A 115343-nucleotide genomic window follows, 5' to 3' on the forward strand; every position below is an offset into this window, starting at 1 on the left:
ACGTGTCTGGAAAACTGGCTCGCTCTGCATTGGCTCGCATTTACGACACTCCTGCTGCGTAAAATCAACAAGCAACCGACTTCCTAAACAGCTTCATTGACATATAAGCTTTTTTGTAAGCAGATAACCGTTTTCAAACAAGTAAAAAACAGCCCGTCAGGCTAAGTCTAAGACTCAGCCTGACGGGCTGCGAAGCTAGCCGCGCTACTGCTTTACCGTTTCGGGGGCAATGCGGGTGGGAGTTTGCTGACCACTGATGATGCCGCCGGCGGCCCGGCCGATGGCGGTAATAACGGCCGTCATGTTGGCTAGGTCCAGGCTTTCCACTTCATCATCTACGGAATGGTACTTCTTGTCCGTCGGAATCTGGTCGGTGCTGATGGTGTGGGCGGGTACGCCCAGGCGGGCCAGGGTGGCGTTGTCGGAGCGGTAGAACAGGTTTTGCTCGGGGTACGGGTCGGACTCGAAGCGGAACACGGTGCCCTTGGCGTTATCCTGGAGCAGCTTGCCAAAGTCGGACCGGTCAAAGCCGGTGATGAAGGCGGTGTTGGGGCCGAACTTGGCCTGCTTACCAATCATTTCGATGTTGAACATGGCCATCACGTTCTTGGGGTCGAGCTGCTTGGAGAAATAGCGCGCACCGAAGCCGCCAATTTCCTCGGCCGTGAAAGCCACAAACACCAGCGGGCGGGCGTTGTCGTTCTTCTTCTTGAAATACTCGGCCAGCGCTACCACGGCGGTAGTGCCGCTGGCGTCGTCGTCGGCGCCGTTGGCAATGGAGTCGCCGGCCACGGCGGGCAGGAAGCCCAGGTGGTCGTAGTGCCCGCTGAACACCACCTGCTCGGTGGTGCGGGCGGCATCTTTACCAGGCAGCACGCCCACTACGTTGCGCAGCTCTACGGTACGGATGGTGGTGGTGGCCGCTACCTGAAACTTGAGGGGCGTGGCGGCCGGCGGAGCCAGAATGAGCAGCGTGGTAAATGGGGCTGGTTTCTCGGGCCGCAGACCGCCGCGCTTCACGTAGCCGGCTACCCGGTTGAAGGCAGCCGCTTGCACGGGGTCAATAAACACGATGGTGTTTTCCTTGGGGTCCAGCAACGGGCGGATTTCCTTCATCAGGTTATCCTGGGCGCCTACGGTGACTACCCGCGGCGCGGGCTCGTCGGCTTCGGTCCAGTTGAGGTGGGGCTGGCCCGAAATCAGGAGCATTTTATCGGGGGCTACTTTCACGCCGTTGATGGACACAAAAGCGGCGGCAGTGCGGGCTTCGTAGGCCGGAAACGTCTGCATAAAGTTTTGCAGCCCCGGCAGCGGCTCCAAGCCGATACGCTGAAACTCAGCGGCCAAAAAATCGGCGGCTTTTACGCTGCCGGGCTTGCCCGTGGCGCGGCCCTGCATGTCATCGGCGGCCAGCGTACGGATAATCCGCTCAATGGTGGCTTGGGGCACACCCGGGGCTGCAGCAGCAGTTGCAGACTTTTTTTGAGCAAGAACCTGAGTGGCAAACAGAGCAAGTACTAGAACGAAGGGGGGAATTTTTCGCATACCGCAAAATAACCATTTTGTTCTTTATCCGGTACCATTTGTTACCGGCACCCAAGCGGCCGCTTCTTCTTCTTACGTCTTACTGCCTTTTCGTTTGCCGATGCTCCGTCTTTGTTTGCCCCTTCTGTTGTTTGCGGCGGCATGCCAGAACACTGTTCCAACCACCGAAAGCACTCCGGATACTACCGCTTCGGCGGCAGTGCCAGCCGCGGAGCTGCGAGGTACCCGGTGGGTGCTGCACGCAGTAGCGGGGCAGGCTATTGCGCCCACTGATCCCAAAGAGCTTTACCTACAAATCAACGCTTCGGAGCTGCAGGTAGAGGGGCAAGCCAGCTGCAACCGTTTCCGGGGGGCCGTGGAACTGCCGGCGGCTAATCAGCTGCGTTTTGGTCCGTTGATGTCCACCCGTATGGCCTGCCCGGACATGGCGTTGGAAACGGGTTTTGTAGGCGCACTCAATACCGCCCGCTCCTACCAGATCAGTGGGGATACACTACGCTTATACGGTGAGCAGGCGGCAGCTCCGTTGGCCGAGTTGCACCGAGGCCGTTAGCTTGCAGAACGAATCAGCCCCGACTACTTTCAGATGGTAGTCGGGGCTGATTCGTTCTGAGGAAGTGTGGGTTTTTATTCGGCAACTGCTTTAGCATCAATGGCTGCCAGCACCGCCGCCCACTCCTCTTCAGTTTTGGCTTGACTAGACCCGGGCGCATTTTTCAGCGCCGGTGCCAGTTCGGGGGCAGCAGCTTGCAGAGCTTTCAGGCTCAGTTTTACCGGTTCCAGCTTTTGGTCAGGGCGAAGCAGATAGTAAGTAGGTTTATCCTCAATCTTATCATACCGCTCCCCGCTGCTGTAAGCGCCCTGATAGCTAGCCTTTAGTAGTGTTTTGCCAAAGCGTTTGAGCAGCGTGTACTTGCCGGCATGGAGCACTTCTACGTACTCGGCCCGCTGCGCCGGTACAGGCGACTCCAGGAAACGCCGGAAGGTACGCTTGTGCGCGGGTTGCAGACCAACGGGCACATCCAGTTCAAAGCCTGCCAGCTTACGGTCGTCCAGAGCCAGCGAGTCGCGCCTGTTTAGCGGCCTCATCAGGAGCCGCCGATTCAACACGTCGTATTTCAGCGGGATAGGTGTTAAGGGTACGCCCGTGGTCATGCGCAGATGGCCCTGCAGCCAACGGTTGTCGACATAGGGGGTTCCGATGGTACCGTAGGAGTTGCCCCGAGGCAGGACCGCTGCCGCCCCGTCAACCAGGGCGTCCATATTGGCTTGGGCTGCTGCCCCCGCCTGTCCGATGGAGGTCTGCTGACCGAAAGCCGAGCCGGCCAGCAAAGACATGCACCCAATTACGAAAAACCGACTAAGCATTATGAGGTAGAAATACGGTAAATGGACGAGGAACTTTTGGTGCCCTAAGCTACCATTTTTCCGGTGTTCCTACGCAATTATCCCAGCGTCAGTACTAAATCGTCGGCGTTGACCAGGCTGCCTTCCGTGAGACTCACTGCTTGAACAGTCGTATCATCGGGGGCCGTAATGGTGGTTTCCATCTTCATGGCTTCGATGATGAACAATGGCTCGTTTTTGCGCACCTGCTGGCCGTTTTCTACCAGTACGCGGCTCAGCATGCCTTGCAGCGGTGCGCCTACCTGGCGGGGGTTGCCTTTGTCGGCTTTGGGGTTCAGAATGCGCTTTACCTCCACCGAAGTATCCCGGATTTCCAGGTTGCGCGTCTGGCCGTTGAGGGTAAAGAACATGGTGCGGCAGCCGTCCTCGTTCACGGGCCCGATGCTTTGCAGACCAACAATAATGCTCTTGCCCCGGGCAATATCGATGATGGTTTCCTCGCCGGGCTGCAGGCCGTAGTAGAACACCCGCGTGGGTATCACCGCCACGTCGCCGTACTCCTCCCGGTGCTGCCAGTATTGCTCAAACACTTTGGGGTAGAGCAACCAGGAAAGCACATCGGTGAAGGAGCTGCGGCGGCCAAATTTCTCCTCGAATTTCTGCCATTCCGCCTCGAAGTCGATGGGCGCAAGGTGCTCGTTGGGCCGGTCGGTGAAGGGCTGCTCGTCTTTCAGAATCAGCTTCTGCACCTCGGCGGGCCAGCCGCCTTCGGGCTGGCCAATATCACCCCGGAACAGTTCCCGCACCGACTCCGGGAAGCTGAGGCCCTGGCCTTTTTCCAGCACGTCACGGGTAGTGAGGTTGTTGCTGACCAGAAACAAGGCCATGTCGCCCACCACTTTCGAGCTGGGCGTCACCTTCACAATGTCACCGAAGAGCTGGTTAACGTCGGCAAAAGTCGTTTTTACAGTTTCAAACTTATCCAGGAGCCCCAATGAGGCCGCCTGGGGCCGCAGGTTGGAGTATTGCCCCCCGGGAATTTCGTGCTGGAACACCTCCGAGGTGCCCGCCTTCAACCCCGACTCAAACGGATAGTAGTACTCGCGTACGGTTTCCCAATAGTTGCTGAATTCGTTGAGCGAGAGTTGGTCGAACTCCCGGTGGCGCTCCTGCCCGCGCAGCATTTCCACCACGGAGTTGAAGTTGGGCTGGGCCGTGAGGCCTGAAAGGCTGCCCAGGGCCACATCAATGACATCTACGCCAGCCTCTACGGCCTTGAGGTAAGTGGCGGCCTGCAGACTGCTGGTATCGTGGGTGTGCAAGTGAATGGGCAGGCTAATGGTGGCGCGCAGGGCCGTTATCAGCTCGGTGGCGGCGTAGGGCTTCAGCAGCCCGGCCATGTCCTTGATGCACAGTATATGCGCGCCGGCATCCTCAATCTGCCGGGCCAAGCGCAGATAGTACTCCAAGTTGTATTTCTGGTTGCGCTTGGCGTCTAGTATATCACCGGTATAGCAGATGCTGGCTTCGGCCAACCGGTCCGTTTTGTTGCGCACAAACCCAATGCAGGCTTCCATGCCCGGCATCCAGTTCAGGGAGTCGAAGATGCGAAACACGTCGATGCCGGTTTCGGCGGCCTGCTGCACAAACCGCTCCGTGAGGTTATCGGGGTAGGCCTTGTAACCTACGCCATTCGCCCCCCGAATCAGCATCTGGAGCAGGATGTTGGGCACGGCGGCGCGCAGCTTGGCCAGCCGCTCCCAGGGGTCTTCGTGCAGGAAGCGCAGGGCCACATCAAACGTGGCCCCACCCCAGCACTCCAGGGAGAAGGTTTGGGGGTGCTGATGGGCGTACCGCTCGGCCACCTTCAACATATCGAAGGTGCGCATACGGGTGGCCAGCAGGCTCTGGTGGGCGTCGCGGAGGGTGGTGTCGGTGTAGTGAATCTGCGGGTCGGCGCGCAGCCACTTGGCAAACTCCTTGGGACCCAGCTCGGTGAGCTTGTTCTTGGTGCCGGACGGCGGGGGCGTGCTGGGGTCGAAGTGCGGGAGGCGGGGCTTGCGCAGGTCGCGCTTGGGGTCCACGAGGCCGCGCACGTCGGGGTTGCCGTTCACAATCACGTCGCCGAGGAAGCTGAGGACTTTGGTGGCGCGGTCCTGGCGGGGCTTGAACTTGAACAGCTCCTGGTGGTCCTTGATGAAGTCCACGTTGGCCTCGCCGGCCATGAATACCGGGTGAGCAATGATGTTCTGCAAAAACTGGATGTTGGTACTCACCCCACGCACCCGGAACTCATCGAGGGTGCGGGCCATTTTCTGGGCCGCACCGTCCAAGGTGGGCGCGTGGGCCGATACCTTTACCAGCAGGGAGTCAAAAAACGGCGACACTTTTACCCCGGTATACACCGAGCCCTGGTCGAGCCGGATGCCGAACCCGCCCGCCGAGCGGTAGGCCGTAATGGTGCCGTAATCGGGCTTGAAATCCTGCTCGGGGTCTTCGGTGGTGATGCGGCATTGAATGGCATAGCCCATCTTCAGGGGCGTGATGTCCGGCCCTAGCCCAATTTCGGCGTCAGTGAGGCGGCGGCCGTCGGCAATGTGCAGCTGGGTTTTGATCAGATCCACGCCGGTTATCATCTCCGTCACGGTGTGCTCCACCTGAATGCGCGGATTCACCTCAATGAAGTAGATGCGGTCCTGCTCGGGGTTCACCAAGAATTCGACGGTACCCACGTTGTTGTAGTTCACGGCCCGGCCCAGACGCAAGGCGTACTCATACAGCAGGTGGCGCAGGTGGTCGGGCAGGTGCAGAGAAGGCGCTACTTCCACCACTTTCTGGTAGCGGCGCTGCACCGAGCAGTCCCGCTCGTAGAGGTGGGTAAGGCCGCCGTGGTTGTCGGCTACCAGCTGCACCTCAATGTGCTTGGGCCGCTCCACAAACTTCTCCAGAAACACGGTATCATCGCCAAACGCTTTCAGGGCTTCGTTGCGGGCCTCAAAGAAGCCCCGCTCCAGCTCATCATCGTTCCGAATCACGCGCATACCGCGTCCTCCGCCCCCACTAGCCGCCTTCAGCATCACGGGGTAGCCAATGCGGTGCGCTTCCTCCAGAGCCACATCCAGGTCAACCAGGTCCTGCTCGCTGCTTTCAATGATGGGTACTTGGCACTCCACGGCCACCCGCTTGGCCGCCACCTTGTCGCCGAGGGCTTCCATTACTTCCGGGCGCGGCCCCACGAAAATGATGCCCTCCTCGCGGCAGCGCCGGGCCAGGGTGGCATTTTCGCTCAGGAAGCCGTAGCCGGGATGAATAGCGTCGGCCCCATTTTCCTTGGCCGTCCGGATAATGTCTTCAATGTCCAGGTAGGGTTTGAGCGGCTCATCGTCGCGGCCCACCTGGTAGGCCTCGTCAGCCTTGTAGCGGTGCAGGGAATACCGGTCTTCGTAGGTATAGATGGCAACGGTCTGAATGCCCAGCTCGGTAGCGGCGCGCAGGACACGAATGGCAATTTCGCCCCGGTTGGCGACCAGCAGTTTGCGGATGTTCATCAGTTTCAGGAGAAGGTGACAGGTGAAGCAGGGAAGCGGTGCAAGCTACACAACAGAGGGAAATTCATCAGCGAATATTTGCTAAAAGTTTATTTTTCGCAAAATACAAGGTAATCTATATCTGATTTCAATGTTGTGAAACCAAAGCGGTGTAGTCGAGTTAATCAACCATAGCTTTCAGGTTTCTACAATTTCTACCATGCAATTCTCCGGCAAAAACATTCTTATCGTGGGCGCTTCTTCCGGTATTGGTCTGGCTACGGCCCGGCTGCTGCACGGGCTGGGCGCGCAGCTTTACACCGCTTCCCGCCACGAATCCGGCGAGCTGGCCGAGCTAGGCACCACTTTCCTGCCCCTTGATGTGACTCAGCCCATTGGGGCGGCGCTGGACGGCCTGCCTGAAGTGCTGCACGGCGTGGTGTACTGCCCCGGCAACATCAAGCTGCGACCCTTCGAACGGATTCCGGTGGAGGATTTTCGGGGCGACTTTGAGCTGAATGTACTGGGCGCGGTGCAGGTGCTGCAGGCCAGCATGAAGCGCCTGAAGAAAGCGGGTGGCGCCTCGGTGGTGCTGTTCAGCACCGTAGCCGCCGAAACGGGCATGGCCTTCCACGCCAGCATTGCCACTGCCAAAGCGGCCGTGGAAGGCCTCACCCGCGCCCTGGCCGCCGAGTATGCCGCCAGCAATATCCGGGTGAATGCCGTGGCCCCTTCCCTGACGAACACGCCCTTGGCCGCCACCTTGCTCAACACCCCCGAGAAGGCCGAAGCCAGCGCTAAGCGTCACCCCCTGCAGCGCATCGGGGAGCCCGAGGACCTGGCCTACATGGCCTCCTTCCTCCTCTCCGACCACGGCTCCTTCATAACCGGCCAAGTGCTGCCCGTTGATGGAGGAATGGGCCGGCTGAAGTAGGCGGGTATCCAGCCCACTGAAACTCAACTTTATCAATCAGATTAAGGTTATACCGTCATGGAACCGCAACCCACCCCTACCGCCGAATCGGCCACGGCCCTGAAAGCCCGCATCAAGCAAGCTTATCTGGAATACGTGCAGCGCAAGGGCGCGCCGCCGGCTTCGGTGTTCAAACTCACGCACAAGCTGGGGCTGCCCGAACAGGATTTCTACCGCTTCTACGCCAATTTTGAGGGTATTGACCGGGAAATTTGGGCCGACTTTGGGCGTGATGCGCGCACGGTAGCTGCCCAGGAACCCGTGTGGGAGCAGTATGGCAGCCGCGAAAAGCTACTTGGGTTCTACTACACGTTGCTGGAGCTGCTGAAGCGCAACCGTAGCTACGCCCTGCAAAGCCTGCGCCGCTCCCTGCACAGCATGCCCGGCCTCACGCCCCGGGTGCTCGATGATTTCCGGCAGGAGTTTGAGGTGTTTGTGGGTGAAATCCTGCGGGAAGGCCGCCGTACCGAGGAAGTAGCCAGCCGCCCGCTGCTGCAGGACCAGTACCCTCGTGCTTTTTGGCAGCAAATGCTGTTCGTGCTGGGCTTCTTCGCCAAAGACGACACCGTAGACTTTGCGCGCACCGATGCCGCCGTGGAAAAGGCTGTTACCCTGAGCTTTGACTTGGTGGGCCGTAACACACTGGATTCGGCAGCTGATTTCATCCGGTTTCTGGTGCGCCGGTAGCATCTTTCCGAACGGCAATACCTTAATCAGCAGTCATCCTGAGCAGCACGAAGGACCGAACCACGTAAGCACAAGCCGTCAGCGCGACAATCAGGCAGGCGTGGTTCGGTCCTTTGCGCTGCTCAGAATGACAAGCGCAAACGGTCTGTTTCTATGGACGATACCCCCAAGCCTCTCACTTCCCTGCCTACCACCAAGGTGGCCCGGGCGGCGCGCTTCGCCAAAACCGGCCTCAACGTGGGTGCCAACTACGTGAAGCACTACGCCAAGCGGGCCGTGGGTGCGGATAGCCCTACCGCCGACCTGCACGCGGCCAATGCGGCCGAGCTGTACGGTACGCTCAGCGAAATGAAAGGCTCGGTGCTGAAAGTGGCCCAGATGCTGGCCATGGAAAAAAACCTGCTACCCACTGCTTACGCCGACCAGTTTGCCCAGGCTCAGTACCAAACCCCACCACTGTCGGGCCCGCTGGTAGTGAAGGCGTTTCGGGATGCGTTTGGCAAGTCGCCGTTTGAGGTGTTTGATGAGTTTGATATCAACGCCCGCCAGGCGGCCAGCATTGGGCAGGTGCACGCGGCCCGCAAGCATGCCTTGGACTTGGCTGTGAAAGTGCAGTACCCGGGCGTGGCCGACAGCATCCGTTCCGATATCCGGCTGGTGAAGCCTATTGCGTTACGCGTGCTAGGCCTTGATGAGGCCACCGTGCGCCCCTATATGCAGGAAGTGGAAACTCGTTTGCTGGAGGAAACCGACTACGCCCTGGAGCTAAATCGGGGCCAGCAGATTGCCGCCGCTTGTACCCACTTGCCTCATTTGCAGTTCCCGCAGTACTACCCTGAGCTGTCTTCCAGCCGCATCCTGACCATGGATTGGCTTCCCGGCCAGCACCTAAAGGAGTTCCTGGAAACCAACCCCGGCCAGGCAGTGCGCAACCAGCTCGGCCAAGCCCTGTGGGATTTTTACATGTTCCAGCTCAACGAGTTGCGCCAGGTGCACGCCGATCCGCACCCCGGCAATTTCCTACTCACCAATACCAATGGTGGCACCGTAGGCGCGCTGGATTTTGGTTGCGTAAAGGAAATTCCGGCCGATGTGCACCGTCTGTTCACGGCCCTGCTCACGCCCGCAACCCTCGCCGACCCCGCCCGCCTGGCGGCGCTGCTGGAAGAGGGGGGCGTGCTGCGCCCCGATGACCCCGCCGTCCGCCGCGACTTTTACGTGCGCACCATGCAGGCCTCCTTGGAGCTAGTGGGTCGCCCCTTCCGCCAGCCCACCTTCGATTTTGGCGACCCGGCCTACATGCAGAGCCTCTATGCCCTCGGCGACGACCTGATGCAGGAGCCCGAGCTGCGCCAGCAGCGCGAGCCGCGTGGCTCCGAGCACTTCATCTACCTCAACCGCACTTACGTGGGCCTCTACGCCTTGCTCACCGAGCTACGCGCCTTTGTTCGCACTACCCCCGCCGAATAATTGACAGGTTGCCAAACCAAACCGGCACCCCACAGTTTTAGCATCCTGGCGCAACTTGTGTACTTACACGAGTTGCGCCAGGATGCTTTTTTCTCCCACCTCTATTTCCCTTTTACATGAAAAGAATCTGGACCCTCTGCGCGGCGCTGTTAAGCGTGGTATCGGTAGCCTCGGCCCAATCGACGATGAGCTGCTGCACCAAGCCTGCCGCTGGCCAGGCTGCTACCGAGGTATTCGCCATGCTGGCCTCTAATGAAGACTTCTCGGGGGGCCACGATGCTCCGTTGCCTTTCACCTACGCCGGTGACGGCCGCCTGATTGAGTTTAAAACCACCGACGGGCAGCCAGGCAAGGCCTTCGAAATCAAAAGCAAAACCAAGTCGGATAAATACCTCTTCGTGATTCATGAGTGGTGGGGCCTGAATGACTACATCAAACAGGAAGCCGGCCGCTTCGCCGAGGAGCTGCCCGGCGTCAACATTATTGCCCTTGACCTCTACGACGGCCAGGTAGCCACCGACGCCGATCAGGCCGGTAAGCTGATGCAAGCCGTAAAAACCGAGCGTGCCCAGGCTATTATTAACGGGGCCCTCACGTACGCCGGCCCCACTGCCAAAATCAGCAGTATCGGCTGGTGCTTCGGTGGCGGTTGGAGCATCCAGACGGCGCTGTTGGCGGGCTCTAAAGCAAAGGCCTGCGTGGCTTACTACGGCATGCCGGAGAAGGACGTGGCGAAGCTCAAGACGCTGAACACCGATGTGCTGTTCGTGTTTGCCAAGCAGGATAAGTGGATCAACCAAGAGGTGGTTGACCAGTTCCGCCAAGACATGGCCGCCGCGAAAAAAGGCCTCACGGTGAAAACCTACGATGCCGACCACGCCTTCGCCAACCCCTCCAACCCCAAATACAACAAAGCCATGGCCACCGACGCCCACACCGCTTCCGTCGCCTACCTCAAAAAGAACCTGAAGCTGAAGTAAATTCCGGCTTTAGCCGGGCTCATGGAATAACCCGGATGCGTTCCGGCAGCCGGTGCCTTTCAGACCGAACGTGAAAAGGCTGCCCAGTGGGCAGCCTTTTTTGCATCATCGTGCAGCGCTTCTGCAGACTATTCCAGCAACCGGGCCTGGAGTTGCGCCAGGCTTTCGGGGAGTTGCTGCAGGTCATCGAGCACAAAGTAGAGGTCCTGGAATTTGTCTTTCTCGAAGGGAGTATCCAGTACGCCATTGAGGGTGAAGGGCAGGCGGGTAGGCGCGTCACTGAGGCTAAATTTCACTTCGCCGTGCGAAGACAGCAGCCCCGCCCCGTAAATGCGTAGACCATCGGGCTGCTGCACCAGGCCAAACTCGGCCGTGAACCAGTACAGGCGCGTGAACTGCTCCAGCGTGCCGGGCCAGCGCTGGCCGTGGTGCACGGCGGCCGCGCCCAGCGCCTGTAAAAAGTCAGCAAAGCCAGCATCCGTCAGCAGCGGCACATGGCCGAACACGTCATGGAACATGTCGGGCTCCTCGAGGTAATCGAGTTGCTCCAGGGTGCGCAGCCAGGTAGTAGCGGGGAATTTACGGTCGGCTAGCAGTTGGAAGAAGATGGCATCATCCACGATGCCGGGCACTACCACCAGCTCCCAGCCCGTCAGCTCCCGCAGGCGCGGGTTCACCTCCCGGAAATCGGGAATGGCCTCCCGCCTGAAGCTCACCCGGCGCACACCCTCCAGAAAAGCCTCGGCGGCACGGCCGGGCAGGAGCGCCATCTGGCGGTCGAACAACAGCTGCCACACGTGTTGGTCGGCGGCAGTGTAGTGGGAATAGACTTGCGTGAGCAGCGGCAGGGCGGCGGAAGCAACGGGAGCGGCAGAAACAGACTGCATAAAACGAGAACGAAAAAGGTAGAAAAAGAAAAAGCCTGCCTCCGCAGGAAGCGGAAGCAGGCTTGAAAAGACGGTGGGGAGGGTGAAGTGCTATGCTCAGGTCCTCGCGTACGCCGTGGCCGCTCCGCTCCGAAGGGGAGCGTAATAAGTGGCGGCGTAATAATAGCGGGACGTGAGCAGCATGTGGCCGTAAAGGTAAGCGAGTTTTTATATTCTACGCTGTCATCCTGAGCAGCTCGCAGGACCCTATCACGTCTGCGTGACTCATATCAGATATGATCAGGCACCTTTGCTCCGCTCAAGATGACAGCGTGGCTACTCCACTGGCTGCAGCTCCCAGCCGCTCGATAGCAACGCGGCCAGCTCGGCTACGCTTTCGGTGAGCTGTTCCCAGCTGTTGAGCACGAAGTACTGGTCCTGCAGATGAGCCTCGCTGTAAGGCGTGTGCAGCACGGTGGCCAGGTCGAAGGGGAAGCGGCGGGCAACGTCGCCGATGCAATGGTGGATTTCACCGGAAGAAGAGAGCAGACCAGCCCCGTACATCCGCGTCTGGCCATGCTCCTCTACTAATCCAAACTGCACCGTGAAGCCGTAGAGCCGTTCCAGGCGAGCCAGGGCAGCGGCGTCGTCGAGGTGCTGCGCCGCCACCTGACCCAGGAAGTGCAGAAAATCGGCAAAGGCCTGATCCATCAGCAGTGGCACGTGCCCGAATACGCCGTGAAACAGATCAGGCTCCTCAATGAAATCAAACTGCGCCATGCTCCGAATCCAGACGGTGGCCGGAAACTTGCGCTGGGCCAATAGCCCAAAGAACTCGGCATCGTTCAGCATACCCTGCACGGGCTCCAGCTGCCAGCCGGTGGCCTTGTGCAGCCGCTGGCTTACCTCCCCAAAATCAGGAATGGCGTTGCGGTGGAAACCTACTGCCTCCAGGCCTTTGCCAAACGCCGAGCAAGCTCGCTTGTGAAGCAGGGCCGTCTGGCGGTCGAATAATACCTTCCAAACCAACTGATCCTGGGAAGTGTACTGGTCGTAGCGTTGCTGTAGCATAGCGGAAAGGGCAGAAAAAAAAGCCCGGCTCCTTGCGGGAGTCGGGCTCTTGTGTGGATTTCAGAGGAGAAGCATGCTGTTGTTCTTCCTATCTCATCCGCATAAGCGCCCGACCTCGTCCTGGACAGGACGATTAATGGTCATAAAGCACTTCGCAGATAGATTCAGCATGTTGATGCAAATATAGAAGAATTTCAGAATATACAGTTTTTCAACACTCTTAATTTTTATAGGCATCTACCTGAAATATAGGTTTCATTTCAAAAATATACCTCATACCGCAAGGGCTAAAAGGGAAAATAATATTCATTTAGTGGATTACCCCCTTTAATCGAAGGTCAGCTATACTAATACCTATCAGTTAGACTACCCACAATTTACCGGATTGCAACTGACCACAGCCAAAACGCAACGCTTCGCATTTCAGCTATGGTCAGTCACTCATTTAATGGCATCGTTCCGCCACGAGCCGCAGAGTGCTGGGTCGCTATTTCGACTTCGCTCCGCACGACGTTTCTATTTTGCCTGCCCAACGCACCTACTCCAACTCCTCGCGCAGCTGGTACACTTTGCGCAGGTTGCGGATCAGGCGCTCTGACTCCTGGAAATTCAGCGTTTGGGCGCCGTCGGAGGCGGCCTCTTCGGGCTTCTCGTGGGCTTCGTAGATGATGCCGTCGGCCCCGGCCATTACGCCGGCCAGCGCCATCGTGGGCACGTACTCGCGGATACCAATGCCGTGGGAGGGGTCGACGATGACGGGCAAGTGGGTTTTCTCCTTCAAAATGGGCACGGCATTCAAATCCAGTGTGTTGCGCGAGGCCGTTTCGAAGGTACGGATGCCCCGCTCACAGAGGATTAGCTTCTCGTTGCCACCCGAAAACACGTACTCGGCTGAGGAGAGCAGCTCTTCCAGAGTGCCCGAAATACCGCGCTTAATCATCACGGGTTTATCCACGCCTCCCAGGGCATCCAGCAGGTTGAAATTCTGAGTGTTGCGCGCCCCCACCTGGAACACGTCCACGTAGTCGTGCATTTCCTCCACCTGCGACACCTGCATTACCTCCGTCACGATTTTGATGCCCCGCTCCCGGGCCATGCGGTGGAAATCCTTGAGGCCATCCATGCCCAACCCCCGGAACGCGTACGGCGACGAGCGGGGCTTGAACACGCCCCCACGCATAATACGTACATCGTTGTCCACGAGATGCTGCATGATTAGCTCCATCTGCTTTTCGCTCTCGATGCTGCACGGGCCGGCGGCCAGCGTGAGTGAGCCTTCCCCAATGCGCACTCCGTCGCCGAGGTCGAGCACGGTGGGGCGCACGCGCCATTTGCGGCTTACCAGCTTGTAGTCGTCGGATACGCGGTGAATGTCGAGGATGCCGGGTAGCTGGCCGATGGTACGCAGGTCGATGTCGGCTTTGCCAATAGCTACCAGGTAGTGGGCGCGCTGGGTTGTTACCTCGGTGGTTTTGTAGTTGAGCCCGTTAATGCGGGCCAGGATATCCGCTTTGGCGGTTTCCGAAATGGTGGGTTCGAGCTGGATGATCATGTTCTGATGGAGTTCCCGCAGAGGACGCAGAGGGTTGAGCAGCGGACGCAGAAGAACGACCTCCGCGTCCTCTGCGGAAACCGCTGCGTCCTCTGCGGGAAACTTTATTGGAAGACAGAAGAAACAAACCGCTTCGCCGCGGCCGGGGCATCGTCGGTACCGTCCAGGGCCCGAATGAAGGCCGTGCCGATGATGGCCCCCTCGGCGTACTGGCAGGCGCGCTGGAAGGAAGTCTTATCACCGATACCAAAGCCAATCAGGCGCGGATTGCGCAGCTGCATGGCCTCAATGCGCTGGAAATACGCTTCCTGCGCCCCCGCATCCTGGCCGGTGTTGGAGCCGGTGGTGCCAGGGCCCGATACCAGGTAGAGGAAGGAATCCGTCAGCTCGTCGATGCGGCGGATACGCTCGGGGGCCGTTTGGGGCGTAATCAAAAACACCGGCCGCAGATTGTGGCGGCGGAAGATTTCCTGATACTCGGTAACGTAGTCATCTAAGGGCAAATCGGGCAGAATCACGCCATCCACCCCGGCGGCGGCGGCTTCCCGGCAGAAGTTCTCCACCCCAAACTGCATTACCGGGTTGAGGTAGCCCATGAGCAGCACCGGCGTTTCGGGCACGGTTTGGCGGAAGTTCTGGAGCTGGTTGAATAGCACCCGCAGGTTCATCCCATTCTGCAAAGCCGCTGTGCTGCTCTGTTGAATTACCGGCCCGTCGGCCAGGGGGTCAGAAAACGGCATGCCAATTTCGATGAGGTCAGCACCGGCTTCGCTCAGGGCTTGTAGCAGCGGCACCGTATCGTGCAGGCGGGGGTAGCCGGCCGTGAAGTAGACGTTGAGCAGGTTGCGGCCTTTGCGCTGAAAGGCGTCTTGAATACGATTCGGCATGGGTTACTGCTGGTTGTCGGTGGCCGTCAGGGTTTCGGCGTGCTTCATGTAAGTTTCCAGGTCTTTGTCGCCCCGGCCAGAAAGGTTGATGACGACCACATCATCTGGGCCGGCACCCAGCTGCTCCAGCGCCGCCAGGGCGTGGGCTGTTTCCAGGGCCGGGATGATGCCTTCCAGCCGGCTCAACTCAGCCACGGCTGCCAAGGCCTCCTCGTCTTCAATGCTGATAAACCGCGCCCGACCCGAATCGGCCAGAAATGCGTGCAGCGGCCCGATGCCGGGGTAATCCAGGCCCGCCGACAAGGAATACGGCTCGGTAATCTGCCCGTCCTCGTCCTGCATAAGCAGGGTGCGGCTGCCGTGGATGATACCCGGCTTACCCAGCACTGACGTAGCCGCCGAGTGGCCCGAATTGACACCGTGTCCGGCCGCTTCCACGGCCACCAGCTGCACAGCGGGTTCTTCCAGGAAATGGTAAAACGCGCCGGCCGCGTTGGAGCCACCGCCCACGCAGGCCACCACGTAATCGGGCAGTTCGGAGCCAGTTTTTTCCAATAGTTGCTTGCGCATTTCCTCGCTGATAACAGCCTGCAAACGCGCCACCAGATCGGGGTACGGGTGCGGGCCCACCACCGAGCCGATGATATAGTGCGTATCCACGGGGTTGCTAATCCAGTCCCGGATGGCCTCGTTGGTAGCGTCTTTGAGGGTGCGGCTGCCACTGAGGGCGGCTCGTACCTCGGCCCCCAGCAGGCGCATGCGGTACACGTTGGGCTTCTGCCGCTCCATGTCAATTTCGCCCATGTACACAATGCACTGCATGCCCATGAGGGCGCACACCGTGGCCGTGGCCACGCCGTGCTGGCCGGCGCCGGTTTCGGCAATGATGCGCGTTTTGCCCAAGCGCTTGGCCAGCAGTATTTGCCCCACGGTGTTGTTTACCTTATGGGCGCCGGTGTGGCAAAGGTCTTCGCGCTTGAGGTAGATGCGGGTGTTATACTTCTGTGACAGGCGTTTGGCCTCAAACAGCGGCGTGGGCCGGCCCACGTAGTCGCGCAGCAACTGCTGGTACTCCTGTTGAAACGCGGGGTCGGCCAGAATGTCCAGGTATTGCTGGCGCAGCTCCTCCACGTTGGGGTAGAGCATTTCGGGGATGAACGCTCCGCCGAACTGGCCGTAGTAGCCGCGCTCCGTGGGTTGTTGGTAGGTTGGGGTCATGGTGGGTAAGCTGTTAGCCGCTGGCTACTCGCTTTTCGTTTGTGAAGAAATAGTGCCGGCCGGGAAGGCAGATCGAATGGTCGTGAACATCTGCCGGAGTTTCGCAACGTCCTTCAGGCCCGGGGCAAGCTCAAACTTGCTGTTCAGGTCTAGGGCAAACAAGCCCGGCAGGCGCAGGTTCCGCAAGGCGTCGGCCTGGGCCAGCTCCAGCCCACCGGCCAGGAAGTAAGGCACCGGCAGATTATACTGCTCCAGCAAGGCCCAGTTGAAGGCCGTGCCGTTGCCGCCCGGTTGGGAGCCGGCAGTGTCAAACAGAAAATAGTCGACGTGGCCGATGTAGGGTAGCAAGGCTGTTTGGTCGAGCTGCTCCCCTACGGCAATAGCCTTGATTACGGTGAGGCCCACGGCCTTCAAGGCCTGGCACTCTGCCGGCGTTTCCGCGCCGTGCAGCTGCACCATGTTCAGGCCCAATTCCGTGGTTCTTGCCAGAATATCGGCTACGGGCGCATCCACGAACACGCCCACTTTGCGGATGCTGGCGGGCAAGTGCGCGAGGCTCTCGGGCGTGAGGTGTGCCCCGGCAAAACGGCTCGATTTCGGGTAAAAGATAAACCCCAGGAAGTCGGGCTCAAGGGTAGCTAGGGCGGCTATGTTGGCCGCCTCGCGCATCCCGCAGACTTTCAGGCGCAGGCCGGTTGGGTGGGCTGACATCGGGCAGAGGCAGTTAGAGCAGGGTAATAGCCTCAGTGGCACGCAGCTGCTGCACCAAGGCGGCACAGGCTTTTTCGGGACGGGCGTGGCGCATGAAGGTTTCGCCCATCAGGAAACCCCGGTACCCCACGGCGCGCAAGGCTTCGATGTCGGCGGCATTGCTCAGGCCGCTTTCGGTTACTTTCACATATTCATTGGGAATGCGCTGGGCCAGTTCGCCGGAAGTATCCAAACTGACGGAGAAATCGTGCAGGTTGCGGTTGTTCACGCCCACCAGGCTCACGGCATCCGGGTGCAGCGTTTTGTCCAGCTCCTCGGCGTTGTGAATTTCCAGCAGCACCTCCATTCCCAGGCTCTTAGCCAAGCGGCCCAGGCGCAGCACTTCTTCGCCAGTCAGCACGGCGGCAATCAGCAGCACGGCATCAGCTCCCAAGCTTTTGGCTTCCAGAATCTGATACTCATCCACCACGAAATCCTTACGCAGAATGGGGCAGAAATTGTAGCGTCGGGCCGTGGTGAGGTCCTCGTTCTTGCCACCAAAAAACTCCGCATCCGTGAGTACCGACAAGGCCGAGGCCCCGGCCTGCATGTAGCCCAGGGTAGTACGCTCCACGGGGGCGTGAGCGTTAATAATACCTTTGCTCGGTGATTTGCGCTTGAATTCAGCAATGATTCCGCTCAAATCGTCGCGCAACAAATAGTGGCGTAAGCTCAGCGGCTGGGAGTCCATGTACAAGCTTTTTTCCAGCAGTTTAACCGGGGTCAGGCTCTGACGGTCGGCTACTTCCTGGCGCTTGTGGGCAATGATGGTATCGAGGATGGTCATGGGATGGTAAGCTGTTAGCTGCGCAACAGAAGTGGCAGCCAGAAGGATTGAGAAGATGTACGCTGGCTACGCTATTGCCGCAACCAGCCGGGTAAGCGCCTGCCGGGCCCGCCCCGAATCCAAGGACTCCTGAGCCGCTGCCAAGGCATCAGCGAAGCTAAAACTGGGTTCCAGGCAGCTGATGGCCAGGGCAGCGTTGGCCGTCACCACGTCGCGCTGGGCGCGGGTGCCCTGTCCTTCCAGCACCGCCAGAAACAGCTTCGCCGATTCGGCGGGCGTTTTGCCGCCGGCCAGCTCCTCTGGTGTGGTGGTGGTCAGGCCCAAATCTGCGGCCGATATCAGTTGCTCGCCGGTGGGTGTGGCCAGCTTGGCGGCGGCGGTCAGTGAGAGTTCATCGTAGCCATCCAGGGCGTGCACCACGGCGTAGCGGGTGTCGGTTTGCTGCAACAGGTAGTGGTAGAGGCGCAGCAACTCCAGGCTGAACGTGCCGGCCACCTGGTAGTTGGGGCGGGCCGGATTTACCAGCGGGCCCAGGATATTGAAGAACGTGCGCACGCCCAGCTCCCGGCGTACCGGCCCGGCGTGGCGCATGGCCGGGTGGAAGGCCGGCGCGTGCAAGAAGCAAATACCGGCCTCATCCAACTGCCGTTGCAGCACCGCGTTGCTCACCCCAAACTCCACGCCCAGCTGCGCCAGCACATCCGAGGAGCCGCAGGTGGACGATACCCCAATGTTGCCGTGCTTGGTAACCTTATAGCCGGCTCCGGCCACCACAAAACAGGCCAGGGTGCTGATATTGAGTGTGTCCTTGCCGTCGCCGCCGGTGCCTACAATATCCACAGTGTCGCGGGTGCCGAGCTCGGGGCTGCGGGAAAGGCTCAGCAGGGCTTCGCGGAAACCGGCCAGCTCCGGCACCGAGATGGGCCGCATGCGGTACACGGTCATGAAAGCGGCCATTTCGGCGGCGTTGGCCTTGCCCTGCCCAATGCGCAGCATAGCTTCCCGCGCCTCGGCGTGGTTCAGGAGCTGCTGCTCAAACAACTGATTCAGTAAGTGTTTCACTGTGTGGGCTGGCGGCCGGCTATTGGTCGGCGAGCCAGTAAGTTAAAATACGGAGTAGATGAAGAAGTACGAAGGCGGGGCGCAGGTTTCTGCCTACTCAGCCAGCCAGTTCCGCAGCATGTGGTGGCCGTGCTCCGTCAAAATAGACTCCGGGTGAAACTGCACGCCCCGTACGTCATAGTCGCGGTGACGAAAGGCCAGCACCTCGCCATTGGCGTCGCGGACGGTTACTTCCAGTGCGGCGGGCATGCTTTCGGGCCGAACGCTCCAGGAGTGGTAGCGCCCTACCTGGAAATGGTTGGGCAACCCGGCAAACAGCCGGTCCTCAGCCACTACTTCGGCATCAGTAGCAATACCGTGCAGCACGGCCGGCAGGTTGTACAGCTCGCCCCCAAAGCTCTCAGCCAGGCCCTGGTGGCCCAGGCACACACCCAGAATCCGTTTGGTGGGCGCGTATTGCCGGATGATTTCGGGCATCAGTCCGGCCTCCGTAGGCACGCCCGGGCCGGGGGAAAGCAGCACGGCATCGTAAGCGGCCACGTCCTCCACCTTCAGCTTATCGTTACGAATCACCGTGACGTTATCGGTGTGCCCCAGCTCCCGCAGTAGCTGCACGAGGTTGTAGGTAAAGGAGTCGTAGTTATCAAGAACGAGAATGTTCATCGTTTGGGTCTGTTTGACTGTCATGCTGAGCGCAGCCGAAGCATCTCTACCGCTGACTAATTTCAAGCGGTGCAACGAACCAGTAGAGATGCTTCGACTACGCTCAGCATGACGGCATTTCTTATTAAACGGCCTCCGCTTCCTGCAACGCCTTGCGCAGAGCCGCCAGCTTGTGGTGCACTTCCTGCAGCTCCGATTCCAGATTGGAAGCCGCCACCACGCCCGCACCGGCCTGGAAATAGAGTTGTCCGCCGGTGCTCAGCATCGAGCGAATCATGATGGCGTGGTTGAAGTCGCCGTTGAAGCCCAGGTAGCCGATGGCCCCGCCGTAGTACCCGCGGGCGGTGGATTCCAACTCATCAATCAGTTGCATGGCGCGGTGCTTGGGGGCTCCGGAGAGCGTACCGGCCGGAAACGTATCGGCCACCACTTGCAAGGGCGTAGCCGTAGGCGTCAGCCGGGCCGTCACCTCGCTTACCAGGTGAATAACGTGGGAGTAGTACTGCACCTCCCGGAACACTTTCACCTCCACCTGGTCGCCGTGGCGGGCCAGGTCGTTGCGGGCCAGGTCCACCAGCATCACGTGCTCGGCGTTTTCCTTTGGGTCGTCGGCCAGCTTCTGGGCCAGCGCGGCGTCCTCAGCATCGTGGCCGGTGCGCCGGAATGTGCCCGCAATGGGAAACAAACTGGCCTGGCGGTCTTTGATGAGCAGTTGCGTTTCGGGCGAGGAACCGAAGATTTTGAAGGAGCCGTAATCGAAGTAAAACAGGTAGGGCGAGGGATTGATGGAGCGCAGCGCCCGGTACACGTTGAACTCATCCCCCGAAAAACCCTGCTGAAACCGCCGCGACAACACAATCTGGAACACATTCCCCCGCAGGCAGTTCTGCTGGCCCTGGGTAAGCACCTGCATAAACTCGGCATCGGTCTGGTTGGTTTGCTCCTCTCCCACCCGCTCAAACTTAAAGTCGGGCAACGAAGGATTCTTAATCAGGTTCACCAGCCGCGTCAGGCCACTGTTTTCCTCCGGCTCTCCGGCCAGCGTATGCTCAAACACAAACAGCTCGTTGCGGAAGTGGTTGATGGCAATAACGTAGCGGTAGGTGCAGTACAGAATATCCGGAATCTGGCCAGCCGCCTGCTTTGCCGGGTTCAGGGTCAAATCCTCAAATGCCTGCACCGCCTCGTAGCCCATATACCCGAACAGGCCGCCCGTAATGAAGTCGTGGCCGGTGGGCTCGGTCTGGAAGGCGGCCGAAAACTCCTGCAGGCGGGTCAGGGCCTCGCGCGGGTCAGCCAGGGTTTCCTCGTGTAGGGTTTCATCGGGCAGCTCCACCGTCAGGTCCCGGCCCCGCAGTTCAAACCGCGCCAATGGGTCGAAGGCCAGGTAGCTGAATGCGTTTTGCTGACCGTGGTAGTCGGAGCTTTCCAGCAGCAGGCAGTTGGGGTACCGGTCGCGCAGGCGCAGGTAGAGGCCCACGGGCGTTACAGTATCGGCCAGAACGCGCAGGAAGCGAGTGGTAAGCTGGAAGGTTTGCATGAGGCAGCTGGTTGTGTAGAGGAAGGCCAGTGCCGGGCAACGAAAAAAGCCCGGCTGGTCGGCCGGGCTTTCTGGTGAAGTATTGCGAAGGTATTCAGATGACCTTAGCGCGCACACAGGTTGTCCCGTCCGGATTCTCCGTAGGGCCACCACCATGCTTGCAGGTTCATTGAAAGAGTCATTTCCGAAGAGTTGTTGTCGGGCTTGAACGCCACAAAGGTAAAGCAGGTTGTGAAATTTGCAATCAACGCCCGCTTTTTTTCAAATTTACTCTTTTACCAGCACCTGGGAGCCGCGGCGGGAGCCGGCCGTGAGCTGCAGCAGGTAGGTACCTTTCGCCAGCCCGCTCACGTTGAGCACGGCCCCGGCCTTCACTTTTTCCCGCAACACACTGCGGCCAGCCATATCCAGCACCTCGGCTTTCGCTTCCCGCACATCGGCGGGCAACTGCACCGTTAGCTGGTTTTTGGCCGGATTTGGGTAGGCGCTGAACGCCAGGGCCTGCGCCTTGCGGGCGCCGGTTACCACGGCCGGCTGCAGTAGCCACTGGTAAGCCGCCGAAAACTCCCGCTTCCAGAACCACTCGGCGTGCTGCCCGTCGGCCTTGGCGTTGAAGCTCAGGTTAGCCGCCGGCACACCGCCTTTCGCCAGCGAGTCGCGCATGGCCTGCATCAGCGGCACCATCGTCTGGCTTTCGGTGCTGCCGCTCACGAAGTAAAAGCGGGTGGCGGGATTAGCCGGGTGCTGCCGCAGGTATTGAAATAACGGCTTATCGGCAAACCAGAACGCCGGCGAGAATACCCCCACTTTGCTGAACACCTGCGGATATTTCAGGGCCGCATAAGTCGAAATCAGACCACCCATGCTACTGCCGGCAATGCCGGTGAACTCCCGCCCGGTGAGGGTGCGGTAGTTTTGGTCGATGTAGGGTTTGAGCGTTTGAACCAGAAAATCCACGTACTGGTCGCCCTGCCCGCCGCCGTACTGGGGGTTATTCCAAGGAGAATATTCATTGAGCCGGTCGGAGCCGCCGTTGTCAATAGCCACCACAATGGAGCCCGTGGCATCCACGCCCTGCTGCTGCAGCTGGCTCAGGGTCTCATCCACGCCCCACTCCCCCGAGAAGCTGGTGCAGGCGTCAAACACGTTCTGCCCATCGTGCATGTACAGCACGGGGTAACGCTTGGTAGCAGCCGTACCGTAGTCGTTGGGCAGATAAATCCATACCCGGCGCGTGCGGTTCAGTTGAGGCACCTGGAACGTAGCGCTGAGCACCTGCACGTTGGGCTGCAAGGCCGTGCTCTGGCAGCTGCCGCCCCCACTACCCAGGTCTTTCCAGCCGGCTATTTGCAGGTCTACGGTAGCTGGGCCGCTCCCAGTAGTGTAGCGCCGGTTGCCAATGTCGGTGCCTTGCGCATCTGACTCAACGGTGGCCCAGGAGCCGCGGGTAAACTTGAACTCAACTGTCCCGGTAACCGAAGCCGGCAGGGTAAGCTGATAGGTGCCGTCGGTAGCTTTGGTGAAGGCGTGGGTGGTGCTGCCGGGATTCCAGGTGTTGAAAGAGCCGGCCATGTACAAAGTGGCACTGGCAGGTGTGGCAGCTGGCACTGAGGTCAGCCGGAAAGTTGTTTGAGCATGTACGCCGGATGCAAAAAAGGCCAGAGCGGCGGCGGTAAAAAAGCGCATCATAGTGTGGGAGGGAAAACGAGGAGTAAGCAAGCTACCAACAAATATTCAAGCTCCGGATATGAGCAAGTTGGCGCGCCCGTAACCGCTTGACAGGTGACGCTGAATCACTTAAAGCCAACCTGTACTTTTCCGGGAAAATGCAGTTATCTGTTACCTGGCCCAAGCTGGCAATAGCAGTGAGTAAGCCCTTACGGCAGCCCACTTTCTCTACGCTGCAATAGTACACAGCAGGATGATTGAGCAGCAGCACCAACCGCCCATTCCCCGACTAAAATTTATACAAAAACCCTTCTTACAGGATGTCAATTTTCCATCAACCAAGCTGGTACTATATTAACTAACACTATTGCTCTATTTGCCTCCCATCATCAATCAATGCCTTTCACTTATCTAGCAGTAGCCTGACGGAATCAGGCTGTTTTCGGTGTCTAGCGGGGTTTTTAGATCAATACACTATCATTCGCTGCCTTCTCCCCCCTATCACTACTCCGCTAAATGATTCCTCTTCTCTGTACCAACCCAAAACTGCTTGAATCAATACAGCACCTAATTACAGCAATACCCTAACAACTGAGCAGCAGGTGAATTTAAGCTAAATAAGCTGGTAAAAAGGGGCTTCCAAGCTTATTTCATTGTCTCCTTTCTCCTGCCCAATACGTTACAATCGGCAGTAGAAAGCTGCATTTTACCTCCTCACTAGATGCTGGCGCTGCAAAATGCAATTATAACGAAACCATCTTCCCCCTCACCGGCCATTGTTTTTGTCTATCCGAACCCCGTAACTTGCGCTGTTTCTTAATAATTTGGTGATGTTGAACCCGAATGTAATGGCTGGTGTAGAATGAGTCACTCACCGTTCTACTCATTACTGCCGGTGCCTAGGACCACTAAATTCCCACTCCGGTTTGTCCGGAAAAATCCATTTCAACCCCTAACTTTTTTTCCATGAAACACCCCTATCTAGCGAAACTGGCGCTGCCCCTCCTCTGCGCTGGTGTGAGCGTGAGCAGCGCGTACGCTCAGGGAACTGGAACGGTAAGCGGCCGTATTCTCGATGAGAAAGGCGAAGGCATGCCGGGTGTTACCGTTATTATTGAAGGCACCACCCTGGGTGGCTCCACCAACTCTGACGGTACCTTCTCCATTCAGAATGTTCCTTCCGGCCCCCGTACTCTGGTGCTGTCGTTTGTGGGCTACACCACGCAGCGGCAGAGCATTACGGTAACTACCGGGCAGAACACGGCAGTTAACAACTTCACGCTATCCGAAAACACGACGCTGCTGAACGAGGCAGTAGTTATTGGCTACGGTACCCAGCGCAAGCAGGATCTGACCGGCGCTGTAGAACAGATTTCTGAGAAGCAGTTCGTGAAAGGTCAGGTTACCAACCCCGAGCAACTGGTGCAGGGTAAAGTAGCCGGCGTGCAGATTACAACGGGTGGTGGTGCTCCGGGTGCCAACTCCCAAATCCTGATTCGCGGGGGCTCTTCCCTATCGGCCTCCAACTCGCCCCTGATTATCATCGACGGTGTGCCCGTGGATAATAACGGCTTGGCTGGCGCTACTAACCCACTGTCGCTGATTAACCCCAACGACATTGAGAGCATTACCGTCCTGAAAGATGCCTCCTCCACGGCCATCTATGGGGTACGGGCCTCGAACGGCGTAATTTTGGTAACCACTAAGAAAGGAGTGCAAGGTGATGCTTTCCACGTGAATGTATCCACGCAGCAGTCCATTGCTACTGTTGCCAAATACTCGGATGTTCTCTCCGCTGATGAATTCCGGGAGTTGGTAAACACTCGGGGTACGGCTGGTCAGAAAGCTACGCTGGGCACGGCCAGCACCGACTGGCAGCGTGAAATCTACCGCTCGGCGTACACTGCCGATAACAACGTGAGCATCAGCGGCAATGCAGGCAAGGTACCCTACCGTGCTTCGGGTGGATTCCTTTCTCAGCAGGGCTTGTTGAAAGCCAACGACCTGAAGCGCTTTAGCGGGGCCCTGAGCCTGACGCCGGTGCTACTGGATGGCAACCTGCGCGTGACCCTGAACGTGAAGGGTTCCTGGATCGACAACAACTTCTCCAACCAAGATGCCGTGGGTAGCGCCGTTACCTTCGACCCCACGCAGCCCGTTCAGGTGAATGGCACGGAAGGCAACCCCTTCGGCCTGACGCCGGCGCAGTTGGCTGCCTATGGTGGCTACACCGAGTTCAATAATAAGGACGACAACGGGGTTGTTTCGCTGAACACCCTCTCGCCCCGCAACCCGGTAGGTCTGATCAATCAGCGCCGCAACCGGAGCACCGTAAAGCGCAGCATCGGTAACATTCAGCTGGACTACAAGCTGCCTTTCCTGTCGGGCCTAAGCGCCAATCTGAACCTGGGCTACGACATTCAGCGCGGCCGGGGTACCACGTTTGTGCCCGCCACGGCTGGTTCCGATTTCAACCGCCAAGGGGTAAACAATAACTATTCCCAGGATCTGAACAACACCCTGCTCGAAGCCTACGCCAAGTATGAGCGTACCATCGGGCCAGGCCGGGCCGAGCTGCTGGCCGGTTACTCTTACCAGAAGTTTGAGAACCGCAGCTACGTATTTGACGACTTCCGCGCCGACCGCAGCATCTTCGCTCCCGTGTCGTTGAGCTACTCCGGCGAGGATACCTATTTGAACACCAACGTGCTGCTGGGGTTCTTTGGCCGCCTCAACTACAACATCGCCGATAAGTACCTGTTCACGGGTACGTTCCGGGCCGACGGTACTTCCCGCTTTAACCCTGACCATTTTGGTTATTTCCCTTCGGGCGCCTTTGCCTGGCGGATTAAGGGGGAAGATTTCCTGAAGGATGCTTCCGCTATTTCGGATCTGAAAATCCGCCTGGGCTACGGCCAGACCGGTCAGCAGGACCTGGGAACTAATTTTTATCCCTTCCTGGCCAACCTGTCGCTCAGTAACCTCACGGCGCAGTACCAGCTCGGCTACAACGCCGATGGCACTCCCCGCTTCCTGCGCACCCTGCGGCCTGATCAGTACAACCGCGACATCACCTGGGAAACCACCACGACGTACAACGCCGGTCTGGACTACGGTTTCTTCGGGGGCCGTTTCTTCGGTTCCGTGGACTTCTACAAGCGTGACACCAAGGACCTGCTGAACTTCCGCACGGTGGCGGCCCTAGCCGGCCTCTCCAACGGCGGTACCTTCAACACCGGCTCCCTCACCAACAAAGGGGTGGAGTTGATTGCCAACGTGGATGTAGTGAAGGGCGACCGGCTGAACATTACGGTTAACGCCAACGCCACCTACAACCAAAACCGCCTCACCAAACTCACCGGCTCCGATTCGCCGAATGACGTTGGGCAGTTGACGGGTGGTATCGGCGGTGGTGTAGGTAACACCATTCAGGTGAACACCGTGGGCTATTCTACCCAGACCTTCTACGTAAACCAGCAGGTATACGGCCAGAACGGCAAGCCTCTGGAAGGCGTGTACGTAGACCGGGATGGTAGCAACACCATCACTAGCTCTGACCGGTACCGGTACAAGTCGGCCCGCCCGGATTATGTGCTGGGTGGCGGCGCCAACATTTCTTATGGCGGTGCTAACCTGGCCTTCACGCTGCGCTCCAACCTGGGCAACTACGTGTACAACAACAACCGGGCAAGCAGCTTCTACGATTTGAGCACCAGCGGCTTCGTGCCGAACCGGAACCGGGAGGTATTGAACTCCGGCTTCTCCAGCGCCCAGTACTTCTCCGATTACTTCGTAGAGAATGGCTCGTTCCTGCGCATGGAAAACGTTACGCTCGGCTATAATTTCGGCGAAATGGTGCGCAAAGGCACGAACTTAAGCCTGTCATTTGCGGTTCAGAACGTGTTCCTCGTGACCAAGTACAAAGGTCTTGACCCAGAGGTAATTGGTGGCATCGACAATACGATTTATCCCCGTCCTCGTACGTTCACTGTTGGCCTGAATCTCGGTATCTAATTTTCCCATCATTCGCTTTATGAACCGCAATACATTCACCCGCATGTTGGGAATGCTGGCCTTGACTGCCGGGCTGTCTTCTCTGACTACTTCCTGCATCAACGACCTGGACCAGATTCCGGACTACTCGGCCAACTCCGAAGTAGTATACAGTGACCCCGCTCAGATTGAGCAAGTACTGGCTCGTCTGTATGCCACCTTCGCCGTGAGCGGCCAGTCCGGCCCCGCCGGCTCCCCCGACATCACCGGTATCGATGAAGGCTTCTCCAACTACATTCGTCAGTACTGGCAGCTGCAGGAAATTACCACCGATGAGGCCGTGCTAGGCTGGAACGATGGTAACCTGCCTTCCATCAACACGCTGCAGTGGAATGCCGACAACGAGTTTGTACGGGCCACTTATGACCGTATCTACTACGAAATTGGTCTTTGCAACGAGTTTATCCGCCAGACGACGGATGCCAGGCTTTCCGAGCGGGGCATCAGCGGTGACGCTGCCAACACGGTCCGCACTTACCGGGCCGAAGCTCGCCTGTTGCGCGCCCTGTGCTACTGGCACGCCATTGACCTGTTCGGCGGCGGACCGTTTGCTACGGAAGAGTCTGCCATCGGCACCAACCCTACCTACCGTAACCGCGCCGACCTGTTTGCTTTCGTAGAATCGGAGCTGCTGGCTCTGGATTCGGGTACGGAGCTGCTGGCTCCCCGCGCCGTGTACGGCCGCGCCGACCAGGCCATGTGCTGGACGCTGCTCACCAAGCTGTACCTGAATGCGCAGGTGTACACTGGCACTGCTAAGAACACGGAAGCCATTACCTACGCCAAAAAAGTACTGGCCGCTGGCTACACCCTCAGCCCGGTATATGCCAACCTGTTCCTGGCCGACAACAGTACGTCCAGCGCCAAGAACGAAATCATCTTCCCCGTTACGTTTGATGGTCTGCGGACTAAAACGTTTGGTGGCATGACTTTCCTGGTGCACGCTCCCGTAGGCCGGGGCGTGTCGCCAACCAGCGCGGGCATTAACAACGGCTGGGCCGGCTTGCGCGCCAAGCAGAACCTGACGCAGATCTTCAGCCGCTCCAACGCGGATGATTCCCGTCGGGCTATGCTCTTCACCCGGGGTCAGAACCCGAACGTTGACTCCCTGGATCAGTTCAGCAGCGGGCCGCTGGTTACCAAATGGCGCAACGTTACCTCCACGGGCAGAGGTGGCTCCGACTCCCAGGAGCAGGGCGGCGAAGGCAACTTCGCCGATACCGACTACCCCATGTTCCGCCTGGCCGACGTGCAGCTGATGTACGCCGAAGCCGTGCTGCGGGGTGGTTCCGGTGGCAGTGTTGCCCAGGCTACTACGTACGTAAATGACCTGCGCACCCGTGCCAAAGCACCAACGCTGACCACGCTGGCCCTGAATGATATTCTGGATGAGCGGGCCCGGGAACTGTTCTGGGAAGGTCACCGTCGTACCGACCTGATTCGCTTTGGCCGCTACGCTACCGGCAACAACTGGCCCTTCAAAGGTGGTGTGCGGGCTGGCCGCGACGTGGAAGCCACGCGTGTACTGTTCCCCATTCCTAACACGGACATCGTAGCAAACCCCAACCTGGCTGGTCGTCAGAACCCCGGTTACTAAGCTGCACAGTTTATTTCTGGTCCTCGGAATTCATTCCCCACGGGATTGGTTGAGGACCAGAAATACTTGCTGATTTTCCCACTCATTATCGACTTTTCATGAAAACTTGGATTACTCGGACTTTTGCTGGTGCGTTTGCGCTGGCAACTGTAGCTCTGGCATCTTGTGAGAAAGACGAGGATAAAGTAGTCATTAACTCTAATGCAGCTACTACCTTAACTGCCTCAACTACCACGGCTAACATCACCACTTCTAACTCCAGCAGTCAGGCAGTAACGTACAGTTGGAGCAAAGTGGACTTTGGCTATAATGCAGCGGTGGTGTACACCTTGCAATTTGCCAAGCGCGGCACTGACTTTGCTTCAACGCAGGATTTCAACGTTGGCAGCAGCCTGAGCAAATCGTTCACCAACAAGGAGCTGAATGATTTGTATAATGCTATTGACTGCAGCCTGCCCGCAAACCCCGCTGCTTTTCCTTTGGAAGTGCGCGTGAAAGCAACTGTTGGCGATGCTGTTACCCCAGTATACTCGGCTGTACAGTCGTTGGTAGCTTCTCCTTATCCTGATTTCGTGGCTCCTACCGACCGTTGGGGTTTGGTAGGCCCAGCCGGTGACGGCTGGCCCGGTGCTACCGCCACCGACCGCAACATGCCTTACGACTGCCGCGTGCGCGGATACGTAGCCCGCATGGCCCTCAACGCTGGTCCTTTCAAATTCCGTCGTAATCAAGATTGGGGCACCAACCTTGGCGGCGTCACCGGAGATTATACCAAAGGAGTAACCTTAACCCCTGGCGGTTCGGATTTGACAATTACTACGCCTGGCACCTACACGGTGAAGCTGGAAGTAACCACTGATGCTGCTGGTGCTACTACCGGTGGCAAGGTGACCATCACCCCCTAACGCTTAGTATTTTGGTATAAAAAAAGCCGCTGTGTTCATCAGCGGCTTTTTTTATGTTAAAGGATATCCCTCAGTATCTGAAATGAACAGCTGAAACAATAAAATTATGTAACCCTTTTTACTACATTGTCCGTCGCTAAAAAATCGGGATGATATTATGTAACTCAGGTAGGTTATTTATCAGTGCTGCGAGTTATTGATTAATTATATCAATTCAAGGAAAACTATTTAGCCTACTATTTAACATTGGCTTGTGAAGCTAATAGGCTGAATAATGCACCTAGAATATAGCGGGACCTCGCATCTGGTCTTCTGCTCCACACTACATGATCATCGTTCAAAGGGGAAATGTGAAGTGTCGCGTCCCTGCACCGATTAAAAGACTATTACATCTTAAAACCATACCAGAAATTGTCAAAACGACTTTACTCAGCAAAATCGTTTTGACAATTTCTGGTATGGCTTTTCTATAAAAAAAGGAGAGGAAGCACTGAAGTGCTTCCTCTCCTTTTTACCGTCCATGGTATATGCTAATTGACTATTGCACAGCTACCAGTTGGCTGGTAACCTGGTCACCTACACGCAGCTTCACGTAGTAGGAACCAGCCTGCAGGTTACGCAGGGGCTCAACTTGCTTACCGCTACGACGGCCTAAGCTCAGTTGCTGAACTTTTTGACCAACCGAGTTGAATACCTGTAGTTCAACTTCCTGCTGACCCGAAGGCACCAAGAAGTTTACATCGGCATTACCTGCAGAAGGGTTAGGATATACAGAGAACTGCAGGGCTTGAGCAACAGCCTTCTGGGTAGCCGTAATTACAGCCGTATAATTTACGAACTGGTTTCCGGCCAGCGTAACAAAATTAGGGTTGGCAGCCAGGTTACCCGAGTTGGTAGCAGTGGTATTGCCGGTAACTTCCGGAATAACATCGGAGGAATAGTAGCCGCCGTTATCGTTGTTTTGAGCAGCGAAGAATTGTAAAACGTCACCGTTCTGAATATCCAGATCAGCGCGGTCCAGCTCAATTTCCCAGCCTTGGGTACCGTTATGGGTCGGAGTGGCGGGAGTAGCGCCAACTAGTGTAAACACGTTTTTGAACGCCATCCGGGTCTTGTTCAGCCCGCCCGTGGTAGCCGCGTCAACCGTTACCGCCGTACCATCTACCGGGAGGTTACCGGTTACCTGGTCGGTGGCGGTTGCAGCCGTTCCGGTTCCGGTCAGACGAGTGTAGTCGATGATGCTGCTCGCCGAGTTAGTAGTTCCACCTTTTACCCCAAAACCGTAGTCTGTCTGGGTCAGCTCCATAGTGGGCGAGTTCTGCTGAAAAGAGGTGCCCGTGATGTTGCTCTTCGGTAATGCCGTGCCAGATGCCACCCCATTTTTACGGGGATGATTCATGTAAATCTGAAACGAGTTACCGTTCGATTCCAGAGCGCCGGTCAGCGCAACGTACACCTTCGTAGCGGTGGTTTTGGCATACAGCGCAACGAGACCATGGTCACCGAAACCCCGGATGGTGCTGTTGTAGCGGCCGATTTGAGTGTATCCCTCAGAAGCCAGTACTTGCCCATCAAGCGTTTGACCAAATGCAGCAGGAGCCATCAAAACGAGTCCGAGAGCAGCTAGAGTAAACTGTTTTTTCATGATAAAAAGAGAAGGTGAATGTATATGGCGCTGCCTAAAGGTAGGTAAGCACTTACCCCCCCGACTGCGCTATAAAAATACTACTTATTAAGACACATAAAAGTTATATCTCAATAATAAAAACGAGGTATCCGTAGCAAAACGCCATGTTGTCTGGCACTAATCAATACTATCTGAGAGTCCAGGCTACATCCACGACCATCTTGAATAGTAGGGGACTGATGGAATTAAGTAAGCATTTTTTTCTACCAGAATCTTTTTCGTGCTTCGTTGCGGATAACTGCAGAACTTGCGCTGCATACTGCCTTTGCAGGTAGTAACCGGATACTTCACTTCCTTTTTCCTGATCCAACATGATTCTAATTGCTGATGGCGGCTCGACCAAGAGCAACTGGTGCCAGCTTGACAACACCGGCAACCGGGTGTACTTCAACACCGAAGGCTACAACCCCGATTTTATGGGCACTGCCGCTATTGCCGCCTCGCTCGATAAAAACCTGCCCGATACACTACCCCGCCAGGAAGTAAGCAAGGTGTACTACTACGGGGCGGGCGTACATAATGCCGAGAAAGCCGAACGAGTAGCCGCCGCCATGCGCGAAATTTTCCCCAACGCCAACGTATTTGTGGCCGAAGACCTGCTCGCCGCCGCGCACGCGCTATTGGGCGATAAGCCAGGTTTTGCTGCTATTCTGGGTACGGGTACCAATTCCTGCCTCTACGATGGGGAGAAGATTACGTACAATGTAGATTCGCTGGGGTATTTCTTGGGCGACGAGGGCTCGGGCTCTTTCATTGGTAAACGCTTGCTGCGCGACTACCTGCGAGGGCTGTTGCCCGACGGGTTGCAGGAAATTTTTCAGGAAGAGTTCAAACACACCCGCGACGAAATCCTGGACCGGCTCTACAATCAGCCCCTGCCCAACCGCTTCCTGGCCAGCTTCGCCAAGTTCACCTACGACCACAACAACATCAGCTACTGCCGCGAGATTGTGCTACAAGGGTTCGAAACCTTCTTCGACAACATTGTGCGGCACTACCCCAACTACCAGGACTACACGTTCAACTGCGTGGGCTCGGTGGGCTACAACTTCCGCGACGCGCTGACCCAGGTGGCCCGCAGCCACAGTATGGAAGTGGGCAAAATCATCCGCTCCCCTATCGATGACCTGGTTTCCTACCACGAAGCGAAGCTGAAGTAGGCTTCAGGACGAGTAAAGCAACTCGATACCTGGTTCTGCTTTAATAAAGCATAAAACAAAATCGGCCGCCCCATGTGGGGCGGCCGATTTTGTTTGCCGTTGGCTGCAGCGTCAACTTAGTGCTGCACTACCAGGCGAATGGTTTGCTGCTGCTCACCGGCGGCTAAGCGCACGAGATACACGCCGTTGCTCAGGTTGCTCAGGGGCAGATCTACCTGCTTGGCACCAGCGGTTTGGCGGGCAGCGGGCAGCGTCTGCACGGTGGCACCTAGCAGGTTCGTTACCGTAATCTGCACGTTACCGGCTTGGGGCAGGGTGTAGCGCAGCTGGGCGGCGGTGGCGGCGGGATTAGGCGCGGCCGTCAGCTGCAGGGCCAGGGCTTCGCGGCGGGCTTTGCTGCTCAGAACCGTACCGGCCGGAATGGCAATGCGGCGCGAAGTGTATACGGCGTATTGACCGGGGGCCAGCGTGAGCGGAGCGGCGGGGTCAGCTACGGTGAGGGTCTGGCCGGTCAGGTAGTCATACCACGTGCCGGCGGCTTGGAAGTTAGGCACTACCGTGGCCGTCTGCACGCCAAAGTTGCCCACGATGGTCACGTTCAGGCGGGGGTCGGTGAGTTGCATGGTTTTCACCGCGCCGTTCAGGTTCTGGGTGAAGCTGGCCGGATTCTCAAATGCGGGCTCCTGCGTTTTGAGCGTAATCAGGCTGCGGTACACGTCGTACAAGCGGCGACGGTTGGCGTTCTGGTAGTAGGTCCACTCGGGGGCCTTATTGCTCAGCTTGCAGTCATCCTTGGGGTACGGTTGAGGAATAGTCCCATCGGGGCAGGAGAAGATAGACTTATCATAGCCCACTTCGCCAAATTGCCAGATCATTTTGGGGCCGGGCACCGGGAAGAAGAAGGCGGCGGCCAGCTCCTGCCGGGCCAAAGCCGTGGGCAGATTTTTCACCGAGTAATTACCAGCCACGTTGCCGAAGGCGAGGTTCTTATACATGAGCCGCTCTTCGTCGTGGCTTTCCATATAGGTAATCAGGTTGGGGGCGCTCCAGCCGCGGCCACCCTGAGCGGTGGTGCCGTAGTAGCCGTAGCTGAAGTTCGATTTGCCGCCTTCGTTGTAGCCCATGGTGCCTTCGTTGTAGGCATCCGTCATCTTGCCCCACAGCATCAGGCCCATATCCGACAAGACTTTTTCCTCGTCGTTGTTGCCCAAGTGCTCCAGGATGGAATAGGACGTAGGGTCCACGCTCACCAGGAAGTCCCGGTAGTCTTTCCAGATGTTCACGCGCGACTGGTCGTACTGGCTCCAGGCGCCGGCATCGGTGGTAACCTTCTGGGTAAAGCCTTTGCTGAGGTCGAAGCGGTAACCGTCGATATTGTATTCCTTCAGCCAAAACTCCATTACACGCTTGCTGAAGTAGCGGGTAAACGAGCTTTCGTGGTTGAAATCGTAGCCCACGTTGAAGGGGTGGGTGGCGGTGCGGTTAAACCAGGGGTTGGAAGTGGACGGGTTGCCATCCTCGAAGTACATCTGTACCATCGGGCTCTGGCCAAACGACTGGTTGAGCACCATATCCAGCACCACGGCCATACCGCGGCGGTGGCACTCATCAATGAAGCGCTTCAGGTCGTTTTTCGGGCCGTAATACTTGTCGGGGGCGAAGTAGAACGAGGTATTGTAGCCCCAGCTTTCGTTGCCCTCAAACTCGTTCACCGGCATCAGCTCAATCACATTCACGCCCAGGCGCTGAAGGTAAGCCAGCGTATCCACCAGCGTTTTGTAATCGTGGCGGGCAATGAAGTCGCGCGGCAGCAGTTCGTACACCACCATATCCTCTTTCTTGGGACGCTGGAAATTGGTAGTCTGGAATGTGTAGCCGGGGGCGTTGCTTTGCAGCACCGAGACGATGCCCGTAGTCCGTCCGGCAGGGTAGGCCTTCAGGCCAGGGTAGGTAGCGGCGGTAATGTATTGGTCGTTATTGGGGTCAAGCACCTTCTCAGTGAAAGGGTCGGGTACGCGCAGGCCGCCGTCAACCTGAAACTGATAGGCGTACTCCTGCCCGGCAGTCAGGCCATCAATCTGAATCCACCAACGGCCATCTACCGAGTTATCGGCAGTGCCGGCGGCGTTGGGCGTGCGCTTCATGTACGAGGCATCGTTGGCCGTCCAGTTATTGAACTCCCCAATAGCGTGAATGAACTGCTTGTTCGGTGCCGTGAGGCTCAGGATGGCGGAAGTGCCGTTGTTGATGTACGTTACCCCGTCGCGCTTGGCCCCGGCGGGCAAGGCGGCCAGCGTTACGGCTGCGCGGGTTTGCAGCACGAGGTCGGAAGAAGCCGTTGCGGTACCATTGGTAGCCGTCAGGCGCACCGTGTTGGCACCAGCCTGCGTGAGCGTTACGCTGGCGCTGATGCTGGTGGTGTTGGTCTGCTGGGCAATCTGGGTGCCGTTCAACGACAGCGTGAGCGTGGCGGGCACGGCCGAGGTGCCGGTAACGGTGGTGGGCGTGTTCAGCGGCACCGACGTGGCACCCGGGCCCGTGGGAGCCGTAAAGCGCAGGTCAAACTGGTTCTGAGCCACATCCACGTAGATGTCGCCGTTAGGTCCGCGGCCTACTAAGGTACCATCGGCGTTTTTGAAGATCATGCCCAGGCGGTAGATAGTGGTACCCGCTGGAATGGGATAGTAGGTGTTGGGCGTAAACGTGATGGTGTACACGTTGGCGCTTACCCGGGTCATTTTGGCGGCTGGGTCAGCTTGGTTAAAGCTGGGGCTTTTGACGTTGGTCCACTGCGTACCGGTGGGGCTGTCAATCACCACGCCTGTCCAGATGTACACGTCGCCGGTGAAGTTGGCTAGTGCTGCGTTGCCCTGAGTGGCATTGTACGTGATGGTTACCGCCTGACTGGCCAGAAATGGCGAGGGCTGCGTGGTAACCACCTGAGCCCGCAAAACCGGCCCTGCGGCCAGCATTGCCACCAGACTCAGAATAAGTCGAAGTGCTTTCATGAAAAAAGGAGTTGGGAATTTAAAAAATGGATGCTCATCTTTGGTGCCCTATTGACCGTATCAGAAAGAGAACAACCGATACGAGTGCAAGAGGGCATTAAAGATACGGTAAGTACTCACGTACTGCCAAGTCAATAGCGGCTTTTCTCGTAGATTTAAGCGCGTTTTAATTTCACTGAGCTTCCCGCGTGGTTTTGTTGTCTGGCCCTCGTTTTTCCGCATGGCAGCTCGGGTTGCGTACCTGCTTCTTATTGGCCGCGCTGCTTTCTATAGCTACAGCGCAAGCCCAGGCGCCCACAGTGGCACTGGCTACCGGTCAGCGGCCCACTACATCGGCCTATTCCCCCACCGATACGCTGCCGCCGGTTTCCCGCCTCAATCAACGGTTGCCTGTTCTGGCCGGAGGGTTGGTAGTGTCGTATTCAGCCAGCATGTACCTGCTGAGCAAAGGCTGGTACACTGGTGAGCGGACGCGCTTTCACTGGTTTAACGACCTGCCCGAATGGAAGCAGATGGACAAGGCCGGCCATTTTTGGGGGGCTTTCCACGAGAGCCGGGGCGCGGTGGATATGCTGAGCTGGGCCGGCGTGCCCGACCGACGGGCCACCTGGTACGGGGGCTTCGTGGGGTTCCTGCTCCAAAGCCCTATCGAGCTACTTGATGGCCGTGACCCGGAGTACGGAGCCTCCGCCACCGATTTGGCTGCCAATTTCCTGGGCTCGGCCGGGCTGATTGGGCAGCAGCTGGCCTGGAACGAGGTGCGCATCATGCCCAAGTACTCCTTCCATACCACCCGCTACTCCGCCCTGCGCCCCAATGTGCTGGGCCGCAGTCTGGCCGAGAAGCACCTCAAAGACTACAACGGCCAGACCTACTGGCTCTGCGCCGATGTGGGGGCTTGGCTGCCGAGCACCTCGCGCTGGCCCCGTTGGCTGCAGCCGGCCCTAGGCTACGGAGCCCAACAAATGGTGTTCAACGACCCCGATGCCAACGCCGCCCTGGGCCTGCGGCCCTACCGGCAGTTCTACCTCAGCCTCGACGTGGATTTACGCCGCATTCCGACCCGTAGCAAAGTGCTGAAGCGGGTATTCTACGTGGCCAGCATCTTCCACTTGCCGGCTCCGGCGCTGGAATGGAACGCCCGGCGCGGTTTTGTGGCGCACGGGCTGTACTACTAAATCACAGATGTTGCAGATAAGGCAGATAGCGCAGATTCGTTCTGACGGCAGGCGGTAGCAGAATGATGGATAGTGTATACACCGCAGATTTTTGGTGGCGGCTGAGCAGGAAGTTACGCGCTGTTTTCCGGAGCTTGGCACGAAAAGTTATGGAAAACTGAAGCCGGTGAAAGCGAAGACCAGAAGCCCACGTTATACCAAGAGCCCCTTCTTTTGAGGCATAGAGTTAGCGTGAACTCACCTGTGCCCGTAAGCTGGCAGATTATGGCAAACAGCTATGCCTACTGTATCTTTTTGCAAGTTTTTCGTGTTATACCCCGAACTTCGCCCGTTTCGGGTCCAAGCCGTTGTTTCACTCAACGGCATCTGTGAAATCAGCCTAATCAGCGTTAATCTGTGATTTATGAATGTTGGAGACCGTGTACGCCTGCTCACCGGGCGCGAAGAAGGCATTGTAACCCGCCTGCTCAGCGAGGAGCTGGTGGAAGTAGCCATTGATAATGATTTCACCATTCCGGTGCTACGCCGCGAAGTGGTAGTGGTAGCCGCCGAGGAAACCAAGGCCTTCGGGCAGAGCGCCGCCGCCATTGCCTCCGAGAAAAAAGCGGCCGCAACCGGTGCCGCCCACGCCGCTCGAGCCGCCAAAGCTGCGGGCACCCCCACAGCCGCCCAGCCGAGCAAATCGGAAGGGCCGGCCCCGGTGAAAGCCGACAAAACCGTAGCCCCGCCCGTGCAGAAAGGCCTGTACCTGGCCCTCACCCACCAGTCGCCGGAGTTGCTGGCCTTGCACCTCGTCAACCACACCGACCGGGACGTGCTCTACACCTTCGGGGAGGAGCGCCAGGGCAAGTACCGAGGCCTGAAGGCTGAAAAGCTGGAAGCCAAAGCCGCCAGCCCGGCCCTGGGCCACTGGCATCTCAAGGACTTCGACCAGTGGCCGGCGGCCGTGGTGCAGTTGCTGCCCTACCGGTTCAATGGCACTGAGGCCTACGAGCTGCTCACCAAACGGCTGCAGTTCAAGGCCGCCAGCTTCTACACCAGCCGCCAGCCCAACGTACCGGTGCTGCAGCGTGAGGCCTACCTGTTTCAGCTGGATGAGAAGCCCGCCGCCCCGGTAGCCATTGCCCCCGAGAAGCTAGCCGAAACGCTTAAGGCACAACTAACCGGCAACGCCCCGGCCAAGCCCGCCGCCGTGGCCCCGGCCCCCGAGCCGGCTAAGGCAATTGTGGCTCCGCCCCACGAGGTGGATCTGCACCTGGAAGCCCTGATGCCGGAAGGCGCCGAGGGCCTGAGTAACACGGCTATTCTCAAGCTTCAGCTCGAAGCCTTTGAGGATACCCTGAGCCGCGCCCTGGCTACTAACATGCACGAAATCATCTTCATCCACGGCTCCGGCAACGGCACCCTACGCAAAGAGCTGCACAAACTGCTCAGCCGCAACCGGGACATCAAGTTCTTCGAGGATTCGCGGAAGGAAAAGTTCGGCTACGGCGCTACGCTGGTGCGCTTGAAGTAGAACGCGGATTTTGCGGATTAAAAGGATTGCGCAGATTTGGGATACGGACTTAGTGCCGTGATGACAGGTTTTTCCGGTCCGGCGGCTGCAAGCCGTCGGGCCGGTTGTCGTTAGCTGAGGTCGATTCGTTGTTGTTCGGGTGGCAGTTGGCGTCAACCGACCCGACGGCTTGCAGCCACCGGACTGGGGTGGAATGCAACTCCATGGTTCAACCCGCTACTTTAGCGGTTGTAATCAGTTCCGCTTCATGAAATTTCCCGCGCTTCTCGCCGCTTCTCTCCTCCCCCTTACCCTGGCGGCTCAGCAGCTGCCCGTGCCGCGCAACCTGCAGGCCACCTACGCCGAAGGCACCCGCTCGGTAACTGGCCAGCCCGGCCCCAACTACTGGCAGAACTCAGCCGACTACAAGCTGAAAGTCAATTTCGACCCGACCACGCGGCTGGTAAAAGGCACCGCTGATATTGCCTACCACAACCAAAGCCCCGACTCGCTCAGGCAGCTGTGGTTCAAGCTCTACCCCAACCTGTACAAGAAAGGTGCCCCCCGGGCCAGCGGCATGAGCCCCGAGGACGTGGGCGAGGGCATGAAGCTGGAAAAGTTGACCATCAACGGGCAGGCGGTGGATGTGGCGAAACTTAAGGCTGATTTTACCAACCTGACGGTGCCCATGCGCCGGGCCATCGGGGCCAAGCAAACGGCCCAGATTTCGGTTACGTATAGTTACACGCTCAACAAAGGCTCCCACATGCGCACCGGGGAGGTGGAGCCGGGGGCTGATTTTGTGGCCTACTTCTTCCCCCGCGTGGCCGTGTACGACGACATCGACGGCTGGAACCGTAACCCTTATATCGGCAGCCAAGAGTTTTACAACGACTTCGCCAACTTCTCCGCCGACATCACCGTGCCCCGCAACTTTGTGGTGTGGGCCACCGGCGACCTGACCAACGCCGACAAAGTGCTGGGCAAGAAGTACGCCCAGCGCCTGCGCGAGGCCGAAACTAAGGACGGCATCACCTCTATCATCAGCGCCGCCGACCTCAAAGCCCGCGACCTGACGGCCCCCGCCGCTCAGAATACCTGGCACTTCGAGGCCAAGAACGTGACGGACTTCGCCTTTGCCACCACCGACCACTACGTGTGGCAGGCCAGCAGCCTGGTAGTGGACCCCGCCACCAAGCGACGCACCCGCGTGGATGCCGTGTACAACCCCGAGCACAAGGATTACGAGGAGGTGGTGCACTTTGCCCGGAAAACGGTGGAGGCCATGAGCTACACCTTCCCCAAGTGGCCCTTCCCCTACGCCCACGAAACCATTTTCGACGGGCTGGACCAGATGGAGTACCCCATGATGGTGAACGACAACCCCACCAGCACCCGCGAGGATGCCATTACGCTCACCGACCACGAGATTTTCCACACGATGTTCCCATTCTACATGGGCATCAACGAAACCAAGTACGGCTGGATGGATGAGGGCTGGGCCACCATCGGCGAGTGGCTGATTTCGGGCATGATTGACCCCAAACTGGACGACGACTACGGCATTGCCCCCTACGCCGCCGCTGCCGATACCGAGGTGGATCTGCCCATCGTCACGCTCAGCACCCAGCAGACGGGCACGCCCTTCTTCCTCAACTCCTACCCCAAACCGGGCCTGGGCTACCTCTACGTGAAGGATTTACTGGGCGACGAGCTGTTCACGAAGGCCCTGCATACCTACATCCGCCAGTGGAACGGCAAGCACCCCATGCCTTACGACTTCTTTAACTCAATGAACGCCGGGGCCGGCCGTAACCTCAACTGGTTCTGGCAGCGCTGGTTTTTCGACGGCGGCTACCCCGACCTAGCCATCCAGCAGGTTACTAAAACATCGATGGGCTATGATGTAATAGTGGAAGCCAAAGGTACCAAGCCCGTGCCCGTAGACCTCACTGTAACCTTCCAGGATAACTCCATCGAGAAGCTGCACCGCACAATCGGCGTGTGGGAACAAGGCGCGAAAACCGTAACCGTGCCCCTAGCCACCACCAAAGCCGTGAAGCAGGTGAAGCTAGGCGCCACCCTCGTGCCCGACAGCTACCCGAAGGATAATTTGTGGGAAAGTAAATAAGTAGCTGTTTCCACTGTGGGACTTTTACTTCTATTCGTGTTTATTCCAGGCCTGCTAGCTTGGGGGTTGGCTGTTTACGTCGTTGCCGGCAGCTGGCCACTGTGTTCTATTGAAGTGGCGGCTGGTACCCTGCTAGCGCTTCTGGGCTTGATTGGGCCGCTTATTCGGTGGAAAATTACTGGTAAGCTCCACGCTTTGGAGCCTGCTTTTGTGTATCTCAGCTCGTGCGTAGTTGTGCCGGGTGGAATGGGCCTACTCATCAGTTGGTTTTGGAAGCATGGCTACGGTCTGCTAGTGGCTAATACGCTTCTTACGGCCGTAATTCTAATTTTTCCGTTTGTCTGCGGCTACTTTTTCTTGGTACCTGAGCGTTGGAGCGTACCTAAGATTCTAGGTATTAAACCTTACTATTAGTACAGGGTTAGCATGCTTCGCTGTTCATCTTTACCTACCTTTGCCCGCAGTGATGGGTCGCCCCACCGCGGCGCTGCAAAGCGACGAGGAAAGTCCGGGCAACGCAGAGCACCCTGCTTCCTAACGGGAAGGACGGCGTAGCGTAAAGCGGCGTCGGACAGCCAGTGCCACAGAAAATTACCGCCAGGCGGTGAAATGGTGAGTTGGTGAACTAGTGAGTTGCTGTTCAATCTGCGCAAGCGGAACGAATAACTCACCATTTCACAATTTCACTATCTCACCTTTGGTAAGGGTGAAAAGGTGCGGTAAGAGCGCACCAGCGGCTGGGTGACCAGTCCGGCTGGGTAAACCTCAGGGGTTGAAAGACCAAATAAGCTGGTACGCGGCCCTTTCGGGGGGCGCACCGGGCGGCTCGTCCGGCGCCAGCGGGTAGGTTGATGGAGCCCGCGCGCAAGTTCGGGCCTAGATAAATGGTGGGGCCGTTTGTCTTCGGGCGGGCGGACAAAACCCGGCTTACAGACTCATCACCCCCATCAAAACGGCCGCCGCATCTTCGGGTGCGGCGGCCGTTTTGGTTGCGGCATGCTCCAGGCCAGGAGCAATAGCTAGACGTGATTCCCCCTTAAGAAATGTCGCGCATCAGACGAGTGCGGGCCAGGCGCGGTTGCCGAATGGCAGCACAGGCCTTAGAGCTAATTCTTACCGGGACTCACCGATTATTACCCACTCCAACACCACACCCGCCTGATGCGCGACATTTCTTAAGGAGGATAATCACTTCCACCTCTAGTCATAGTATCCTGGAAAATCGGGCTAAATAGTGTTATTTCGCATACACAAACGTTTGCATAATGGCTGATTCTATACGTGTGGTAACCGGGTCTTCCCGCCGCTGGCCACTGGTGCTGGCTGGCTTTGGCTGGTTGATTGCGCTGCTGATTTCCCTCCCGGCCCTCGCTCAAAAAGCTCCGCCCAAAACGGCCGACGTGTACGTGGACGGGACCGGGGTGCTGCGCTGGCGGGGCTCGAAGCAAGAAGTGGCGTTGTTCGGGGTGAACTACACTACGCCGTTTGCTCACTCCTACCGGTCCCACCGCCGCCTGGGCGTCACGCCCGAGCAGGGCATCGACCAGGACGTGTACCACCTTTCGCGGCTGGGCATTGATGCGTTTCGGGTACACGTCTGGGATGTAGAAATTTCCGATACACTGGGCAATGTGCTGCAGAATGAGCATCTGCGCCTACTCGATTACCTGCTGCAGCGGCTCAAGCAGCGCGGCATCAAAACAGTGCTGACGCCCATAGCCTACTGGGGCAACGGCTACCCCGAACCCGACACGGCCCAGACCGGCTTCTCGGCCATCTACCCCAAGGGCCGGGCCTATAACAACCCGCGCGCTATTCGGGCCCAGGAAAACTACCTCCGGCAGTTCCTCAACCACCGCAACCAGTACACCGGCCTGCTCAACCGCGAGGACCCCGATATCATTGCCTACGAAGTATGCAACGAGCCCCACTACCGCCAGCCCGAGGCCGAAGTAAGTGAATTTGTGCAGCGGATGGTAGCGGCCATGCGCTCCACAGGCTACACCAAGCCCATCTTCTACAACCTGGCCGAAAGCCCGGCCGTGGCTAACGCCATTCTGAGCAGCCCGGTGCAGGGCTTCACGTTTCAGTGGTACCCCTCGGCGCTGGTAAACGGACACACGCTGCGCGGCAATCTGCTGCCGTTGGTGGAGAAATACCCGATTCCGTATGCTCAGGACCCGCGCTTTGCTGATAAGCCCCGGCTGGTGTACGAGTTTGAATCGGCCGATATTCTGCAGCCGGTGATGTACCCGCTCATGGCCCGTAGCTTCCGCAGCGCCGGTTTCCAGTGGGCCACTCAGTTTGCCTACGACCCACTAGCCCTGGCTTACGCCAACACCGAGTACCAGACGCACTACCTCAACCTGGCCTACACGCCCGCCAAAGCCATCAGTCTGCTGATTGCGGGTAAGGTATTCCGGCAGGTGAAGCGCAACCAACAGTTCAAGGCTTACCCCCAGGATTCCACGTTCGGCAATTTTCGGGTGAGCTACTGCAACGGCCTGAGTGAGCTGAACACGTCGGAGGAGTTCTACTACACCAGCACCACCACTACCGCCCCGCGCAAGCCGGCGACCCTGCGCCGGGTGGCCGGTACCGGCTCCTCGCCCCTGGTGCAGTACCAGGGCACCGGGGCCTACTTCCTCGACCAGCTGGCCCCCGGCGTATGGCGGCTGGAGGTGATGCCCGATGCCATTCAGGTGCGCGACCCATTCGCCAAAACCTCCCTGCGCCAACCCGTCACCCGCATCGTCTGGAATACCCAGCCGCTGCGCCTCAGCTTGCCCGGTCTGGGCGCTGACTTCACGGTGCGGGGCCTGAATGAGGGCAACACCTTTCAGGGCCAGGCCAACGGCGGCACGGTGGCGCTCCGGCCCGGCGTGTACGTGGTGGCCGCTCGGGGCAAAAACACCGCTGCGTACACAGCGCAAACTCAACTGGGAGCCATCAAGCTGGGCGAGTTTGTGGCTCCAGCGGCCACGGAGTTGCCGGCCCAGGTAATGCATACGGCTCCGGACCAGCTACCAGCTGGACAGCCGGCAGTGCTCCGTGCCACCCTGGCCGGGGTAGAAGCGGCGGATTCGGTACTACTGATTGCCCAGCATTTCTACGGGCAGACGCGCACAATACCCATGCGCCGCCCTACCCTGACGACTGCTGAGGCTACCGTGCCCACCGAGCTGCTCTATCCCGGCCTGCTGCGCTACTGGGTAGTTGTGAAGCACCACCAACAAACTACTACCTTCCCCGGCGGCTATGCCGGGAGCCCCCGCAATTGGGACTACTCTCCCCAAGAACACTGGGAAACGCCCATCGTACCAGCTGGGGCTCCACTCCCGTTGTTCCAGGCTGCTCAGGACCAGCAGCGGGTTGAAACAGGCGGTGTAAATGGCGCGGGCTGGACGGACTACGTGACTACCAGCAGCGGCCACCTGGCCCTGCGGCTGCTCCAGGCACCCACGCCCGCTAACCCACCAGCCTTCTTCGATGCTGCCGCGCCAGTGGCGTTTCTGCGGGCTTACTTCGGCGACCGGCTGGCTGCCCGGGCCCCGGAAACCGGCAACTTCCGCGAACTGGTGCTGCGTGCCCGCCGTAGCGGTGGGGCCGGCTCCGTACGCTTCGTACTCACCACCCGCGACGCCGCCGCCTACACGGTCGAAGTAGAAGTGGGTTCCGAACTACAGGAAATTCGGGTACCGCTGGCAGCGTTCCGGCCCGGGGCCCAGGCGCTGTTGCCGCGCCCGTACCCCAGCTTTCTGCCGATGTATGCCCCTGCTGCTCCCGTTGGCCCGGCCTTGCCAATTGCGCAAGTGGAAGTGCTGCAGATTCTGCTTGGCCCGGCTGCCGCTTCCGGATCTGCAGAGCGGCCGTACCTGGATATTGAATCAGTGGAGCTGCGGTAATCGAACGTCCGGTTCGGCGGGCAGAGCCCGTCGGGCCGGTTGCCGCCTGAACGACAACGCCTGAACGACAACGCCTGAACGACGACGTGCGTCCGGTACCTAACAACTTCAGCTACCAACAACCGGCCTGATGGCTTGCAGCCGCCGGACCGGATACTGCCACATAACCCTGCATCAGAGCGGCACGTTTTGTACCTTTCGCGGCCTACACTTTTGTTCTTTCTATGCCCCGCATTCTCATTATCGACGACGAAAAGGCCATTCGGCATACGCTGAAGGAAATCCTCGAATACGAAAGCTACCAGGTAGATCAGGCGGAGGACGGCCCCACCGGCCTCGATATGCTTATCCGTGACAAGTACGACGTGGTGCTCTGCGACGTGAAGATGCCCAAGATGGACGGCATTGAGGTGCTGGAGCGGGCCCGCATTCTGGCTCCCGGCGCCACGTTTATCATGGTATCGGCCCACGGCAACGTGGAAACGGCCGTGGATGCCACCAAAAAAGGCGCCTACGATTTCCTGCAGAAGCCGCCAGACCTGAACCGCCTGCTGGTAACCGTGCGCAACGCCCTCGACCACAGCAAGCTGGCCACCGAAACCACCAAGCTCAGCACCGAGAACAAGACGCTTAAGAAGAAGCTAGCCAAGAACTCGGAAATGATTGGGGACTCGGAAGCCCTTTCGGCGGTGCGCAAAGCCATTGAGAAGGTAGCTCCCACCGATGCCCGCGTGCTCATTACCGGCCCCAACGGCGCGGGCAAGGAGATGGTAGCCCGGCAGCTGCATGAGCTCAGCAACCGCAGCAATGGGCCGCTGGTAGAAGTAAACTGCGCCGCCATTCCCTCCGAGCTGATTGAGTCGGAGCTATTTGGGCACGAGAAAGGCTCGTTTACTTCGGCGGTAAAGCAGCGCATCGGTAAGTTTGAGCAGGCTGACGGCGGCACCCTGTTCCTGGATGAAATTGGGGATATGAGCCTTTCGGCTCAGGCCAAGGTGCTGCGGGCACTGCAGGAAAATAAGATAACCCGCGTGGGCGGCGAAAAAGAAATTTCGGTGAATGTGCGCGTGCTGGCCGCTACCAACAAGGACCTGCTACAGGAAATTGCCGACAAAAACTTCCGCGAGGACTTGTACCACCGCCTGTCCGTTATCCTTATCCAAGTGCCGGCCCTCAACGACCGGCGCGACGATATTCCGGCCCTCATTGAGAAGTTTCTCAAGGACATTGCCCAGGAGTACGGCAACAAGCCCAAAAAGGTAGATGCCGCCGCGCTCAAGTACCTGCAAAACCTCGACTGGCGCGGCAATATCCGGGAGCTGCGCAACGTGGTAGAGCGGCTGGTAATTATGAGTGACGACACCATTATGGAGGCAGACGCCCGCGCTTTTGCGGGTAAGTGAGCCTGGCAAAACCAGCCGTAGAGGTTTGGTTTGCGTAGTAGAAGCCCCGGGCAGCCCAGCTGTTCGGGGTTTTGTTTACGTGCTTTCCGCTCCATTCTGTATGACTTCCTTTTTTGATGAGCTGCTAGGCATGCAGGCCACGGCTGAGACAATTACCGTTGGGCAAACCTGTGCCCGGACAGTGCTGGTATTCTCGGTTGCCCTGATTCTACTGCGGCTTTCGGGCCGGCGCACGTTTGGCGGCAACAGTGCCCTGGATATGGTGGTCAAGTTTATGTTTGGAGCCCTGCTCAGCCGCGTTATCATTGCCGATGCTCCGATGGGCATTACGTTTGCCGCCGCCGCCGCACTGGTGTGCGTGCACCGGATACTAGCCTACGCTCTGTATTTCTCCCCTGCTCTGCGCCGGATTGTGAAGGGCACCGATTCTGTGCTGGCCGAGGGAAGCACCATTCATCAGCACGAGTTGCGCAAGGCCAGCGTGAGTGAGGCGGAGCTACGCGCCGGCGTCCGCGCAGCAGCCAATACTGACGAGCTGAGCAACCTGGAAAAGATACGCCTGGAGCATGATGGAACCATCACCGTAATCAAAAAGCCCGAGTAGATTCGGCCCTAAAAACGCCCGGCGGGCAACCGTTGGTGAGCAGAAAATAGCAGCGGCTAGTTGATGTGATACGTGCGCAGCCGCAGGGAATTTAGCAGCACCGAAACGGAGCTGAGGGCCATTGCCCCGGCGGCCAGCATGGGGGAAAGCAGCCAGCCGGTGAACGGGTAGAGCAGGCCCGCTGCCACCGGAATACCCAACGTATTGTAGATAAAGGCAAAAAACAGGTTTTGACGAATGGTGCGCATGGTTTGGCGCGAGAGGCCGATGGCCGTTACTACTCCCTGCAAGTCGGAGCGCATCAGGGTGATGTCGGCGGCGGCCATTGCCACATCCGTGCCCGAACCCATGGCAATTCCAATATCGGCCTGGGCCAGGGCGGGCGCATCGTTAATACCGTCGCCGACCATGGCCACCACCCGCCCTTCGGCCTGCAGCTCCTTCACTTTACCGGCCTTGTCCTGGGGCAGTACATCGGCAAAAAACCGGCTGATGCCCACTTGCCCCGCTACCCGCGCGGCAGTTTGCGCATTGTCGCCGGTCATCATCACCACTTCCAAGCCCCGTTGCTGCAGCCGCTGGATGGCCGCCGCTGAGGTTTCCCGCACAGTATCGGCCACACCGAACACCGCCACCAACTCTCCATCCACGGCGGCGTACAGTACCGTTTTGGCCTCCGTCAGCAACTGGTTAGCGGCCTGCTGCATCTCCGGGCTTAATTGGATTGCCTGTTCCGTGAGCAGGCGCAGGTTACCTATCAGGACTGCGCGGCCCGCCACCGTAGCGCCCGCGCCCCGGCCTTCGTAGGCCCGAAAATCGGTTACTGGCAGCGCGTTGACCTTGGTTGCTTCAGCGTAGCGCACTACGGCTTCTGCCAGCGGGTGCTCACTTTGCCGTTCCAGCGCCACCAGTAAGGCCAGCAGCTCCGCTTCCACTTGTCCGGCCCCCTTTACAAAATCTGTCACGGCAGGCTCCCCGCGCGTAATGGTGCCGGTTTTGTCCAGCAACACGGTGTTCACCTGGTAAGCCTTTTCCAGCGCCTCAGCGTTGCGGATAAGTACGCCCTGCTCGGCACCCCGGCCGGTACCCACCATAATGGCCGTGGGCGTAGCCAAACCCAGCGCGCAGGGGCAGGCAATAATCAGTACCGCCACAAAGTTAACCAGGGCCAGAGGCAGCCGTTGCCCCGGCTCAGCCAGCGCAAACCACACGGCAAACGTACTGATGGCAACAAGAATAACGACCGGCACAAACACGGCACTTACCTTATCGGCCAAGCGCTGAATGGGTGCCCGGCTGCCTTGGGCTTCCTCTACCAACCGCACAATCTGGGCCAGTACAGTATCGGCGCCCACCTTGGTTACCCGGAATAGGAAGGCCCCGGTTTTGTTGAGCGTGGCCCCAAATACCACGTCCCCAGCCCGTTTTTCCACCGGCAGACTCTCCCCAGTTAGCATGGCCTCATCCAGGCTGGACTGCCCGCTGAGGATGATGCCGTCGGTGGCTACTTTCTCGCCGGGGCGCACCAGAACTTCGTCGCCGAGCTGCACCTGCTCAATGGGTACATCTACTTCCTGCCCATTACGCAGTACGCGGGCTGTTTTGGCCTGCAGGCCCACCAAGGCTTTTATGGCGGCCGACGTTTGGTGCTTGGCCCGGCTTTCCAGCACCTTCCCCAGCAGAATCAGGGCAATAATGGTAGCCGTGGTATCATAGTACACCTCCGGCATAAGCCCCTGTCGCATAAAGAAACGGGGGGCTACCGTGGCAGCCAAACTGTACAGAAAGGCCGCGCCGGTGCCCACAGCAATGAGGGTATCCATGCTGGCGGTGCCGTGGCGCAGGTTTTTCCAGGCGGCCACGTAAAACTCCCGCCCACTGTAGAGCAGCACCGGCAGCGTGAGCAGCAGCAGCACATAGTTGAGCAGCGGGGTAGAAATCCGGCTCAGTAGGTTAGGCCAGAGCATGAGCATACTCAGCGGCATAATTACCAGGGCCAGCCCTACTGCCACCTGAAACCGCCGCTGCAGATGGGCGTAGGCCTGGGCCTTGCGCTCCTCCAGTTCCTCATCTTTGACGAGCGGCGCACTGGCCGCGGGAGCCGTTACCGGCTCATGCACCGTGTAACCGGCCTGCTCCACCGCTGCCTTCAGCCCGGAGCGGTCAATCTGGGAGGGCAAGTAGTCGATGGTGGCCTTTTCGGAAGCCAGATTGACGGTAGCGCGCTGCACGCCGGGCGTGCGGCTGAGGGCCCGCTCCACGAAGTTGGAGCAGGATGCGCACGTCATACCCTCAATATTCAGGATATCGGTGCGGGTAGCTTCGGAGGTAGCGGCCGGCTCCGGTATAGGCAGTTGGGACGAATTAGAGGATTGCATAAGCGGAAAATCGGCTTGCAGGATCGACGACCGATCCTTCCACAAGATAACTGCCTCGCCTGCCGAATGGATGTGCAGAATTGCTTGGCCACGGGTACAACATTCACGCCGTCGCTCCGAGGCTGGCTACTCACGCCGGTGCTCGGAGTGAAGGCCGAGAGCTTACACCATCTGGTTGCAGCCGCGCACGTCGGAGTTATCGAGGCGGCCCAGCACTTCGAAGGAGCCATCCGGGTGCAGGCGGGCCAAGTCTTTGGTTTCGATAAAGGCGCAGCTGTCCACGTTGGCCAGGTCAATGACGTTGATAGCCCCGGCGGCGCGGGTTGCCGACACTGAAAACGGGTCGGAAGGGTCGCGTAGCAGCACCCGCAGCTGGGGTGGGGCGTGAAACCGGCCGTCGCCGAAGCTATAGGCCTGGCCCAGCAGCTCCGTCATGCCGTACTCGGAGTGAATGCCGGCCGGCCCGAAAGCTACTTGCAGCTCCGCGTGCAGTTCTTCCCTAATCATTTCACGGCGGCGGCCCTTCATGCCTCCGGTTTCCAGCACCGTGAGTCCCTGCAGCTCCGGCCGGCCGGTGTAGGCAGCCGCAAAATCGAGCAGGGCGTAGCTCACTCCTAGTAGCAGCACTTTTCGGCTCGTATCCTGCTTGGCCTGCGCCAGGGCCGCCACAAGCGCCGCGTGGTCGTGCAGGAAAAAGGCCGGCTCCCGCTGACCCGATACCTGGGCGAAATGCTCCACCATAGCCACCAACGAGGAGTTGCCCTGCTCCAGATACGACGGCAGCAGCGCCAGCACCGTCCAACCCGAAAGGGGGCCGTAATACTGCTCAAAAATGCGGGCCGCGTGCTGACGGTACAATTGCGGGTCGCGCACAAAGTGCTGGCTGCGGCTCTGGCGGGTAGTGCCGCTGCTCAGGAACGTTTCCCGAGGGGTCCAGTCGGCGGCATCGGTGCGTACGTCCTGGGTTTTAAAAAACTCAATGGGCAGAAATGGAATGTCGGTCAGCTGCTGCACCTGCTCAGGCTGGCAGCCTAGCGCGTGCAGGTATGCGGCGTAGGGCTGGCAGTGCTGGGCCTGGTAGCGAAACAGTTCCAGCGCGGCAGCGGGAGCCGTTTCGTTGGTGAGCGTAGGGAGCTGCTCAAGGTGGTGGTGGCGGAAACTCATTCGGGGCAGCAAGGGTTAGCGAAGCATAGAACAATGTGGCCCGCGCTTCGTTCGTTCAGATGTTGTACCTTCCCGTCCATCGGGGCTTTGCCCTCCGGCTGTATATCCTGGCTTTGTATGCTCATACTTCGTACACTTCGTTATGCTTTCCTGCCAGTTGTTGCGCTGGCTTTCGGCTCCTGCATCAGCCCGCCCGACTACCCTGATACGCCGGAAATTGAGTTCAAGAACATCACGCAGGAGCGTGTCACGGATACGAGAGGGACCTATGATAAGCTCGTTATTACCGTTGGCTACAAGGACGGGGATGGGGACCTAGGCATCCGTACCAGCGAAATTGACCCAACTCAATCCAATAACCCCGACAGCTACAACTACGTATGCACGCTGCAGCTGCGCAATTCCAGCGGTAATTTCGAGGATTTCAACTTCACGCAGCGCTTCCCTGGTTATAGTGGGCAATACCCCTACCTGCGCCCCGAGGAACAGGGCGACCGGAAAGCCCCGCTAAAGGGCGACATCAACTATACCGTTGATCTTTTCAAGTCGCCACCTTTCATCCAGACGGGTACGGTGTTGCGCTTTAAAGTGCAGATCAAGGACCGGGCCCTCAACGTCAGCAATGAAGTTCTGACTACGCCCATCACCATTCAGCCCTAATCGTACATTGCCGCTTCAAACCGTTCTGCCGGCTACGCATCACTCCGCTTGGTAGTGATGAGCAGCCGGCAGAACGGCTTTTATGGCGTTAGTAAATGGCGGAGAAACGCTTGGGGTCGGCTTCCTGCATCATTTCGTACACGGCATCGAACACATCCTCAGCGTTGGGCTTGCTGAAGTAGTCCCCGTCGGAGCCGTAGGGCGGGCGGTGGGCCTGGGCCGCGAGGCAGCGTGGCTGCGAATCAAGGAAGCGGTAAGCCTGCTGCTCATCCAACACCTGCTGCATCATGTAGGCCGTAGCGCCGCCGGGCACGTCCTCATCGGCAAACAGTACGCGGTTGGTGCGCTGCAGGGAGTCGGCAATAACGTGGTCCACGTCGAAGGGCAGCAGGGTCTGCACGTCAATCACCTCCACTTTAATGCCTACCTCCTCCAGCTGCTTGGCGGCATCCAGCACAATGCGGCACATGGAGCCGTAGGTAACAATGGTCAGGTCATCGCCTTTTTTCAGGGTTTCGGGCTGACCCAGCGGCAGCGTGAACTCGCCCACGTTCTGCGGAATCCGCTCCTTGAGGCGGTAGCCGTTCAGGCACTCAATCACAATGGCCGGCTCATCGGAGCGCAGCAGCGTGTTGTAGAAACCGGCGGCCTGGGTCATGTTGCGCGGCACGCATAGGTGCATCCCCCGGATAGAGCCCAGAATCATCTGGATGGGTGAGCCGCTGTGCCAGATGCCTTCGAGGCGGTGGCCCCGGGTGCGCACAATCAGCGGGGCCTTCTGGCCGCCTTTGGTGCGGTACTGCAGGCAAGCCACGTCGTCGGAGAGAATCTGAATGGCGTAGAGCAGGTAGTCGAGGTACTGAATTTCGGTGATGGGGCGCAGGCCGCGCATGGCCGCGCCAATGCCCTGGCCCACAATAGTGCACTCCCGGATGCCGGTATCCGTCACGCGCAGCTCCCCGAATTTCTCCTGGAGGCCGGCAAACGCCTGGTTCACGTCCCCGATGCGGCCCACGTCCTCGCCAATGGCGAAAATGCGCGGGTCGCGCTGGAAGTTGGCGTCGAAGCAGGCTTGCAGCACTTCGCGGCCGTCCACCTGCGGGGCATCGGCGGCAAATACGGCTTTCACCTCTTCAATATTGCCAATGGCTTCCTCGCTTTGGCTGAACAGGTAGGAGTTGTAGCGGTCCGCGTTTTCGGCCAGAGCCTGCTCCAGCCAGTTTTGCAGCTCCCGGCGGGCGGCGCTACGGGTACCCCGCACCTGGCGCAGGGCACGGCGCACGGTGCGCACCAAATCGGCGCGGATGGGAGCCGGATTGTGGGCCAGCGGTTCCACCAGCTCGTGCAGCTGGTTTTCGGTGCCGGTTTCCTTTACCAGGCGGTTCAGCAGCTCCACTACCTCGGTAGCCTCCTGCTTGATGGGGTTGAAGAATGCGCTCCAGGCTGCCGTGCGGGCCACTTTCACGGTTTCCTTGGCTTCGGTTTCAATCTGATCAAGTTCCTGCTCGGAGGCGTGGCCTTCTACTAGCAGCCACTGGCGCAGCTTGCGCAGGCAGTCGTGCTCCTCTTCCCAGCTCAGGCGGTCCTTGCTCTTGTACCGCTCGTGGGAGCCGGAGGTGCTGTGGCCCTGGGGCTGGGTTACTTCCTGCACGTGAATCAGCACGGGCACATGCTGGGTGCGGCACACCTCAGTGGCGCGCTGGTAGGTGTCGATGAGGGCGGGGTAGTCCCAGCCGCGCACCCGGAAAATCTCGAAGCCGTCCTGGCCCTCGCCTTCGCGCTGGAAGCCTTTCAGGATTTCGCTGATATTCTGCTTGGTGGTCTGGTACTCGGCGGGCACCGAAATGCCGTAGTGGTCGTCCCACACGCTCACCAGCATCGGAATCTGGAGCACGCCGGCCGCATTGATGGCCTCGAAGAACATGCCCTCGGAGGTGCTGGCGTTGCCGATGGTGCCGAATGCTACCTCGTTGCCGTTCACCGAAAACTGCGAAAACTGGTGCAGCTCGGGGTTCTGGCGGAACAGCTTGGAGGCATACGCGAGGCCCACGAGGCGGGGCATCTGGCCGCCGGTGGGCGAAATATCGGCGGAAGAGTTTTTGCTTTCTGCCAGGTTTTTGAAGTTACCGTCCTCATCGAGGTGGCGGGTGCCGAAGTGGCCGTTCATGGCGCGGCCGGCGGTGCTGGGCTCGGCCTCCACGTCGGCGTGGGCGTAGAGTTGGGCAAAATACTGCTGCAGCGTCAGCTCCCCAATGGCCAGCATAAACGTCTGGTCGCGGTAGTAGCCCGCACGCCAGTCGCCAGCCCGGAAAGCGCGGGCCATGGCCAGCTGGGGCACTTCTTTGCCGTCGCCGAAGATGCCGAACTTGGCCTTGCCCATGAATACTTCCTTGCGGCCGGCCAGGGAAGCGTGGCGGCTTTCCCAGCCCAGGCGGTAGTCGCGGAGCAGGTCTTCTTTGCTGAGGGAGGCGACGCTGGTTGGCACGTCGGCGGCGGTTTCGGCAGTGGACATAAAAACGGGAGTAGTAGCGGGCGGGTGGATGGGAACCGGCAATACAAAAACGGGGTGGGAAAGTGCCCGGCCGGTTAACGGGCTCCCAAAAGTACGGATTTGCCGCCGATGCGGTGATAGGTGGTTTTGTGGCTATCTTTGGAGGAGTGGGGAGCTAGGATTCAGAAGCCAGGAGCAATGCCTATTCTGCCTTCCAGCTCCTCACTCCTGACTTCTAGCTCCTAGATTCCTGACTCCTAAACTTCTATTTCCATGAAATACTTCTTCTCCCTTCTGCTTACCGCCTTGGTAGCCGTGGGTGCTCAGGCCCAGGGCGTACTCACGTTCGAAAAAGAGCTCCATGATTTTGGCAGCATACCGGAAGGTACCCTGGCCACCCATGAGTTCCGCTTCAAAAACACGGGTAATCAGCCCGTCATCATTGCCAACGTGCAGGCCAGTTGCGGCTGCACCACCCCCGACTGGACCAAAACGCCCGTGCTGCCCGGCAAAACCGGTATTGTGAAGGCCGTGTACAGCAGTGCCGGCCGCCCCGGTATCTTCAACAAAACCGTAACGGTAACCAGCAACGCCAGCACGCCCAGCACGGTGCTCACCATCAAGGGCAATGTGCTGAACAAGGAGCAGATGAAATCCTCGCTCACGCCGGCCCAGATTGCGCAGTCGCCGCGCCTGACGCTGGACCGCACGGTGCATAATTTTGGCAAGATGGAAGCCAGCCAGTCGGTAGCAGCCCGGTTCACGGTGAAAAACACGGGCAAGCAGGACTTGGTGCTCGGCGCCATTACCTCCCAGTGCTACTGTGTGGGCTACAAAAACGTGCCCTCCCCCATCAAGCCCGGCCAAAGCGCTGTGGTGGAGCTGGTATACAGCCAGCGCAAGCTGGGCGAACAAGCTGAGCCTGTAGTAATCACCAGCAACGACATAACCGGCGACGCCAAGCTGACGCTGAAGGCCTTGGTGGTGCAGGATTTGAACGGCGGCAGCATGGTCAAGGAAAGCGGCGCCTCGGTTCCGTTCAAGTAAGAGCAGCCAGCTTCCTTTTTATGTCCTCTTGCGCGGCGCGTGGGAGGACATATTTTTTGCGGTGCAACCACACCGGATTCCGACTTATCTTTGCTCCGCCGTTTTGCGGCATTCCCCCATCCACCCCATCTTCACCTGTTTCGAGCCATGCTAATCGGCGTACCGAAAGAAATTAAGAACAACGAAAACCGTGTGGGCCTGACGCCGGCCGGTGTAGCTGAATTCCGTAAGCATGGCCACGACGTGTACGTGCAGGCTACGGCCGGTAACGGCAGCGGCTTCTCGGACGCTGAGTATGAGCAGGCGGGTGCCACGGTGCTCCCCACTATTGAGGACGTGTACGCCAAGGCGGAAATGATTGTGAAGGTGAAGGAGCCGATTGCCTCGGAATACCCGCTCATCAAGGAAAACCAGCTGCTGTTCACCTACTTCCACTTTGCCTCGGGCGAGGAGCTGACCCACGCCATGATTGAGCGCAAAGCCGTGTGCCTGGCCTACGAAACTGTAGAGTTGCCCACTCGTGCCCTGCCCCTGCTCATTCCAATGAGCGAAGTGGCCGGCCGCATGGCCCCCCAGGAAGGTGCTAAATACCTGGAGAAACCTCTGAAAGGCCGCGGCATTCTGCTGGGCGGCGTACCCGGCGTAAAGCCCGCCGAAGTGCTGGTACTGGGTGCTGGCATTGTGGGTACGCAGGCGGCTAAAATTGCTGCTGGTCTGGGTGCCAAGGTAACCGTAATGGACATCAGCCTGAACCGTCTGCGTGAGCTGGACGACTTCATGCCCAAGAACGTGGTGACGCAGTACTCCAACGAGTACAACATCCGCGAAGCCATCAAAACGGCCGACCTCATCATTGGCGCGGTGCTGATTCCGGGTGCCAAAGCTCCCCACCTCATCACCCGCGACATGCTGAAAACCATGCGCCCCGGCACCGTGCTGGTAGACGTGGCCGTGGACCAGGGTGGCTGCATCGAAACCTGCAAGCCCACCACCCACGAAAACCCCACCTTCATCATCGACGACATCGTGCACTACTGCGTGGCCAACATGCCGGGTGCCGTACCGTACACCTCTACCCTGGCTCTGACCAACGCCACGCTGCCCTACGCCGTGAAGTTGGCCAATCTGGGCTGGCAGGAAGCCTGCCGCCGCGACGAGGCCCTGCGCCTCGGCCTGAACGTGGTGCACGGCAAAGTGGTGTACAAAGGCGTAGCCGACGCCTGGGGTCTGCCCCTGGAATCGGTGGAGTCCGTGATGGAAGCTGCTGCTGTTTAAGCCAGCTCTAGCAAGCCAACCCTAAAAGTTGAGTGTTTAGGTGCAGCAATGCGCCGGAACACTCAACTTTTACTTTTTAGCTGTCGTGCGCAGCTCCGTATTTTTCCTCCTACTTTTTCTCTTTCTTCTCTTGAAAGGCATTCTTTATACCGGCGGTGAGCTAACGGACCTGGTGACGTTTGCGAAGCTACCCACGTATCTGCAGACATTTTTGCGGGAGCAGAACGGCGTAGTGGCCTACTTCGGCGGGCTGCATATCCGGGGCTGCGTGGCGGCTCCCAGCTGGCATTCCCTGGCCAGTGTATGGCAGGGTGAGCGAGCTTTGTGGCGCACCTATGCAGAAGTGCAGAAAGCGGATATTCCGTTTGCGCAGGACTGCGCCGGCAACCAGTTTTTGTTGCGTGGGGACGCCGTGCTGTGGCTGGATACCGAAACCGGGGAACTGGCCGACCTGGAAGTGGACTTTAAGCACTTCCTTTTTGGGGTGGAGAAATTTCCGCTGGATGCCCTGGGCATGGAGCCGCTGCGGGCGTTTCAGCAAGCGGGCGGTATACTGCAGCCCGGGCAGTTGCTGAGCCTGTATCCGCCCCTGTGTATTGCTACCAAGGGCCAATCCAAACCCAGCGCCAAAGCCGTATCGGTAACGGAGCGGCTGGCGTGGCTGGCCGAGTTTCACCGGCAAATCAAGGACCTGCCCGACGGCCAACAGGTGCGGCTGCAACCTTTGTAGCTAGCCGCGTCTTTCCGCCGCTTTCCTTTCCTGCTCTGAATCTGTTGGGGGCGCTGCCTCCCGTGTCTGACGTATGCCTTCCGAGTTTCTGCGCCTGCTGGTTCGTCGGTTTTCCCTGCTGCTGGGCGTGTACCTTCTCCTGCGCCTGGGCTTCTATCTGTTCAACCAGTCCGCTTTTCAGGCCACGCTCGGCCAGGTGGCGCTGGCCTTCTGGCACGGTTTCCGGTTTGATATGGCGGGCCTGCTGCTGCTGAATCTGCCGTGGCTGGTGCTGAGCTTGGTGCCCAGCCGCAACCCGCTGTGGCAGCGTATGGTGCGGGTGGTGTGGCTGCTGCTTAACAGCTTGGGCATTGCGCTCAACCTGATTGATGTGGAATACTTCCGCTTTATCGGGCGGCGCACCAGCAACGAACTGTTTACCATCGGGGATGATGTGCGCCGACAGGCCGGACAACTGGTAATTGAATATTGGTTTTTACTGGTACCGTTTGGGCTGCTGCTGGCGGCGCTGTGGTACTTCTACCCCATGCCCAAACCCGCTGCGGCGGCTCCCGGGCCTGCCCGCAGCCGGCCGGCTTTAGTGGGGCGTTACCTGGCGCAGGTGGTGGTAATAGGCGGGTTGGTGGTGCTGGGCATCCGGGGTGGGGTACAACTCAAGCCGTTGCGCACGGGGCATGCTTTTATGCAGACGCCGCCCGCACTGGGCCACGTGGCCCTGAATAGCACGTTCACCTTCCTCAAAAGTCTGGGCGCTCAAACCCTGGAACGACGGGAATTTTTCGCCTCCCCCGATTCGGTGCGGCGGGCTCTTGCTCCGCTGCCGCCTCGCCCCCGCCCCGGTGCCCCCCGCGACAACGTGGTAGTGCTGCTGCTGGAGAGCTTCGCCTCTGAGTATACCGGCATCGAAAACGCCGGCCAGGGGTACACCCCGTTTTTCGACTCGCTGGCTATCCACGGACTTTTTTTCCGGGACCATTACGCCAACGGTCGGCGCTCCATTGAGGCACTACCGGCTGTACTGGCGGGCCTACCTTCCCTGAATGAGCACCCGTTTATCACCTCCACTTTTCAGACCGACGAGTTGCACGGGCTGGGCGAAATTCTGGGCCGGGAAGGGTACGCCACTTCCGTGTTTCATGGGGCGCAGAATGGCACGATGGGTTTTAACACGTTCAGCGGCATTGCGGGCGTGCAGCAGTACTACGGGCTGAATGAATATCCGGGCGCCGAGAAGAGCCCAGACTTTGATGGGCACTGGGGCATTGCTGATGAGCCCTACCTGCAGTATTTCGCGCGGCAGCTAAGCCAGCAGAAACCGCCGTTTTTCAGTACGGTGTTTACGCTCAGCTCCCACGAGCCGTTTGAAGTGCCCCGGCAGTATGCGGGGCGGTTTCCGGGTGGTACGCTGCCCATCCATCAGGTAATTGGCTACACCGATTTTGCCCTGCGCCAGTTCTTCAAAACGGCCAGCCGTCAGCCCTGGTACCACAACACCCTGTTCATTCTGCTGGCCGACCATACGTCCCAATCGGATAGGCCAGACTACCAGAACACGCTGGGCAACTACAAAACGCCGCTGCTGCTGTTTCATCCGGGCCGGCAGTTGCCGGCCGCCAACGTGCACCGCATCACCCAGCAGGCCGATGTACCCGCCACCGTGCTGGACCTGCTGAACGTGCCCGCCGGCCGCCAGCTACTCCCGTTTGGCTACTCCGTGTTTGATGCCCGCACTTCGGGCCGGGCGCTGTTTTTGAGCGGCGGCTCCCTCTTTCTGGTGCACACCGATTACGTAACGGAGCTTACCCCCGACAACCAGATTCGCCTTTACCCCTACCGCATTCACCAGCTCCCGGAAACGCCCCTACCTCACCCCGACCCGCAGAAAGTACGGCAGTACGGTAACGAGCTAATGGCCGCCACCCAGTATTTCACGGACGGCCTACTGGATAATCGGCTATACCGCTAGTCTGGCTCCTCGGCCTATTCCTCAGCTTCATCGGTTAGCTCGGCCTGGATAGCCCGGATTTCCTCCGTGTCGATGGGCTTGTGAATCAGACCCGAAACCAGGTTGTATTCCCGGGACTTTTCCAGGTCGGTGAGGGCCAGCGAAGAAGTCAGGATGTAAATGTGGCAGCGGCCTTGCAGCTGGCTTTCGTAGGGCTGCAGCGCATCCAGAAACTGCCACCCGTTCATGACGGGCATATTCAGGTCCAGAAACACTACCCGCGGTGGCGTGTCCTCCGTGTCCTGCACCAGCCGGCCTAGGGCCTGCGCTGCCGAGTGAAACGTACTGATGGAAGTGGAAAAACCTTCGGCCCGCAGCAGCTGCTCCGTGAGGTAGATGCTGAGCGTATCATCGTCGATGAGGTAGGTTTTCACGAGCATAATACTAGAACAGAAGCGTAAACCGGGTACCGGTATTTACCTCACTCCAGACGCTGATGCGCCCGTTCATGGATTCTACGTGGGCCTTTACCAGGTACAAGCCAATACCCCGGCCCGGCATACTGGGATGGAAGCGCCGGTATAGCTGAAACACGTCGTTCTGGCCCGCATCAAATCCCTGGCCATTGTCGCGCACCACCAGCTGGCGGTGGCCATCAGGCAAAGCGGCGGCTTCAATTACAACCCGCAACGGGCGCTCATCGGAGCGGTATTTAATGGCGTTGGAAAGCAGGTTGTGGAAGATGCTGTGAAAGTACGCCCGGCTGCCTAGTATCCGGAAGTCATCCGGAATCTGGCAGAGAACCTGGGCCCCACAGGCAGCCAGTTGCTGCTGCAGGCTGTGCAGGGCTTGTTGGCACACCGTGGCAATGGTTACCGCCTCGGGGCGCATACTGCCCTGCTGGTCGCGCACCGATAGGATGCTGGTCACGTCGGCTACCACTGTATCCAGGAGCTGCAGGCTGGTGTGCAGGTTTTTCAGCGACTCATCAAACACCGGCGACGCCTTCTCGACCTTGCTCAGCAGCGTGGCGTACCCCAGGGAGTTGGCCAGCGGGGCGCGCAGGTTGTGCGACACGATGTAGGTGAACTGCTGCAAGTCGGCATTCTGCTTTTCCAGCCGTTTCAGCAAAAGGTTCTGCTGCTCTTCCGCCTCCTTTTGCGCCGATACGTCCTGCATAGCTCCAATCATGCGGAAAGCCCGGCCCTGCTCATCGCGCAGGATGTAGCCCCGGTCGTACACGAAGGCCCAGGAGCCATCGGCCCGCTGGAACCGGTACGTCTGCTGCCAGAACTCGTTGGTGGTTTCTAGGGCAGTATGACGCAGGCCTGTTACCACCCGGTCGTGTTCGGCGGGCGCTACCAAATCACCCCATTTGCTGAACGGGGTGGGGTTTTGCTCCAAATGGTGCCCAAACAGGGTTTCAAATCCCTCCCCCCAGTACAGGGTATCGGCGGCAATGTTCCAGTCGTAGAGGGCGTCGGTGGTAGCTTTCAGTACGTACCGGAACCGCTCGTTGCTGACTTCCAGCCGGGCCTCCGCCTCTTTTTGCTGGGTCAAATCGTGCACAGTACCCACCAGCTGACAGCTGCCGTCGGCCGCAAATACGGGCGTTACGCTGACCTCACCGGTTTTGCGGCCGTTGGGGTACTCCGATACTTCCAGCCAAGAAACCGGGTGGCGGGTGGTAACAGCTAATTGATAGTGCTGCAGCACCTCACTCAGCGACGGTTCTGGAATAATGGCCTTAACCAGTTGCCCCACTACCTTATCGGCCGGTAGGCCGGTAGTGGTTTCGAAGGCCTTATTCACGTACACAAACCGGTAGTCGGCACCCTCCACGTTCAGCACAAACACCACATCGGCGGTGGCATCGAGGACGGTGGCCAGGTGACGCTGCCGCTCCAGGGCAGCCTGCGTAACGGCCCCCGACTCCGTGGGTTGCACTACCCCGTAGAGCCAGCCCGGCTGCTCTGGCAGGCCGGGCAGCGGCAGCATCGTTAGAGTGCCACGCTGCTGGGGTAGCTCGGTGGTAAAATCAACGGGCCGGCCAGCCAACGCCTGCTGCAGGTATTGCGGCAACATCTGGGCTTCGGGGCCGGAAAGCAGCGCGGCGAGGTTGGTGCCCAGCAGCGCATCGGCAGGTAGCTGCACCAGGTTGGCAAAACCCGTAGTAACCCGCAGCAAATTGCCAGCCGCATCCAGGACCACCACGGCCCGCGGATTCAGCAGGAATTGCGCTTGTTCAGGTATCGTGGCCGCAACACTCATAGACAGAAACAACCTGTGCCCCAGCCACTCCGGCTGGTACCGCACGCAAAACCAAGCCTAAAGAAAGCGAATTACCGCAACTCAACCGCAACTTTTCGAATGGGTATTTTCCTACTCAATACTGCCGGAGTACCAAGGCACCTCGGCTAACTGCTCGTTGGAACGCGCTTCGAAGTGTACGCGCCAGCAGAAATGCTGCAGGCCGTTGGTCAGCAGCAGCAGCGGAGCCCCGATGGTTTGGTTATAAGTAGCCGCCTGCATGGCCACGGCCGCCGTAATGGGTACCGTGGGCCGTTTGCACTCTACCAGCAGCAGCGGGCGGCCGGCGGCATCCAGGGCAATCAGGTCGGTGCGTTTTTGGCGCTGGTTGTAGCGGTGGCCCCGCTCCAGGCTCAGCAGCCCCTTGGGGTAGCCGCGGTGGTTGATGAGGTAATGCACCACGTGTTGGCGAACCCATTCCTCGGGTGTCAGCACCACGTTCCGGCGGCGCAGCACGTCCCAGATTAGCAAATTTTCGCTGGATTGTGTAACTTTGCAGTCGAAAGGCGGCAGGTTTAACTCTTGCATCACCTCCAAAGGTACGGCCCTGGGCACTCAACTCCCGCTTTTCGCCCCGTACCGTCGCACCCGATTCGTAGGGTTCCGACGGTTTTTTTGTACCTGAATTTTCCGGCTGCACGTAGCTGGTTGCTGCCCGGAGCAGTAGCCGGCCCCGTTGCAGCCTTTTTCCAAGCAACACTCTTATATTTCCCCTTATGAAGACTAAATCTGACATCGTCGAGAACTGGCTCCCCCGTTACACTGGCGTGGCCCTGAATGAGTTTGGCCAGTACATTCTGCTGACCAACTTTATCAACTATGTGCACATGTTTGCCGAGCAGTTTGGCACCGAAGTGCGGGGCCTCGACAAACCCATGCAAACGGCTACGGCCAACGGCATCACTATTATCAACTTTGGTATGGGCTCGCCCATGGCAGCTACCGTTATGGATTTGCTCTCGGCCGTGAAACCCAAAGCAGCTCTGTTCCTGGGCAAGTGCGGCGGCCTGAAAAATAAAACCAAGCTCGGTGACCTAATTCTGCCCATTGCCGCTATCCGGGGCGAGGGTACTTCTGATGACTACCTGCCGGCCGAAATTCCGGCCCTGCCCTCCTTCCGCCTGCAGCGGGCCGTAAGCAGCATGATCAAGAAGCACGAGAAAGACTACTGGACGGGCACCGTGTACACCACCAACCGCCGGGTGTGGGAGCACGATGAGAATTTCAAGGAATACTTGCGCCAGATCCGGGCTATGGCCGTGGATATGGAAACGGCTACCATTTTCACGGTGGGCTTCGTGAACGAAATTCCCCACGGTGCCCTCCTGCTGGTTTCGGATAACCCCATGACGCCGGAAGGCGTGAAAACTTCGGAAAGCGACAAGAAGGTAACCGCCGACTTCGTAAACGCTCACCTGCAGATTGGCATTGAGTCGTTGCTGGAGCTGAAAAACTCCGGGGAGTCGGTGAAGCACATGCGCTTCGAATAAGTACCAATAAGTACATACCTTGCCTGACGCGGGGCCTGGGTTTCCTAGTAGTAGTGAAGCTCAGGCCCCGCCTGTTGTAGCCCCCTCGCGTATGCCGGAAGTAGCTTCCCCTCCTTACCTGTACATCAATTACGAAGGGCGCCGCCGCACCTTGCTAAGCCGGTGGCAACGCTCCGTGATGCCGTTTGAGCTGCACCGGGGCTATGCTCAGCTGCTCGATACGGCCGCCGACTACCAGTGCAGCTGCTGGCTGGTTGACATTACCCGGCGCCTTTCTCCGCTGGGAGCCGCCGATGTATCCTGGCTGATGGAGGAATACTTTCCGCAGTTACAGCCCCGTCTGGGTAATACCGTCTACCTGGCTTACCTGATGTCGCCGCACCAGTTGGCGGGCGTGCTGGCTACGCCTTACACACCGCAGCAGACCGAGGAAGTAAACTTGCCCTATTATTTTCGGCGCTTTACGGATGAGGACAGCGCACGGCAATGGCTGCGTAGCTGCGCCCGCAAGGCCCGCGCCCGGCAGGTGCGGTAACTGGCAGCCGGCTACGTACATTCGTGGCATGATGCTTTCCTCTACTCTTTTGCGGCAAGCGGGAGCCGGTATGCTGCCGGTGCTGACAGCCGCCACGCTGCTCAGCTCCTGCCAAAGTACCTCCCGCCAACCCGCCGACCTGCTGGTATTCAACGCCACCGTCTACACCGTCGATTCGGCGTTTAGCACGGCCCAGGCTTTTGCTGTAAAGGATGGCAAATTTGTGGCCGTAGGCACGGCCGATGAAATCAAGGCCAAGTATCAGGCGGAGAAAGAAGTAGATGCCAAGGGGCAGTTTATCTACCCGGGCTTTTACGATGCCCACTGCCACTTCTACCGCTACGCCCTGGGCCTGCGCGACGCCGATTTGGTGGGTACCGGCTCCTGGCGGGAGGTGGTGCAGCAGCTGCAGCAGCAGCGCCAGCAGTACCCCCAGGCCGCCTGGCTCACGGGCCGGGGCTGGGACCAGAACGACTGGCCCAACAAGCAGTTCCCCACTAAAGACACTCTGGACACGCTGTTCCCGAATACGCCCGTTTTCATTATCCGGGTAGATGGGCACGCGGCTCTCGTAAATCAGAAGGCGCTGGACCTGGCTGGGGTTTCGGCCCGCACGCCTATTAGTGGGGGCACCATTACCAAAGATGCCAAAGGCCGTCTCACAGGGTTGCTGGTAGATAATGCTGTGAAGCTGGTGGCAGGCAAGATACCGGACCCGACAGCGGCAGAGGCCGAAGCGGCATTGCTGGAAGCCCAGCAGCGCTGCGTGGCCGTGGGCCTCACCAGCATGGCCGATGCAGGCCTGGATAAGGCCAACGTTGACCGCCTCGACGCCTTGCAGCAGGCCGGCAAGCTGAAAGTACGCCTGTACGCCATGCTGGCCCCCACCCCAGAAAACAAAGATTTTTATTTGCAGAAGGGCCCCGTGTTTAAAGACCGCCTCACGGTGGCCTCCTTTAAGGTGTACGCCGATGGGGCCTTGGGCTCCCGCGGTGCCTGCTTGGTAGCACCCTACGCCGACCGGCCCCAGGAAACCGGCTTCCTGCTATCTACCGAGCAGGAATTTCGGGCATTGGCCAAGCAGCTAGCAGCCAGCAAGTTTCAGATGAATACCCACGCCATCGGCGACTCGGCCAACCGCATTATTTTGGATATTTACGGACAGGCATTGAAAGGGCAGAAAGACCGGCGCTGGCGCATTGAGCACGCCCAGGTTATCACGCCCGCCGACATGCCCAAGTTCGGGCAGTTCGGCATTGTGCCTTCCGTGCAGCCCACCCACGCCACTTCCGATATGTACTGGGCCGGGGAGCGGCTGGGTACGCAGCGCCTCAAAACCGCTTACGCCTACGAGCAACTGCGTAAGCAGTATGGCCAGGTAGCCCTGGGCTCCGACTTTCCGGTGGAGGATATCAACCCGCTGTTCGGCTTTCACTCGGCCGTAGCCCGGCAGGATGCTAAGAACTACCCGGCTGGTGGCTTCCAGATGGAAAACGCCCTGAGCCGCGAAGATGCACTCCGGGGCATGACCATCTGGGCCGCCCACGCCGCTTTCGAGGACAAACAGAAAGGTAGCATCCGCCGCGGCATGGCGGCCGACTTTGTGCTGCTACCCATTGATTTGCTGAAAGCGCCCAAAGAAACCCTCCGCACTGCCCAGGTGCAGCAAACCTGGATAGCCGGGGAGCGGGTGTTTGCCCGTTAGCAGGTAAGCGTTACTAAGCTTCTGAAACTCAAAGCAACTGCTGACAGATACCAGAAGGGCCCGCCATATTGCTAGGCGGGCCCTTCTGGTATCTGTCAGTAGGTGTACTTACTGCACCACGACACGCCGCCGCACCTGGCCCGCGTTGGCGTATTCTACCCGCACTTGGTATACACCAGCAGCCAAGTGGGTCAGCGGAAGTTTAACTTGGGTACCGGGTTGTTCCAGTGTGAGCCGCGGCCGGCCTAGGGCATCCAGCACCTGCACCCGTTGCGGTTTGCTGGCGGCGTCCAGTTCCAGATGCAGCACGTCGTGCGCTGGAACCGGCCAGGCCGCCGTACGACTCTCCGCCACCGATGGCTGCATCCGCAGCACATTCGCATCCAGAATGCGCACCAGCCCAACCGCGCCAGTTGCTCCCGTGCCCATCAGGGCGGTACCGGCTACCATAATGGCCCCATCAGGTTGCACCAGAAACTGCCGAACAGAGCCTCCTATACCCGTGATAAAGCTAGTATCGAAGCTACCGTTGGGCAGCAACCGCTCTGCTCCCTTTGCCTGAGCCACTAACAGTCGCCCATTGGGCTGAAGGGCTATGGCTGAAATAGTGCCGGCGTATTGGGAAGCAGGTGTTCTGGGGTAATTGAAGTCCGGGTCAATTGTGCCATTAGGTAGGTATCGGCGCAAAAAAGCGTTACCGGGTCCGTTTTGGAACATTCCACCTGCGTAAATTCTACCCTGAGCATCCAGCGCCAACGTGTTCAGCTCCGATGTAAATGTACTTTCAAGGGTGTTGAAACCGGCATCTACGGAACCATCAGGGCGGAGCCGGGTGAGCATAAATGCTCGGCGGTAAGATGGCCCGTTGCCCCCCATTAACACGTGCCCGTCGGGCTGCACTAGTATGGTTCTTGGGGAGGTATCCGGGGTTGGAGGCGTAAACTGGAAGCTGGGGTCATACTGACCAGTGCTTCCGCTCAGACGTACGACATATTGATCGGCTTGGCCGGCACCCTGCAGATTGAACAAGCCTGCTACCAGTACCTTGCCATCAGGCTGTATCAGCAGCTTGCTAACCCCGCCTGCTGCTCTAACTGGCGGGGCATAAGGAGCGAAAGATGCATCAAGGATACCGGAAGGCTCCAGCCGTCCTACGTACGCTTGGGGTGAGCCAGCCAGCGTGGTAAAACTCCCCCCAACCAACAGGCGGCCATCGGGCTGTAAAGCTAATGAACTGACGGGGCCATTGGTCTGGCAGGCCGCCGTAAAAGCTGCATCAAGGGTGCCGTTAGCTTCCAGACGGGCTAACCCGGATGCGGGCGTACCATTGATAGCCGTAAAATTGCCCCCAATAATGTATTTCCCATCAGCCTGCCGCACTATGTCCTGAACAGTAGCTGGTACCAATGTCCCGTTCTCAAGCAAAGTGGCCTGCACCGATGGAAAAGCAGGGTCGATGCGGGACGTTTGGGCGCTGGCAGGCAGGTGCAGTAACAGTGCCGCGCCCAATGCCGCAACGTAGCGGGCAACCAGAATATAGTGGACAATCATATACTTGAAAATGAGATAAAACAATCAATTTCTTCATCGAAATATACCGTTTTATCTGATTTTCAAATAATTGATTCCTGCGCTTCTACATCCAGTTCGGATCATCGGCTGAAGGACCGTACATGGCGGGCAGCGGAATATCGAGCAAACGCAGGTACACCGACAGCTGGCCCCGATGATGAATGCTGTGGTTAAGGCCCATGATACGGATGGCCGCGCCTTTGGAACGCTCCAGCAGGGTTTGCTCGCCCCGGTGCAGGCGGAAGCTGCCGGTCAACTGCTCGTCGTCAGAGTCCTGTAGGGCCTGGCGCAGGCTGGCGCTATACTGATCGAAGCGTTGCAGCAACTCTTCGGAACTGGTAGGTGTGGGGCCGGGCTTGGGGCCGTTGGGGTCAAGAAAGTCGCGGGAGCTGTGCTGCACAAACAGTTGCTTGAAGGCCAGCAGATTAACCACGTGCGTAGCCAACTGCCACAACTTCATACTTTTGGGGTGGGGCTGAAAGTCGGCCTGGTCGTAGGGGACGCGCTCCAGCAGCTTGCGGGTGGTAGCCAACTCATGGTCAAGCTCAGCCAAAATATTTTGTTGGAGGGAGGACGTGTGCATAAATGCGTACAGTTTGAGGGCGAAGGAAAAGACAACGAGCACCGGGGCGGCCGGTGCTCGTGGGCAAGTACTGCAATATAACTGGATTGGCGGCCTACTGAGAGCAGCCCTTAGTTGCCGCTGAGCCCTTCGGCCAGCTTCGGATCAGCCCCGTGCGCCTCGTCGCGCAGCTTCTTGCCGCGCAGCCGGAGCAGGAAAATCAGGCCCAGCACGAAAAACACGATGAGCGACAAAATGCTGTTGCGCATGGACCCGGTAACCTGCGCAATGACGCCGAAAACGGCTGTACCAATTACAATGCTGAGCTTTTCCGTTACATCGAAGAAGCTGAAGAAAGCGGCCGTATTGGGCGTATTTTCGGGAATGATTTTGGAATAAGTGGAGCGCGACAAGCTTTGCACGGCGCCCATGGTAAGGCCAATGACAGCTGCCAGCGCATAAAACGACCAGCCCGCCTGCACAAAATACCCTCCAATGCAGATCAGCATCCAGATGAACACCGCCCAGCTTAGGGCCCGGGTGTTACCAATGCGCTCCGAGAGCTTCGAGAACAAGTATGCGCCCAGGATACCCACAATCTGGAGCAGCAAGATAGTGAGGATGAGGGCGGAGCTTTCCAGCTTCAGTTCTTCGTCGCCGAAAATGGTGGCTACGTACATTACCGTCTGCACGCCCATGTTGTAGGTGAAGTAGGCCAGCAGAAACCGTTTAAGGTTAGGCAGTTGCTTGAGCTGGGCCCATACCTTGCCCAACTCGCGGAAGCCATTGAGCAGCCAACCCGAATCATCGACCGCACCAGCGGGCCGGCCGGGGTCGGGCGGTAAAGAGAAAAAGGAAACCTGAGCGAAACCGGCCCACCAGATGCCGGTGAGTAGAAACGCCAGCCGGGTGGCAAAGCCTTCTTCCAGTCCAATTTTCTCGTGGCCCATAATCAGCCCTAGGCAAATCAGTAGCAGCAGCACCGAGCCGATGTAGCCCATGGAAAAGCCCCGCGCCGACAAGGAATCGTACTTTTCCTCACTGGAAATCAGCGGCAAGTAGGAGTTGTAGAACACGATGGAGCCCGAAAACCCAATGGTAGCCAGCACAAACACGAAGGTGCTAAGCGTGAGCGTTTCAGGGGTAAAGAAGAACAGCGCGGCGCAGGACAGAGCCCCGAGGTAGCAGAAAATCTGCATAAACAGCTTCTTCCGCCCCGAGAAGTCGGCTAAGGACGTAAGAAACGGACTGATGAGAGCAATGAATAGGAAGGCAGCGGAAATAGCGTAGGTCAGCAACGAGGAGCCCGGCACTTGAAACCCCAGGAAATCAACCGGACTTTTACCGCTGTCAGTCTTGGTAACTTCCTTTACCATCGCGCCCCAGTAGATGGGGAAGATGGAGCTGGTAATAACCAGCGGGTACACGGAGTTGGCCCAGTCATAGAACGTCCAGCCCCGGGTGATGCGCTTGTCATCCTTAGGAATATGGTACAGGTCAGCGGCCGGAGCTGCTTGGGCGGCGGTAGCGTCGCGCATACAAGGAGGGGATTGAGGTAGGTTCGGGCAAGATAACGGGATTTAGCGGCTGAGGTTAGCAAGTAGCTGGGTTGGCCGCTTGCCGCTTACTCCAGGGCCTGCAAGGCCGCGGCTTGCTCGGGCGTATCCACATCCAGGGCACCTGCCGGAAAGGCCACCGATGCTACCTGCGCCGCGTACCGTTTCAGGAGCTGCCCGGCCCCGCCGGCATCGGGCAGCCGGCGGAGCAGCGGCACTGCTGTTGCGGCAAACAGCACGGGTACGCCCTGGGTATCGGCATAGGCGGAAGCCACGATGGGCAGGCCGGTTTGCTCCTGCGTTGCTTGCAGTTCCAGTAGGAGCTGCGGCGTAACCAGCGGCTGGTCGCAGAGCATAACTAGGACGCCGGCGGGCGAAGGAAGCAGCTGATCTAGCAGGTGCAGGCCGGTTTTCAGGGAAGCCCCCATACCCCGCTCCCACTCCGAGCACCGCACTGCCTGCAGCGGCAGCCCCACCAGCTCCGGCAACAACTCCTCGTGCAAGGCGCCGGTCACCACTACCACAGGCGCACCCGCAGCAGCCTGCACAGCCGTTTCGGCGGCGCGGCGCAACAGGCTCTGCCCCAGAAACTGCACCAGCTGCTTGGGCCGGCCAAGGCGGGAGGAGGCACCGGCAGCCAGCAGTAGTACGGCGTTGGACATTGGACTGGCGGGCTACCGGACGGGTAGCTGTCTGGTGGTAAAGTTTGAAGGCTGAAAAAGCAGTAGCGCGAACTTTGTAGTTCGCGTCTCCGCACCGTTATAATAAATCCGACGGCTCGGGGACGCGAACTACAAAGTTCGCGCTACTATGCGCTACTATGTTACTATGCGCTTACTGGCCGATGGCGCACGCCACATCTACGCGGCCTTCGGGCACCAGAGGTGCGGTAGCTTGCAGAGGCGGATGGATGGGGTGTGGGGAGTCGCGCAGGAAGCCGGCGGGGCGGCCGGTGAGTACCGCCTGAATCTCGGCTATTACAGACAGCGCTATTTCCTCGGGAGTTTCGCCGCCTAAGTTGAGGCCAACGGGGCTGTGGATGCGGCCCTGCAAGCGGGCGGCCGCGTCGGGCGTTTCCTGGTGCAGGTCTTCCAGCAGCCGCTCGTACTTTTTGCGGGGGCCCAGCAACCCGATGTAGCGGCTGCTGGCATCGGGTAGCAGGTGGCGCAACACTTCCAGGTCGTAGTAGTAGTTGTGGGTCATCAGCAGGGCGAAGCTGCCGTCGTAAGGCTCCTGGCTCACCTGGGCCAGGGGCAGCACCCGCACAGTGTCGGCCTCAGGGAAGCGGGCGGGCTGGGCCTGGGCCGGACGACCATCCACTACCCGCACCTGCCAGCCAAGGCCGGACGCTAGGCGCACCACGGGTTGCACGTCGTTGCCGGCCCCGTACACCGTGAGGCGCACCGGGGGCCGCAGTATTTCTAAACTCACCCGCACGCTACCGCCGCCCGTAGCTATATGGTGCGTGGCCGGCTGCCGCGCCGCCAGAGCCGCCCGCGCCGCCTGCACCACGCTGGGGTATATATCGGCGCCAGCGGGCAGAGTGCTATCAACGGAGGCATCAGGAAGCAAGGCCAGGCGCTGCCCCACCTGCACCTCCGTTCCGGCGGCCGAAAGGCTGAACACCGTGGCAATAACCGCCGGCTGCGCCAGCCCTGCTGACCAGCAGCGCAACAGCTCCACCGGGTTGTCGGGGTCCTGAAAATCCAGGGGCTCCAGCAGAATCTGCACGATACCCTGGCAGCCCAGCGCGGCCCCAAACTGCAGGTCGTCGTCGGGGTCGGTGGAGTCGTAGGTTACCACCGCGGGGCGGCCCTGCTGAATCACGCGGCGGGCCCGCTGGCGGGCGTCACCTTCCAGGCAGCCCCCACTGATGGCCCCGGTTAGCTGCCCCTCATCGGTGACCAGCATGCGGGCCCCGGGCCGGCGGTAGGCCGAGCCGGCCACATCTACTACCGAGGCTAGGGCACAGGCCCGGCCGGCGGCGCGGTGCGCATCGTAGGCAGTTAGCAGACGTTGTAGTTCAGTCATAGTGTAAGAGGATACGGCAGGAAGACGGCAGTGTTGGCTGAAATGGGCATTCCGAGCAAAGCGACGAATCTGAATTTACCATTCAACGGTTGACCCAGATTCCTCGCTTTGTTCGAAATGATTGATCCGCTACGCCTGCATTACTTTCGTTTCCAGAACTTTGTCGGGGGTGATGGGCAGGCTGCGGATCCGCTTGCCGGTGGCGTGGAATACGGCATTGGCCACGGCAGCGGCAACGCCCACCATCGAAATTTCCCCGATGCCTTTCACGCCCATGGCGTTGATGTATGGGTCTTTTTCGTCGATGAACTCCACCGTCATGTCGGGAATATCGGCGTTGACGGGGATGTGGTAGTCGGCCAGGGAGGCGTTGGTGTAGCGGGCCATATTGGGGTCACGCACGGTTTTCTCCATCAGCGCCGAGCCGATGCCGAAGATGCTGCCCCCGATGATCTGGGAGCGGGCGGTTTTGGCGTTGAGGATGCGGCCGGCCCCGTGCACGCTCACCCAGCGCGTGACGCGCACGGTGCCCAGGTCGGGGTCGACTTTAACCTCGCAAAAGTGGGCCCCAAAGGAGTGCATGGAGTGGTTGCCGGCTTCGTCCTTCTTGGTGGGGTCGGCGTTGGCGGCGGCCTGGGCATCTTCGTAGCCGCTGCCGTAGCGGCCCTGCCCGTTGCCTTCCACGTCGGTCATTTCGGCCCGCTTCATCAGATCGGCAAAGGCCTCCCCTTTCTGCGGGTTCGATTTCAGCTGCAAACGGCCCTGCTTCACCTCCACATCGGCGGCCTTGGCCCGGTACAGCGGCGACTTTTTATCCAGCACCGCCACCTTAATCAGCTTCTGCCACAAGTCCTGGGCCGCCATGTAGATGGATGAGGACACCGTACCTGCCGCCACTGAGCCGCCCGAGTTGGGAGCCGTGGGCAGCTTAGTGTCGCCCAGTTCGAAACGCACTTTCTCCGGGGCTATCCAGAGCGAATCGGCGGCTACCTGCGTCATTACGGTGTAGGTGCCGGTTCCCAGGTCGGTGGCACCGGTTTGTACCAGAGCGTGCCCATCGGCATAGAGCCGCACCCGGGCCGTGCCCTGGTTGTTGTGCACGGGGTAGCTGGCCGTGGCCATACCGTAGCCCACCAGCAGGCGGCCGTCGCGGGTTTGGCCGGCTTTGGGGTTGCGCTTGTTCCAGCCAAACAGCTCAGCGCCGCGCTGGTAGCACTGCTTCAGGCTTTTGCTGCTCCAGGCTTGGCCGGTGCTAGGGTCCTTCTCAGCGTAGTTACGCAAACGAATCTCCAGTGGGTCAAGGCCCAATTGGTAGGCCAGATCATCCATGGAACACTCCAGGGCAAACGAGCCCGGAGCTTCGCCGGGGGCCCGCGTAAACGTGGACGTCATCACATTGGCCCGGGCCAGCTGGTAGGTCGCCTCGAAGTTGGGGCACTCGTAGAGGATATTGATGATTTTGCTGTTGGGCTCGGCGTAGTTGTCCCAGGGCGAGGTAGTAGAGGTTTTCTCGTGAATCAGGGCCGTGAGCTTGCCGTCCCGGGTAGCCCCGATTTTCAGGGTCTGGGTCTGGTCTTCACGGTGGCCCATGCTGGTGAACATCTGGGGGCGCGTGAGGGCCAGCTTTACCGGCCGGCCCACGGCGCGGGCCGCCTGCACCGTCAGCACGGTGTGGGGCCAGCTGGAGCCCTTGCAGCCGAAGCCGCCGCCGAGGTACTTCGTCACCACCCGCACCTGCTCGGCCGATAGTCCCAGCATGGTGCTGAGGGCTTTTTGGGTGCGCGTTACGCCCTGCGTGGCGTCGTACACCGTGAGGCGGTCGGGGGCTTCCCAGTGGGCAGTGGTGGCCCCGGGCTCCATGGGGTTGTGGTGGTTGATGGCGTGGTCGTACTTGTGCGTGAGCTGCACCGGCGCGGCGGCGAAGGCCTGCTGGGGGTTGCCGCGCACGGTGCGGGCCTTGGTCTTGCCATCCTGCACCTTCTCCGGGTCAAACAGTTGGGCCTTTTTGTCCTCGTAGGAAGCAATGGGCGCCTCGGCCGTTACCTGAATCTTCAGCAGAGCTGCCGCGTGCTGGGCGCGCTCCAGCGTATCGGCCACCACCAGGGCCACCGGCTGGCCGGCGTAGTGAATCACGTCCGACGTAAGCGGCAGAAAGCCCATGGGCGCCCCGATGGCCTTTTTGCCCTCGGCATCGTTGGGGGTTTTGGCCAGCTTGGGCAGATTTTGGTGAGTGAGTACGGCCAGCACGCCCGGCTGCTTGAGGGCCAGGCTGGCGTCAATGTTCTGGATGCGCCCCTTCGCCACGTCGCTGGTACGCAGCACGGCGTGGGACAGACCCGGCAGGTTGTTGTACTCGGCGGCGTAGCGGGCTTGCCCGGTTACCTTGGCCCGGCCATCTACCCGGTCCAGCGGCTGACCTACCGACCCGGCTTTGGGGTTGGTTTCGAAGAAGCTTGGTTCTGTAAAATCCATGGTTCGAAAGAGGTCAGGGTTTAGGCTACCTTCAGCAGGGCCTGCACCAGCGTGTTTTGGGCCAGCTCCACCTTGAAGCCGTTATGTTCGCGAGGTTGGGCACCGCGCAACGCAGCCGCGGCGGCGGCCCGGAAAGTAGCTTCCGTGGCCGGCTCCCCCACCAGCGCTTTTTCCGCCTCCGGGCTGCGCCAGGGCTTTGTGCCCACTCCCCCCAAAGCCACGCGGGCCGAGCGAATAGAACCGCCCTGCACATCGAGTCCCACGGCGGCCGAGGCCAGGGCGTAGGCATAGGAGGCCCGCTCTCGTACCTTCAGGTAGGTAGAGCGGCGGGCGTGGTTGGTAGCCGGAATCAGCACCGACACAATCAGCTCGCCGGGCTCCAGCACAGTTTCCTTCTGGGGCGTGGAGCCGGGCAACAGGTAGAAGTCGGTGACGGGCACGCGCCGCTGTTTGCCTTTGGCGTTTTCCAGCGTCAGCACGGCATCCAGGGCCGCCAGGGCCACCGACAAGTCGCCGGGGTAGGCCGTGGCAATGCAGGACTCGGAGGTTCCCAGTATGGCTAGGTTGTGGTTGTCGCCCTGCAGGGCGGGGCAGCCCGAGCCGGGCACGCGCTTGTTGCAGGGAAACGCCGCGTCGCGGAAGTAGCCGCAGCGGGTGCGCTGCAGAATATTGCCCCCGATGCTGGCCATGTTGCGCAGCTGGGGCGAGGCCGCCAGCAGTAAGGACTCGGAAATGGCCGGAAACTGTTCCAGTACCAGCTTATTTTCGCCCACGTCGCTCATGCGCTCCATGGCCCCGATGCGCAGACCGTCCTTGGTCTGCTCGATGCCCTTGAACGGCAGCATATTGATGTCCACCAGCTGCGGATGCTCCTCCAGATTGGCCTTCATCAAATCCAGCAGCGTGGTGCCGCCGGCAATGTAGGCCGCCGCCGGCTGGTCCTTGCGGATGCTGGTGGCTTCTTTGGCCGTACTGGCCTGGGTATAGCTAAAGTTGTTCATCTTCTCAAGAGTGAAATGGTGAAGTTGTGAGCTTGTGAAGGGTGAAGTGGGCGTTTTACTGCGTCAGAACTCTACTTTCGAGAACTCACAACCTCACCATTTCACAACTTCACATCTACCCTTTGCCAGCTACTTCGCGCACGGCGGCCACAATATTGGGGTAGGCCCCGCAACGGCAGAGGTTGCCGCTCATCCACTCCCGGCACTGCTCGTCGGTGGTGGCGTGGCCTTCCTGCACGCAGGCCACCCCGCTCATAATCTGGCCGGGGGTGCAGTAGCCGCACTGGAAACCGTCGTGTTTGATAAAGGCCTCCTGCATGGGGTGCAGGGCGTCGCCTTTGGCCAGGCCCTCAATGGTGGTAATCTGCTTGCCCTGCTGCATGACGGCCAGCGTCAGGCAGCTGTTGATACGCTTGCCATCCACCAGCACGGTGCAGGCCCCGCACTGCCCATGGTCGCAGCCTTTCTTGGTGCCGGTTAAGTCCAGGTACTCGCGCAGGGCATCCAGCAGCGTCACCCGGGGCTCGGCCTGGATAGTGCGGGCGGCCCCGTTGATGTTCAGTTGCAGGGCGCTAACGCCCTCCACGGTTTTGGAGTATGCCGCCAGCCGCTCGGCCTGCGACACGATGGGCGGGGCCAGGGCCAGGCCCAGAATACCGCCCGCCTGCTTCATAAAGGAGCGGCGGGTGCCATCCTCGGGGCGGGGCGCGGGCTGTGGCCCATCCAAGGGTTCAGAAGAAGATGCTGTTGACATAACCGGAAGTTGAAGTAGAAACATGCGCCACCTATCCTTCTCTACTTCAAACAATTAGTTACGGGCAAGCTAACAAGCCTGGGCGAAACCCACCATCCTGGTACAGCAGCTGACAGCAGCGTATATGCCCGGTGTACGGCGGCTTGCCTGCATTGTTGAGGTAGGTACACGCTTTTGCCCGGCCAACCTCTATATAGCTATGCTTGGTAAGGCAATGGCCAGTTTCTGGCCGTCAGCCGGCGCATAGTATGCCACCAGGCAAAAAGGCCAACCGAGCTTTAACCTGAAAAAACTAACAAACATTAGTTTGCGGTAGTTTTCTTCCTACATTCGTACCCGCTATTCGGCTATTCCAGCTGTTCTTGAGCAACCCGAATTTCTTCTTCTGTCATGTTGACCACCCGCAAAACCAACCGTCGGCAGCTTATCCTCGATGAAGCCGCCAAGCTGTTCAAGCAGAAGGGCTTTGGGGGTACTTCCATGCGCGACCTGGCCCGGGAAGTAGGCATGGAGGCGGCCAGCATGTACAATCACATCAAGAGCAAGGACGAAATTCTGGACCTGATCTGTACCCGCATTGCCCACACGTACATTTCCCAGCTAGCCGAAATTGAGCAGACCGATGCCAGCTACGCCGACAAGGTAAAAGCCCTGATCCGGCTGCACATCCGGCTGATGATTGAGGACGGTGCGGCCGTATCCGTAGCCAACCATGACTGGAAATACCTGCCCGAACCCCAGCTTACCGCGTTCAAAGACGCCCGCAAAAACTACGAAAAAGGCTTTGCGGCCCTCATTGAGCAGGGCATTGCGGCCGGCGAGTTCCAGCCCGTGAATGTATCGGTGGCCCTGTTTACCATTCTCTCGGCAGTGCGCTGGGTGGAGCTGTGGTACCGCCCCGGCCGGGAGCTGTCGGCCGAAGAACTCGAAGACCACATCATCACCATGCTCCTCACTGGCCTGGCAAAATAAAGCTATTATCTGCTGGCTATTAGCTGTTTGCTTATTTATCTGACAGCTAATAGCCAATAGCGCAATAAAAATGAGTCGTTTTCACACCGTACGAGTTAAGAGCATTACCCGCGAAACGCCGGACTGCGTGAGCGTGGCCCTGGATGTGCCCGCCGAGCTGCGGGAAACGTTCCGCTTTACCCAAGGCCAGTACCTCACCTTCCGCCGCCACCTAAACGGGGAGGAAGTGCGCCGCTCCTACTCCATTTGCAGCAGCCCTTTGGATAATGAGTGGCGCGTGGCCATCAAGCAGGTGCCTGAGGGCCGGTTTTCCACCCACGCCGTGCAGCAGCTGCGCGTGGGCGAGGAACTGGAGGTGATGCCACCGATGGGCCACTTTACCACCGAGCTGCACGCCGATAATCAGAAGCTATACGTGGCCTTTGCGGCCGGCTCGGGCATTACGCCGGTGATGTCCATCGTGAAAACCATTCTGCTCACCGAGCCCGGCAGCCAGGTGTACCTGGTGTACGGCAACCGGGGCCGCAACTCCATCATCTTCAAGGAGCAGATTGAGGCCTTGAAAAACCGCTTTGTGGACCGCCTGAGCGTGTACCACATTTTGAGCCGGGAGCATGGGGAGGCCGATTTGTTTTTCGGCCGCATCGACAAGCAGAAGGCCCAGCAGTTTCTGCAGAAAATCATTCCGCCCCAGGAAATTGACGAGGCTTTCATCTGCGGACCCGAGGAAATGATTCTGGGCGTGAAGGAAGCCTTGACGGAAGCCGGCGTGGCCCCTGAGAAGGTGCACTTCGAAATGTTTACCTCGGCCGAAGGGGCCAAGCGCAAAGCCGAGCGCCAAGCCCAGCGCCCCACCGGCCAGGACGACAAGCAGAGCGTGGTTACCGTGCAGCTGGAAGGCACCAAGTACCCGCTGCCCATGTCGTACTACGGCGACACCATTCTGGATGCCCTGCTGGAGCGCGGCGTGGATGCCCCCTACTCCTGCAAAAACGGCATGTGCAGCACCTGCCGCTGCCGCGTAACGGAAGGCACCGTGGAAATGGATGTGAACTACTCTCTCTCCGAAACGGAAATATCCAAAGGCTACGTGCTCAGCTGCCAGGCCCGCCCCACTTCCGAGAAGGTTTCAGTGGATTTCGACCAGTAAGCCATTCACGCTGTCATTTCGAGCGAAGCCAGAAACCTAGGTTTGAAAGCTGAGATACCCAGATTTCTCGCTTCACTCGAAATGACAACAAACTTTTCTCTACATTTAACTAACGATTGTTAGTTACTCTTTGTTGAAGAAGCATGGAAACGCTAGAACTCACCCAGGAAGAACAGTTTCAGGCCCGTATCGACGAGGACATCCGCATTGAACCCAAGGATTGGATGCCGGAAGCCTACCGCAAAACCCTGATCCGGCAGATTTCGCAGCACGCGCACTCTGAGTTGGTTGGGATGCTGCCCGAGGGCAACTGGATTACCCGTGCCCCTTCGCTCAAGCGTAAGTCGATTCTGCTGGCCAAGGTGCAGGATGAAGCCGGCCACGGCCTCTACCTCTACTCCGCTGCCGAAACCCTGGGAGCCTCGCGCGACCAGATGCTGGCCGACCTGCACTCGGGCAAAGCCAAGTACAGCAGCATCTTCAACTATCCCACCCTGAGTTGGGCCGATATGGGCACCATTGGCTGGCTGGTGGATGGCGCGGCTATTCTAAACCAGGTGCCGCTGTGCCGCACCAGCTACGGCCCCTACGCCCGCGCCATGGTGCGCGTGTGCAAAGAGGAAAGCTTCCACCAGCGCCAGGGATTCGAAATTATGCAGACCCTGTGCGAGGGTGCGCCCGAGCAGAAGGCCATGGCCCAGGAAGCCCTCAACCGCTGGTGGTGGCCCACGCTGATGATGTTCGGCCCGAAAGACGCCGACTCGCCCAATACCGAGCAGAGCATGAAGTGGCGCATCAAGCGCTTCACCAACGACGAGCTGCGCCAGAAATTCGTGGACATGATGGTGCCCCAGGCCGAGTTTCTGGGCCTCACCGTGCCCGATGACAAGCTGCAGTGGAACGAAGCCAAACAGGGCTACGACTTCGGCGACGTGGACTGGGCCGAGTTTTGGGACGTGGTAAAAGGCAACGGCCCCTGCTCCCGGGAGCGGGTGCAGGCCCGCGTTGATGCCTGGGAACAAGGTGCCTGGGTGCGCGAAGCCGCCCTGGCCCACGCCGAGAAGCGCAAGCAGCGCGCCGAAGCCGCAACTGCTTAGATATCAATTAACAAAGGAAGTGTCATTCCGAGCGCAGCCGGGGAATCACGCGTGCTGACGTTGCAGTGATAATCTGAATTCCTAACGAGCAAGATTCCTCGGCTGCGCTCGGAATGACTTTTTCTAAGAACCTAAATAGTATGTCTCAGAAAGAATGGCCGCTGTGGGAAGTTTTTATCCGCAGCAAGCAGGGTCTCGACCATAAGCACGTGGGCAGCCTGCACGCCGCCGACGCCGAAATGGCCATCCAGAACGCCCGCGACGTGTACACCCGCCGCCTGGAGGGCGTGAGCATCTGGGTGGTGGAAAGCAAGCACGTGCACGCCTCCAACCCCGACGACTCCGTCGCCTTCTACGAGCCGGCCAACGACAAAATCTACCGTCACCCCACGTTCTACACGGTGCCGGACTCTATCAAGCACATGTAACCGGCGGGCCGCTATGCAAGACACCCACACCATTGTAGTGCCCGACGTAACTTCCGAGCTGCGCCAGCAACTGTTTGAGTACGTGCTACAGCTGGCCGATACCAGCCTCATCCTGGCTCACCGCCTGAGCGAATGGTGCGGGCACGGCCCCATTCTGGAGCAGGATCTGGCCATGGCCAACATTTCCCTCGACCTGCTAGGCGAGGCGCGCAGCTACTACCAGTACGCCGCCGAGCTGGAAGGCCGGGGCCGCACCGAGGACGACCTGGCCTACCTGCGCAATGCGGTGGAATACCGCAACGTGCTGCTGGCCGAACAGCCCAACGGTGACTTCGCCCACACCATTGTGCGGCAGTTTATCTACGACGCGTTCCACTACCACCTACTGCTCCACCTGCAAACCGGCCCCGACAGGCAGCTGGCCGCTATTGCCGAGAAATCGGTAAAGGAGGCGGCCTATCACGTGAAGTGGAGCGCCGAGTGGGTTATCCGGCTAGGGGATGGTACCGAGGAAAGCCGCCGCCGCGTGGAAGCGGCTATCAACTCCCTCTGGCGCTATTCGGGCGAGCTGACCACACCTTCCGCCACCGAGCAGGCCCTGCAGGCGGCCGGTTTCCTGCCCGATTACGCCGCCATTCAAGAGCAGATTAACCAGCACGTGGAGCGGGTATTTGCCGAGGCTACGCTGCCGGTACCGCAGGGTGTGTTCATGCAGAAAGGTGGCAAAATCGGCCGCCACTCCGAGCATCTCGGCTACCTGCTGGCGGAACTACAGTACCTGCAACGCACTTACCCCGGCTTGCAATGGTAGAGCACGCAACGGCACCCACCGAGGAGCGCATCTGGCAGCTGCTGGAAGAAGTTTCTGACCCCGAGGTGCCGGTGCTCAGCATTCTGGACCTGGGCATTGTGCGCGGGGTAGAACTGCGCGGCGACGAAGTGCATGTGACCATCACGCCCACCTACTCGGGCTGCCCGGCCATGAACACCATTGCCACTGATATCCGGCTGCGGCTGCTGGCCGAGGGCATTACTAAGCTGCACATCTACAACCAGCTCAGCCCCGCCTGGACGACGGCCTGGATGTCGGAGGCGGGGAAGCAGAAACTGGAAGCCTATGGCATTGCCCCGCCCCAGGATGCTACTGGCCACGTGCTCAACCTATTTGGCCAGGAACCCGTGCTGCGCTGCCCCCACTGCAAGTCCACCAATACCCGGCTCATCAGTCAGTTCGGCTCTACGGCCTGCAAAGCGCATTATCAGTGTAATGATTGCTTAGAGCCCTTCGACTACTTCAAATGCCACTGACCTCACCCCCTAGCCCCCTCTCCTCGGGGAGAGGGGGAACTAGTTTCTAGTGATTCTTAACCCTAATTCCACTCGCCTCCAAGCCAACTCTACTTTCTAGGAATCTAAAAGCTAGAGCTAGTCCCCCCTCTCCCCGAGGAGAGGGGGCTAGGGGGTGAGGTCCCACCCACATGACCGACTCTCTCCATTTCTCCCTCGATGGCGGCGTAGCGACCATCCGCTTCAACCGGCCGCAGGTATTCAACAGCGTTAATAAAGAGGTGGCGCTGGCCCTGCAGCAGCATTTGCGCGAGTGTCAGCAGAACTCCGAGGTACGCGCTGTGCTGCTCACCGGCACCGGCAAAGCCTTCTGCGCTGGTCAGGACTTGGCGGAAATTACTGGCCCCAATGCCCCCGAGGTGGCCGACATTGTGGAGAAGCACTACAACCCGATTGTGGAGTTGATTCGGGCACTGGATAAGCCGGTGGTAGCGGCCGTGAATGGCGTGGCTGCCGGCGCGGGCGCCAACCTGGCCCTGGCCTGTGATGTGGTGGTGGCCAAGGAGTCGGCCTCGTTTATTCAGGCGTTCAGCAAAATTGGGCTGATTCCGGACAGTGCCGGCACCTACTTCCTGCCCCGGCTTATCGGGATGCAGCGCGCCTCGGCCTTAATGATGACCGGCGACAAGGTATCGGCTCAGGAGGCCGTGCAGATGGGCATGATCTACAAAACCTTCCCCGACGACACCTTCGAGCAGGAGGCCGGCGCCCTGGTCCGCAAGCTGGCCGCCATGCCCACCAAGGGCCTGGCCTACACCAAACAGCTACTCAATCAGAGCTTCGGCAATGACCTCACCCGCCAGCTGCGCGCCGAGGGCGACTACCAGCTCCGCGCCGGCAGCACCGCCGACTACAAAGAAGGCGTAGCCGCTTTCCTGGAAAAACGCCAGCCCACGTTCACGGGGAATTAGGTTGGTTTTTGGTTGGTGGTTACTGGTTTTTGGCTGTTGTAGCTAAAACTGTGTGCCTCTTTCCAAAACCAAAAACCAATAACTATCAACCAAAAACCAATGATAACCATCGGAATTATTGGCAGCGGGGCCATGGGGGCGGGTATTGCGCAGGTGGTGGCCCAGGCCGGGCACCCGGTGCGCCTGCTCGACCAGAACACGGCCGCCCTGGACCGGGCCGTGGCCGGCATCCGCGGCGGGCTGCAGAAGCTGGCGGAGAAAGGCAAGCTTACCCCGGAAGCGGCCGAAGCGGCCGCCGCCCGCGTGCAGCTCACCACCGAACTCGGCCAGTTTGCCGACTGCGGATTGGTGCTGGAAGCCATTGTGGAAGACTTGGGCGTGAAGCAGCAGCTGTTTCGTGAAGTGGAGCTGGTAGTGTCGGCCGACTGTGTACTGGCGTCCAACACGTCGTCGCTGTCCATTGCCAGCATTGCGGCGGCCTGCCAGCGGCCCGAGCGGTTTATCGGCATCCACTTCTTCAACCCCGCCCCGCTGATGCAACTGGTGGAGGTGATTCCGGCGGTGCAAACGCGCGCCGGGTTGGCCGAGGAAATCCGCCAATTGGTGCAGAGCTGGGGCAAGCTGCCGGTGCTGTGCAAGGACACGCCGGGCTTCATTGTGAACCGCATAGCGCGACCCTTCTACGGCGAGGCCATCCGGCTGCTGGAAGAAGGCGTGGCCGACGCCGCCACCATCGACTGGGCCCTCACCGAGCTGGGCGGCTTCCGCATGGGGCCGTTTCAGTTGATGGATTTCATCGGGCATGACGTAAACTACCGCGTCACGGAGTCGGTGTTTACTTCGTTCTTCTTCGACCCGCGCTACAAGCCCAGCTTCACCCAGAAGCGCCTGTTTGAGGCCGGCTACTACGGCCGCAAATCGGGCCGCGGCTTTTACGATTACCGGGACGGGGCCACCTTGCCCGAGCCTACCCGCGACGAGGCGCTGGGCCGCCGCATTGTGCAGCGCGTGCTGGCCATGCTCATCAACGAAGCCGCCGACGCTCTGCACCTGCGCGTAGCCTCGGCCCCCGACCTGGAGCTGGCCATGACCAAAGGCGTGAACTACCCCAAGGGCCTGCTGCAGTGGGCCGATGAGCTGGGTCCCGCCACCGTGCTGGCCACCCTCGACGACCTGTACGAGGAATACCACGAGGACCGGTACCGCGCCAGCCCGCTGCTGCGCCGCCTGGTGAAAGCCCATCAACCATTCCTGCAGCATGAGCCAGCCGACGCCCGCTGAGCTGGTGGCCCGCGCCGAGGCCGTAAAAAACCGCATGCTGGAGCACGACGCCTTTAGCCACTGGCTGGGGCTGGAGGTGACGGACATGGCCCCCGGCTACTGCCGCCTGCAGTTTCGGGTACGGCCCGAGATGCTTAACGGCTTCGGCATTCTGCACGGGGGCGTGGCCTTTGCCGCCGCCGACTCGGCCTTTGCCTTCGCCTGCAACAGCCACGGCCGCCAGAGCGTGGCCCTGAGCGTCACCATCGACTACCTGGAGCCCGGCCGCCCTGATGACCTAATTACTGTGGAAGCCCGCGAGGAAAGCCTCCGCCACAAAGTGGGCGTGTATCAGCTGCGTCTCACCAACCAGCATGGCACCCTTCTGGCCCTGTTCAAAGGCACCGCCTACCGCACCAGTACGGTTATCGAAGCTGTTAGCTGATGGCTATTAGCTGTTAGCCTCTTAAGCTGAATAATTCCTGTTCCTCCTACCCTAAGCTAATAGCCAACAGCTATTAGCTACTAGCTAAACAAAATGACCACTCTCGAAAACTACACCCAGGGCCGCTGGCACGCCGGCTCCGGCGACCAGCAGGAACTTTACGACGCCTCCACCGGCGAAGTCATTGCGCTGGCCCACCCCGAGGGCTACGACTTTGCTTCCATCCTCGAGTACGGCCGCCGCGTGGGCAACCCCGCGCTGCGCAAGCTCACCTTCCACGAGCGGGGCCGTATGCTCAAGGCCTTGGCGTTTTACCTGCAGGAGCGCAAAGAGCAGTTCTACGAGCTGAGCTACCGCAGCGGCGCCACCCGCGCTGATTCCTGGATTGACATTGAGGGCGGCATCGGCAACCTGTTTGCCAACGCCTCGCTGCGCCGCAAATTCCCCGACAAGCCGTTCTACGTGGAGGGCGAGCCGGTGGGCCTGAGCAAGGGCGGCACCTTCATGGCCCAGCACCTGCTGGTGCCCCGCGAGGGCGTGGCCGTGCACATCAATGCCTACAACTTCCCCATTTGGGGGATGCTGGAGAAAATTGCGGTGAACCTGCTGGCCGGCATGCCCGCCGTGGTGAAGCCCGCCGTGCCCACCGCCTACCTCACCGAGGCTGTGGTGCGCGAAATCATCAAATCCGGCATTCTGCCCGAAGGTGCGCTGCAGCTGGTAGTAGGCTCCGGCCAGGGTATTCTCGACCACGTGACGTACCAAGACGTGGTGACCTTCACCGGCTCGGCCGCCACCGGCCGCAAGCTGCGCGCCCACCCGCGCATCGTGGAAGAGGCCGTGCCCTTCACCATGGAGGCCGACTCGCTGAACGCCGCCGTGCTGGGCCTGGACGCCAAGCCGGGCACCCCGGAGTTCGACCTGTTTGTGAAGGAAGTGCGCAAGGAAATGACGGCCAAGTGCGGGCAGAAGTGCACCGCCATCCGCCGCATCATCGTGCCCGAAAACCTGCTGGAAGACGTGCAGATTGCCCTCGGCAAGGCCCTGAGCCAAACCACCGTGGGGCACCCGCTAGCCGAGGGCGTGCGCATGGGCGCGCTGGCCGGGCGCGAGCAGGCCGCCATCCTGCGCGACAAAGTGCGCCGCCTGGCCGAGCGCACCCCCATCGTGTACGGCGACCTGGACAACGTGAACATCCTGGGCCAGGAGCGCGGGGCCGATGCAGCCAAGGGCGCTTTCATCTCCCCCATTCTGCTGCTGAACGAGCGGCCCTTTGAGCACCTCGACTCGCACGAGGTGGAAGCCTTCGGGCCGGTGGCCACCCTGATGCCTTATAAGGACACCGCCGAAGCCGTGCGCCTAACCAATCTGGGCCGCGGTTCCCTGGTAACCAGCATTGCCACCAACAGCGCCGAGGTAGCCCAGGAGTTTGTGCTGGGCGCGGCTACGCACCACGGCCGCATTCTGGTGCTCAACGAGGAAATGGCCAAGGAAAGCACCGGGCACGGCTCCCCCCTGCCCCAGCTCATCCATGGTGGCCCCGGCCGCGCGGGCGGCGGGCAGGAAATGGGCGGCATCCGCGGGGTGGAGCACTTCATGCAGCGCGTGGCTTTGCAAGGCTCACCCAGCATGATTACGGCCATCACCCAAGTGTATCAGCCTAAGGCCAAGCAAATTGAGAAGGACAAGCACCCCTTCCAGCATTACTTTGAGGAGCTGGAAATCGGGCAGGCGTACGTGACGCACAAACACACCGTCACGGAAGCCGACATTACCAACTTCGCGCAGGTGTCAGGCGACAATTTCTACGCCCACGTGGACGAAACCTCGCTGGAGGGCACCCTCTTTACCGGTCGCGTGGCCCACGGCTACTACATCCTGAGCAAGGCCGCCGGCATGTTCGTGGACCCGCGCAAGGGCCCGGTGCTGCTCAACTATGGCCTCGATGAGTGCCGCTTCACCAAGCCCGTGTACCCCGGCACCACCATCGGCGTCACGCTCACGGTGAAGGAGAAAATTGGCCAGGAGAAGCGCGACGAAACTGACGTAGCCAAGGGCATCGTGCGCTGGCTGGTAGAAGTAACCGACCAAACCGACGAAACCGTAGCCGTAGCCACCATCCTCACGATGGTGAAAAAGAAGAATCAGGAGTAGATTTCCCCTCTAGAACGTCATGCTGAGCTTGCCGAAGCATCTCTACCGCTTCCTCAGATAGCCTGCAACGAAGCATTAGAGATGCTTCGGCAAGCTCAGCATGACGTCCTTTCGAGACCTAAGACACCCATCCCACCCATGAACGATATTCTCACCGCCGGTAAGGTGGAAACTTCCACCGACGCCCAGGGCGTGGCTACCATCAGCTTCTTCCACCCTAGCCATAACTCCCTGCCTGGCGTCTTGCTCACGGAACTGGCTGAAACCATTACCCGCGTAGGCCAGGAGGCCGCCACCAAAGTAATCATCCTGCGCAGTGAGGGCGAAAAGACCTTCTGCGCTGGGGCCAGCTTCGATGAGCTGATGGCTGTTGAAGATGAATCCCAAGGCCTAGCATTCTTTTCCGGCTTCGCCAAGGTGATTAATGCCTGCCGCACCTCTCCAAGAATCATTATCGGGCGGGTGCAGGGTAAGGCCATTGGCGGCGGCGTAGGCGTGGCCGCCGCCACCGATTATTGTTTTGCTACCAGCCAAGCCAGCGTGAAGCTCAGTGAGTTGGTGGTGGGCATCGGGCCGTTTGTGGTGGGGCCGGTGGTGGAGCGCAAAATCGGGACGGCCGCCTACGGGCAGTTGGCCCTGGATGCTGGCGAGTTCCGTAGTGCCGCCTGGGCTCAGGAAAAAGGCCTGTATGCCACCGTTGTCGACTCCATTGCCGACCTGGATGCGGCCGTGGCCGCCTTTGCAGCCAAGCTGGCTGCCTACAACCCCGAAGCCCTGACCGAACTGAAACAAGTCCTCTGGGCCGGCACCGGGCACTGGGATACCCTGCTCACGGAGCGCGCCGCCATCAGTGGCCGCCTGGTGCTGTCAGATTTCACGCGCCAGGCTATCCGCAAGTTCAAGGCCAGTTAGGTCCGATCCGACAGTGCCTAACGTGCAAAAAGCCCGGTTCTCTCCCCAAGAGGTACCGGGCTTTTTGCACGTTAGGCATCCCGCCCCCTTCGCAGCTGCACTCGAAAATATAGCGGTTGGTAATCGGGGCGAAGCAGCTGCCGAGCGGTAAATTTGATTTTCCATCAGGGTATACTAATGCGGTGCTGAGGACTCACCACAGATCCGGGCCTTGCCTGCTACTGCTTATGAACAAGTGTGTACGCATTGCGACTGTGCTCCGTGCAATGATTGCGGCGGACGACGCACAACTTTGTGAGCTACCCGTTGGTTGATTGAAACCAGTCTTATTACCCTTTTCTGGGCAGCTCTGCAACGGCCGCGCTTCCAAGGAAAAGTACGCGTGAAACCGGCAGGATTCCCGTCCTAAACGTACGCTTTTGGGTTAGCTCCTTCCCTCGCACTCTTTACTTTTCTTTTCTATGGCCACCAACCCCGAGCCGGACGTACCGGCCAACCACAACGAGAACCGGCGCACATTCCTCAAACAATCGTCCTTGCTCACGGCCATGGCTTTGGTACCCGGCCCGGTGGTATCGGCGGCGGAGGCCAAGCTAGATGAGCGGGTAGCCGAGTCCATTGAGAAAATTCCGCTGAGCCTGAAAGTCAATGGCAAGAAGCTGAAGCTGAAAGTGGAGCCCCGCACCACCCTGCTGGATTTGCTGCGCGAAAACCTGAACCTGACGGGCACCAAAAAAGGCTGCGACTATGGCCAGTGCGGGGCCTGCACCGTGCACGTAGACGGCCAGCGCGTGAATAGTTGCCTGAGCTTCGCCGTGATGCACGAGGGCCAGGAAATCACCACCATTGAGGGCCTGGCCGACGGCGACAAGCTGCACCCCATGCAGGAGGCCTTTGTGAAGCACGACGGGTTCCAGTGCGGCTACTGCACCCCCGGCCAGATTATGTCGGCCGTGGCCTGCGTACGGGAGGGCCACGCCGGCTCGGAAGGTGAAATCCGGGAGTATATGAGCGGCAACATCTGCCGCTGCGGGGCCTACACCAACATTGTGGCCGCTATTCAGGACGTGAAGCAAGGAGGGCAAAAGGTATGAACCAGTTTCAGTACGTGCGCGCTACCAAGCCGCAGGCCGCCATTGACATCGTGGCCAAGGACGCCAATGCCCGCTTCATTGCCGGCGGCACCAACCTCGTGGATTTGATGAAGCGCGGCGTGATGACCCCGCAAAAACTGGTGGACATCAACCGCCTGGATTTCCGCAAAATTGAGCGGCAAAACAACGGGTTGCGCATTGGGGCGCTGGCCCTGAACTCCACCGTAGCCGACGACAAGCAGGTGCGGGAACGGCACCCGCTGCTGGCGCTAGCCCTCAACGCCGGCGCTTCGCCCCAACTGCGCAACATGGCTACGGTGGGCGGCAACATGCTCCAGCGCACCCGCTGCGCCTATTTCTACGATGTGACCATGCCCTGCAACAAGCGCCAGCCCGGCTCCGGCTGCGGGGCGTTGGAGGGCGTGAACCGCATGCACGCCATCTTCGGATTCTCGGATAAGTGCATTGCCGTGCACCCTTCGGATATGAGCGTGGCCTTGGTAGCCTTGGATGCCACCGTACAAGTAAGCGGCCCGAAAGGCAACCGAAGCATCCCCTTCGCCGATTTCCACCGCCTGCCCGGCGACACGCCCGAGAAGGACACCAACCTAGAGCCCGGCGAGCTGATAACCGCCGTAGACGTGCCCGACAGCCCGTTCACCAAGCACGTGCATTACCAGAAAGTGCGCGAGCGGGCCAGCTACGCCTTCGCCTTGCTCTCAGTAGCCGCGGCCCTGGACATCGACAACGGCACCATTAAAGCGGCGCGGCTGGCTATGGGCGGCGTGGCGCACAAGCCCTGGCGCCTCACGGCCGCCGAGCAAGCCCTAGTAGGCAAACCCGCCACCGAGGAAACCTTCCTGCAGGCGGCTACCGTGGCCATGCAGGGTGCTAAAGCCTTTAAGCACAACGAATACAAACTGCGCCTGGGTCCCAATGCCATTGTGCAGGCCCTGAAAACGGCCGCTGCGGCCTAACTCCACCAACGATGAACGCACCAGAAAAGAAAATCGGCGCGCCCATGAACCGGGTGGACGGCCGCCAAAAGGTAACCGGCGCGGCTAAGTACTCAGCCGAGTACGAACTGCCCAACATGGCGTACGCCGTGCTAGTGGGCAGCACCATAACCAGAGGCCGCCTCAGCAGCATCGACACGAAAGCCGCCGAGCGGGCCCCGGGCGTGCTGGCTGTTATTACCCACCTCAACGCGCCCAAGGCTCCCGGTGTCAAGCCCGCGGGCAAGGACCCCTCACAGCCGCAAACGGTGGGCAGTGCCTTGCAGGTGCTTATGGACGATAAAATCCGCTTCAACGACCAGCCCATTGCCGTGGTGGTAGCCGATACGCTGGAACGGGCCCGTTTTGCGGCCCGGCTGGTGAAGGCCCAGTATGCCCCGGAAAAGCACCAAACCAACCTGGAGGCCAACAAAGCCAACGCCTTTCTGCCCACCCAGGCCAAGAAAAATCCCAAGTCGGGGGCGGCGGACTACCAGCGTGGGCAGGTGGACGCCTACAAAACCGGCGCCATCAAGCTGGAAAGCGAGTACGTAATTCCGACGGAGGTGCACCACCCCATGGAGTTGCAAGCCATTACGGCCCACTGGGAAGCCCCCGACCGCCTCACGCTCTACGACAAAACCCAGGGCACCATGGCCACCCGCCGCGACTTCGCCCGGCAGTGGGGTTTGCCCGAAGCCAACGTGAAAGTAATTGCCACCTACGTAGGCGGGGCCTTCGGCAACGCCCTGCACAGCTGGCCCCACGAGTCGGCGGCCATAATTGCCGCCAAGGTGGTGAACCGCCCCGTGAAGCTGATGCTCACCCGCGAGCAGATGTTTACGATGGTGGGTTACCGGCCGCATACCTGGCAGAAAATCGGGATGAGTGCCACTTCCGACGGCAAAATTACGGCCATTACCCACGAAAGCATCGGCCAGACTTCCACTTATGAGGAATTTGTGGAAGCCACGCTGGGCCAGACCAAGATGATGTACCAGTCGCCGAACATGACCACTCGCTACCGGCTGGCGGCCCTGGACGTGGGCTCCCCCATCTGGATGCGCGGGCCCGGCGAGGCTACCGGCGCGTTTGCCCTGGAGTCGGCTATGGATGAAATGGCCTTTTTGCTGAATATCGACCCGCTGGAGTTCCGCCTGCGCAACTACACCGACCAAGACCCCGAGAAAAACCAGCCCTGGAGCAGCAAGTTCCTCAAGGAATGTTACCAAGCCGGAGCCGAGCGGGTGGGCTGGAACAAGCGCCAGCTCAAGCCCGGTACCCTGCGCGACGGAGAGTGGCTCATCGGGTACGGCATGGGCGTAGGCACCTTCGGGGCGCACCGGGGCTCCTCTAAAGCCAGCGCCCAGCTGTTGCCCAACGGCACCGTGCTGCTGCAAAGCGCCGTCACGGATATTGGCCCCGGTACCGGCACGGCCATGACCCAGATTGCCGCCGATACCCTAGGCCTAGCTCCCGAGAAAATCCGCTTCGAGTGGGGTAGCTCTGACTTTGCCCAGGCTCCAACTCAAGGCGGCTCGGCCATTGTAAATACCGTGGGGCCGGCCGTGCAGGAAGCCTGCCTGGCCCTGAAAGACAAGCTGCGCGAGCTGGCTGCCACCAGCAACCCAGCCTTTGCCTCGGCTAAAAAAGAAGACGTAATCTTTGCCGATAACTATCTAACCTTAACCGGCAACTCCAGCGCCCGCGCCCCCTACGCCGACCTGGTGAAGCAGACGGGCGGCACGGCCGTGACCGTGGAATCCAAGCCCAGCGGCGAAGGGCCGAAGGTGTCGATGTACTCGTTTTCAGTGCATTTTGCCGAGGTGCGGGTGCATGAGCTGACCGGCGAGGTGCGGGTGAGTAAGCTGGTTTCCTGCGCCGATGCGGGCACCATCGTGAACGAGAAAACCGCTGGCAACCAGATGAAAGGCGGCGCCGTGGGCGGCATTGGCATGGCCCTGATGGAGCACGCCATCATCGACGACCGGTTCGGCCGCTACGTCACCAAGGACCTGGCCGACTACCATGTGCCCGTACACGCTGATTCCCCAGCCGTGGAGGTGTTTTTTGTGAACAAGCCTGACCCCTACGTGAACAAGCTCGGCACCAAAGGCATCGGTGAAATTGCCACCATTGGCGTAGCCCCGGCCATTGCCAACGCCGTGTTCAACGCCACCGGCAAGCGAGTGCGTGAGCTGCCCATTACGCCGGATAAGCTGGTGTGAACAGCAAGTGAAATAAACGGTCATGCAGAGGCGCCGCCGAAGCATCTCGCGTGCTGATGTTGCAGCTCTATTTCCAGCATCAGCACGCGAGATGCTTCGGCGGCGCCTCTGCATGACGTTTTTTGCCATGTGCTCAGCGTGGCGGCTTCTGTGTGAAACAGGGCTGTGGCGCAGCTGGCGCGGACTCTTTAACTTGCCGCCCCACCCAATTATCTGCCTGTGTCTGCTGTCGAAAACCGCCCCCAAACTTCCATTCTCATCATTTACACCGGCGGCACCGTCGGGATGGCCTACAACAAGCGCGGCGAACTGGTGCCGATGAACTTCGAGCAAATTCGGAAGAAGATGCCGGAGCTACGCCAACTGAATATGCAGGTGGACGTTACCAACCTCGGCGACCCTATCGACTCCAGCAACGTAACGGCCCAGGATTGGCTACGGCTGGCGGCGCTTATCGAGAAGAGATACGCGCAGTATGATGGGTTTGTGGTGCTGCACGGCACCGACACCATGGCCTACTCGGCGGCGGCGCTCAGCTTCCTGCTCGAAAACTTAAGCAAAACGGTGGTGTTTACCGGGGCCCAGGTGCCCGTGGGCCGTATCCGCACCGATGCGCGCCGCAACCTAGTAACGGCCCTGGAAATGGCCGCCGCCCGCCACCCTGAGGCCGGCACCGTACGGGTGCCCGAGGTGTGCTTGTTCTTCAACGACCAGCTCATCCGTGGCAACCGGGCCAAAAAGGTAGAGAGTCAGCAGTACAACGCCTTCCGCAGCGAAAACTACCTGCCCCTGGCCGAAGCGGGCATTGAGTTGGAATTCAACGATAAACAAATCCGGCCACTCCCGGCCGCCCCGCTCATTGCCCACCAGCAGCTCGAAGAAAATGTGGCCATCATCCACCTGTTTCCGGGCCTGACGGAGCGCATGCTGCGCGCCCAGCTGGAAGCCCCCGGCCTGCGTGGGGCCGTGTTGCTCACCTACGGGGCCGGCAACGCGCCCACCGCTTCCTGGTTTTTGGGGGCCCTGCGCGCCGCCACCGAGCGGGGCGTGCTGCTCCTGAATGTGAGCCAGTGCGAGGAAGGCCGCGTGATGCAGGGCCGCTACGAAACCAGTGCCTACCTCACCGAAATGGGCGTAATCGGTGGGGCCGATATTACCGTGGAAGCCGCCATTACCAAACTCATGTTCGTGCTGGCTCTCAACAAGAAACCCGACCACCTGCGCCACCTGCTCACCCAGGACTTGCGCGGCGAAATCACAATAATATAAGCAAAGGGCCGCCCCCGGCTTGCGTATCCCGAAAATCGGGTGTTATTTTGCGCCACCTAACCGCATCCCCGATGCACACCCAGAGAGGTGTCCGAGTGGTTGAAGGAGCACGCCTGGAAAGTGTGTATGGGTCTAAAGCTCATCGTGGGTTCGAATCCCATCCTCTCTGCATAAAAGCCCGTTTGCAAGCTGCAAACGGGCTTTTTGTTTGCCTCCCGGGCCGCAGCCGGGCCTAATTCGCCTTATAAAATTGCACGTACCAAGGTTGCAACCTGGAATTATAGCGGATCGACGCGGCGCTTTCTCCGTTTAAGGGTCCTATGAAACGACCCCACGTAATCTGCCACATGATGTCCACCGTGGACGGCAAAATTCTGGCCGCCAACTGGCAGGATAAAACGCTTACCAAAACCTACTCCGGCTACTTCGAGAAGTACCACGAAACCTTCACTAGCCAAGCCTGGATGTGCGGGCGCATCACCATGGAGCGCGACTTCTCAGACGGCGTGCAGCCCGATTTGCAGCCCGCTCCTCATGCCATTGCCCGGGAGTCCTTTATCGGTGACTCCAGGGCCACTTCCTTCGCCGTGGCCGTGGATGCGCACGGCAAGTTGGGCTGGAACAGCAACGCCACCGGCGGCGACCATATCGTGGAGGTGCTCACCGAGCAGGTAAGCGACGAGTATCTGTATTATCTGCAAGGCCAGCGCATTTCCTACTTGTTTGCGGGCGAGAAAGAAGTGGATTTTGCCTCGGCACTAGAACAACTGGCCGCGCTATTTCCCATTGAAACGCTCATGCTGGAAGGCGGCGGCCACCTGAACGGCTCCCTGCTCAACGCCGGCCTGATTGACGAGCTCAGCTTGCTGGTGCTGCCCATAGCCGACGGCACGCCTCACTCGCCTACTACGTTTGAAGTGAGCGACTACCTACAAATGGGCCCGGCCACGCGCCTTTACCTGAACCAGGTGCAGCAACTCGATAATGATGTGGTTTGGCTGAAATATCGCTTTTCGGCAGCTTAGCCATTGGTTTTATTAAAACCGTCATTCCGAGCAACGCGAGGAATCTGGGCCAACCCACTAAATGGGAAACTCAGATTCCTCGCGTTGCTCGGAATGACAGTTTAGAATAGCGGCGGCTGGTGCCAATGAAGACCTGTGCGGCCGGGTGCGCCAGCCCTGCTCTGCGGATTACTTCTTGAGCCGCGCCACCTCCCCGAACAACTTTAGGGTGTTGCGGGTGGTGGCCTGGGCTACTTCGGCCCCGGTTACGCCCAGAATTTCGGCTACGCGGTAAGCTACCAGCGGAATGTAGGCGGGCTCGTTGCGCTTGCCCCGGTGGGGTACGGGAGCCAGGTAGGGCGCGTCGGTTTCCAGCAGCAGGTGCTCCAGGCTCAGGCCGGGCAGCACTTTGTCGAGGCCGCCGTTTTTGAAGGTGGCTACTCCCCCAATGCCTAGCTTGAAACCCAGACGGATAACTTCCTCGGCCTCTTCCCTAGTGCCCGAGAAGCAATGAAACACCCCGCGCAGGGAGCCATCCTGGGCGGCCGTGATGATGTCGGCGGCTTCGCGGAAGGCCTCGCGGGTGTGTAGCACCAGGGGCAGGTCGTGTTTTTTGGCCAGAGCTACCTGAATACGTAAAGCCTCCTGCTGCTCGGCCAGCATGGTTTTATCCCAGTACAGATCAATGCCACACTCCCCCACCGCCGCAAAGGGCCGCTGGTTGAGCCAGGTCTCTACTTCGTACAGCTCCTTCTCAAACTGCCGGGTAACGTGGCAGGGATGCAGGCCCATCTGGGCGAAGCACTGGTTGGGGTAACGGGCCTCCACTTCCAGCATGGCATCAATGCTGGCGTGGTCGATGTTGGGCATGAAGATGGTTTCCACCCCGGCCTCAAAGGCGCGGAGTAGCATCTCGTCCTGGTCGGGCTTGAATTGCTCGGAGTAAACGTGCGCGTGCGAATCAGAAAACTGCATACCGCAAAGGTAGCGGGGTAGTGAAGTTGTGAAAGGTGAAGTTGTGAAATGATGGAGCCGTGAGGAAGTGAAGCTGTGAAAAGGAGAGTAGGTGTAAAACCTGTCATCCTGAGCATGTCGCGCATCAAGCGAGGACGAAGGACCTTTTCACATCTGAACAAGTCGTTCTAACGTGAGAAGGTCCTTCGTCTTCGCTTGATGCGCGACATGCTCAGGATGACAGACTAATTCAGCTTACTTATATCCTCACTTCACAACTTCACCGCAGCCGTCTGGCGGATGTCGCGGGAGGAGCTGCCCACTTGCAGGGTGAAGGTACCGGGCTCCAGCACCCACTGCTTTTTAGCTTCGCTGTAGAAGCGGAAGGCTTCGGGGCCGAGGTTCAGGGTTACGGTTTTGGATTCGCCAGGCTTGAGGAATACTTTCTCGAAAGCTTTCAGCTCTTTTTCGGGGCGCTTTACGCTGGCCTGGTCGTCGTGCACGTACAGCTGCACTACTTCGGCGCCGGTCATTTTGCCGGTATTACGAATGGTAAGCGTGGCGGTGGCGCTCTGGCCTTTGGAATGTACCGTGAGCTTGCCGTACTCAAAGGTAGTGTAGCTCAGGCCGTGCCCGAAGGCGAATTGCGGGGCCACTTTGTACGTATCGAAGTAGCGGTACCCTACGAATACATCCTCTTTGTACGTCTGCTTCAGGGGGTTGCCGGGGGTGCTGGGGTATTCGCCCAGCTTGTGGGCCGGCGAGTCCTCCAGCTTCACGGGCCAGGTCATGGGCAATTTGCCGGAGGGATTCACGTCGCCGAACAGAATTTGGGCCAAGGCGTTGCCGCCTTCCATACCGGGGTACCAGGCGGCCACGATGCCCTTGGCTTGCCCCGCCCACGCCGACACATCCATCATGCCGCCGCCCATGAGCACCACAATAGTGTTAGGATTGACGGCCAGTACGGCCTTAATCAGCTCATCCTGCCCAAACGGCAGCTTCATATCCGGCTTGTCGAATCCCTCGGCGTCGTAGGCGTTGTCGCTCCACACTTTGTAGTCGTAGCCGTGGGTGGTGCCGCCCACAATAATTACCGTTTCGGCGGCTTTGGCGGCGGCTACAGCTTCAGCAATCAGCTGCGGATCAGCCTGCTGGCCCCGGGCAATTTTGTAGCCGGGCGCATAGGTTACTTTCACGCCGTTGCGCAGCGGTTTCTGCAGGCCAGCCAGGGGCGTAATTTCGTACTTGGCCTTCACCTGCGAGCTGCCGCCGCCCAGGGCATTCTCGCGGGTGGCGTTGGCCCCGATAACGGCGTAGGTTGTGGCGGTCAGGCGCAGGGGCAGCACGTTGCCCTCGTTTTTGAGCAGCACAATGCCTTCCTCGGCTACTCTGCGGGCCGTAGCCTGGTGCTGGGGTGCATTGTAGGCGCCGGCCTGACGCTTGGCCCCGTCCAGCATATTGGTGCGGTACATCACCCGCAGAATCCGGCGCACCTTGTCATCCAGCAGCGGCTCCAGGGTCTTGTCTTTTTTCACGGCTTCCAAGGCCGCCGTCCCGAAAAAGAACTTATCATACAGGGCTGGGGTGAGTTTGGCCGCTCCTCCTCCAGCCGTCTGGTCCACGCTGCTGTACATCAGTGACAGGTCGGTCCCCATTTCCAGGTCGGTGCCATTGCGCAGGCCTTCCATTGTATTATGCACCGAACCCCAGTCACTGATTACTAGTCCCTTGAATCCCCACTCCTTTTTCAGGACGTCGTTCATCAGGTAGGCGTTGTGGGTGGCGTACTGGCCCCGAAACTTGTTGTAGGAGCCCATGAGCGTGTTCACCCCGCCTTCCTGCACGGCGGCCTGGAAGCCCGGTAGGTACAGCTCGCGCAGGGCCCGCTCACTCATCTCCACGTCGATATCGTTGCGGTGCTCCTCCTGGTTGTTGGCCGCGTAGTGCTTCACGCAGGCCGACACACCCTGATCCTGCACTCCCCGGACGTAGCCTACTACCATCTTCGAAATCAGGTAAGGGTCTTCGCTCAGGTATTCGAAATTACGGCCGTTCAGAGGAGTGCGGATAATGTTGATGCCGGGGCCCAGGATAATGTCCTTGCCCCGGAAGTTGGCCTCCGCGCCCAGCACCGAGCCAAACGCGTAGCCCAGCGCCGGGTTCCAGGTGGCAGCCAAGGTGTTGCCGGTGGGCAGGTAGGTACCCGAGTCGTTCACGCCTTCGTCCAGGGTCCAGTCGCGGCCGTGCTCGGGGCGCACGCCGTGGGGGCCGTCGGAGGTGGTTATTTCCGGGATGCCCAGCCGCTTCACTCCACCCGAGGTAAAGGAGGAATTGGCGTGAATCATGGTGATTTTCTCCTCCAGCGTCATTTTTTTGATGAGTTGGTCAATTTTGGCCTCGTTGGCCATGAGCAGCTGCTGGCGGTTGGCTGGTGCGGTGGCTGGGGAGCTTGTGGCGGGTGAAGGTTTCGTTTGGGCTGTAGCTGAAGGAGCCGCCGCGCAGAACACGGCCGCGGCCAGCAGCGCCGCCCGGCGGAAAGGAAAGCAGAACATAGCAGGGAATTAAGAAATGACGGGAATCGGCCGGATGCCGCCTGGGCGCCGATGTGGTCAGCGCAAGCGCCGGGCACCGAGCTTAAGGCCCCGCACTTTGCTGCCGGCCGGGTAGTCAAATGTAGAACCGAAAACCGCCAAAATCCAGCGCAAACCCCGTTTTCGACTTCTTCAACCGCCTGCCTATGCCCGTGGCCAACCGCTTAGCGCACACGCAACCCAGCCTGCCGGCCAAGGCGGTCGGGTTCCGGGTTCAACTTCTCCCGGATAAAAAACAACCCTTTTTAGCGGTACTGCCGCCCCTTCCACTCGAAACGCAGGGGCAGCAGGCGGAACAACCCGATTCCGAGGGTGAGCGTGAGCGTGTACAGCTCAAACAGCGGCAGCAGCTCTAGGGGCGGGCGGCGGCCCACCTGGCGGAAGCACTTGGCCGCCAGCCACCCCTGCACCGCCAGCTTGGCCGCCCAAACGCCCAGGGCCACCGGCCAGCCCGCTACCACCCCCAATCCCAGCAGTAGCAGATGAAAGGAACCGTATAGCGCCAAGCACAGCTGCAACCACCACGGCAGCTGCTCCACCCCGCGCAGCCAGCGCCGCCGCTGGTGCAGCAGCCCGCCCCACGTATACATGGGCAGCGACTCGGCCAGCACTTCGGCGCGGAACAGGTTGCGGTAGCCATAGCCGCAGCGCAGGATGGCTTGGAATAGCTCGAAGTCCTCGGTAACTGAAAACGGTAGCGCCTCATAGCCCCCGGTGGCCTCGTAGGCGGCGCGGGTCACCAGCATGTTGTTGCCCATAGCCGTCACGGGCCGGCCCAGGTCGGTCACTACTTGTACCAGCCCCAACGACATCAGCCAATCGAGGCCCTGCAAACGGTGAAACAGGCGGGGGCCGGTTACCAGCGTGAGGCCGGTTACGCTGCCAATGCCGGGCCCGGCGTGCGCCAGCAAACCGCTGAGCCAGGTGGGCGGCACGGCAATATCGGCGTCGGTAATGCAGAAATACTCGGTGGTGGCGGCGCGGGCCAAGTGGGCCAGCACGTTGGCCTTGCCCTGGGCCAGACCCAACGTATCGGTAATGGGCACTACTCGAAAGCTCCCCCCGTAGCCCTGCATGGCGGCGGCGGCCTGGGCAGCGGTGTTGTCCGTGGAACTATCGTCGCCGAGCAGTACCTCCACCAGTTCTGGGGGGTAGTGCACGGCCCGGATGGCCCCTAGACAACGGGTAATGGCCGCTGCCTCGTTGCGGGCGGCAATCAGGATGCTCACCCGGGGCCACGGCTGCGGCAGGGGCGGCACCGGTACTATCTGCCGTCCAAACAGCAGGGTAGCCACAAGCAGCAGCCCAAACCAGACCAGGAAATACAGGGTGAGGAAAATCAGCATGGTGCTCAAAGCTTCTCGAACCGGTAGCCGAGCCCGGCGAAATACGCCAGGTAACGGGGCAGCACGTAGCGCAGGTTACGGCTGGCTTTCAGGCTATCATGAAACACTACCACGGAGCCCGGACGCGTGAGCTGGATGGAGGTAGCCAGGCACTGCTCGGGGGCAAACTCCGGGTCGTAGTCGCAGGTTAGCACGTCCCACATGATGATTTGGTGGGTGCGGTGCAGTTGCCGGGCCAGGGCACGGGTGATGCGGCCGTAGGGTGGGCGCAGCAGCGGCCGGACCTCGGGCTGCAATGGCTGCAATACCTCCTGGCAGCGGACCACATCGGCCACGTACGCTGCCCGGGAGTGGCTCCAGCCGCTGATGTGGTGGTAGGTGTGGTTGCCCAGGCGGTGGCCGGCCGCCAGTACCTGCCGGGCTATTTCCGGGTGTTTGCGCACATTATCCCCCACGCAGAAAAACGTGGCCTGCGCTCCAAACCGGGCCAGTTGATCCAGCACAAACGGCGTTTCCTCCGGAATGGGCCCGTCATCGAAGGTCAGGTAGAGTGTGGGCGGCGTGGTGGGCGGCATGGTCCAGATACACTCCGGGAACAGGCGCTGCACCAGGCCGGGCATTCGGTGAAGGTGCATGTTGGTGGTTGGTTGCTGGTTGTTAGTTGCTGGTTGTTAGTTGTCAGTAACCAATGCCGTCATCAGAACGCCCTGACCACTGACGACTAACTAATGCTGCCCGGCGGCTTGTTCTACTTCGGTCCAGAGGCACCGGGCGCTTTCGGCCCAGGAAAACCGCTGCCCGTTGCGCCGGCCCTGCTCCATAAGCTGCTGTCGATATTCAGGCGACTCGTATACTCGCTGAAGGCCTGCGGTGATGGAAGGCACCGAGAACGGGTCGACCAGGCAGGCCGCACCCCCGGCCACTTCGGGCAGGGAGCTGCAGTTGGAAGTGAGTACCGGCGAATCACAGGCCTGGGCTTCAATAACGGGAATGCCGAAGCCTTCAAAGTAGGGTACGTAACAGGTGGCCAAGGCGGCGGCGTACAGCTCCACCAGCTCCGCATCCGTCACGCGCCCGGTCAGGTGTACATCGTGGCGGTGCTGGAGCTGCTGGTATACCTCGAAGATGGGGCCCGCTTTCCAGGCGGTGCGGCCCACTATCAATAGCTTGGTAGTAGCGCCGGTGGCGGTTTTGAAGGCATCGAAGGCCCGCAGCAGGTTCACCAGATTTTTGCGCGGCTGCAAAGCGCCCACGAACAGGAAGTACTCCTTGCCGGCTGCGTACCGCTCCCGGGTAGCCTGCTGCACCGCCGCCGGCTGGGGCCGGAAGTGCGCATCGGTGGCGTTGTACACCACGCTGATTTTGCTTTCCGCAATGCCGTAGGTACGCACAATATCCTGCTTCGTGGCTTCCGACACGGCCACCAGCCGCTCGGAGGCGCGGGCAAATTTTGGGGTAAAAAACCGGTAGTAGCGCAGCACCAGCTTGTTCACATCCTGGGGAAAATGCTCGAAGGCTAAATCGTGGAGCACGGTTACGCGGGGCACCCGGGTGCGCAGGGTGGTGAAGCCGTCGGGGCTGAGAAACACGGCCGGGCGGTGGCGGCGCAGCCACTGGGCCACGGCACCTTCAAACCAAGCCACCCACAGCAACGGATGCCGGGCCGGAGGCCGCAGTACGTGCGGCACCACGTTCGGCCCCAGCAGGTACCGCTCGTCAAAAGCCCTGTCAAAGAGGAAGTGAAACGTGTGCTCCGGGTGCTGCTGCACCATGTGGCGCAGGGTTTCCAGCGTAAACCGCCCAATCCCCTCCAGCTTGTCGCCAGGCAGCAGAAAGCGGACGTTGACAGCTACATGCACGGGGCGGGGAAAGGTGAAGTTGTGAAAGGTGAAGTTGTGAAAACGGGCGCGCAGATTAGGCGGCGGGCTGCTTACGGGCCCGCAGAGCCTTTAGCTCGGCCACCTGTACGATGCCCAGCCCAAATATCAACACCAGTAGCCAGACGCCCGCTACCACCGTTTCCAGCCACCAGGGCAAAGCCGCGTAGGCTTGGAGCAGATACCAGCCCCCGCACAACCCCGCAAACGCCACGGCCAGCTTGCCCAAGGCTGCCAGCGGCAGCTGCACGCCCGTGCGCCGGGGCACCAGCCACACGTAGCCCACGGACACTAGCACGGCACATAATAAGGTATTGAAGGCCCCGGCCAATGCCCCGTAGCGCGGCATCAGCAGGAAGTTAAGGCCGGTATTGAGCACGATACTGCCCGTAACCAGCCAGGAAACTGGTTTTTCGTGGTCGGTGCTGGTGAGCAGGGTGCTGTAAATGGCGAAGAAGGCGTGCACCAGCACATTCAGAAACAGCACCTGCAAACACTGGGTCATGCGCAGCAGCTCGGCCGGAGTGCTGTGCTTGAATTGGAAAAACAGCAGCTCGCCCCGAAACAGCCCGAAGCCCGCCACCAACAGCAGCGGCACCGTTACCACCCGCTGCCCGAACCACAGCAGCTCCTGCTGCTCCTGGCGACGGCCGGTGGCGTGGGCAAACCGGGCAAAAAACAGGGGCAGCACCGTCCAGAGGTACATCATCACGGCATCCACCCAGCGGTAGGCGGCGGCGTAGTAGCTGGCTTCCCGGGCCGATACCAGCCGCTCCAGCATCAGCATGTCAATCCGCTCGTTGAGGCCGTACACCAAGGTAATAAACGCCAGCGGCAGACTATCCAACAGTACCTGCCGGGCCTGGCTCCAACGGGGGCGCAGGGCCACGCGCCCGTACAGCCGCCGGATCAGGCCGGCCAGCAGCAGGAACGTGAACAGCACGGCCACCGTGCGCGCGCCCACAAACGCATCCAGACTCAGCCCCAATGGCAGCAGCGCCAGCACTAGGCCCAGCAGCAGCAGCCGCTCCAGCACCGACAGCACCGCATCGGCAGTAAAGCGCTGGTGAGCCTGCAGCACCCCGCGCAAAAACAGCGTGTACTGGGTGAGCAGCAGCCCCGCCGCCGTAATGGCCAGCAGCAGCAGCCAGTGCCCCCGGTAGCCCAGCACCCAGCCCACGGCCACCGTCAGCAGCAAAAAACCCACCCCCAACCCGGCCCGCAACGGCAGCAGGGTCGGGAAAAAGTCGGAAAAGAAGCTGGGGGCGGCGGCCAGCCGTTTGGTGGTGAGCTGGGTGGTTCCCAGGTCGGAAATACCGGCCATGATGGTGGCCAGTGTGAGTAGGGCCGTGAAGGTGCCGAACTGCTCGTGCCCAACACGGTCCTGCACCACGTTTTCCAGCACCACCCAGCCCGGCTTCACCAGCAGGTTCAGCAGCACGACAAAGCTGATATTTCCGAGGAAGCGTTTGATGCGAGCAGAAGGTTTAGTCAGAGTTCAGATGCCGAAGCGGACCGGCCAGGGGCCGCCAGCCAATGGCAGAAGCGCAAAACTACGGAAAAGCCCGTGGGCAAAGTGACCTTCGCACTCATCGTTTGAGGGGCTTTTTCCTCTATATTTGCCTGCCGCCGACGGCCGGGCTTTCCACTTTTCGGTCGTGCGGCCTTATTTTTCACATGTCGGAGTCGTCGTATTCTCTCCTGGGTCTTTGGCCCATTATTAACCGTTGGAAAAAGCTAGTGGGTGTGGCGCTGCTGCTGGCGCTGGTGGGTAGCGTGCTAGTGGCTCTGCTGCTGCCGAACGTGTACAAGTCAACCGCCGTTTTCTTCCCTACCAATCCCCAAACCACTGACCCTGACCGCATTGCCACCGAAGGCAGCAAGCTGGAACTGGGCGGCCGCACCGAGGATCTGGACCGGGTAATTACCATTGGCGAGTCGCAGCCGGTGGCGGAGCTGGTGATTAAGCGCTTCAACCTGCACCAGCACTACCAAACCGGCGCGGTCGGCGACGATGCCGCCGATGATGCCGCCCTGCGTGAGTTCAGCTCCAACCTGAGCATCGTGCATAATGAGCGAGACGCCATTGAGCTGACTTTCCTCGATAAGGACAAGAACTTGGCCGCCCAGATTGCCAATGCCCTGGTGCAGGTAATTGACTCGGTAAACCAGCAGCTGACCCTGGAAAACCGCCGCAATGTGCTGGGCCTGTACAGTCAGCGGTTTCAGTTTCTGAACAAGGAGTTTGAAACTTCCCGCCAGAAGCTAATTCAGGCCCGCCGCCGCTACGGTATTTATGGCCTGGAACAACAGTCGCGCTACCTGGCCCGGGAAATTATCGAGGTTGAGTCGAAGCTGCGGCAGGCTGAGGGCGAAGGCAACAGCAACGAAGCGGCCGGGTTGCGCCGGGCTTTGCGGGCCCTCACCAAGGCCGAGGGCGGTAACGTGATAAACCTGGAAAATTATACCCTGGGCGTGGACTCGCTCAACCTGTTTACGGCCCGCATGACCGACTTGCAGGCCCGCTTGGTAAAGGCCCGCGGCGAATACGAAACTGCCGACGTGGCGTTGAAAGGCAAGCTTTCTTCCCTGTACGTGGTGCAGAAAGCCTATCCGGCCACCAAGAAAAGCAAGCCCATCCGCTGGCTGATTGTAGTGGGCTCGGTGTTCCTGACCCTGGCCTTTTCGGTGGTGGTAATTACCCTGCTGGAGTTGTGGCGGCGCACGGCCGGCCGGCCTGGCTACTCGCCCGCCCAGTGAACCAGCGGCTAGCTTCCCTCCTGCCCCAGGATTCCGCCCAGCGCCTGTTTCTGGGGCTGGTAGTGGTGTTGCTGACGGGTGGAGCCACGGCCCTGCTGCTGGAAACGCCCCTGGCCCTGTTGCCCGCCGCCCTGGCCGTGGGCCTGCTGATGGTGCTTACGGAGTGGCGGACGCTCTATTACCTACTGTTCCTGACGCTGGCTTTTTCCCGGGAGATGCCTCTGCCCGGTGGCCTGAGTATGGACGTACCCTCGGAGCCGCTGCTGCTGGTACTTACCGGCTGCGTGCTGGCCACCCTGCTGATGCGCCGCGACAACCTGCCCCGCCGGGAGCTGGGCCACCCGCTGGTTATCATCTTGCTGCTGATGCTGTTCTGGTCGGTGGTGTCCACCATGTTTTCCGTGGACACTACCAAATCGGTGAAGTATCTGCTGGCCAAAACCTGGTATCTGGTACCGTTTGGCCTGGGCACTTTGCTGCTCGTGCGCCGCCCCGCCGATGTATGGCGCTTGGCGGGCCTATACGCCATCGGCGCCTGCCTCACCGTACTGATTACGGCCGCCAAGCACGCCGCCCACGGCTTCAGCTTTGAGGCCGTGAATGAGGCCGTGCACCCATTCTATCGTAACCACGTTATTTACGCCACGGTGCTGGCTCTGCTGCTGCCGTTTGCGCTCTACAGCATCCGTAGCACCCGGGGGGCCGAAAAAACGGCCTGGTGGGTGGCCTTGTGCATTCTGCTTTTTGGGTTGATTACCTCTTACACTCGCGCCTCGGTGCTGTCGTTGCCGGTGGCTGGGCTGTTTTACTACGTGGTGCGCCTGCGCCAGACGCGCCTGCTGCTGCTGGGTGCGCTGGTAGCGGTGCTGGCTGGATCTACCTATTTTCTGAGCCAGAACAACTACATGCTGTACGCCCCCAACTTCGAGAAAACCGTGTTTAACGGGGAAAACTTTGAGAAGCACCTGGAGGCCACCTACAAGCTGCAGGATGTGTCGGGGATGGAGCGGGTGTACCGCTGGGTGGCGGCGGGCCGCATGGCAGCGGCCAAGCCCCTGGTGGGCAGCGGCCCCAGCACGTTTTACCCCGAGTACAAGCGCTACACGGTGCGCAGCTTCCGTACCTACGTGAGCGAAAACCCCGAAAAATCAACCACCCACAATTACTTCCTGCTGGTTCTGGCCGAGCAAGGCTTCCCCGGCGTAGTGCTGTTTATGGTGCTGCTGGGGGCCGCCCTGATTACCATTGAAACCCTCTACCACCGCACGCGGCCGGGCACCCAGCCGCGCTACGTGTTGCTAGCCTGCGGCCTGAGCTTCGTTATCATCGTGTTTCACCTGCTCCTCAATGAGCTGGTAGAAGTGGATAAAATCGGCTCCTTCTTCTTCATCAACCTGTTCATGCTCATCCGCGTGGGCAGTTGGGCGAAAGGTGAAGTTGTGAGGCATGTGACGCATTGAGCCAGTAACCAAAGCAACCCATCCTTTTCAGCTGCTCAAAGTTCTGTAAACCGAAAGCCCCCACCGTCTGGTTCTGACGTGGGGGCTTTTACGTGGGCTGAGGCTGCGCGCCATGAGAGCAGTGAGAAGGTAGGGTTGCTTCGGCTCTGCCTCGCAATGACTATTTTCCAACTTCACCATTTCACAACTTCACCATTTCACAACTTCACTACTTAAACCGGCAGCTGAGGATGGTTACGTCGTCGGCGAAGCGAGTGCCGTTGGTGTTGAAGGCTTCGATTTCGCGCAGCAGCTGCTGGTGCACGGTGGTCAGGGGGGCGTAGCGGTGCTGGCGTAGCACCCGCAGCACGCCTTCCTCCCCAAACTCCTCGTGGTCGGCATCGAAAACTTCCGTCAGGCCATCGGTGTAGGAGAGCAGCAGGGCGCGCGGGGGCACGGTTACCCGGCCCACTTTCAGCATGGGCAATTCATCCATCACGCCCAGCATAATGGAGCCTTCCTTCAGCAACTGCACCGGCCCAAAATCCGGGATGAGCAACGGGTCGTTGTGGCCGGCATTCACGTATTCCAGCTCACGGGTGCGCCGGTCGTAAAGGCCAAAGAACACGGTGATGAACTTGTCGCCGCCGGCGTTGCGGAAAATCAGGTTGTTGAGCTCCTGGGCCACGGTAGCCAAATCGGCCTGCTGGCGCAGCAGCGTGCGGAGCCCGGCCTGGAAGTTCGACATCAGCAACGAGGCCGCCACGCCCTTGCCCGATACGTCGGCCACGCAGAACAAAAACCGGTCGGCATCCAGGTCTACCACGTCGTAGTAGTCGCCGCCCACGGCCGTGTGGGGCACGTAGCTGGCCTGCACAGCCACGCTGGCATCATTGGGCAGCTTGCGCGGAAACAGCATGGTTTGCACTTCCTGGGCAATTTCAATTTCCTTGCGCATAGCCGCATCCGCTACCCGCTGCCGGGCCAGGCGGCGGTTCTGGATGGCCCCGAGCAGAATGTTGCTGAGGGTTTGCAGAAACTTGGTGGCTTCCTCATCCACGTAGTCCTCGTGCACGTTGCCGATGAACACGTAGGCCAGTACCTCCCCGTTCTGCACCACCGGAATGCTGGTTTGCAGCGGCTCCCATTCCGGGCCCAGGCCGGGAAAGTGTTGGAGTGAGCAGGGCTTACCCTGGCAGTTTTCCAGAATGGCGGCGGGCAGCGGCACCCGCCGGAAATCGGTGAGGCCGGCCCCAAAGGAAACGGTGCACACCCACTGATTTTCCTCCTTCACGTAGAGCACCAGCCGCCGGATGTTGAGCTGGCCCAGCAACGTGAACTGAAATATCTTGTACAGCGCCGCCTCCGTAGGGTCCAGGTTAATGGCCTGGGTAATTTCCAGCAAGGCACCCAATTCCCGTTCTTTCAAAAACAGGCGCTTTTCGGGGGTAGTGTTGGGCATAGCGAGTTGAGTTATGAATGCGGGGTTACGAATCCTGAATTTTTAGTGTGGCAGCTAATCGGCCTATTTCCTACCAATTCAGGGTGCAAGCCTTTTCATTCATCATTCTATGAAAGTGGAGTTTTGGGGTCGTAGGCGTCGCGCAGGCCGTTGCCCAGCAGGTTAAAGCTAAGCACCAGCAGGCTGATGGCCAATCCGGGCAGCAAAGTAAGCCATAGGCCGGCTTCGGTGCCCAGCAGTTGAAATCCTTCGTTTACCATGAGGCCCCAGGAGGGCGCGGGCGGCTGCACGCCCAGGCCCAGAAAGCTCAGACCCGCTTCCAGTAGAATGGCCGCCGCAAAGTTACTGGTGGCCAGTACAATAAGTGGACCCGTCATGTTGGGCAGCAGGTGGCGCCAGATCAGGCGACTCTGGGGTAGGCCCAGCACGCGGCCGGCCTCCACAAAGGTTTTTTCGCGCAAGCTCAGCATCTGCCCCCGCACCACCCGGGCCACATCTACCCACATGGTCAGGCCCACGGCCACAAACGAAGTCCAGACGCCCTTGCTGTCTAGGGCCAGGGAAATGGCAATAACCAGCATAATGCCCGGAATACTCCACACCACTGTCATCAGGCCTAGCAGCAGCGAATCGAGCCAGCCGCCCACGTAGCCGGCCACTGCTCCGATGAGCATACCCAGCAGCACCGAAATCAGCACGGCCACTAGCCCAATACCCAGGCTCACGCGGGTGCCCAGCAGCAGGCGGCTCAGCTCGTCGCGGCCGGCCTTATCGGTGCCCAGCCAGTACGTACGGTGCGTAATGTGCTCTTGCTCAATCTCCTGCTCTAACTCGGCCGCCGGGCCGGCGTGGCCCGCCACAGCCGCCAGGGAATACGCCTGGGGCTGGTCGGCGAGGGCCGAGTGGTTGCGGTAGGGTTGGGTGTATAGCGAGTCGCCCCGCACCTGGTAGCCGGCAATGGGTACCTCCCGGTACTGCGCCGGCTGCCCCTGCCACCAGGTAAGCAGGGCGTTGCCGGCAGCCTGGGCAGTATCGGGGGCGGGCAGGCGCAGAATAGTGGCCCGGAAGCCGGGGGCTTCTTTCTGCAGCTGCACCAGCCCGTTGTTGGCGTTGGGCGAGTTATCGGGCAGTACCCAGTAGCCCAGCACGGCCACCAGCGTACAGAGCACAATGAAGCCCAAGCCCAGCATGGCGGGCGTGTTGCGCAGCAGCCGCTGCCGCACATAATAGCCGGGGGGCCGGGCCGCCGGGGCCGGGGCAACGGTGGTAGCCACGGCGGTTAACGGGTGTTGTGTTGCAGCAGGCCCTCTTTGGAAGCCAGGAAAAAACTGTCGCGCACAATGGCCCCGAAGGAGCTTTCCTCGAAAGCCAATTCCGTATCGGGGTCGGGCCAGTAGCTGCGGATGAGCCCTTGCTCCAGCAGGCTGCGCAGGTGGCGCTCCAGGGCGGCGGGGGCCAGGCCGGTTTTCTGACTCAGGTCAGTGAAGGAAGAGACGAAGTACAGCTCGTCGAGGATATCAAATTCAACGTCGGTCACGAAGGGCAGGGGTTTCAGGCAAAGGTAGCACTCCAGGCGGGTTAGCAAGTACGGCGAATTTGCTTGGCTCTACGGCTTAGGTGGTGTATAGGCCACGTCATCTGTCCCAACGGCAGGCCTATAGCCATGGTCTTCAATGTAGAAGATAATCTGTTCAATTTCCTTCTTTGATAACTGGAAGCTGGGCATTTGCTGCTGCTGATACTGGTTAAATACTTTCACCGCGTATTCGTCGCCGCTAGCTACCAGTTTGCTGGAGTTTTTCACCCAGGCCGTAATCCACGACATTGGCCGGCGCTTGGTAATACCGGCCAATGCTGGCCCAACAACTACCTCATTCACAGCGTGGCACTGGGCGCAGTTACCCTTAAATAGCGCATCACCAGCAGCTATGTCGCCAGGTTCTGCTCCGGGCGGCAAAGCTGAAATCAGCTTGACGGGTTGTGGCAAAGGCCCCATGCCCGCACAACCCGAAACCTCCTCCCTCACGGGTTCAGGCGTCAGATGGTTGCCCAGCGTGAATAAGCACACTACAATGCATCCGGTCACCACCGCCAAGCTGGCGGGCATGATGATTTCCAGCAGATTTTTCATGCGGATAGTAGCTAATGAATCACCCGTTGAAATACGCCCGCAACAACCAGAATAGCAAGCAAAACCTACCGCGACCTGACAGCTGAAACGACGACGCAAGACCAGCAGCAGGCAGCAACTGGCCTAACGGGCTCTGCCCACCTGACCGGGTACTCTACCGCAGCTGCCGACCCTTCCACTCGTAGCTGCCGCGCAGGCCAGCCAGGCCAGTGAGCAGGGCGTAAGGGGCGTAGGCGAGCTGCAATACCGGCACCCACCACAGCCAGCGGGGCCGGCCCAAAAACTGCAGCACCGGCCGCAGCAGCAGCGCATCGGCCAGCAGCTTGGCGGCCCAGCTGAGCAGCACTACGCTAGCCGGCACCACATCCACCAGCCACAGCCCCGCTCCCACCGGAAACGTTAGGTTGGCCAGCAGCACCAGCACGGCCAGCCGCTGGGGGGCGCGGGTTTGGTAGTGCCGCCACTTACTGGCCCAGCGCACCCGCTGGCGCAGCAGTTGGCGCACGGTGGGTTGGGCGGGCGTTTGCACCAGGGCCGCCGCATCGGCCAGAAACCGGATGCTGCCGGGGAAAGTTGCGTGGAGCTTGTGCAGCAGAAACTCATCGTCGCCACTGGCTACCTTTTCATTGCCGGCAAACCCCTGCACGGCGTAAAAATCCTGGCGGCGGTAGGCCAGATTGGCGCCGTTGCACATGGTGGGCGCGTTGCGGCCGATGGAGGCCGCCCCCACTCCTACCAGTCCGGCCAGCTCCAGTCCTTGCAACGTAGCCAGCCAGCCGGACCCCGTGAGCAGCACCGGCCCACTGATAAAGCGTGCGGCCGGCTGGGCGGCCACGGCCCGGGCGTAGGCAGCTACCCAGCCACCGGGCAAGCGGCAGTCGGCATCGGTGAGGAGCAGCCAGGGGGCGCGGGCGGCGGCAATGGCGGCCTGCACGGCGGCTTTTTTGCCGGTGGGCGCGCCCGGCAGTTTGGCCAGATGCAGCAGGCGCAGCGGGAAAGTCACTTCGAGAGCCGTCCGATCCACTAGCGGGGCGGTGGCATCGGTGGAGTGGTCGTCGGCTATCAATACCTCAAACCCGCCCGCTACCGGCAGCTGCGCGGCCAGGTCCGCCAGCAGGCCGGGCAGGGTTTCGGCCTCGTTGCGGGCGGCAATGATGATGGTAAAGGCTGGCCCGCGCTGGGGTTCTGGCGTCGGTTCTTCCTCGAAGCTCTTTTTAGGGAGAAAGGAAAAATCAGCCTCCGCTTTTCCAAAGCCGGCACCCAAATCCTTGCCTGAAACTAGTTTCTCTTTTCCTTCTTTCGGGAGGACGACAGAGGAAGAGGCAGCAACCAGCCGTTGCCAGGCCCGCCGGAACAGGCCCATTTGGGCCAGGTATACGCCGTTAGTCAGCAGCAGCGCTACCGACCAGCCCCACCCGCTACCACTCACGAGGCGGGGGCCGAAACCGGCTTTTGCCACCGTCCTAGCACCTTCAGCCGCAACACAAACACCAGCCCGATGGCGCTGGGCACGGCAATATTGAGCACCCACAAACTCAGGCTGGCACTCAGCACCGGCAGCACAGGCTGGCCCAGCAGTCCAAACAGGTGCGTGGCCGACAGCTCCCGCACCCCTACATCGGCCAGGGCGTTCAGGGAGGGCACCAACGACTTCAGCAGGAACGTGCCGGCAATGGCGGCCAAAGCCGGCCCCACCGGCGCCTGCACCCCGTAGGCCCAGAGTAGCACCCCAAACTGCAGGCAGAACACCGCGTAGCGCAGCCCCGAAATCAGCAGTACGGTAGTGAGCAGTCGGGCCGGGTAGGTAGGCATAATGGCCACGTAGCGGCTGAAGCGCCGCAACGGCCGCACCACCCGCACGGCCGCCACCAGCAGCTCGGAGTAGTACAAAGGCAGCAGCACCAGCGCGTTGAGCAGCAATACCAGCACCACCAGCCCAAGCTGCGCGGCCGGGTAGCCAGCCACGTAAAACCGCAGCAGAAAATACAGCAGCCCCACCGTGCCAGCCGCTACCGTAGCCACCAACTGGCAATAGCGCCCCAGAAACACCGCCCCCAGCGCATCCAGCCGCCGACTTTTCAGCTCCATAATGCGTCCGGCGTAGTCGCCCACCCGGTTGGGGGTCACGAAGCCCAGCGTGAGGCCCACCAACACCGCCCGCAGGCTGCGCCCGAAGGAAACAGGCTCCAGGTGCCGGGCCAGATACCACCATTTCCAGGCTTCCAGCCCCCAGTTAAGGGGCATCAGCAGCAGGGCCAGCAGCACCGGCCCCCGACCCTGGCCCTGCCAGGTGCGCGCCAACAGCCCGCGCCAGGCGGCGGCCGTATCGGCATCGGCTACCACAGAGTGCCAGAGTAGGCCCAGGGTGAGCAGGGTGATGCCTACTTTACCAGCCACAATCCAGCCTTTATAGCGGGCCGAAGCCGATGCTTCAGTAGTTTGGACGTAGCTTTGAGGTTCCGGTTGGGGCAAAACGGCGGTGGGTTGCGTAACTTCGGCAAGTTAGCGGGTTGTGCGGTTGAAGCAGCACTCTGCGCGCAACCGGCGGGGTGCTTCCAGCGGGTCAATCTTTCTTTTTATTGCGTTCTACTCTATTGGCTCCTGACTTGAAGCCTGCCGCTTCCAGCTTGTAGCTTTTCTACCATGATACTTCCCCTGGCCTCTTCCTCCGAGCTTCTTCCTAAGGTGATTATGGGCGTTGACCCCGGCACCAACCTGATGGGCTACGCCGTAATTGAGGTGCAGGGCCAGCAGGTGCGCATGGTGGAGTACGACGTGATTGACATGCGCAAGCTGGGCACCAACCACGCCCTCAAGCTCAAGCGCATCTTTGAGCGCATGACGGAGCTGATTGACGAGCACCTGCCCGATGAGTTGGCTATTGAAGCGCCGTTTTTCGGGGTGAATGTGCAGAGTATGCTCAAGCTGGGCCGGGCCCAGGGCGTGGCCATTGCCGCCTGCCTGGCCCGCCAGATTCCGTACGTGGAGTACGCCCCCACTAAGGTAAAGCAAAGCGTAACCGGCTCCGGCAACGCCAGCAAGGAGCAGGTGGCCCATATGCTGCGCCAGACCCTCAAGCTACCACCCATCGAGGAGGCCCCCAAGTTCCTCGACGCCACCGATGCCCTGGCCGTGGCCATGTGCCACCATTACCAGAAGGGCAACAACGTGAAAGCCGGCGGCAAAAGCTGGGGCAAGTTCCTGGCCGATAACCCCGGCAAGCTGGCCGCCCCCGTCGCCGGCAAAAAAGCCCCGGCCGCACGGAAGAAGCCAGCGGCTTGAGTGTTAGTTAACGTAATTCAACTTCTAGGATAGACTTCGAGATATGAGGAAAAGGTATTGGCTCCTATTAGCTTTCTTAGTCGCGTTAGGCCTCCAGGAATTGGATTCAATTCTGTTTGCTAAACCACTCAAAGTCAGTGTTACTAATGATAAGCCCGGCTCCTACGTAGAACTAGAATTATCTACAGGATGGCGAGATTATCAATACGTTACCGTCACGTATGGGTACCCAACTGGATTATTTACCAAGGATAAACAGGAGCGCTTAGGTAGGTACACTCTATCGGTGTCAAATGGATATATCCATTATAATGACTTTACCCCGGAATGGCATCACCCACAGGTGCTGGTCGTGCATACGCGCAATTATCCTGATTTAGTCATTAACCTAGCTCAGCATCAACTGGAAGAATCAGTATCCTACTGACTTGACAGTAGCTTTTACTCAATTAACCACAGCGCTGCTAAGGGAGGATTGCATTTACAAAAAACCTAGATTCAAGCAACGAACCTTGGTTATTAGGGCTCATCGAATAATTTCTAAACACCCTCACCCATCCCATGCAGCGTCGCCCCGTTCGTTCTACTTCCCTGAAAGCCGTGGGCTACGAGGCCGCCACGCAGACGCTGGAAATTGAATACCGCCACGGCGGGCTGGTGCGGTACACGGGCGTGCCGGCCGCCATTCACGCGGCGTTGCTGCAACTACCCAACAAGCTGTTGTTCGTGGAACAGGTGCTGGAACGCAACGGCTACGAGCGGGAACAGCTGCGCGGGTAACGGCTCCGCCCCTACTTCGGCCACGCGTACGCCGCCGACCAGCTGCGAAACTCCTCCACGGTGGCCGTGTGGTTGGCCAGCCAGTTGTGCACCTCAGGCGTGCGGGCCGCCCTCGATTCCTGCACCGCGTACGCCAAAGCCGGCAGGTAGCCCTGCTTTTTCAGCTCCACGAAGTACGGCACCAGGTACTGCCAGGTAAAGCCCTCCTGCTGCGCCGGGTGCAGCTCGTCCAGCACGCTGATCAACGCGTCCAGCTTGCGGATGAGCTGCTCGGTGGGTGTTTTGTCTTTGTTTTCCTCGCTGTAATCCATAGCCCCGCTCATACTCAGCAGCATGTCGGCGGCACTGAAGTTGTCGGGGCGGCCTTTTTTACCGGTGTTTTTCAGGGTTTCCGGGGAGATGTTGATGGTTACGGCCTTTGCGCCGGTTTTCTCCACGCCCTGCCCCAGCAGCGCATCGAAGCGGGCCAGAGCGGCCTCGGCGCGCGCGCCGGTGGGCTCCACCTGCAACAGGCGCAACCGGGTCAGCAGCGCCGGCACCCGGTTGCCTTCCTGTTGCAGCAGCAAGCTCAGCGCATTGAGCGAGTTGGCGTGCCCCGGCCGGTACCGCACCGACTGCTGCATGCTGCCAATGGCTTCCGCCGGCTGCCCCAGCGCCGTGGCCTGCGTAACGCCCAGGTTGAAGTGCAGCGCGCCGTCGTTGGGGTAGCGTTTCAGACCTTCCTGGTACACTTTCGCGGCTTCTTTGGGCTTCTTCAGGCCATCGAGGGCATTACCGTAGGTGCTGTAGAACGAGGCACCGGGTTTAGGGTCTTCCTTCAAAATCTGCCGGCACAGCTCTACGGCTTCTTCGTTACGGTCAAGGGCGTTGTAGGTCATGGCCAGCTCGTAGCGGGCGGTGCTATTAGAGCCGTTCTGCTTCAGCGCTTCCTTGTAGCGCAGCACGGCCTCGTCATACTTGCCCTGGTCGAAGAGCGCAACGCCCTGCTGCACCAGCTCCTGGCTGCCAGTAGTTTGGGCTCCCGCCGAATGCACAGAAAAACTCAATCCCAAAGCCAGCAACAAACCCGTGTAGTGATTAGACATATGAAAACTACGATACAGTAAAAATTACAGGATGTTACTTGGCGGTTATGTCAAAAGCTCAGGCACCCAGCTCTATCTCGCCCTGCAGATACGTGACGGCATGGCCGCTCATCAGCACCCGGTCAGCCCGCAGCTCACACCACAAGTCACCGCTGCGCGCCGATACCTGGCGGGCGTGGAAGGTTGTTTTATTTAGCCGCTCGGCCCAATAGGGCACCAGCGTAGTGTGGGCCGAGCCGGTTACCGGGTCTTCGGGTACGCCCACCCGGGGCCCGAAAAAGCGCGACACAAAATCAACTCCTTCGGAGCCGGGGGCGGTAGCAATTACGCCCCGGTACTCTACGCAGGCCAGCCGGGCCATATCGGGGCGCAGGGCGCGCACCTCGGCTTCGGTATTGAACACGCACACCAGATCGGGCCCAGCCAGCAGCTGCAACGGCGTGGCTCCCAATCCGTCAACCAAGCCGTCGGGGTGGTGGTGAATGAGCTGAGGCGGGCGGGCCGGAAAATCCAGGGTTAGCATCCCGTTCGGACTCTGCGCTACCCGCAAGGGCCCACTTTTGGAGTGGAATACAAGCTCAGATTCCTGAAACTGCAGGTGGCGGTAGAGTACATGAGCTGAGGCCAGGGTGGCGTGGCCGCACAGCTCTACTTCCACGGCCGGCGTAAACCACCGGATTTCGTATTCATTTCCGGTTTTCGGCACAAAGAAGGCTGTTTCGGCCAGGTTATTTTCGGCGGCAATGGCCTGCATGGTTTCGGCCGGTAGCCACTCGGTAAGCGGACACACGGCGGCGGGGTTGCCGGCAAACGGCCGGTCTGAAAACGCATCAACCTGGTAGATGGGCAGGAGCATGAGTAGCAATAATCAGTAAAGTGAAAAGACTGCAAGATATGGCGCAGCCGGTGACCTTCAGTGTGGCAGGATATTGAAGCGGCTCTGCGCCAAACTACCTACCCGCGCAGGAAATCAGTCCGTTTTCTTGCATAGCTCTTCTACCAGCTGCCCACCGATAATGACCTGCCGCACCGGATTTTCGCCCAGCCAGTAGGGTATTTCCTCCAGGGTGGGCACGTCCAGCACCAGGAGGTCGGCGCGCTTGCCGGGCTCCAGGCTGCCGCAGTGCTGCTGCTCCCCGATGGCCCAGGCGGCATTCAGGGTGACGGCCGCCACGGCCTCGGCGGGCGTCAGGCCCATTTTCAGGCAAGCTACCTGCAGGGCCAGCCAGAGGTTTTTGCTGGGGCAGGAGCCGGGGTTGAAGTCGGTGCTGATAGCCACGGGCAGGTTTCCGTCGATGAAGGCCCGGCCGGGCGCGTACCGCTCCTGCCGCAGAAACAGTGGCACCAGCGGCAGCAGCACGGCTACCGTACGGCCCTGGCTCTGGCGGGCAATGCGCGCGGCGGCGGCCGGCGTCAGGTAGTCGGCGTGGTCGATGCTGGTGGCTCCCAGCTGCGCCGCCATTTCGCAGCCGCCCAGGTCGTGGAGCTGCTCAGCGTGGATTTTAACCCCGAACCCCAGAGCCCGGGCCTGCTCTAAGTACTGCCGCGAGTCGGCCACCGAAAAGGCCCCCTCTTCGCAGAAAATATCTACAAAGGGCACCTCCTGCGGACTGATGTGCGGCAGCACGTCCTGCACCAGCATGTTTAGGTAGTCGGTGGGGCGGCCCCGGTACTCGGGCCCGGGCACGTGCGCGCCCAAAAACGTGGGCACTACTCGTACCGGCTGCCGGCGGCCGGCTTCCTGGGCTACTTGCACCAGGCACAGCTCCGTTTGGGCATCCAGGCCATAGCCGCTTTTTGCTTCCAGCGTGGTTACGCCATAGTGCCGGAAACCCTCCAAATGGTGCAGGGCAGTAGCAAGCAGCTCGGCTTCAGAGGCGGTTCGGGTGGCTCGTACAGTGCTTAGAATACCGCCCCCGCTGGCCAGAATATCGAGATAGGTTTCGCCCTGAAGCTTGCGCTGAAACTCCCCGGCCCGGTTGCCCCCGAACACGAGGTGAGTGTGGCACTCCACCAAGCCCGGCATCACCACCCGTCCGCCAGCATCCAGCACCACCGTGGCCGACGTTACCTCGGCTTCGTCCAGGTCCGGCATGGGCCCCAGGGCTACAATCTGCTCCCGTACGCAGGCTACATAGCCGTTGGGTATCACGCGCCAGTGCTGTTGAGCGGCCCCAGCCAGCGGCTGGTCCGTAGATGCGCCGGCTAGCGTTAGGAGTTGGCCGCAGTTGCGGATCAGGAGAGTGTAGGCCATGCGGTAACAGGTTGAGAGGAAGCAGGCAAAGATGCGTAGAACCTCTGCAATACCCCGCCGGCGTAGCTAATTCACTCAGCCCTTACACCTGAATACAGCTATATAAACATGTAATTTTCAATTTGATAAAGTGTATCCATTTTTGAGAAACTACAGTTTAACGCTCACAATTCGTATCTTACTGCTAGTAGTAAAGCAGGCTTCTTCAGATAGTTACGATTTACGCTTCCAGTAAACCGACTTCCCGAAATGAAAAACCTCATACTCGCTTCTTTGCTGCTCGCCAGCACCCCGGCCTGGGCTCAGCTCCCAACCAGCAGCTACGCCGTATCGGCGGTTTGCCCGGCCTCAGCGCGCAACCCCTCCCAGCTTTACCAGGTCCGCCAGGATGGCTCCATGCAGCCCATCGGCACCATCCGCAGTGCGGCCAATGACAACAACTTAATTATCAATGCTCTGGGATATAACCAGGCCGACCAGACGGCGCTGTACGGGATGCGGGTGGAGCAGCAGAACTTGGACAACTTCACCACGTTTGTGCCTCAGCTCTACCGTATCAACCTTAGCACAGCCCTTGCCGACTCGGTTGGCCCGGTGACGCCCCCGGACACCCCCCCGACCGGCGAGTTGACCCCAACCGCCAGCGGCCAAACGTCGGTTGATGTGCGTCAGACGCTGAACTTTGTGGCCGACAGCGGCCCAGATGGTACCTACTACACCGGGGGAGCTACGTTTCGGGTTATTTTCTCCACATTTTTCGGCTTGCCGTTGCCCGGCACGGCCCAGGTAACGGACGTGCGGCTGTACGTGGGCACTGTAAACCTCTCGGCCTTTGCGGCCCCCACCTGGCGCCGCCTGAATACCACTGACCCCGCCACGGCGGCCGTAGTGGAAAGCTTCCGGACTCAAACTCAGACGTACATTCGCGCCAATGGTAGCGGCCCTACTCCGGAAGGCGGTATTCAGGACTGGGTATTTGACAAGGAAACCGGCACGCTAGTCAGCTACCTGGGCCTCTCCGACCAATACTTGACCATTAGCAGCCCGGCCTCAGCTCCAGTGGCCCTCACTACCAACGTTACCACTCCCCTGCCCGCTACCACGGCCACCGACAAGAACATTGGGGCTATGTTTTCGGACCGCTTCAACAACGTATATGCGGTACGGGCGGCGACTGGAGATATTTACCGTATCGACAACCAGACGGGTAACTACACCGGCCGCTCCTACGGGGCCGCGCTGGGCTGCACCCGCGGCGACGCGGTAAGCTTCCAGGATGCGCTGCCCCTGCCCGTGAAACTGGTGAGCTTTGCTGCAGAAGCTTCCGCTGCTGGCACGCGCCTAAGCTGGGCTACTGCCAGTGAGGAGCATGCCGCGTATTTTGAAGTAGAGCGTAGCACTACGGCTACCCGTTGGGAGCCCGTATTGCGGGTAAAGGCCAGCAACCAGCCCTACGGTCAGCGGTATTCGGCCCTTGACGCCCGCCCCCTGCCTGGTACCAGATACTACCGCCTAGCCATTCACGACATCTCTGGAGAAGTAGCGTACTCGGGCGTGCAAGTGGTAGGCGCGGCGGCTGAGTTGCAGGCTTACCCCAACCCGGCCACTGAGTTTGTGCGCGTGCAACTGCCCATTACGGCCTCTGCCACCACGCTGGAGCTGCACGACGCCCGGGGCCGCCTGGTACGCCAACAGCAGCTGGAAGCCGGCATTGCTACTACAGAGCTGCGCACCGCCGACCTGCCCGGGGGCGTGTACTTGCTGCGCGTGCGCCAAGCCAATACTACCCATACAATTCGGGTGGTAGTGGCTTCCGGCCCGAACCAGTAACCACATCAAATAGTAGCCGAGGCACGTAAGGTAAGTTTTGACTTTACCATGCTCACCCCTGTTTCTGCCCCGCTCATCATTACGCTTACTCTGGATGCGGAGGCCCACACCTACTACACGGGCCTCCGTGAGCAACACTTCCCGCCCGAGCGCAACTACTTGCAGGCGCACGTAACGCTGTTTCACCATTTGCCCGGTGAGCAGGTGGCGGCAGTTCAGCAGCAGCTTCTCGGGGTAGCGGCCCGTACCGCGCCCCTGCTGTTGCAGGTTACGGGGGTGCGGTTTCTGGGGCGCGGCGTGGCCTACACGCTCGAAAACACCGCGCTTCAGCAGTTGCATCGCCAGCTCCAAACCGCTTGGTCGGAGTGGCTGCTGCCCCAGGACCGCCAACCTTTGCGCCCGCACATCACCGTGCAAAACAAAGTAGACCCGGCCCAGGCCCGCGCCCTGCACGAGCAACTGGCAACGGACTTTGCACCGAGTACCGTAACGGGGCTGGGCTTCACGGTATGGGCCTACGAGGGTGGCCCGTGGCGGGAGCTGTTTCGGGTGCCGTTTGCGGGCCCAGTACCAGCCTAACGCTTTCGGGCCGTGATGGTGTGCGTGAGGCTCTTGAATTGCGCCAACGCCGTTTCCGGCTCCTGCTGCGCTATACCCAACAGCGTAATGGCCGTGCTGCCAATTACTGTTACCTGTTGGTACACCAGCACCCGTTTGCCGTTGAGCTGAGCAAACCCTTCCGTTTCGTAGGTTACCAGGTCGTTTACTTTGCCGGATGTTTGCTTGCGCGGCATGAAACCCAGCAGGCCCGGCTGCTGACCCAGAGCCTGCTGGCTGATGTCGGCGGCGGTTACGGACTGGTTGATGGGAAAGGAACCGACCGTGA

General features: G+C 59.8%; 91 protein-coding genes, 1 tRNA gene and 1 other RNA gene (1 of these 93 running past the window's edge). 47 read left to right on the top strand and 46 right to left on the bottom strand.

The window, feature by feature from the left end; translation table 11 throughout:
• Nucleotides 1-204 precede the first annotated feature (204 nt).
• Nucleotides 205-1449, bottom strand: coding sequence for a M20/M25/M40 family metallo-hydrolase (locus ABIB60_RS16660; RefSeq protein ID WP_354581480.1), 1245 nt, complete (start codon nt 1447-1449; stop codon nt 205-207).
• Nucleotides 1450-1660: 211 nt separating this feature from the next.
• On the opposite strand from ABIB60_RS16660, the gene ABIB60_RS16665 reads away from it, so the two are divergent.
• A complete protein-coding gene (locus ABIB60_RS16665) occupies nt 1661-2098 on the top strand; it encodes an META domain-containing protein (protein ID WP_354581482.1) in 438 nt (145 codons plus the stop codon).
• 74 nt (nt 2099-2172) lie between these two features.
• Here ABIB60_RS16665 and ABIB60_RS16670 read toward each other — a convergent pair whose 3' ends face one another.
• Together ABIB60_RS16670 and ABIB60_RS16675 are read right to left on the bottom strand one after the other, a co-directional pair.
• Nucleotides 2173-2913, bottom strand: a complete 741-nt coding sequence (locus ABIB60_RS16670) for a hypothetical protein (protein WP_354581484.1) — start codon at nt 2911-2913, stop codon at nt 2173-2175.
• 77 nt (nt 2914-2990) lie between these two features.
• On the bottom strand, nt 2991-6440 hold the full coding sequence (locus tag ABIB60_RS16675; RefSeq protein ID WP_354581486.1) for a pyruvate carboxylase: 3450 nt from the start codon (nt 6438-6440) through the stop codon (nt 2991-2993).
• A 199-nt stretch (nt 6441-6639) separates the two neighbouring features.
• On the opposite strand from ABIB60_RS16675, the gene ABIB60_RS16680 reads away from it, so the two are divergent.
• The 4 genes from ABIB60_RS16680 (at nt 6640) to ABIB60_RS16695 (ending at nt 10529) form a co-directional block, all read left to right on the top strand.
• Nucleotides 6640-7353, top strand: coding sequence for an SDR family NAD(P)-dependent oxidoreductase (locus ABIB60_RS16680; RefSeq protein ID WP_354581488.1), 714 nt, complete (start codon nt 6640-6642; stop codon nt 7351-7353).
• A gap of 57 nt (nt 7354-7410) precedes the next feature.
• Nucleotides 7411-8079: a TetR/AcrR family transcriptional regulator gene (locus tag ABIB60_RS16685; RefSeq protein ID WP_354581490.1), complete on the top strand. Its 669-nt coding sequence runs from the start codon at nt 7411-7413 to the stop codon at nt 8077-8079.
• A 153-nt stretch (nt 8080-8232) separates the two neighbouring features.
• Entirely contained in the window at nt 8233-9549 is a 1317-nt protein-coding gene (locus ABIB60_RS16690) for an ABC1 kinase family protein (RefSeq protein WP_354581492.1), read from the top strand.
• Between the two features lie 116 nt (nt 9550-9665).
• Nucleotides 9666-10529: a dienelactone hydrolase family protein gene (locus ABIB60_RS16695; RefSeq protein ID WP_354581494.1), complete on the top strand. Its 864-nt coding sequence runs from the start codon at nt 9666-9668 to the stop codon at nt 10527-10529.
• 128 nt (nt 10530-10657) lie between these two features.
• Here ABIB60_RS16695 and phhA read toward each other — a convergent pair whose 3' ends face one another.
• The 11 genes from phhA to ABIB60_RS16750 form a co-directional block, all read right to left on the bottom strand.
• The gene (phhA, locus tag ABIB60_RS16700) at nt 10658-11416 is read right to left on the bottom strand and encodes a phenylalanine 4-monooxygenase (protein ID WP_354581496.1); all 759 of its coding nucleotides are present in this window, start codon (nt 11414-11416) and stop codon (nt 10658-10660) included.
• Nucleotides 11417-11731: 315 nt separating this feature from the next.
• A complete protein-coding gene (locus tag ABIB60_RS16705) occupies nt 11732-12466 on the bottom strand; it encodes a phenylalanine 4-monooxygenase (RefSeq protein ID WP_354581498.1) in 735 nt (244 codons plus the stop codon).
• A 538-nt stretch (nt 12467-13004) separates the two neighbouring features.
• Complete coding sequence (gene aroF / locus ABIB60_RS16710) at nt 13005-14018, bottom strand: 3-deoxy-7-phosphoheptulonate synthase (RefSeq protein ID WP_354581500.1); 1014 nt, start codon at nt 14016-14018, stop codon at nt 13005-13007.
• Nucleotides 14019-14122: 104 nt separating this feature from the next.
• Nucleotides 14123-14905: a tryptophan synthase subunit alpha gene (trpA, locus tag ABIB60_RS16715; protein ID WP_354581502.1), complete on the bottom strand. Its 783-nt coding sequence runs from the start codon at nt 14903-14905 to the stop codon at nt 14123-14125.
• A gap of 3 nt (nt 14906-14908) precedes the next feature.
• Nucleotides 14909-16123, bottom strand: a complete 1215-nt coding sequence (gene trpB, locus ABIB60_RS16720; protein WP_354581504.1) for a tryptophan synthase subunit beta — start codon at nt 16121-16123, stop codon at nt 14909-14911.
• Between the two features lie 24 nt (nt 16124-16147).
• Nucleotides 16148-16834, bottom strand: a complete 687-nt coding sequence (locus ABIB60_RS16725) for a phosphoribosylanthranilate isomerase (protein ID WP_354581506.1) — start codon at nt 16832-16834, stop codon at nt 16148-16150.
• A 13-nt stretch (nt 16835-16847) separates the two neighbouring features.
• Complete coding sequence (gene trpC, locus ABIB60_RS16730) at nt 16848-17660, bottom strand: indole-3-glycerol phosphate synthase TrpC (RefSeq protein WP_354581508.1); 813 nt, start codon at nt 17658-17660, stop codon at nt 16848-16850.
• A gap of 66 nt (nt 17661-17726) precedes the next feature.
• Nucleotides 17727-18722, bottom strand: a complete 996-nt coding sequence (gene trpD, locus ABIB60_RS16735; protein WP_354581510.1) for an anthranilate phosphoribosyltransferase — start codon at nt 18720-18722, stop codon at nt 17727-17729.
• A 93-nt stretch (nt 18723-18815) separates the two neighbouring features.
• Nucleotides 18816-19385, bottom strand: a complete 570-nt coding sequence (locus tag ABIB60_RS16740; RefSeq protein ID WP_354581512.1) for an anthranilate synthase component II — start codon at nt 19383-19385, stop codon at nt 18816-18818.
• Between the two features lie 124 nt (nt 19386-19509).
• Nucleotides 19510-20925: an anthranilate synthase component I family protein gene (locus tag ABIB60_RS16745; RefSeq protein ID WP_354581514.1), complete on the bottom strand. Its 1416-nt coding sequence runs from the start codon at nt 20923-20925 to the stop codon at nt 19510-19512.
• Nucleotides 20926-21192: 267 nt separating this feature from the next.
• Nucleotides 21193-22614 (bottom strand): alpha/beta hydrolase-fold protein, encoded by a 1422-nt coding sequence (locus ABIB60_RS16750; protein WP_354581516.1) that lies wholly within the window; start codon nt 22612-22614, stop codon nt 21193-21195.
• A gap of 945 nt (nt 22615-23559) precedes the next feature.
• On the opposite strand from ABIB60_RS16750, the gene ABIB60_RS16755 reads away from it, so the two are divergent.
• The 3 genes from ABIB60_RS16755 (at nt 23560) to ABIB60_RS16765 (ending at nt 29148) form a co-directional block, all read left to right on the top strand.
• On the top strand, nt 23560-26607 hold the full coding sequence (locus ABIB60_RS16755) for a SusC/RagA family TonB-linked outer membrane protein (RefSeq protein WP_354581518.1): 3048 nt from the start codon (nt 23560-23562) through the stop codon (nt 26605-26607).
• A gap of 19 nt (nt 26608-26626) precedes the next feature.
• Complete coding sequence (locus ABIB60_RS16760) at nt 26627-28243, top strand: RagB/SusD family nutrient uptake outer membrane protein (protein ID WP_354581520.1); 1617 nt, start codon at nt 26627-26629, stop codon at nt 28241-28243.
• Between the two features lie 98 nt (nt 28244-28341).
• On the top strand, nt 28342-29148 hold the full coding sequence (locus ABIB60_RS16765; RefSeq protein WP_354581522.1) for a SusE domain-containing protein: 807 nt from the start codon (nt 28342-28344) through the stop codon (nt 29146-29148).
• A 538-nt stretch (nt 29149-29686) separates the two neighbouring features.
• Here the strand turns inward: ABIB60_RS16765 and ABIB60_RS16770 are convergent.
• Nucleotides 29687-30793 carry a T9SS type A sorting domain-containing protein gene (locus ABIB60_RS16770; protein ID WP_354581524.1) on the bottom strand — a complete coding sequence of 369 codons (1107 nt, stop codon included), beginning with the start codon at nt 30791-30793 and terminating at the stop codon, nt 29687-29689.
• Between the two features lie 353 nt (nt 30794-31146).
• Between ABIB60_RS16770 and ABIB60_RS16775 the strand changes: the two genes are divergently transcribed.
• On the top strand, nt 31147-31995 hold the full coding sequence (locus tag ABIB60_RS16775; RefSeq protein ID WP_354581526.1) for an N-acetylglucosamine kinase: 849 nt from the start codon (nt 31147-31149) through the stop codon (nt 31993-31995).
• A 116-nt stretch (nt 31996-32111) separates the two neighbouring features.
• Here the strand turns inward: ABIB60_RS16775 and ABIB60_RS16780 are convergent, their stop codons facing one another.
• Nucleotides 32112-35003 carry an alpha-amylase family glycosyl hydrolase gene (locus ABIB60_RS16780; protein ID WP_354581528.1) on the bottom strand — a complete coding sequence of 964 codons (2892 nt, stop codon included), beginning with the start codon at nt 35001-35003 and terminating at the stop codon, nt 32112-32114.
• 299 nt (nt 35004-35302) lie between these two features.
• On the opposite strand from ABIB60_RS16780, the gene ABIB60_RS16785 reads away from it, so the two are divergent.
• From ABIB60_RS16785 to ABIB60_RS16815, 7 genes are all read left to right on the top strand, one after another.
• Nucleotides 35303-36181: a YfiM family lipoprotein gene (locus ABIB60_RS16785; protein ID WP_354581530.1), complete on the top strand. Its 879-nt coding sequence runs from the start codon at nt 35303-35305 to the stop codon at nt 36179-36181.
• A 403-nt stretch (nt 36182-36584) separates the two neighbouring features.
• A complete protein-coding gene (locus ABIB60_RS16790; protein ID WP_354581532.1) occupies nt 36585-37697 on the top strand; it encodes a Smr/MutS family protein in 1113 nt (370 codons plus the stop codon).
• Between the two features lie 247 nt (nt 37698-37944).
• On the top strand, nt 37945-39807 hold the full coding sequence (locus tag ABIB60_RS16795) for a M1 family metallopeptidase (RefSeq protein ID WP_354581534.1): 1863 nt from the start codon (nt 37945-37947) through the stop codon (nt 39805-39807).
• Between the two features lie 463 nt (nt 39808-40270).
• An RNA gene (rnpB, locus tag ABIB60_RS16800) (RNase P RNA component class A) lies at nt 40271-40753 on the top strand.
• A gap of 319 nt (nt 40754-41072) precedes the next feature.
• A complete protein-coding gene (locus ABIB60_RS16805; RefSeq protein ID WP_354581536.1) occupies nt 41073-43712 on the top strand; it encodes a membrane or secreted protein in 2640 nt (879 codons plus the stop codon).
• 224 nt (nt 43713-43936) lie between these two features.
• Complete coding sequence (locus ABIB60_RS16810; RefSeq protein WP_354581538.1) at nt 43937-45115, top strand: sigma-54-dependent transcriptional regulator; 1179 nt, start codon at nt 43937-43939, stop codon at nt 45113-45115.
• A 100-nt stretch (nt 45116-45215) separates the two neighbouring features.
• Nucleotides 45216-45719 (top strand): DUF421 domain-containing protein, encoded by a 504-nt coding sequence (locus tag ABIB60_RS16815; RefSeq protein ID WP_354581540.1) that lies wholly within the window; start codon nt 45216-45218, stop codon nt 45717-45719.
• Nucleotides 45720-45775: 56 nt separating this feature from the next.
• Here ABIB60_RS16815 and ABIB60_RS16820 read toward each other — a convergent pair whose 3' ends face one another.
• Together ABIB60_RS16820 and ABIB60_RS16825 are read right to left on the bottom strand one after the other, a co-directional pair.
• Nucleotides 45776-48097, bottom strand: coding sequence for a heavy metal translocating P-type ATPase (locus tag ABIB60_RS16820; RefSeq protein ID WP_354581542.1), 2322 nt, complete (start codon nt 48095-48097; stop codon nt 45776-45778).
• Nucleotides 48098-48259: 162 nt separating this feature from the next.
• Nucleotides 48260-49261, bottom strand: a complete 1002-nt coding sequence (locus ABIB60_RS16825; RefSeq protein WP_354581544.1) for a long-chain-fatty-acid--protein ligase — start codon at nt 49259-49261, stop codon at nt 48260-48262.
• A gap of 117 nt (nt 49262-49378) precedes the next feature.
• Here ABIB60_RS16825 and ABIB60_RS16830 point away from each other — a divergent pair, with 117 nt between their 5' ends.
• Nucleotides 49379-49921: a hypothetical protein gene (locus ABIB60_RS16830; RefSeq protein WP_354581546.1), complete on the top strand. Its 543-nt coding sequence runs from the start codon at nt 49379-49381 to the stop codon at nt 49919-49921.
• Between the two features lie 88 nt (nt 49922-50009).
• Here ABIB60_RS16830 and ABIB60_RS16835 read toward each other — a convergent pair whose 3' ends face one another.
• The gene (locus ABIB60_RS16835) at nt 50010-52433 is read right to left on the bottom strand and encodes an alpha-ketoacid dehydrogenase subunit alpha/beta (protein WP_354581548.1); all 2424 of its coding nucleotides are present in this window, start codon (nt 52431-52433) and stop codon (nt 50010-50012) included.
• 252 nt (nt 52434-52685) lie between these two features.
• Between ABIB60_RS16835 and ABIB60_RS16840 the strand changes: the two genes are divergently transcribed.
• From ABIB60_RS16840 to ABIB60_RS16855, 4 genes are all read left to right on the top strand, one after another.
• Nucleotides 52686-53459, top strand: a complete 774-nt coding sequence (locus tag ABIB60_RS16840; protein ID WP_354581550.1) for a DUF1573 domain-containing protein — start codon at nt 52686-52688, stop codon at nt 53457-53459.
• Between the two features lie 147 nt (nt 53460-53606).
• Entirely contained in the window at nt 53607-54734 is a 1128-nt protein-coding gene (gene ald, locus ABIB60_RS16845) for an alanine dehydrogenase (RefSeq protein ID WP_354581552.1), read from the top strand.
• A 130-nt stretch (nt 54735-54864) separates the two neighbouring features.
• Nucleotides 54865-55464, top strand: coding sequence for an SMI1/KNR4 family protein (locus ABIB60_RS16850; RefSeq protein WP_354581554.1), 600 nt, complete (start codon nt 54865-54867; stop codon nt 55462-55464).
• Between the two features lie 73 nt (nt 55465-55537).
• The gene (locus ABIB60_RS16855) at nt 55538-57430 is read left to right on the top strand and encodes an LTA synthase family protein (RefSeq protein ID WP_354581556.1); all 1893 of its coding nucleotides are present in this window, start codon (nt 55538-55540) and stop codon (nt 57428-57430) included.
• 14 nt (nt 57431-57444) lie between these two features.
• Here ABIB60_RS16855 and ABIB60_RS16860 read toward each other — a convergent pair whose 3' ends face one another.
• The 3 genes from ABIB60_RS16860 to ABIB60_RS16870 form a co-directional block, all read right to left on the bottom strand.
• Nucleotides 57445-57849, bottom strand: coding sequence for a response regulator (locus ABIB60_RS16860; protein ID WP_354581558.1), 405 nt, complete (start codon nt 57847-57849; stop codon nt 57445-57447).
• Between the two features lie 4 nt (nt 57850-57853).
• Nucleotides 57854-59680: a PAS domain-containing sensor histidine kinase gene (locus tag ABIB60_RS16865; RefSeq protein ID WP_354581560.1), complete on the bottom strand. Its 1827-nt coding sequence runs from the start codon at nt 59678-59680 to the stop codon at nt 57854-57856.
• 111 nt (nt 59681-59791) lie between these two features.
• Nucleotides 59792-60190 (bottom strand): type I restriction enzyme HsdR N-terminal domain-containing protein, encoded by a 399-nt coding sequence (locus ABIB60_RS16870; RefSeq protein WP_354581562.1) that lies wholly within the window; start codon nt 60188-60190, stop codon nt 59792-59794.
• Nucleotides 60191-60435: 245 nt separating this feature from the next.
• Between ABIB60_RS16870 and ABIB60_RS16875 the strand changes: the two genes are divergently transcribed.
• From ABIB60_RS16875 to ABIB60_RS16885, 3 genes are all read left to right on the top strand, one after another.
• Nucleotides 60436-61209 carry an AMP nucleosidase gene (locus ABIB60_RS16875; protein WP_315999021.1) on the top strand — a complete coding sequence of 258 codons (774 nt, stop codon included), beginning with the start codon at nt 60436-60438 and terminating at the stop codon, nt 61207-61209.
• A 91-nt stretch (nt 61210-61300) separates the two neighbouring features.
• Nucleotides 61301-61744, top strand: a complete 444-nt coding sequence (locus tag ABIB60_RS16880; RefSeq protein ID WP_354581564.1) for a hypothetical protein — start codon at nt 61301-61303, stop codon at nt 61742-61744.
• A 28-nt stretch (nt 61745-61772) separates the two neighbouring features.
• A complete protein-coding gene (locus ABIB60_RS16885; RefSeq protein WP_354581566.1) occupies nt 61773-63449 on the top strand; it encodes an amidohydrolase in 1677 nt (558 codons plus the stop codon).
• A 108-nt stretch (nt 63450-63557) separates the two neighbouring features.
• Here ABIB60_RS16885 and ABIB60_RS16890 read toward each other — a convergent pair whose 3' ends face one another.
• The 8 genes from ABIB60_RS16890 to ABIB60_RS16925 form a co-directional block, all read right to left on the bottom strand.
• Entirely contained in the window at nt 63558-65000 is a 1443-nt protein-coding gene (locus ABIB60_RS16890) for a T9SS type A sorting domain-containing protein (RefSeq protein ID WP_354581568.1), read from the bottom strand.
• Nucleotides 65001-65085: 85 nt separating this feature from the next.
• The gene (locus tag ABIB60_RS16895) at nt 65086-65604 is read right to left on the bottom strand and encodes a DinB family protein (RefSeq protein WP_354581570.1); all 519 of its coding nucleotides are present in this window, start codon (nt 65602-65604) and stop codon (nt 65086-65088) included.
• Nucleotides 65605-65714: 110 nt separating this feature from the next.
• The gene (locus ABIB60_RS16900; protein WP_354581572.1) at nt 65715-67121 is read right to left on the bottom strand and encodes an MFS transporter; all 1407 of its coding nucleotides are present in this window, start codon (nt 67119-67121) and stop codon (nt 65715-65717) included.
• 86 nt (nt 67122-67207) lie between these two features.
• The gene (locus tag ABIB60_RS16905) at nt 67208-67801 is read right to left on the bottom strand and encodes a nucleotidyltransferase family protein (RefSeq protein ID WP_354581573.1); all 594 of its coding nucleotides are present in this window, start codon (nt 67799-67801) and stop codon (nt 67208-67210) included.
• 172 nt (nt 67802-67973) lie between these two features.
• Nucleotides 67974-69170: an XdhC family protein gene (locus tag ABIB60_RS16910; protein ID WP_354581574.1), complete on the bottom strand. Its 1197-nt coding sequence runs from the start codon at nt 69168-69170 to the stop codon at nt 67974-67976.
• 129 nt (nt 69171-69299) lie between these two features.
• Nucleotides 69300-71642: a xanthine dehydrogenase family protein molybdopterin-binding subunit gene (locus ABIB60_RS16915; RefSeq protein WP_354581575.1), complete on the bottom strand. Its 2343-nt coding sequence runs from the start codon at nt 71640-71642 to the stop codon at nt 69300-69302.
• A gap of 20 nt (nt 71643-71662) precedes the next feature.
• Complete coding sequence (locus tag ABIB60_RS16920; RefSeq protein WP_354581577.1) at nt 71663-72643, bottom strand: FAD binding domain-containing protein; 981 nt, start codon at nt 72641-72643, stop codon at nt 71663-71665.
• Nucleotides 72644-72758: 115 nt separating this feature from the next.
• Nucleotides 72759-73397, bottom strand: a complete 639-nt coding sequence (locus ABIB60_RS16925; RefSeq protein WP_354581579.1) for a (2Fe-2S)-binding protein — start codon at nt 73395-73397, stop codon at nt 72759-72761.
• Between the two features lie 390 nt (nt 73398-73787).
• Here ABIB60_RS16925 and ABIB60_RS16930 point away from each other — a divergent pair, with 390 nt between their 5' ends.
• The 17 genes from ABIB60_RS16930 to ABIB60_RS17010 all read left to right on the top strand — a co-directional run bounded on the left by ABIB60_RS16930 (nt 73788) and on the right by ABIB60_RS17010 (nt 90684).
• Nucleotides 73788-74369, top strand: coding sequence for a TetR/AcrR family transcriptional regulator (locus ABIB60_RS16930; RefSeq protein WP_354581581.1), 582 nt, complete (start codon nt 73788-73790; stop codon nt 74367-74369).
• 70 nt (nt 74370-74439) lie between these two features.
• Nucleotides 74440-75519: a 1,2-phenylacetyl-CoA epoxidase subunit PaaE gene (gene paaE, locus ABIB60_RS16935; RefSeq protein WP_354581583.1), complete on the top strand. Its 1080-nt coding sequence runs from the start codon at nt 74440-74442 to the stop codon at nt 75517-75519.
• A 143-nt stretch (nt 75520-75662) separates the two neighbouring features.
• Nucleotides 75663-76616, top strand: coding sequence for a 1,2-phenylacetyl-CoA epoxidase subunit PaaA (paaA, locus tag ABIB60_RS16940; RefSeq protein ID WP_354581585.1), 954 nt, complete (start codon nt 75663-75665; stop codon nt 76614-76616).
• 140 nt (nt 76617-76756) lie between these two features.
• Complete coding sequence (paaB, locus tag ABIB60_RS16945; RefSeq protein WP_354581586.1) at nt 76757-77044, top strand: 1,2-phenylacetyl-CoA epoxidase subunit PaaB; 288 nt, start codon at nt 76757-76759, stop codon at nt 77042-77044.
• A 13-nt stretch (nt 77045-77057) separates the two neighbouring features.
• On the top strand, nt 77058-77855 hold the full coding sequence (paaC, locus tag ABIB60_RS16950) for a 1,2-phenylacetyl-CoA epoxidase subunit PaaC (protein ID WP_354581588.1): 798 nt from the start codon (nt 77058-77060) through the stop codon (nt 77853-77855).
• On the top strand, nt 77849-78352 hold the full coding sequence (paaD, locus tag ABIB60_RS16955) for a 1,2-phenylacetyl-CoA epoxidase subunit PaaD (RefSeq protein ID WP_354581590.1): 504 nt from the start codon (nt 77849-77851) through the stop codon (nt 78350-78352). The genes paaC and paaD overlap by 7 nt, the downstream gene beginning before the upstream one ends.
• A 170-nt stretch (nt 78353-78522) precedes the next feature.
• Nucleotides 78523-79302, top strand: coding sequence for an enoyl-CoA hydratase-related protein (locus ABIB60_RS16960; protein WP_354581592.1), 780 nt, complete (start codon nt 78523-78525; stop codon nt 79300-79302).
• 99 nt (nt 79303-79401) lie between these two features.
• Nucleotides 79402-80583 (top strand): 3-hydroxyacyl-CoA dehydrogenase NAD-binding domain-containing protein, encoded by a 1182-nt coding sequence (locus tag ABIB60_RS16965; protein ID WP_354581594.1) that lies wholly within the window; start codon nt 79402-79404, stop codon nt 80581-80583.
• Complete coding sequence (gene paaI, locus ABIB60_RS16970; RefSeq protein WP_354581596.1) at nt 80561-81007, top strand: hydroxyphenylacetyl-CoA thioesterase PaaI; 447 nt, start codon at nt 80561-80563, stop codon at nt 81005-81007. The genes ABIB60_RS16965 and paaI overlap by 23 nt, the downstream gene beginning before the upstream one ends.
• A gap of 93 nt (nt 81008-81100) precedes the next feature.
• Nucleotides 81101-83161 carry a phenylacetic acid degradation bifunctional protein PaaZ gene (gene paaZ, locus ABIB60_RS16975; protein WP_354581597.1) on the top strand — a complete coding sequence of 687 codons (2061 nt, stop codon included), beginning with the start codon at nt 81101-81103 and terminating at the stop codon, nt 83159-83161.
• A 138-nt stretch (nt 83162-83299) separates the two neighbouring features.
• Complete coding sequence (locus tag ABIB60_RS16980) at nt 83300-84073, top strand: enoyl-CoA hydratase/isomerase family protein (protein WP_354581599.1); 774 nt, start codon at nt 83300-83302, stop codon at nt 84071-84073.
• 461 nt (nt 84074-84534) lie between these two features.
• The gene (locus ABIB60_RS16985; RefSeq protein WP_354581600.1) at nt 84535-85167 is read left to right on the top strand and encodes a (2Fe-2S)-binding protein; all 633 of its coding nucleotides are present in this window, start codon (nt 84535-84537) and stop codon (nt 85165-85167) included.
• Nucleotides 85164-86144: an FAD binding domain-containing protein gene (locus tag ABIB60_RS16990; protein ID WP_354581602.1), complete on the top strand. Its 981-nt coding sequence runs from the start codon at nt 85164-85166 to the stop codon at nt 86142-86144. The genes ABIB60_RS16985 and ABIB60_RS16990 overlap by 4 nt, the downstream gene beginning before the upstream one ends.
• Before the next feature lie 11 nt (nt 86145-86155).
• On the top strand, nt 86156-88390 hold the full coding sequence (locus ABIB60_RS16995) for a xanthine dehydrogenase family protein molybdopterin-binding subunit (protein ID WP_354581604.1): 2235 nt from the start codon (nt 86156-86158) through the stop codon (nt 88388-88390).
• A gap of 219 nt (nt 88391-88609) precedes the next feature.
• A complete protein-coding gene (locus ABIB60_RS17000; protein ID WP_354581605.1) occupies nt 88610-89659 on the top strand; it encodes an asparaginase in 1050 nt (349 codons plus the stop codon).
• Nucleotides 89660-89740: 81 nt separating this feature from the next.
• Nucleotides 89741-89828 (top strand) — tRNA-Ser (locus ABIB60_RS17005).
• Nucleotides 89829-89979: 151 nt separating this feature from the next.
• On the top strand, nt 89980-90684 hold the full coding sequence (locus ABIB60_RS17010; RefSeq protein WP_354581607.1) for a RibD family protein: 705 nt from the start codon (nt 89980-89982) through the stop codon (nt 90682-90684).
• A 168-nt stretch (nt 90685-90852) separates the two neighbouring features.
• On the opposite strand, the gene ABIB60_RS17015 is transcribed toward ABIB60_RS17010, so the two are convergent.
• From ABIB60_RS17015 to ABIB60_RS17040, 6 genes are all read right to left on the bottom strand, one after another.
• Complete coding sequence (locus ABIB60_RS17015) at nt 90853-91638, bottom strand: TatD family hydrolase (protein ID WP_354581608.1); 786 nt, start codon at nt 91636-91638, stop codon at nt 90853-90855.
• 251 nt (nt 91639-91889) lie between these two features.
• Nucleotides 91890-94172 carry a glycoside hydrolase family 3 C-terminal domain-containing protein gene (locus ABIB60_RS17020; RefSeq protein ID WP_354581609.1) on the bottom strand — a complete coding sequence of 761 codons (2283 nt, stop codon included), beginning with the start codon at nt 94170-94172 and terminating at the stop codon, nt 91890-91892.
• Between the two features lie 284 nt (nt 94173-94456).
• Complete coding sequence (locus ABIB60_RS17025; RefSeq protein ID WP_354581611.1) at nt 94457-95557, bottom strand: glycosyltransferase; 1101 nt, start codon at nt 95555-95557, stop codon at nt 94457-94459.
• A 5-nt stretch (nt 95558-95562) separates the two neighbouring features.
• On the bottom strand, nt 95563-96192 hold the full coding sequence (locus ABIB60_RS17030; protein WP_354581612.1) for a polysaccharide deacetylase family protein: 630 nt from the start codon (nt 96190-96192) through the stop codon (nt 95563-95565).
• 90 nt (nt 96193-96282) lie between these two features.
• A complete protein-coding gene (locus tag ABIB60_RS17035; protein ID WP_354581614.1) occupies nt 96283-97416 on the bottom strand; it encodes a glycosyltransferase family 4 protein in 1134 nt (377 codons plus the stop codon).
• Nucleotides 97417-97471: 55 nt separating this feature from the next.
• Nucleotides 97472-98929 (bottom strand): oligosaccharide flippase family protein, encoded by a 1458-nt coding sequence (locus ABIB60_RS17040; protein WP_354581686.1) that lies wholly within the window; start codon nt 98927-98929, stop codon nt 97472-97474.
• A gap of 182 nt (nt 98930-99111) precedes the next feature.
• On the opposite strand from ABIB60_RS17040, the gene ABIB60_RS17045 reads away from it, so the two are divergent.
• A complete protein-coding gene (locus ABIB60_RS17045) occupies nt 99112-100194 on the top strand; it encodes a GumC domain-containing protein (RefSeq protein ID WP_354581616.1) in 1083 nt (360 codons plus the stop codon).
• Nucleotides 100191-101654, top strand: a complete 1464-nt coding sequence (locus ABIB60_RS17050; RefSeq protein WP_354581617.1) for an O-antigen ligase family protein — start codon at nt 100191-100193, stop codon at nt 101652-101654. The genes ABIB60_RS17045 and ABIB60_RS17050 overlap by 4 nt, the downstream gene beginning before the upstream one ends.
• Before the next feature lie 208 nt (nt 101655-101862).
• Here the strand turns inward: ABIB60_RS17050 and ABIB60_RS17055 are convergent, their stop codons facing one another.
• The 6 genes from ABIB60_RS17055 to ABIB60_RS17080 form a co-directional block, all read right to left on the bottom strand.
• On the bottom strand, nt 101863-103095 hold the full coding sequence (locus ABIB60_RS17055; protein WP_354581618.1) for a SpoIIE family protein phosphatase: 1233 nt from the start codon (nt 103093-103095) through the stop codon (nt 101863-101865).
• A 107-nt stretch (nt 103096-103202) separates the two neighbouring features.
• Entirely contained in the window at nt 103203-104369 is a 1167-nt protein-coding gene (locus tag ABIB60_RS17060; protein ID WP_354581619.1) for an ABC transporter permease, read from the bottom strand.
• Nucleotides 104370-104374: 5 nt separating this feature from the next.
• Nucleotides 104375-104632, bottom strand: coding sequence for a helix-turn-helix domain-containing protein (locus tag ABIB60_RS17065; RefSeq protein ID WP_315999060.1), 258 nt, complete (start codon nt 104630-104632; stop codon nt 104375-104377).
• Between the two features lie 69 nt (nt 104633-104701).
• The gene (locus ABIB60_RS17070) at nt 104702-105226 is read right to left on the bottom strand and encodes a c-type cytochrome (RefSeq protein WP_354581622.1); all 525 of its coding nucleotides are present in this window, start codon (nt 105224-105226) and stop codon (nt 104702-104704) included.
• A gap of 154 nt (nt 105227-105380) precedes the next feature.
• Nucleotides 105381-106685, bottom strand: a complete 1305-nt coding sequence (locus ABIB60_RS17075; RefSeq protein ID WP_354581623.1) for a glycosyltransferase — start codon at nt 106683-106685, stop codon at nt 105381-105383.
• Entirely contained in the window at nt 106652-107698 is a 1047-nt protein-coding gene (locus ABIB60_RS17080; protein ID WP_354581625.1) for a lysylphosphatidylglycerol synthase transmembrane domain-containing protein, read from the bottom strand. Before ABIB60_RS17080 ends, ABIB60_RS17075 begins: the two co-directional genes overlap by 34 nt.
• 171 nt (nt 107699-107869) lie before the next feature.
• Between ABIB60_RS17080 and ruvC the strand changes: the two genes are divergently transcribed.
• Nucleotides 107870-108508, top strand: a complete 639-nt coding sequence (gene ruvC, locus ABIB60_RS17085) for a crossover junction endodeoxyribonuclease RuvC (RefSeq protein WP_354581627.1) — start codon at nt 107870-107872, stop codon at nt 108506-108508.
• A 561-nt stretch (nt 108509-109069) separates the two neighbouring features.
• Nucleotides 109070-109288: a KTSC domain-containing protein gene (locus ABIB60_RS17090; protein WP_354581629.1), complete on the top strand. Its 219-nt coding sequence runs from the start codon at nt 109070-109072 to the stop codon at nt 109286-109288.
• An 11-nt stretch (nt 109289-109299) separates the two neighbouring features.
• Here the strand turns inward: ABIB60_RS17090 and ABIB60_RS17095 are convergent, their stop codons facing one another.
• The 3 genes from ABIB60_RS17095 to hutI form a co-directional block, all read right to left on the bottom strand.
• A complete protein-coding gene (locus ABIB60_RS17095) occupies nt 109300-110373 on the bottom strand; it encodes a tetratricopeptide repeat protein (protein WP_354581631.1) in 1074 nt (357 codons plus the stop codon).
• 58 nt (nt 110374-110431) lie between these two features.
• The gene (locus tag ABIB60_RS17100) at nt 110432-111229 is read right to left on the bottom strand and encodes a PhzF family phenazine biosynthesis protein (protein ID WP_354581633.1); all 798 of its coding nucleotides are present in this window, start codon (nt 111227-111229) and stop codon (nt 110432-110434) included.
• A 114-nt stretch (nt 111230-111343) separates the two neighbouring features.
• Nucleotides 111344-112627 (bottom strand): imidazolonepropionase, encoded by a 1284-nt coding sequence (hutI, locus tag ABIB60_RS17105; protein ID WP_354581634.1) that lies wholly within the window; start codon nt 112625-112627, stop codon nt 111344-111346.
• Nucleotides 112628-112876: 249 nt separating this feature from the next.
• Between hutI and ABIB60_RS17110 the strand changes: the two genes are divergently transcribed.
• Together ABIB60_RS17110 and ABIB60_RS17115 are read left to right on the top strand one after the other, a co-directional pair.
• Complete coding sequence (locus ABIB60_RS17110) at nt 112877-114457, top strand: T9SS type A sorting domain-containing protein (protein WP_354581635.1); 1581 nt, start codon at nt 112877-112879, stop codon at nt 114455-114457.
• A 48-nt stretch (nt 114458-114505) separates the two neighbouring features.
• The gene (locus ABIB60_RS17115) at nt 114506-115036 is read left to right on the top strand and encodes a 2'-5' RNA ligase family protein (RefSeq protein ID WP_354581636.1); all 531 of its coding nucleotides are present in this window, start codon (nt 114506-114508) and stop codon (nt 115034-115036) included.
• Here the strand turns inward: ABIB60_RS17115 and ABIB60_RS17120 are convergent.
• Nucleotides 115033-115343, bottom strand: partial view of a hypothetical protein gene (locus tag ABIB60_RS17120; protein ID WP_354581637.1) — the final stretch only. Its footprint extends 616 nt past the window's final position; 311 of the gene's 927 nt are visible here — the last part of the coding sequence; its start codon lies off the right edge, out of view; it ends in the stop codon at nt 115033-115035. The genes ABIB60_RS17115 and ABIB60_RS17120 overlap by 4 nt on opposite strands.

It is taken from the genome of Hymenobacter sp. UYP22, assembly GCF_040547285.1.
Classification (GTDB): Bacteria; Bacteroidota; Bacteroidia; order Cytophagales; family Hymenobacteraceae; genus Hymenobacter.

Excerpts from the sequence above, each read along its gene's own strand:
- ABIB60_RS16670 (WP_354581484.1), bottom strand. The coding sequence starts at position 2,913 with ATGCTTAGTCGGTTTTTCGTAATTGGGTGCATGTCTTTGCTGGCCGGC.
- ABIB60_RS16675 (WP_354581486.1), bottom strand. The coding sequence starts at position 6,440 with ATGAACATCCGCAAACTGCTGGTCGCCAACCGGGGCGAAATTGCCATT.
- ABIB60_RS16680 (WP_354581488.1), top strand. The coding sequence starts at position 6,640 with ATGCAATTCTCCGGCAAAAACATTCTTATCGTGGGCGCTTCTTCCGGT.
- ABIB60_RS16685 (WP_354581490.1), top strand. The coding sequence starts at position 7,411 with ATGGAACCGCAACCCACCCCTACCGCCGAATCGGCCACGGCCCTGAAA.
- ABIB60_RS16690 (WP_354581492.1), top strand. The coding sequence starts at position 8,233 with ATGGACGATACCCCCAAGCCTCTCACTTCCCTGCCTACCACCAAGGTG.
- ABIB60_RS16695 (WP_354581494.1), top strand. The coding sequence starts at position 9,666 with ATGAAAAGAATCTGGACCCTCTGCGCGGCGCTGTTAAGCGTGGTATCG.
- phhA (WP_354581496.1), bottom strand. The coding sequence starts at position 11,416 with ATGCAGTCTGTTTCTGCCGCTCCCGTTGCTTCCGCCGCCCTGCCGCTG.
- ABIB60_RS16705 (WP_354581498.1), bottom strand. The coding sequence starts at position 12,466 with ATGCTACAGCAACGCTACGACCAGTACACTTCCCAGGATCAGTTGGTT.
- aroF (WP_354581500.1), bottom strand. The coding sequence starts at position 14,018 with ATGATCATCCAGCTCGAACCCACCATTTCGGAAACCGCCAAAGCGGAT.
- trpA (WP_354581502.1), bottom strand. The coding sequence starts at position 14,905 with ATGCCGAATCGTATTCAAGACGCCTTTCAGCGCAAAGGCCGCAACCTG.
- trpB (WP_354581504.1), bottom strand. The coding sequence starts at position 16,123 with ATGACCCCAACCTACCAACAACCCACGGAGCGCGGCTACTACGGCCAG.
- ABIB60_RS16725 (WP_354581506.1), bottom strand. The coding sequence starts at position 16,834 with ATGTCAGCCCACCCAACCGGCCTGCGCCTGAAAGTCTGCGGGATGCGC.
- trpC (WP_354581508.1), bottom strand. The coding sequence starts at position 17,660 with ATGACCATCCTCGATACCATCATTGCCCACAAGCGCCAGGAAGTAGCC.
- ABIB60_RS16740 (WP_354581512.1), bottom strand. The coding sequence starts at position 19,385 with ATGAACATTCTCGTTCTTGATAACTACGACTCCTTTACCTACAACCTC.
- ABIB60_RS16745 (WP_354581514.1), bottom strand. The coding sequence starts at position 20,925 with ATGCAAACCTTCCAGCTTACCACTCGCTTCCTGCGCGTTCTGGCCGAT.
- ABIB60_RS16750 (WP_354581516.1), bottom strand. The coding sequence starts at position 22,614 with ATGATGCGCTTTTTTACCGCCGCCGCTCTGGCCTTTTTTGCATCCGGC.
- ABIB60_RS16755 (WP_354581518.1), top strand. The coding sequence starts at position 23,560 with ATGAAACACCCCTATCTAGCGAAACTGGCGCTGCCCCTCCTCTGCGCT.
- ABIB60_RS16760 (WP_354581520.1), top strand. The coding sequence starts at position 26,627 with ATGAACCGCAATACATTCACCCGCATGTTGGGAATGCTGGCCTTGACT.
- ABIB60_RS16765 (WP_354581522.1), top strand. The coding sequence starts at position 28,342 with ATGAAAACTTGGATTACTCGGACTTTTGCTGGTGCGTTTGCGCTGGCA.
- ABIB60_RS16770 (WP_354581524.1), bottom strand. The coding sequence starts at position 30,793 with ATGAAAAAACAGTTTACTCTAGCTGCTCTCGGACTCGTTTTGATGGCT.
- ABIB60_RS16775 (WP_354581526.1), top strand. The coding sequence starts at position 31,147 with ATGATTCTAATTGCTGATGGCGGCTCGACCAAGAGCAACTGGTGCCAG.
- ABIB60_RS16780 (WP_354581528.1), bottom strand. The coding sequence starts at position 35,003 with ATGAAAGCACTTCGACTTATTCTGAGTCTGGTGGCAATGCTGGCCGCA.
- ABIB60_RS16790 (WP_354581532.1), top strand. The coding sequence starts at position 36,585 with ATGAATGTTGGAGACCGTGTACGCCTGCTCACCGGGCGCGAAGAAGGC.
- ABIB60_RS16795 (WP_354581534.1), top strand. The coding sequence starts at position 37,945 with ATGAAATTTCCCGCGCTTCTCGCCGCTTCTCTCCTCCCCCTTACCCTG.
- ABIB60_RS16805 (WP_354581536.1), top strand. The coding sequence starts at position 41,073 with ATGGCTGATTCTATACGTGTGGTAACCGGGTCTTCCCGCCGCTGGCCA.
- ABIB60_RS16810 (WP_354581538.1), top strand. The coding sequence starts at position 43,937 with ATGCCCCGCATTCTCATTATCGACGACGAAAAGGCCATTCGGCATACG.
- ABIB60_RS16815 (WP_354581540.1), top strand. The coding sequence starts at position 45,216 with ATGACTTCCTTTTTTGATGAGCTGCTAGGCATGCAGGCCACGGCTGAG.
- ABIB60_RS16820 (WP_354581542.1), bottom strand. The coding sequence starts at position 48,097 with ATGCAATCCTCTAATTCGTCCCAACTGCCTATACCGGAGCCGGCCGCT.
- ABIB60_RS16825 (WP_354581544.1), bottom strand. The coding sequence starts at position 49,261 with ATGAGTTTCCGCCACCACCACCTTGAGCAGCTCCCTACGCTCACCAAC.
- ABIB60_RS16830 (WP_354581546.1), top strand. The coding sequence starts at position 49,379 with ATGCTCATACTTCGTACACTTCGTTATGCTTTCCTGCCAGTTGTTGCG.
- ABIB60_RS16835 (WP_354581548.1), bottom strand. The coding sequence starts at position 52,433 with ATGTCCACTGCCGAAACCGCCGCCGACGTGCCAACCAGCGTCGCCTCC.
- ABIB60_RS16840 (WP_354581550.1), top strand. The coding sequence starts at position 52,686 with ATGAAATACTTCTTCTCCCTTCTGCTTACCGCCTTGGTAGCCGTGGGT.
- ald (WP_354581552.1), top strand. The coding sequence starts at position 53,607 with ATGCTAATCGGCGTACCGAAAGAAATTAAGAACAACGAAAACCGTGTG.
- ABIB60_RS16855 (WP_354581556.1), top strand. The coding sequence starts at position 55,538 with ATGCCTTCCGAGTTTCTGCGCCTGCTGGTTCGTCGGTTTTCCCTGCTG.
- ABIB60_RS16860 (WP_354581558.1), bottom strand. The coding sequence starts at position 57,849 with ATGCTCGTGAAAACCTACCTCATCGACGATGATACGCTCAGCATCTAC.
- ABIB60_RS16865 (WP_354581560.1), bottom strand. The coding sequence starts at position 59,680 with ATGAGTGTTGCGGCCACGATACCTGAACAAGCGCAATTCCTGCTGAAT.
- ABIB60_RS16875 (WP_315999021.1), top strand. The coding sequence starts at position 60,436 with ATGAAGACTAAATCTGACATCGTCGAGAACTGGCTCCCCCGTTACACT.
- ABIB60_RS16880 (WP_354581564.1), top strand. The coding sequence starts at position 61,301 with ATGCCGGAAGTAGCTTCCCCTCCTTACCTGTACATCAATTACGAAGGG.
- ABIB60_RS16885 (WP_354581566.1), top strand. The coding sequence starts at position 61,773 with ATGATGCTTTCCTCTACTCTTTTGCGGCAAGCGGGAGCCGGTATGCTG.
- ABIB60_RS16890 (WP_354581568.1), bottom strand. The coding sequence starts at position 65,000 with ATGATTGTCCACTATATTCTGGTTGCCCGCTACGTTGCGGCATTGGGC.
- ABIB60_RS16895 (WP_354581570.1), bottom strand. The coding sequence starts at position 65,604 with ATGCACACGTCCTCCCTCCAACAAAATATTTTGGCTGAGCTTGACCAT.
- ABIB60_RS16900 (WP_354581572.1), bottom strand. The coding sequence starts at position 67,121 with ATGCGCGACGCTACCGCCGCCCAAGCAGCTCCGGCCGCTGACCTGTAC.
- ABIB60_RS16905 (WP_354581573.1), bottom strand. The coding sequence starts at position 67,801 with ATGTCCAACGCCGTACTACTGCTGGCTGCCGGTGCCTCCTCCCGCCTT.
- ABIB60_RS16910 (WP_354581574.1), bottom strand. The coding sequence starts at position 69,170 with ATGACTGAACTACAACGTCTGCTAACTGCCTACGATGCGCACCGCGCC.
- ABIB60_RS16915 (WP_354581575.1), bottom strand. The coding sequence starts at position 71,642 with ATGGATTTTACAGAACCAAGCTTCTTCGAAACCAACCCCAAAGCCGGG.
- ABIB60_RS16920 (WP_354581577.1), bottom strand. The coding sequence starts at position 72,643 with ATGAACAACTTTAGCTATACCCAGGCCAGTACGGCCAAAGAAGCCACC.
- ABIB60_RS16925 (WP_354581579.1), bottom strand. The coding sequence starts at position 73,397 with ATGTCAACAGCATCTTCTTCTGAACCCTTGGATGGGCCACAGCCCGCG.
- ABIB60_RS16930 (WP_354581581.1), top strand. The coding sequence starts at position 73,788 with ATGTTGACCACCCGCAAAACCAACCGTCGGCAGCTTATCCTCGATGAA.
- paaE (WP_354581583.1), top strand. The coding sequence starts at position 74,440 with ATGAGTCGTTTTCACACCGTACGAGTTAAGAGCATTACCCGCGAAACG.
- paaA (WP_354581585.1), top strand. The coding sequence starts at position 75,663 with ATGGAAACGCTAGAACTCACCCAGGAAGAACAGTTTCAGGCCCGTATC.
- paaB (WP_354581586.1), top strand. The coding sequence starts at position 76,757 with ATGTCTCAGAAAGAATGGCCGCTGTGGGAAGTTTTTATCCGCAGCAAG.
- paaC (WP_354581588.1), top strand. The coding sequence starts at position 77,058 with ATGCAAGACACCCACACCATTGTAGTGCCCGACGTAACTTCCGAGCTG.
- paaD (WP_354581590.1), top strand. The coding sequence starts at position 77,849 with ATGGTAGAGCACGCAACGGCACCCACCGAGGAGCGCATCTGGCAGCTG.
- ABIB60_RS16960 (WP_354581592.1), top strand. The coding sequence starts at position 78,523 with ATGACCGACTCTCTCCATTTCTCCCTCGATGGCGGCGTAGCGACCATC.
- ABIB60_RS16965 (WP_354581594.1), top strand. The coding sequence starts at position 79,402 with ATGATAACCATCGGAATTATTGGCAGCGGGGCCATGGGGGCGGGTATT.
- paaI (WP_354581596.1), top strand. The coding sequence starts at position 80,561 with ATGAGCCAGCCGACGCCCGCTGAGCTGGTGGCCCGCGCCGAGGCCGTA.
- paaZ (WP_354581597.1), top strand. The coding sequence starts at position 81,101 with ATGACCACTCTCGAAAACTACACCCAGGGCCGCTGGCACGCCGGCTCC.
- ABIB60_RS16980 (WP_354581599.1), top strand. The coding sequence starts at position 83,300 with ATGAACGATATTCTCACCGCCGGTAAGGTGGAAACTTCCACCGACGCC.
- ABIB60_RS16985 (WP_354581600.1), top strand. The coding sequence starts at position 84,535 with ATGGCCACCAACCCCGAGCCGGACGTACCGGCCAACCACAACGAGAAC.
- ABIB60_RS16990 (WP_354581602.1), top strand. The coding sequence starts at position 85,164 with ATGAACCAGTTTCAGTACGTGCGCGCTACCAAGCCGCAGGCCGCCATT.
- ABIB60_RS16995 (WP_354581604.1), top strand. The coding sequence starts at position 86,156 with ATGAACGCACCAGAAAAGAAAATCGGCGCGCCCATGAACCGGGTGGAC.
- ABIB60_RS17010 (WP_354581607.1), top strand. The coding sequence starts at position 89,980 with ATGAAACGACCCCACGTAATCTGCCACATGATGTCCACCGTGGACGGC.
- ABIB60_RS17015 (WP_354581608.1), bottom strand. The coding sequence starts at position 91,638 with ATGCAGTTTTCTGATTCGCACGCGCACGTTTACTCCGAGCAATTCAAG.
- ABIB60_RS17020 (WP_354581609.1), bottom strand. The coding sequence starts at position 94,172 with ATGTTCTGCTTTCCTTTCCGCCGGGCGGCGCTGCTGGCCGCGGCCGTG.
- ABIB60_RS17025 (WP_354581611.1), bottom strand. The coding sequence starts at position 95,557 with ATGCTGATTTTCCTCACCCTGTATTTCCTGGTCTGGTTTGGGCTGCTG.
- ABIB60_RS17030 (WP_354581612.1), bottom strand. The coding sequence starts at position 96,192 with ATGCACCTTCACCGAATGCCCGGCCTGGTGCAGCGCCTGTTCCCGGAG.
- ABIB60_RS17045 (WP_354581616.1), top strand. The coding sequence starts at position 99,112 with ATGTCGGAGTCGTCGTATTCTCTCCTGGGTCTTTGGCCCATTATTAAC.
- ABIB60_RS17055 (WP_354581618.1), bottom strand. The coding sequence starts at position 103,095 with ATGCCCAACACTACCCCCGAAAAGCGCCTGTTTTTGAAAGAACGGGAA.
- ABIB60_RS17070 (WP_354581622.1), bottom strand. The coding sequence starts at position 105,226 with ATGAAAAATCTGCTGGAAATCATCATGCCCGCCAGCTTGGCGGTGGTG.
- ruvC (WP_354581627.1), top strand. The coding sequence starts at position 107,870 with ATGATACTTCCCCTGGCCTCTTCCTCCGAGCTTCTTCCTAAGGTGATT.
- ABIB60_RS17090 (WP_354581629.1), top strand. The coding sequence starts at position 109,070 with ATGCAGCGTCGCCCCGTTCGTTCTACTTCCCTGAAAGCCGTGGGCTAC.
- ABIB60_RS17095 (WP_354581631.1), bottom strand. The coding sequence starts at position 110,373 with ATGTCTAATCACTACACGGGTTTGTTGCTGGCTTTGGGATTGAGTTTT.
- ABIB60_RS17100 (WP_354581633.1), bottom strand. The coding sequence starts at position 111,229 with ATGCTCCTGCCCATCTACCAGGTTGATGCGTTTTCAGACCGGCCGTTT.
- hutI (WP_354581634.1), bottom strand. The coding sequence starts at position 112,627 with ATGGCCTACACTCTCCTGATCCGCAACTGCGGCCAACTCCTAACGCTA.
- ABIB60_RS17110 (WP_354581635.1), top strand. The coding sequence starts at position 112,877 with ATGAAAAACCTCATACTCGCTTCTTTGCTGCTCGCCAGCACCCCGGCC.
- ABIB60_RS17115 (WP_354581636.1), top strand. The coding sequence starts at position 114,506 with ATGCTCACCCCTGTTTCTGCCCCGCTCATCATTACGCTTACTCTGGAT.